The sequence below is a fragment of the Pseudomonas sp. NFACC10-1 genome, assembly GCF_900119195.1.
Lineage (GTDB): Bacteria > Pseudomonadota > Gammaproteobacteria > Pseudomonadales > Pseudomonadaceae > Aquipseudomonas > Aquipseudomonas cerasi.
On the sequence record NZ_FPJB01000001.1, the window covers coordinates 956178 to 1047927 of the forward strand.

82 protein-coding genes, 4 tRNA genes, 1 pseudogene and 1 riboswitch (1 of these 88 running past the window's edge) are annotated in these 91750 nt (G+C 59.5%); of the genes and pseudogenes, 53 read left to right on the forward strand and 34 right to left on the reverse strand.

Annotation, left to right across the window (positions count from 1 at the left end; all coding sequences use genetic code 11):
* Together BT119_RS04190 and BT119_RS04195 are read right to left on the reverse strand one after the other, a co-directional pair.
* Positions 1-115, reverse strand: partial view of a YciI family protein gene (locus BT119_RS04190; protein WP_003369841.1) — the 5' end (the start) only. 185 nt of this gene lie to the left of the window's left edge; only the first 115 of its 300 coding nucleotides appear in the window; the start codon lies at positions 113-115; its stop codon lies off the left edge, out of view.
* Position 116: 1 nt separating this feature from the next.
* Positions 117-713, reverse strand: coding sequence for a septation protein A (locus tag BT119_RS04195; protein WP_003314713.1), 597 nt, complete (start codon positions 711-713; stop codon positions 117-119).
* A 65-nt stretch (positions 714-778) separates the two neighbouring features.
* Here BT119_RS04195 and BT119_RS04200 point away from each other — a divergent pair, with 65 nt between their 5' ends.
* The 8 genes from BT119_RS04200 (at position 779) to arfB (ending at position 7922) form a co-directional block, all read left to right on the forward strand.
* On the forward strand, positions 779-1642 hold the full coding sequence (locus BT119_RS04200; RefSeq protein ID WP_003434521.1) for a PHP domain-containing protein: 864 nt from the start codon (positions 779-781) through the stop codon (positions 1640-1642).
* A 13-nt stretch (positions 1643-1655) separates the two neighbouring features.
* Positions 1656-2285 carry an L-threonylcarbamoyladenylate synthase gene (locus tag BT119_RS04205; protein WP_003434523.1) on the forward strand — a complete coding sequence of 210 codons (630 nt, stop codon included), beginning with the start codon at positions 1656-1658 and terminating at the stop codon, positions 2283-2285.
* A 119-nt stretch (positions 2286-2404) separates the two neighbouring features.
* Positions 2405-3103 (forward strand): segregation and condensation protein A, encoded by a 699-nt coding sequence (locus BT119_RS04210; RefSeq protein WP_170846047.1) that lies wholly within the window; start codon positions 2405-2407, stop codon positions 3101-3103.
* Positions 3104-3118: 15 nt separating this feature from the next.
* Positions 3119-3886 (forward strand): SMC-Scp complex subunit ScpB, encoded by a 768-nt coding sequence (gene scpB / locus BT119_RS04215; protein ID WP_072364864.1) that lies wholly within the window; start codon positions 3119-3121, stop codon positions 3884-3886.
* A 304-nt stretch (positions 3887-4190) separates the two neighbouring features.
* On the forward strand, positions 4191-4382 hold the full coding sequence (locus BT119_RS04220) for a DUF1289 domain-containing protein (RefSeq protein WP_072364866.1): 192 nt from the start codon (positions 4191-4193) through the stop codon (positions 4380-4382).
* 184 nt (positions 4383-4566) lie between these two features.
* Complete coding sequence (gene rluB / locus BT119_RS04225) at positions 4567-5796, forward strand: 23S rRNA pseudouridine(2605) synthase RluB (protein ID WP_003314721.1); 1230 nt, start codon at positions 4567-4569, stop codon at positions 5794-5796.
* Positions 5797-6067: 271 nt separating this feature from the next.
* A complete protein-coding gene (locus BT119_RS04235) occupies positions 6068-7477 on the forward strand; it encodes an amino acid permease (protein ID WP_072364868.1) in 1410 nt (469 codons plus the stop codon).
* A 31-nt stretch (positions 7478-7508) separates the two neighbouring features.
* Positions 7509-7922, forward strand: a complete 414-nt coding sequence (gene arfB / locus BT119_RS04240; protein WP_003314723.1) for an alternative ribosome rescue aminoacyl-tRNA hydrolase ArfB — start codon at positions 7509-7511, stop codon at positions 7920-7922.
* A gap of 379 nt (positions 7923-8301) precedes the next feature.
* On the opposite strand, the gene BT119_RS04245 is transcribed toward arfB, so the two are convergent.
* The 4 genes from BT119_RS04245 to phhA all read right to left on the reverse strand — a co-directional run bounded on the left by BT119_RS04245 (position 8302) and on the right by phhA (position 11464).
* Positions 8302-9504: an MFS transporter gene (locus BT119_RS04245; protein ID WP_003434534.1), complete on the reverse strand. Its 1203-nt coding sequence runs from the start codon at positions 9502-9504 to the stop codon at positions 8302-8304.
* A gap of 137 nt (positions 9505-9641) precedes the next feature.
* Complete coding sequence (locus BT119_RS04250) at positions 9642-9821, reverse strand: hypothetical protein (protein WP_003369861.1); 180 nt, start codon at positions 9819-9821, stop codon at positions 9642-9644.
* A gap of 453 nt (positions 9822-10274) precedes the next feature.
* The gene (locus BT119_RS04255) at positions 10275-10631 is read right to left on the reverse strand and encodes a 4a-hydroxytetrahydrobiopterin dehydratase (RefSeq protein WP_003369864.1); all 357 of its coding nucleotides are present in this window, start codon (positions 10629-10631) and stop codon (positions 10275-10277) included.
* Between the two features lie 35 nt (positions 10632-10666).
* Positions 10667-11464, reverse strand: coding sequence for a phenylalanine 4-monooxygenase (gene phhA / locus BT119_RS04260; protein WP_003369866.1), 798 nt, complete (start codon positions 11462-11464; stop codon positions 10667-10669).
* 265 nt (positions 11465-11729) lie between these two features.
* Here phhA and BT119_RS04265 point away from each other — a divergent pair, with 265 nt between their 5' ends.
* Positions 11730-13307: a sigma-54-dependent transcriptional regulator gene (locus BT119_RS04265; protein WP_072364870.1), complete on the forward strand. Its 1578-nt coding sequence runs from the start codon at positions 11730-11732 to the stop codon at positions 13305-13307.
* 97 nt (positions 13308-13404) lie between these two features.
* On the opposite strand, the gene BT119_RS04270 is transcribed toward BT119_RS04265, so the two are convergent.
* On the reverse strand, positions 13405-13671 hold the full coding sequence (locus BT119_RS04270) for a DUF2790 domain-containing protein (protein ID WP_072364872.1): 267 nt from the start codon (positions 13669-13671) through the stop codon (positions 13405-13407).
* A 342-nt stretch (positions 13672-14013) separates the two neighbouring features.
* Between BT119_RS04270 and acs the strand changes: the two genes are divergently transcribed.
* The 14 genes from acs to astE all read left to right on the forward strand — a co-directional run bounded on the left by acs (position 14014) and on the right by astE (position 29710).
* Positions 14014-15969 (forward strand): acetate--CoA ligase, encoded by a 1956-nt coding sequence (gene acs, locus BT119_RS04275; protein ID WP_003434545.1) that lies wholly within the window; start codon positions 14014-14016, stop codon positions 15967-15969.
* 531 nt (positions 15970-16500) lie between these two features.
* Positions 16501-17277: an ABC transporter substrate-binding protein gene (locus tag BT119_RS04280; protein ID WP_003434548.1), complete on the forward strand. Its 777-nt coding sequence runs from the start codon at positions 16501-16503 to the stop codon at positions 17275-17277.
* An 84-nt stretch (positions 17278-17361) separates the two neighbouring features.
* Positions 17362-18051 carry an ABC transporter permease gene (locus BT119_RS04285; RefSeq protein WP_003369874.1) on the forward strand — a complete coding sequence of 230 codons (690 nt, stop codon included), beginning with the start codon at positions 17362-17364 and terminating at the stop codon, positions 18049-18051.
* Positions 18048-18746 (forward strand): ABC transporter permease, encoded by a 699-nt coding sequence (locus BT119_RS04290; protein ID WP_003314733.1) that lies wholly within the window; start codon positions 18048-18050, stop codon positions 18744-18746. Before BT119_RS04285 ends, BT119_RS04290 begins: the two co-directional genes overlap by 4 nt.
* A gap of 1 nt (position 18747) precedes the next feature.
* Positions 18748-19860 (forward strand): succinylglutamate desuccinylase/aspartoacylase family protein, encoded by a 1113-nt coding sequence (locus BT119_RS04295; RefSeq protein ID WP_003434558.1) that lies wholly within the window; start codon positions 18748-18750, stop codon positions 19858-19860.
* Positions 19861-19882: 22 nt separating this feature from the next.
* Positions 19883-20647, forward strand: a complete 765-nt coding sequence (locus BT119_RS04300) for an ABC transporter ATP-binding protein (RefSeq protein ID WP_003434561.1) — start codon at positions 19883-19885, stop codon at positions 20645-20647.
* Positions 20648-20782: 135 nt separating this feature from the next.
* Complete coding sequence (gene argR, locus BT119_RS04305) at positions 20783-21775, forward strand: transcriptional regulator ArgR (RefSeq protein ID WP_003434564.1); 993 nt, start codon at positions 20783-20785, stop codon at positions 21773-21775.
* Positions 21776-22011: 236 nt separating this feature from the next.
* Complete coding sequence (locus BT119_RS04315) at positions 22012-23229, forward strand: aspartate aminotransferase family protein (RefSeq protein WP_004416903.1); 1218 nt, start codon at positions 22012-22014, stop codon at positions 23227-23229.
* Between the two features lie 133 nt (positions 23230-23362).
* Complete coding sequence (gene aruF / locus BT119_RS04320) at positions 23363-24394, forward strand: arginine/ornithine succinyltransferase subunit alpha (protein WP_003369882.1); 1032 nt, start codon at positions 23363-23365, stop codon at positions 24392-24394.
* Positions 24395-24457: 63 nt separating this feature from the next.
* Positions 24458-25483, forward strand: a complete 1026-nt coding sequence (gene astA / locus BT119_RS04325; protein ID WP_044309931.1) for an arginine N-succinyltransferase — start codon at positions 24458-24460, stop codon at positions 25481-25483.
* Positions 25480-26949, forward strand: a complete 1470-nt coding sequence (gene astD, locus BT119_RS04330) for a succinylglutamate-semialdehyde dehydrogenase (protein ID WP_162490642.1) — start codon at positions 25480-25482, stop codon at positions 26947-26949. The genes astA and astD overlap by 4 nt, the downstream gene beginning before the upstream one ends.
* Positions 26950-26995: 46 nt before the next feature.
* Positions 26996-28342: an N-succinylarginine dihydrolase gene (gene astB, locus BT119_RS04335; protein WP_003434576.1), complete on the forward strand. Its 1347-nt coding sequence runs from the start codon at positions 26996-26998 to the stop codon at positions 28340-28342.
* 61 nt (positions 28343-28403) lie between these two features.
* Complete coding sequence (locus BT119_RS04340) at positions 28404-28691, forward strand: hypothetical protein (RefSeq protein WP_003314741.1); 288 nt, start codon at positions 28404-28406, stop codon at positions 28689-28691.
* Between the two features lie 11 nt (positions 28692-28702).
* Positions 28703-29710, forward strand: coding sequence for a succinylglutamate desuccinylase (gene astE, locus BT119_RS04345; RefSeq protein WP_058397094.1), 1008 nt, complete (start codon positions 28703-28705; stop codon positions 29708-29710).
* Between the two features lie 106 nt (positions 29711-29816).
* Here astE and BT119_RS04350 read toward each other — a convergent pair whose 3' ends face one another.
* Positions 29817-30329 (reverse strand): 6,7-dimethyl-8-ribityllumazine synthase, encoded by a 513-nt coding sequence (locus tag BT119_RS04350; RefSeq protein ID WP_003369893.1) that lies wholly within the window; start codon positions 30327-30329, stop codon positions 29817-29819.
* Positions 30330-30455: 126 nt separating this feature from the next.
* A riboswitch (FMN riboswitch) is annotated at positions 30456-30621 on the reverse strand.
* Between the two features lie 212 nt (positions 30622-30833).
* On the opposite strand from BT119_RS04350, the gene ltaE reads away from it, so the two are divergent.
* From ltaE to BT119_RS04385, 7 genes are all read left to right on the forward strand, one after another.
* Positions 30834-31838, forward strand: a complete 1005-nt coding sequence (gene ltaE, locus BT119_RS04355) for a low-specificity L-threonine aldolase (protein ID WP_058417443.1) — start codon at positions 30834-30836, stop codon at positions 31836-31838.
* Positions 31839-31982: 144 nt separating this feature from the next.
* Positions 31983-34607 carry an alanine--tRNA ligase gene (gene alaS, locus BT119_RS04360; RefSeq protein ID WP_003434584.1) on the forward strand — a complete coding sequence of 875 codons (2625 nt, stop codon included), beginning with the start codon at positions 31983-31985 and terminating at the stop codon, positions 34605-34607.
* Positions 34608-34698: 91 nt separating this feature from the next.
* Positions 34699-35931: an aspartate kinase gene (locus BT119_RS04365; protein WP_003369901.1), complete on the forward strand. Its 1233-nt coding sequence runs from the start codon at positions 34699-34701 to the stop codon at positions 35929-35931.
* A 170-nt stretch (positions 35932-36101) separates the two neighbouring features.
* Positions 36102-36290: a carbon storage regulator CsrA gene (gene csrA / locus BT119_RS04370; RefSeq protein ID WP_002554426.1), complete on the forward strand. Its 189-nt coding sequence runs from the start codon at positions 36102-36104 to the stop codon at positions 36288-36290.
* 62 nt (positions 36291-36352) lie between these two features.
* A tRNA-Ser gene (locus tag BT119_RS04375) sits at positions 36353-36443 on the forward strand.
* Between the two features lie 109 nt (positions 36444-36552).
* A tRNA-Arg gene (locus BT119_RS04380) sits at positions 36553-36629 on the forward strand.
* Between the two features lie 87 nt (positions 36630-36716).
* Positions 36717-36793 (forward strand) — tRNA-Arg (locus tag BT119_RS04385).
* 44 nt (positions 36794-36837) lie between these two features.
* Here BT119_RS04385 and bamE read toward each other — a convergent pair.
* The gene (gene bamE, locus BT119_RS04390; RefSeq protein WP_003369903.1) at positions 36838-37329 is read right to left on the reverse strand and encodes an outer membrane protein assembly factor BamE domain-containing protein; all 492 of its coding nucleotides are present in this window, start codon (positions 37327-37329) and stop codon (positions 36838-36840) included.
* A gap of 325 nt (positions 37330-37654) precedes the next feature.
* Here bamE and mgtE point away from each other — a divergent pair, with 325 nt between their 5' ends.
* The gene (mgtE, locus tag BT119_RS04395; protein WP_072364876.1) at positions 37655-39097 is read left to right on the forward strand and encodes a magnesium transporter; all 1443 of its coding nucleotides are present in this window, start codon (positions 37655-37657) and stop codon (positions 39095-39097) included.
* A gap of 176 nt (positions 39098-39273) precedes the next feature.
* Here mgtE and BT119_RS04400 read toward each other — a convergent pair whose 3' ends face one another.
* The 3 genes from BT119_RS04400 to BT119_RS04410 all read right to left on the reverse strand — a co-directional run bounded on the left by BT119_RS04400 (position 39274) and on the right by BT119_RS04410 (position 40491).
* Entirely contained in the window at positions 39274-39600 is a 327-nt protein-coding gene (locus BT119_RS04400; protein WP_002554423.1) for an Arc family DNA-binding protein, read from the reverse strand.
* 429 nt (positions 39601-40029) lie between these two features.
* A complete protein-coding gene (locus BT119_RS04405; protein ID WP_003369912.1) occupies positions 40030-40215 on the reverse strand; it encodes a PA3371 family protein in 186 nt (61 codons plus the stop codon).
* Between the two features lie 36 nt (positions 40216-40251).
* Positions 40252-40491, reverse strand: coding sequence for a hypothetical protein (locus tag BT119_RS04410; protein ID WP_003369913.1), 240 nt, complete (start codon positions 40489-40491; stop codon positions 40252-40254).
* A 317-nt stretch (positions 40492-40808) separates the two neighbouring features.
* Here BT119_RS04410 and BT119_RS04420 point away from each other — a divergent pair.
* Positions 40809-40885: transfer RNA gene (locus tag BT119_RS04420), tRNA-Arg, on the forward strand.
* Between the two features lie 12 nt (positions 40886-40897).
* On the opposite strand, the gene BT119_RS04425 is transcribed toward BT119_RS04420, so the two are convergent.
* A complete protein-coding gene (locus BT119_RS04425) occupies positions 40898-43309 on the reverse strand; it encodes a DUF3772 domain-containing protein (RefSeq protein WP_054080884.1) in 2412 nt (803 codons plus the stop codon).
* Between the two features lie 338 nt (positions 43310-43647).
* On the opposite strand from BT119_RS04425, the gene BT119_RS04430 reads away from it, so the two are divergent.
* Together BT119_RS04430 and BT119_RS04440 are read left to right on the forward strand one after the other, a co-directional pair.
* Complete coding sequence (locus BT119_RS04430; protein ID WP_054080885.1) at positions 43648-44349, forward strand: glutathione S-transferase family protein; 702 nt, start codon at positions 43648-43650, stop codon at positions 44347-44349.
* A 212-nt stretch (positions 44350-44561) separates the two neighbouring features.
* Positions 44562-45146, forward strand: a complete 585-nt coding sequence (locus BT119_RS04440; protein ID WP_072364881.1) for a TetR/AcrR family transcriptional regulator — start codon at positions 44562-44564, stop codon at positions 45144-45146.
* A gap of 19 nt (positions 45147-45165) precedes the next feature.
* On the opposite strand, the gene BT119_RS04445 is transcribed toward BT119_RS04440, so the two are convergent.
* The 4 genes from BT119_RS04445 to BT119_RS04460 all read right to left on the reverse strand — a co-directional run bounded on the left by BT119_RS04445 (position 45166) and on the right by BT119_RS04460 (position 48751).
* The gene (locus tag BT119_RS04445) at positions 45166-45978 is read right to left on the reverse strand and encodes an oxidoreductase (RefSeq protein WP_072364883.1); all 813 of its coding nucleotides are present in this window, start codon (positions 45976-45978) and stop codon (positions 45166-45168) included.
* A gap of 64 nt (positions 45979-46042) precedes the next feature.
* On the reverse strand, positions 46043-47044 hold the full coding sequence (locus BT119_RS04450; protein WP_072364885.1) for an NADP-dependent oxidoreductase: 1002 nt from the start codon (positions 47042-47044) through the stop codon (positions 46043-46045).
* 59 nt (positions 47045-47103) lie between these two features.
* Complete coding sequence (locus BT119_RS04455) at positions 47104-47892, reverse strand: SDR family NAD(P)-dependent oxidoreductase (RefSeq protein WP_003369923.1); 789 nt, start codon at positions 47890-47892, stop codon at positions 47104-47106.
* 256 nt (positions 47893-48148) lie between these two features.
* On the reverse strand, positions 48149-48751 hold the full coding sequence (locus BT119_RS04460) for a TetR/AcrR family transcriptional regulator (protein WP_003434607.1): 603 nt from the start codon (positions 48749-48751) through the stop codon (positions 48149-48151).
* A gap of 117 nt (positions 48752-48868) precedes the next feature.
* Between BT119_RS04460 and BT119_RS04465 the strand changes: the two genes are divergently transcribed.
* The gene (locus tag BT119_RS04465) at positions 48869-49732 is read left to right on the forward strand and encodes an alpha/beta hydrolase (protein WP_003434608.1); all 864 of its coding nucleotides are present in this window, start codon (positions 48869-48871) and stop codon (positions 49730-49732) included.
* A 243-nt stretch (positions 49733-49975) separates the two neighbouring features.
* Positions 49976-50290, forward strand: coding sequence for a hypothetical protein (locus tag BT119_RS04470; protein ID WP_003434609.1), 315 nt, complete (start codon positions 49976-49978; stop codon positions 50288-50290).
* A gap of 112 nt (positions 50291-50402) precedes the next feature.
* Here the strand turns inward: BT119_RS04470 and BT119_RS27710 are convergent, their stop codons facing one another.
* From BT119_RS27710 to BT119_RS04490, 5 genes and pseudogenes are all read right to left on the reverse strand, one after another.
* Positions 50403-51242 (reverse strand): methyl-accepting chemotaxis protein, encoded by an 840-nt coding sequence (locus tag BT119_RS27710; RefSeq protein WP_371857162.1) that lies wholly within the window; start codon positions 51240-51242, stop codon positions 50403-50405.
* 15 nt (positions 51243-51257) lie between these two features.
* Positions 51258-52397: pseudogene (locus BT119_RS27715) on the reverse strand (cache domain-containing protein); the annotation flags it as partial.
* Between the two features lie 57 nt (positions 52398-52454).
* The gene (locus BT119_RS04480) at positions 52455-52778 is read right to left on the reverse strand and encodes a hypothetical protein (RefSeq protein ID WP_057456577.1); all 324 of its coding nucleotides are present in this window, start codon (positions 52776-52778) and stop codon (positions 52455-52457) included.
* Position 52779: 1 nt separating this feature from the next.
* Positions 52780-54855: a hybrid sensor histidine kinase/response regulator gene (locus tag BT119_RS04485; protein ID WP_054080891.1), complete on the reverse strand. Its 2076-nt coding sequence runs from the start codon at positions 54853-54855 to the stop codon at positions 52780-52782.
* 289 nt (positions 54856-55144) lie between these two features.
* On the reverse strand, positions 55145-56596 hold the full coding sequence (locus tag BT119_RS04490; RefSeq protein ID WP_058417449.1) for an NCS1 family nucleobase:cation symporter-1: 1452 nt from the start codon (positions 56594-56596) through the stop codon (positions 55145-55147).
* A gap of 343 nt (positions 56597-56939) precedes the next feature.
* Here BT119_RS04490 and BT119_RS04495 point away from each other — a divergent pair, with 343 nt between their 5' ends.
* Both BT119_RS04495 and BT119_RS04500 read left to right on the forward strand, forming a co-directional pair.
* Complete coding sequence (locus tag BT119_RS04495) at positions 56940-57659, forward strand: GntR family transcriptional regulator (RefSeq protein WP_058397083.1); 720 nt, start codon at positions 56940-56942, stop codon at positions 57657-57659.
* Positions 57660-57669: 10 nt separating this feature from the next.
* A complete protein-coding gene (locus tag BT119_RS04500) occupies positions 57670-58401 on the forward strand; it encodes an aspartate/glutamate racemase family protein (RefSeq protein ID WP_003369945.1) in 732 nt (243 codons plus the stop codon).
* A gap of 140 nt (positions 58402-58541) precedes the next feature.
* Here the strand turns inward: BT119_RS04500 and BT119_RS04505 are convergent, their stop codons facing one another.
* Both BT119_RS04505 and BT119_RS04510 read right to left on the reverse strand, forming a co-directional pair.
* Positions 58542-59777: a zinc-dependent alcohol dehydrogenase gene (locus BT119_RS04505; RefSeq protein WP_003434612.1), complete on the reverse strand. Its 1236-nt coding sequence runs from the start codon at positions 59775-59777 to the stop codon at positions 58542-58544.
* Positions 59778-59880: 103 nt separating this feature from the next.
* Positions 59881-60786, reverse strand: a complete 906-nt coding sequence (locus tag BT119_RS04510) for a LysR family transcriptional regulator (protein ID WP_072364887.1) — start codon at positions 60784-60786, stop codon at positions 59881-59883.
* A 161-nt stretch (positions 60787-60947) separates the two neighbouring features.
* On the opposite strand from BT119_RS04510, the gene BT119_RS04515 reads away from it, so the two are divergent.
* Genes BT119_RS04515 through BT119_RS04525 form a run of 3 tightly spaced genes read left to right on the forward strand, consistent with a single transcriptional unit; the run spans position 60948 to position 64521 of the window.
* The gene (locus BT119_RS04515; RefSeq protein WP_058397081.1) at positions 60948-61838 is read left to right on the forward strand and encodes an NAD(P)-dependent oxidoreductase; all 891 of its coding nucleotides are present in this window, start codon (positions 60948-60950) and stop codon (positions 61836-61838) included.
* Between the two features lie 3 nt (positions 61839-61841).
* Complete coding sequence (locus tag BT119_RS04520) at positions 61842-63359, forward strand: aldehyde dehydrogenase family protein (protein ID WP_003434615.1); 1518 nt, start codon at positions 61842-61844, stop codon at positions 63357-63359.
* 4 nt (positions 63360-63363) lie between these two features.
* Positions 63364-64521, forward strand: coding sequence for a M20 aminoacylase family protein (locus BT119_RS04525; protein ID WP_060708052.1), 1158 nt, complete (start codon positions 63364-63366; stop codon positions 64519-64521).
* A 124-nt stretch (positions 64522-64645) separates the two neighbouring features.
* Here the strand turns inward: BT119_RS04525 and BT119_RS04530 are convergent, their stop codons facing one another.
* Positions 64646-65572, reverse strand: coding sequence for a LysR family transcriptional regulator (locus BT119_RS04530; RefSeq protein WP_032609679.1), 927 nt, complete (start codon positions 65570-65572; stop codon positions 64646-64648).
* A gap of 151 nt (positions 65573-65723) precedes the next feature.
* Between BT119_RS04530 and BT119_RS04535 the strand changes: the two genes are divergently transcribed.
* Both BT119_RS04535 and BT119_RS04540 read left to right on the forward strand, forming a co-directional pair.
* Positions 65724-66506, forward strand: coding sequence for a YqcI/YcgG family protein (locus tag BT119_RS04535; protein WP_003434618.1), 783 nt, complete (start codon positions 65724-65726; stop codon positions 66504-66506).
* Positions 66507-66512: 6 nt separating this feature from the next.
* Positions 66513-67154 carry a LysE family translocator gene (locus BT119_RS04540; RefSeq protein WP_003434619.1) on the forward strand — a complete coding sequence of 214 codons (642 nt, stop codon included), beginning with the start codon at positions 66513-66515 and terminating at the stop codon, positions 67152-67154.
* A gap of 13 nt (positions 67155-67167) precedes the next feature.
* Here BT119_RS04540 and BT119_RS04545 read toward each other — a convergent pair whose 3' ends face one another.
* Positions 67168-68544 (reverse strand): L-serine ammonia-lyase, encoded by a 1377-nt coding sequence (locus BT119_RS04545; protein WP_065349430.1) that lies wholly within the window; start codon positions 68542-68544, stop codon positions 67168-67170.
* A 129-nt stretch (positions 68545-68673) separates the two neighbouring features.
* Between BT119_RS04545 and BT119_RS04550 the strand changes: the two genes are divergently transcribed.
* Positions 68674-69585 (forward strand): LysR substrate-binding domain-containing protein, encoded by a 912-nt coding sequence (locus tag BT119_RS04550; RefSeq protein WP_003314779.1) that lies wholly within the window; start codon positions 68674-68676, stop codon positions 69583-69585.
* Positions 69586-69610: 25 nt separating this feature from the next.
* Here the strand turns inward: BT119_RS04550 and BT119_RS04555 are convergent, their stop codons facing one another.
* The 4 genes from BT119_RS04555 to BT119_RS04575 all read right to left on the reverse strand — a co-directional run bounded on the left by BT119_RS04555 (position 69611) and on the right by BT119_RS04575 (position 74339).
* Positions 69611-70939 carry a DUF3100 domain-containing protein gene (locus tag BT119_RS04555; protein ID WP_003369971.1) on the reverse strand — a complete coding sequence of 443 codons (1329 nt, stop codon included), beginning with the start codon at positions 70937-70939 and terminating at the stop codon, positions 69611-69613.
* 60 nt (positions 70940-70999) lie between these two features.
* Entirely contained in the window at positions 71000-71305 is a 306-nt protein-coding gene (locus tag BT119_RS04560; protein WP_256573017.1) for a hypothetical protein, read from the reverse strand.
* 371 nt (positions 71306-71676) lie between these two features.
* Positions 71677-73068, reverse strand: a complete 1392-nt coding sequence (locus tag BT119_RS04570) for a 2-oxoadipate dioxygenase/decarboxylase HglS (protein ID WP_072364889.1) — start codon at positions 73066-73068, stop codon at positions 71677-71679.
* Positions 73069-73091: 23 nt separating this feature from the next.
* A complete protein-coding gene (locus BT119_RS04575; protein ID WP_054080899.1) occupies positions 73092-74339 on the reverse strand; it encodes a 2-aminoadipate transaminase in 1248 nt (415 codons plus the stop codon).
* Positions 74340-74592: 253 nt separating this feature from the next.
* Here BT119_RS04575 and BT119_RS04580 point away from each other — a divergent pair, with 253 nt between their 5' ends.
* On the forward strand, positions 74593-76083 hold the full coding sequence (locus tag BT119_RS04580) for an L-piperidine-6-carboxylate dehydrogenase (protein WP_054080900.1): 1491 nt from the start codon (positions 74593-74595) through the stop codon (positions 76081-76083).
* Between the two features lie 42 nt (positions 76084-76125).
* Positions 76126-77412 carry an L-pipecolate oxidase gene (locus tag BT119_RS04585; protein WP_058397075.1) on the forward strand — a complete coding sequence of 429 codons (1287 nt, stop codon included), beginning with the start codon at positions 76126-76128 and terminating at the stop codon, positions 77410-77412.
* Positions 77413-77424: 12 nt separating this feature from the next.
* On the opposite strand, the gene BT119_RS04590 is transcribed toward BT119_RS04585, so the two are convergent.
* On the reverse strand, positions 77425-78798 hold the full coding sequence (locus BT119_RS04590; RefSeq protein WP_003434638.1) for a sensor histidine kinase: 1374 nt from the start codon (positions 78796-78798) through the stop codon (positions 77425-77427).
* Entirely contained in the window at positions 78795-79457 is a 663-nt protein-coding gene (locus BT119_RS04595; RefSeq protein ID WP_003349281.1) for a response regulator, read from the reverse strand. Before BT119_RS04595 ends, BT119_RS04590 begins: the two co-directional genes overlap by 4 nt.
* 166 nt (positions 79458-79623) lie before the next feature.
* Between BT119_RS04595 and BT119_RS04600 the strand changes: the two genes are divergently transcribed.
* The 7 genes from BT119_RS04600 (at position 79624) to BT119_RS04630 (ending at position 87630) form a co-directional block, all read left to right on the forward strand.
* On the forward strand, positions 79624-79887 hold the full coding sequence (locus tag BT119_RS04600; RefSeq protein WP_003349279.1) for a PepSY domain-containing protein: 264 nt from the start codon (positions 79624-79626) through the stop codon (positions 79885-79887).
* Entirely contained in the window at positions 79887-80432 is a 546-nt protein-coding gene (locus BT119_RS04605) for a cytochrome b/b6 domain-containing protein (protein ID WP_003369989.1), read from the forward strand. The genes BT119_RS04600 and BT119_RS04605 overlap by 1 nt, the downstream gene beginning before the upstream one ends.
* 38 nt (positions 80433-80470) lie before the next feature.
* Positions 80471-81769: a sialidase family protein gene (locus BT119_RS04610; protein ID WP_058397073.1), complete on the forward strand. Its 1299-nt coding sequence runs from the start codon at positions 80471-80473 to the stop codon at positions 81767-81769.
* Entirely contained in the window at positions 81766-82386 is a 621-nt protein-coding gene (locus BT119_RS04615) for a hypothetical protein (RefSeq protein ID WP_072364894.1), read from the forward strand. Before BT119_RS04610 ends, BT119_RS04615 begins: the two co-directional genes overlap by 4 nt.
* Before the next feature lie 10 nt (positions 82387-82396).
* Positions 82397-84430 (forward strand): LTA synthase family protein, encoded by a 2034-nt coding sequence (locus BT119_RS04620; protein WP_072364897.1) that lies wholly within the window; start codon positions 82397-82399, stop codon positions 84428-84430.
* Positions 84431-84781: 351 nt separating this feature from the next.
* A complete protein-coding gene (locus BT119_RS04625) occupies positions 84782-85396 on the forward strand; it encodes a biliverdin-producing heme oxygenase (RefSeq protein ID WP_003369999.1) in 615 nt (204 codons plus the stop codon).
* Entirely contained in the window at positions 85393-87630 is a 2238-nt protein-coding gene (locus tag BT119_RS04630) for an ATP-binding protein (protein WP_003370001.1), read from the forward strand. Before BT119_RS04625 ends, BT119_RS04630 begins: the two co-directional genes overlap by 4 nt.
* 47 nt (positions 87631-87677) lie before the next feature.
* Here BT119_RS04630 and BT119_RS04635 read toward each other — a convergent pair whose 3' ends face one another.
* Together BT119_RS04635 and BT119_RS04640 are read right to left on the reverse strand one after the other, a co-directional pair.
* Positions 87678-88370, reverse strand: coding sequence for a permease (locus tag BT119_RS04635; protein ID WP_072364899.1), 693 nt, complete (start codon positions 88368-88370; stop codon positions 87678-87680).
* Positions 88367-91750: toxin VasX (locus BT119_RS04640; protein ID WP_072364946.1), on the reverse strand; the 3384-nt coding region annotated here is incomplete at its 5' end. The genes BT119_RS04640 and BT119_RS04635, both read right to left, overlap by 4 nt.

Here is a 91750-nt window from a genome sequence, read left to right on the forward strand (position 1 = left end):
GCACCAGACGGCCTTCATCCTTGAGCGCGTTGAGGCGATCGAGGTGCGCCGGGCGAACGCTGAGGCGTTTTTCCAGCGAGTTTTCGACGTCGGTGGCGATGATTGCGTAGAGCATGTCAGTCCTCGGATTTGGTCGTATTGGGAGCGGTATCGTGCAGGTGGCGTGACAGGTAGATTCCCTGGCCGACCAGGAAGATCAGGGTCATGCCCAGGCTGCCGAATACTTTGAAGTCGACCCAGAATTCCTGATAAGTGAAGGCCACATACAGGTTGGCTGCGCCACAGAACAGGAAGAATATGATCCAGGCGATGTTGAGCCGGGTCCAGATCGCTGCCGGCAGGGTCAGTGCATGACCCATGATGCGCTGGATAAGCGGACGGTCGCCAATGAAATGACTGCCGGCGAAGGCGACGGCAAACAGCCAGTTGACCACCGGGGCTTTCCATTTCAGGAAGGTTTCGCTGTGGAAGGCCAGGGTCAGGCTGCCGAACACCAGGCACGCCACCAGCGTGAGCCACTGGCTTTTTTCCAGCTTGCGTTGTTTGACGTAGAGAATGCCGTAGACCACCACCGAACTGATGATCAGCATCGCCGTTGCACTGAAAATGCCGCCTACCATATAGGTATTACCGAGGATATCCACGGCACGCGGCTCGGTTTTGTAAACGATGAAGAACAGGAGCAGCGGGATGAAGTCGATGAATTGTTTCACAATGGCAGCCAGAAGCAGGATGTGGCGGCATAATAACAAACATCAATGAACACGAAAGCATCACTATGAATGTAGACCTGCACTGCCACAGCACCGCTTCCGACGGGGCGCTCTCGCCTACGGCACTGGTTGCGCGTGCTCATGAAAACGGCGTGCGCGTCCTTTCGCTGACCGACCACGATACCCTCGAAGGGCTTGAAGAGGCCCGTGCGGCGGCGCATTCATTGGGTATGCAACTGGTCAACGGGGTGGAGCTGTCCTGCACCTGGGGCGGCGCGACCATCCATATTCTGGGTTACGGATTCGATACCCAGGCCCCGGCGCTGACCGAAGCCATCGGCCGTTTGCATGAAGGACGCTGGCTGCGTGCGGAAGAAATCAGCCGTAAATTGGCGATCAAAGGTATGCCTGGCGCGCTGGAAGGCGCTCGCGCGATTCAGCAGGAGCTGGGTGACAGCGGTAATGCGCCTGCGCGTCCGCACTTTGCCGACTTCATGGTGCGCTCGGGTTTCGTCAAGGATCGCGCCGAGGCATTTCGCAAATGGCTGGGGGCGGGCAAACTGGGCGATGTGAAGCAGCACTGGCCGACGCTGGAGGACACGGTCGCCACCTTGCGGGCGTCGGGTGCGTGGGTCAGCCTTGCGCATCCTTCACATTATGACTTTACCCGCAGCAAACGGCGTAAACTGGTCGGCGATTTCGTCCAGGCCGGTGGGCACGCCATAGAAGTGGTCAATGGCATGCAGCCTGCCGATCAGGTCGGAACCCTGGCCATCCTTGCACGCGAGTTCGGTCTGCTGGTCTCTGCCGGCAGCGACTTCCACGGTCCTGGCACCTGGGGCGAGATCGGTACTTATCGTCCCGTGCCTGAAGATCTACCGCCTTTGTGGTGCAGATTCAAACATGAACAGCCTACTGCCGCCGTCTGAACAGGAAGTAATCGTGAGTCAATTTTTCCAGGTCCATCCGGAAAACCCGCAGCCGCGCCTGATCAAACAGGCCGCTGAAATCATCAAGGCCGGCGGGCTGGTGGTGTACCCGACAGATTCGTCCTATGCACTGGGCTGCCAGATCGGTGACAAGAGCGCCATCGAGCGCATCCGCCGCCTGCGCCAGCTGGACGACAAGCACAACTTCACCCTGATGTGCTGCGACCTGTCGCAGCTGGGGCTGTTTGCCAAGGTCGACACCGGCGCGTTCCGTGCACTGAAGGCGCACACGCCCGGGCCGTACACCTTCATTCTCAATGCCACCCGTGAGGTGCCGCGCCTGGTGCTGCACCCCAAGCGCCGCACCATCGGCCTGCGGGTGCCAAGCCATCCCATCGCCCAGGCCCTGCTGGAGCAATTGGGTGAGCCGCTGATGAGCGTCAGCCTGATCATGCCGGGCGACAGCGTGCCGCTCAGCGATCCCTACGAGATGCGCCAGATTCTCGAGCATCAGGTCGACCTGATCATCGACGGCGGGATCGGCGGTATTTCGGCGTCCACGGTCATTAACCTGGCCGAGGGTGAACCTCAGGTCGTTCGGGTCGGCTGTGGTGATCCGACGCCGTTCGGTGAACGCGCCTGATGACAGCCGTCGAGGCAGTTGACAGCCAGGCAGACGCCCAGCAGGAACTGCCGTTCGCGCTGGTCTACGGGCGTGCTGTCACGCAGATGCCGCTCGACCTGTACATCCCGCCCGACGCGCTGGAGGTCTTTCTCGAAGCGTTCGAAGGCCCGCTTGACCTGCTGTTGTACCTGATCCGCAAACAAAACATCGACATCCTCGATATTCCCGTTGCCGAGATCACCAAGCAGTACATGGGTTACGTCGAGCTGATGAAAACCGTGCGCCTGGAGCTGGCTGCCGAGTATCTGGTCATGGCCGCCATGCTGGCCGAGATCAAATCGCGCATGCTGTTGCCGCGCTCGGCGGAAGTCGAAGAGGAAGAAGGCGATCCACGCGCCGAGCTGATTCGCCGCTTGCAGGAATACGAACGCTTCAAGGTCGCCGCCGAGGGTATTGACGGGCTGAGCCGGGTGGGCCGCGATGTCATCGTGCCGAAACTGGACGCTCCCGAAGCCCGCGCACGCAAGTTGCTGCCGGATGTCAGTCTTGAAGAAGTGCTGATGTCGATGGCCGAAGTACTGCACCGTGGCGACATGTTCGAAAGCCACCAGGTCAGCCGCGAGGCACTGTCCACCCGCGAGCGCATGAGCGATGTCCTGGAACGTCTCAAGGGCGGCGGTTTTGTGCCGTTCGCCGAGCTGTTTACCGCCGAAGAGGGGCGTCTGGGTGTGGTCGTGACGTTCATGGCGGTGCTTGAGCTGGTCAAGGAGTCACTTGTCGAACTGGTCCAAAACGAGCCCTTTGCGGCGATCCATGTCCGGGCGCGAGCCGAGTAGAGCAAGAATACACCCATGAACCTCAACGAACCCCGCGAACTGGCCCCGTTGCTTGAAGCATTTCTGCTGGCCTCCGGAAAACCGCAGACGCTGGAGCGCCTGTATGAGTTGTTCGAGGAAGGTGAGCGCCCTGAGCCTCCGGTGTTCAAAAAGGCACTCGAGGTGTTGCGCAAGTCCTGTGAGGGGCGCGCCTTCGAGCTCAAGGAAGTGGCATCGGGTTATCGCCTGCAGATTCGTGACCGCTTCTCGCCGTGGGTCGGGCGGTTGTGGGAAGAGCGGCCGCAGCGTTACTCCCGGGCCATGCTGGAGACCCTCGCGCTGATCGCTTACCGCCAGCCGATCACGCGGGGCGAGATCGAAGATGTCCGTGGTGTCGCGGTCAACAGCCACATCGTCAAGACTCTGCTCGAGCGCGAGTGGATTCGTGTGGTGGGCTACCGGGATGTGCCCGGCAAACCGGCCATGTTCGCGACCACCAAAGGCTTTCTCGACCACTTCAATCTCAAAAGCCTCGACGAGCTGCCGCCGCTGGCCGACCTGCGCGAGATGGAAACCGAGCCGGTGCTGGATTTCGAAGAGGCACCGGTGCCTGCGCACCTGCAAGCCCTGGCCGACGCCAGCCTCGACCCGGACGCAGAGCCGGAAGCCCCGCGTGACGAAACCAGCTTCCGCAGCCTGCTGGTGGAACTGGACTCGATGGAGCAGGGCCTCAAGACCGACTTCGACGACCTGCTGCGCGCGGAGTCAGAGCCTGAAGACGACAAAGGCGACGATGAGGTCTGATTGACTCGCGCTCCCACGCTGAAGCGTTCAGCGTGATACACAAGTCTCGTGGGAGCGAGCTTGCTCGCGAAGGCGATGGTGCAGGCTCGCTATTTTCGGATTCTGTACGGGCCCTTTCGCGAGCAAGCTCGCTCCCACATGACCTGTATGTAGCCATGAGCGCTCTGCGTCCTCTTGATACCTCGTCCTGGAGCGTGCAGAACGATAATCAGGACTGTCGTGCCAACGCCCAGCGCATTTCGGTCGAATTCATACGCCAGCCCAGGGTCACATCTGATACCACTCGCCATGAGATTCGCTGCCCATGAGTTCGACCAAGAACCCCTGCATCAGCCTGTGCAAGTTCGATGATGACATTTGTCTGGGATGCGGCCGCAGCAAGCGCGAAATCAAGGCCTGGAAGAAACTCGACAAGGACGACAAGCGCACGGTGCTCGAGGAGTCTGCCAAGCGGCTGGCCAAGCTCAAGACCGCCAGTCGTAAAAAGAAGAAGTGATTCGGGCATTTGCCGTTGACGCCGGATGCGTAAACCGGCGCAGGGGCGTATGATGGTCGACCCTCGGCGATCAAGTGTCGCCCGGGCTTTCAAGTATTTCGCCTTGCCGCTATCCACAGCGCGCCGGGCACAGGTCTTGCCGGTTCTCGGCCAGCCCTGATTCGACACACCGGGAGGTGCCCAGATGAGTGAAAAAGACAAGCAGGACAGCCAGGAAATCGGACCCGCAGGCGAAAAGCTGCAGAAGGTTCTGGCGCGCATTGGCGTGGGTTCACGCCGTGACGTGGAAGCCTGGATTACCCAAGGCCGTATCAAGGTCAACGGCAAGGACGCGACCCTCGGTCAACGCGTCGACCTGCATGACGCCATCAGTGTCGATGGTCGCGTCATCAAGCGCGAAGAAGCGGCCGAAACAGTCCGTCGCGTCATCATGTACAACAAGCCCGATGGTGAAATCTGCACCCGTGACGACCCGGAAGGCCGTCCGACCGTGTTCGATCGTCTGCCGCGTCCGAAGGAAGGCCGCTGGATCAACATCGGTCGTCTCGACATCAACACCACCGGCCTGCTGATGTTCACCACCGACGGTGAACTCGCCAATCGCCTGATGCACCCGTCGTTTGAAATGGACCGTGAATACGCGGTTCGTGTGCGTGGCGAAGTCGATGACGACATGCTGCTGCGCCTCAAGAATGGCGTGATTCTCGAAGACGGTCCTGCACGCTTCACCGATATCCAGCAGGCACCGGGCGGCGAAGGCTTCAACCACTGGTATCACTGCGTGGTGATGGAAGGCCGTAACCGCGAAGTGCGTCGTCTCTGGGAATCCCAGGGGCTGGTGGTCAGCCGCCTGAAGCGCGTGCGTTACGGACCGGTGTTCCTCAACTCCGACCTGCCGATGGGCCGCTGGCGCGAAATGAGCCAGTACGAAGTCGATATTCTGGCAGCTGAAGTTGGTCTGCAACCTGTGGCCCAGCCGCAGATGAATGCCAAGACCAAAGACAAGATGGAGCGTCTGCAGCGTCAATCGTCGCGCCCTCTGGGCAAAGGCGAGCGTGTTCGTACCTTGCGTCCGGCGGCGGGTGCTCCGGCGACCGGCGGCGAGCGCGCACCGCGTCAGCCGCAGATCACCGGCAGCGAGCGCGATCGTCCGCGCGGTGGCGATTCGACTCAGCGTCCTTCGCCGCGAAAGGATTCGGGCAAGCCCGGTTCACGCGCGCCGCGTCCGGCCGACAACAGCCGTGGTACGCCGGTCGCCGAGCGTCCGAGCGACATGAACAAGCGTCCGGCCAAGCCGGGCCCGAAGCGTGTCGGCATCAAGCTGGTCAACGATGATGCGCCGTCAGGCAAACGTCGTGGCCCACCGGCAGGTTCAGGTCAGCGTCCAGGCTTCGGTCGTCGCAAGCCTGAGTGATCGCTCGGTGTGAATGAATGGCAACGCCAGTCCACAGGGCTGGCGTTGTCGTTTTCGGCGCTCTGAAAAGCGCTGTCACACTGCGGTCACGCATCGACCTTCCGGTTTTGAACCTCAGCCGGAATGCCCGTGTACAATGCTGCGCTTTTTTCTGTGAAACAGTGCTGTTCAACGCTCCGGGCCATCCGCCTCGAACGCTGCAATTCTGTTGCGTCACAAGCGCAGCAGGTTCTATTTCGTCACAGCACAAGATCGATCAGGTGGCTATTGAATGAGTGAAACAACCTCACCCTCGGGCGAACTGAAACGCGGCCTGAAGAATCGACACATCCAGTTGATCGCCTTGGGCGGTGCCATCGGGACGGGCCTGTTTCTCGGCTCGGCGGGCGTGCTGAAATCAGCCGGGCCGTCGATGATTCTCGGTTATGCCATCTGCGGCTTCATCGCCTTCATGATCATGCGCCAGCTGGGCGAGATGATCGTCGAAGAGCCGGTCGCCGGGTCGTTCAGCCACTTCGCACACAACTACTGGGGCGGTTTCGCCGGGTTCCTGTCAGGCTGGAATTGCTGGCTGCTGTACATTTTGGTCGGCATGTCCGAGTTGACCGCCGTCGGCAAATACATCCATTACTGGTTGCCGGACATCCCGGGCTGGGTATCCGCAGCGGCCTTCTTCGTGCTGATCAATGCCATCAACCTGACCAACGTCAAGGTGTTCGGCGAGACCGAGTTCTGGTTCGCGATCATCAAGGTGGTGGCGATCATCGGCATGATCGCGCTGGGCAGTTACATGCTGGTCAGTGGCAGCGGTGGCCAGCAGGCCTCGGTGACTAACCTCTGGGAGCATGGCGGGTTTTTCCCTAACGGCGTCGGCGGCTTGGTGATGGCGCTGGCAATCATCATGTTCTCCTTCGGCGGGCTGGAGATGCTCGGTTTCACCGCTGCCGAAGCCGAACAGCCGAAGACCGTGATCCCCAAGGCAATCAACCAGGTCATCTACCGCATCCTGATTTTCTACATCGGCGCGCTGGTGGTGCTGTTGTCGCTGACGCCCTGGGACAGCCTGCTGGCCAGTCTCAATGCGTCTGGCGATTCCTACAGCGGCAGCCCGTTCGTGCAGGTGTTCTCGATGCTGGGCAGTGACACGGCGGCGCATATTCTTAACTTCGTGGTGCTCACAGCGGCACTGTCTGTGTACAACAGCGGCACCTACTGCAACAGCCGCATGCTGGTGGGCATGGCCGAGCAGGGCGATGCACCCAGGGCGTTGGCCCAGGTCGACAGGCGCGGGGTGCCGGTCAAGGCGATTTTCGCCTCTGCCGCGGTGACACTGGTTGCGGTGCTGCTCAACTATTTCGTGCCGCAGCAGGCGCTGGAACTGTTGATGTCGCTGGTGGTGGCCACGCTGGTGATCAACTGGGCGATGATCAGCTACTCGCACCTGAAATTCCGCCAGCACATGAATCGGACCGCGCAAGTGCCGCTGTTCAAGGCGCTGTGGTATCCCTATGGCAACTATGTGTGCCTGGCGTTTGTGGTGTTTATCCTCGGCATCATGCTGATGATCCCCGGCATCCGCATATCGGTGTACGCGATACCGGTCTGGCTGGCGGTGATGTGGGTCTGTTACCGGGCCAAAAACAGGCGTAGCGTTATCGTGCCTGCCCAGTCCGGCAAGTAGCCTTGCCCGTTGCCGAGAAGAAGATAACCCGATGCTGGTGATTTCCAACAACGTCCATCTGCCCGACGCCGAGATCGAATTGACTGCTATCCGTGCCCAGGGCGCAGGAGGGCAGAACGTCAACAAGGTCTCCAGCGCCGTGCATTTGCGTTTCGACATCAATGCCTCGTCGCTGCCGCCGTTCTACAAGGAACGGCTGTTGGCGTTGAGTGACAGCCGGATTACCAGCGACGGTGTGATCGTGCTCAAGGCCCAGCAGTATCGAACCCAGGAGCAGAACCGTGCCGATGCGTTGCTGCGTTTGAGTGAGCTGATCGTCAACGCGGCCAAGGTCGAAAAGAAGCGTCGCCCGACCCGCCCGACTCTCGGCTCCAAGACCCGACGCCTGGAGTCCAAGAGCAAACGCGGCTCGATCAAGGCCGGACGCGGGAAAGTGGATTTCTGAAGTGTTTTTCAGTCTCGTGCCACACCGGAGCGCTTAGCGCTATACATAAGTCCGCTCTTGATTCTGGCCGCAGGCCGTGCGGACTTGTTCGCGAAAGGGCCCGTGCCGTCGCAGAAAATTTAGCGTTCAAAACAATGTCTTCGCGAACAAGTTCGCTCCCACAAGAGCCCTCCCACCCACGTTAGAACCTAGGAGCGAACCGGCGCCCACGCTCGAACGTAGGAGCGAACTTTGTTCGCGAAAGGGCCCGTACCGTCGCAGAGAATTTAGCGTTCAAAACAACGCCTTCGCGAACAAGTTCGCTCCCACGCCCTGCGGGCAGAAGCCTGAAAATTCCGCTTTCCGGGCTATTCAGGACCTGTATAGCTATGAGCACCGATCATCGCTGGCGCAACGCCTGCGCCTGCTTGTACAGATAAACGCTCAACGCCAGCCCGGTAAGTGACGCCAGTGCCGCGAACAGGAAGATCGAGACGAAGCCGAAGCCGGCAGCAATCGCGCCTGCCAGTGGCCCGGTGATGCCCAGCGACAGGTCGATGAACAGCGAATAAGCGCCTACTGCTGCGCCTCGGCTTGACGCCGGGACCAGATTGACCGCTTCCACACCCAGCGCCGGGAACACCAGCGAGAACCCGAAACCGGTCAGCGCCGCGCCAGCCAGTGCCAGGTTTGGAGTGGGTGCCAGCCACAGCAGCAACAGGCCCAGGCTTTCCACCGACAGACAGACAATCGCCACTCGAAAGCCGCCCAGGCGATTGATCAGGTTGCCGAACAGCAGGCGCGCGGCGATGAAGCTGCCGCCAAACAGCGTCAGGCACAGCGCGGCATTCGGCCAGTGGTTGCTGGCGTAATACAGGGTGATGAACGTCGCGATAGTGCCGAAACCGATACCGCCCAGCGCGAGGCCCATGCCATGCGGAAACACTCGCCCCAGCACATGCATGAACGGCAGTCGCTCACCCTGCACAATCGGCGCGGGCTCTTTGTGCCACGTCAGGTAAAGCCCCAGCGCGCACAGCAGCATGATGCTCACGCCCACTGTCCACAGGCCGAGTTCGTCAACCATCCACACACCTAATGGCGCACCAATGGCCAGCGCGCCGTAGCTGGCGATACCGTTCCAGGAAATGACCTTGGCGGTGTTCTGCGCGCCGACCCGGCCTATGCCCCAGCCAATCGAACCCGAACCGACCAGGCTTTCCGCGGCACCGAGGATCACCCGGCCAATCAGCAGAATCACCAGGCTCGCCATCGGCCAACTGTCCAGCCATACCGGCACCAGCATGAACACACCGCTCAGCCCGCAGCCGGTCAGCCCGATCTGCACGGCCTTCTTGCTGCCCAGATTGTCGATGATGCGACTGGCCCAGGGCCGACTGATCAGCGTGGCCAGGTATTGCACGCTGATGACCAGTCCTGCGATGACTGCACCGAAGCCCAGATCACTGTGGACGTAGCCGGGCAGAACGGCGAGGGGAATGCCGATGTTCAGGTAGCCGATGAAGGTGAACATCACAATGGAAACGACGGTCAGGGTAACGGCCATCGGGGTTTGCGGTGTGTTTTTCGGTGTCTCGGACATGGGGCGGGCTTTCATTCTGTGCGGGCATGGCGTTCGAGCGGGCAGGGAAAAACCCTTAGCAAGCTCTCGAAGTGCTCATCATACCGATGCATCGGGTGATGCAGGTGCAACAGATTGAAATAAACGTGAATGGAAGGTTATTCGTGCCTGGGTGCCACAAGGTGTGTGGTCACGAGGGCGGCCAGGGCGTTTTCCTGAGTACCGAAGCGGGCGAGCAGGGCGCTCTGTTTTTCCGGGCTGAGGCGTGACCAGATCTCGATCATTTTCTCGGCGGTGCCAATCAGGGCGCTGGCTTGCGTTTCAGTGAAGTCGCTCATAAAAATCTGCTGTTTGCCTGTTGCTGGTTTTCCAGGCGTATTGAAAACCGGCAAAACCGTTTTTCGATACGCCTGAAAACAATCGCCTTCAGTCTTTGCGTCCGGCTTTCTGGCTGTCTTGAGCCGAGGGTGCTGCTTTCATTGCGACAGGTTGACCAAGCTCTTGCTGAGCCAGAGTCGACTGTTGTGGTTCCTGTTGGCCTGGTGGGAAGTTAGGGATTTCATGCATCGTCGTCGCTCCTCGCAAGGGGTTGCAGATAGAACCGTGCTTTAAAAAGCCTGCGCAGGATAACCCACCGAAAATGACAATCAGGATATTTTTTTACCCCGATTGCCCTGATCGTGAAACAAAATGGCTTTTTTACTGTCCGGCTTTTTATCTCGCGAGGCGCTGACGAGCTTGATTTCATTGGGCCAGACCGCGTGAGCAGGGGCCGCGGCCCGTTGAACATTTTATTTTCGGCCTTCTGCATCCTTGGCCACTTCGTCAGTGCGCGCGGCCATGATGAAATCGTTGCGGTGCAGGCCCTTGATCGAGTGGCTCCACCAGGTCACGGTCACTTTGCCCCACTCGGTCAACAGGCCCGGGTGATGGCCTTCCGCTTCGGCAATTTCGCCCACTGCGTTGGTGAACGCCAGCGCCCATTTGAAGTTCTTGAACAGAAACACTTTTTCCAGCTGCATCACCGCGTCGCGGACCTCGATGTTCCAGTCCGGGATCTGCTTGAGCAGTTCCGGCAATTCGGCTTCGCTGACCTGCGGCGCGTCGGCACGGCAGGCTTCACAGTGAGCTTGATTCAAGGTGGTCATAAGCAGAGGGTCCTTTTCGGATAGCGGGCCGAGGGTCAGGCGGCGTGGCTTTTGGTTTTAGGTGGAAATTTGGGAGCGTGCAAGCCCAACTGCATGCCTTGCCCGACCAGCGCCATGATGTCTTGCTGCGCCAGATCGAACAGACGCTTCAAATCCGGCAGGACAAAGTACAGCGGTTGCAGAATGTCGATGCGATACGGTGTGCGCATCGCTTCAAGCGGATCGAAAGGCTGGTGTTCGGGGGCTGACGACAAGCTGTAAACCGCCTCCTTTGGCGAAGAAAGAATACCGCCGCCGTAGATTTTCCGTCCTTGTGGTGTGTCGACCAGGCCGAACTCGATGGTCATCCAGTACAGCCGGGCCAGGTACACGCGTTGTTCCTTGCTCGCGCTCAGGCCGAGTTTGCCGTAGGTGTGGGTGAATTCGGCAAACCATGGATTGGTCAGCAGCGGGCAGTGGCCAAATATTTCATGAAAGATGTCCGGTTCCTGCAGGTAGTCCAGTTCTTCTGCGGTACGAATGAACGTTGCCACCGGAAAACGCTTGCTGGCCAGCAGCTCAAAGAACGTCTGGAAGGGGATCAGCGCGGGCACTCGCTCGACCTGCCAGCCAGTGGTCGCGCCCAGAACCTTGTTGATTTCGCCTAGCTGAGGAATGCGATCGAGCGGCAGGCCCAGTTGTTCGATGCCGTCCAGATACTCCTGACAGGCACGCCCTTCGATAATGGTCATCTGCCGGGTGATCAGGGTGTTCCATACCGCATGTTCGTCCGCCGTGTAATCGATGAAACCCGAAGCGTCCGGCTCGCGTGCCACGTAAAGCGTCTGGGCCATGCTGATGTCCTCGAAAGGCTGCTGTTTTTAAAGTGTTCTTGTCAAAGCCTGTGGTCAGGAATAACCCGGTTTCGAAGGCACGTCAGCGGCTGTGAGCGGGGTGGCGCGAGGATTTGATCACTGGTCCGTAACGAAAAGTTTACGATTACGATAGGCGGGGCCTGAAATCAGCCATTCTGTCGCTCGCGAAGTGTGAATGCGTAACGTATTGTTGACATTAATTTTGCTGCCTCACAAAAAACTACCCTCACAGGGGCGATGACTTATGCGCATCAAGGTGCACTGCCAGAACCGCATCGGCATTCTTCGCGACATTCTCGATCTGCTGGTGGCTTACGGCGTCAACGTGGCACGCGGTGAAGTGGGGGGCGAGCACGGTGATGCGATCTATCTGCATTGCCCGAACCTGATCAACCTGCAGTTCCAGGCCTTGCGCCCGAAGTTCGAGGCGATCACCGGGGTGTTCGGCGTCAAGCGTGTCGGGTTGATGCCCAGCGAGCGCCGGCACATGGAGCTCAATGCCTTGCTCGGCGCGCTGGAATTCCCGGTGTTGTCCATCGACATGGGCGGGGCCATCGTTGCGGCCAATCGTGCCGCCGCGCAGTTGCTTGGTGTGCGGGTCGATGAAGTGCCGGGCATGCCCTTGTCGCGTTACGCCGAAGATTTCGACCTGCCTGAGCTGGTGCGCGCCAGCCAGTCGCGGATCAATGGCCTGCGGGTCAAGGTATGCGGCGACGTGTTTCTTGCCGACATCGCGCCTCTGCAATCGGAACATGACGACAGCGAGGCGATGGCCGGGGCCGTGCTGACGCTGCACCGCGCTGATCGGGTCGGTGAGCGCATTTACCATGTGCGCAAGCAAGAGCTGCGTGGCTTCGACAGCATTTTTCAAAGCTCGAAGGTCATGGCTGCTGTGGTTCGCGAGGCGCGGCGCATGGCTCCCCTGGATGCGCCGCTGCTGATCGAGGGGGAAACCGGTACCGGCAAGGAATTGCTGGCCCGCGCCTGTCACCTGGCCAGCCCACGCGGCCAGTCACCGCTGATGGCGCTCAACTGCGCCGGGTTGTCGGAGTCCATGGCCGAGATCGAGCTGTTCGGCTATGACCCCGGCGCGTTCGGAGGCGCGCGTGCGGAAGGGCGGCTGGGGCTGTTGGAACTGACCGCGGGCGGCACGCTGTTTCTTGATGGCGTGGGTGAGCTGAGCGCGCGCATGCAGGCCAAGCTGCTGCGCTTCATTCAGGACGGAAGCTTTCGCCGGGTCGGCAGTGACGAGGACATGTTTCTCGATGTACGGGTGATGTGTTCGACCCAGGTCGATCTGTCGGAGCTGTGCGCCAAGGGCATGTTCAGGCAGGACCTTTATCATCGCCTTAACGTGCTGTCGCTGCATATACCGCCACTGCGCGACTGTCTGGACGGTCTTGAGCCACTGGTGGAGCATTTTCTCGATCAGGCCAGCCGGCAGATCGGCTGTTCGCTGCCCGGCATATCACCTGCGGCCATCAAGCGTCTGAGTCAGTACCACTGGCCCGGCAATGTGCGGCAACTGGAAAACGTATTGTTTCAGGCCGTATCGCTGTGTGACGGCGGCAAGGTGCAGGCCGAACACATTCGTTTGCCGGATTACGGCGTGCGACAGGGATTGAGTGAGGTGTCGCTGGAGGGCGGGCTGGGCGCAATTATCGGGCGCTTTGAAAAGTCGGTGCTGGAACAACTGTATGCGCAATATCCCAGCAGTCGCCAATTAGGCAAACGCTTGGGGGTGTCTCATACAACGATTGCCAACAAGTTGCGCGACTATGAAGTGGGGCGCGAATCAGATCCGCATTCAGTCGATAAATAAATCGCTGATTGATGACTCTGCAACTTAACGTCGTGCATGCGCCTCACACCTTATAGAGCGGCGAGGCGTCGTGCACAGGCTGTGACAGCGAAAAGCCTCAACCGTTGCTGCAGCCGTTGCCCATCACCTGATAGCTCATAATGTGGCGTGCGCCTTGCGAGTCCTCATACACCATGCGTGCCGGGACCACTTCGCAGACATTGGGGACCTGGCTGATGGAGATAACCCGGGCGATATCCAGATGCGTGCCGTAGGTATATTGCTCGACACGCGCCTGTTGCGCCGCCACTTTGGTCTGCGATTCTTCGGCCATGGCGAAACTGCTGATGCCGCACAGGGCCAGGGCCACTAATAAAGCTTTCATTGTCGTTTACCTTTTTGAAAGTGAGCGCCGTCGCATCACGTTTTTGACGTCATGGGCTCAGGCGGTCTGATGCGTTTTTCGAGTTGGAACAACACTGCGTGGGGGCAGTTGATGTTTGCCTTATTGGCGGATCGAATTCTATGCCTGTTGCAACAGCGCATATATAAAGACTTTGGATAAGCGCTTTTATCAAAATGGTAATAATCTGACGTACTGCTTCACGCGTGCGGCTTGTCGTCATGGCCCCGGTCCCGCCGGTAAGACCAACGTCGAATGGCCCCTGCGGGTGGGGCGGGATACAACAGGGGCATAAAACAACAACTATCCACCGAGGTAACCAAGATGAGTGCAGCTTCCCTGTACCCCGTCCGCCCAGAAGTCGCAGCGACTACGCTGACGGATGAAGCGACCTACAAGGCCATGTACCAGCAGTCGGTGGTCAACCCTGATGGTTTCTGGCGTGAACAGGCTCAGCGCCTCGACTGGATCAAACCTTTCACCGTGGTCAAGCAGACCTCGTTCGATGATCACCGTGTCGATATCAAATGGTTCGCCGATGGCACGCTGAACGTCGCCTATAACTGTCTGGATCGCCATCTGGAAGAGCGCGGCGACAGCATCGCCATCATCTGGGAGGGCGACGACCCTTCCGAGCACCGGGAAATCACCTACCGCGAACTGCACGCCGAAGTGTGCAAGTTCGCCAACGCGCTGCGTGGCCAGGACGTGCACCGTGGTGACGTCGTGACGATCTACATGCCGATGATCCCCGAGGCTGTGGTCGCCATGCTGGCGTGCGCCCGGATCGGTGCGATTCACTCGGTGGTGTTCGGCGGTTTCTCGCCCGAAGCGCTGGCTGGCCGGATCATCGATTGCAGTTCCAAAGTGGTTATCACCGCCGACGAAGGCCTGCGTGGCGGCAAGAAGACTGCGCTCAAGGCCAACGTCGACCGCGCCCTGACCAACCCGGAAACCAGCAGCGTGCAGAAGGTTATCGTCTGCAAGCGCACCGGGGGCGAGATCGAATGGAACCGTCACCGTGATATCTGGTACCACTCGCTTCTGGAAGTGGCGTCCAGCACCTGCGCGCCGAAAGAGATGGGCGCCGAAGAGTCGCTGTTCATTCTCTACACCTCGGGCTCGACCGGCAAACCCAAGGGCGTGTTGCACACCACCGCAGGTTATCTGCTGTATGCGGCGCTGACCCACGAGCGGGTGTTCGACTACAAGCCTGGCGAAATCTACTGGTGCACCGCTGACGTCGGCTGGGTGACCGGGCACAGTTATATTGTCTACGGCCCTCTGGCCAATGGTGCGACCACGTTGCTGTTCGAGGGCGTGCCGAACTATCCGGACATCACCCGTGTGTCGAAAATCATCGACAAGCACAAGGTCAATATCCTCTACACCGCGCCGACCGCGATTCGCGCCATGATGGCTGAAGGCACCAAGTCCGTTGAAGGCGCCGACGGTTCCAGCCTGCGCCTGCTGGGTTCGGTGGGCGAGCCGATCAACCCGGAAGCCTGGGCCTGGTACTACAACACGGTCGGCAAGCAGAACTGCCCGATTGTCGATACCTGGTGGCAGACCGAAACCGGCGGCATCCTGATCAGCCCGTTGCCAGGCGCGACCGCCCTGAAGCCGGGCTCGGCGACACGTCCGTTCTTTGGCGTGATCCCGGCGCTGGTGGACAACCTGGGCAACCTAATCGAGGGTGCTGCCGAGGGTAATCTGGTAATCCTCGATTCGTGGCCGGGCCAGTCGCGCTCGCTGTACGGCGATCACGACCGTTTCGTCGATACGTACTTCAAGACCTTCCGCGGCATGTACTTCACCGGTGACGGTGCCCGTCGTGACGAGGACGGTTATTTCTGGATCACCGGGCGTGTGGACGACGTGCTCAACGTTTCCGGGCACCGCATGGGTACCGCGGAAATCGAAAGCGCGATGGTTGCGCACCCGAAAGTCGCCGAGGCGGCCGTGGTCGGTGTGCCGCATGACCTGAAGGGGCAGGGCATCTACGTCTACGTCACCCTCAACGGCGGTGAAGAACCAAGCGACGCGTTGCGTACCGAATTGCGCAACTGGGTGCGCAAGGAGATCGGCCCGATTGCCTCGCCTGACTTCATTCAGTGGGCGCCCGGCCTGCCGAAGACCCGTTCGGGCAAAATCATGCGCCGTATCCTGCGCAAGATTGCGACTGCCGAGTACGATGCGCTGGGTGACATCTCCACCCTGGCTGACCCGGGCGTGGTGCAGCATCTGATCGACACGCACAAGACCATGAATGCTGCCTGAGCGATCCTGTGACTGAAGCGCCCCGTTCGGTGAGAGCCGAACGGGGCGCTTTTGTTTCAAGTGTCTGACTTGGAAAACGGGATATATATCGGGTTGTTACCGGTCTACACGATGTTGTCGAACGCTGCTTCGTTGTAGGACACGTCCGAGCTTTCTGTGTAGGAAGGTGCGACACCGCAGGGCTTTTAAACCCCCATGTGACACGCTGGGCTTGCCGGATTAAAAGGGTTTGCCAATAATGGGCGCGCTTTTTGCTGTTATGACAGGTTGAGTCTGTGTTGCTGGATCAGCAGATACAGGTCCCGTCAATACCGTGTAGTGGGTTTTCATGCGCTTCTGTAACTAGTTGTCGCATTGAAGAAATATCGACTTCGAGCCTGTCGTTAAAATGCCCCTCATTCGCCGAAGGGCTGTGAGCCGCCTGCGCGGTGTCACGTACCCGGCGTCGCTTTTCCCCGAGGTTGTCCTTTCGCACATTGGGCGCTTGCTCACTTTGCCACTTGTCGTGCTTTACCGATGGAGTCCCTGGAAATGAAAAAGCTCATGCTTATTGGCGCGATGGCGTTGTCCGTGCTCGCCCAGCCGATCTTTGCTGATGAAAAACCACTGAAAATCGGTATCGAAGCGGCTTACCCTCCGTTCGCGTCCAAGGCCCCGGACGGCAGCATCGTCGGCTTTGACTACGACATCGGCAATGCGCTGTGTGAAGAAATGAAGGTCAAGTGCACCTGGGTCGAGCAGGAGTTCGACGGCCTTATCCCGGCGCTGAAAGTGCGCAAGATCGATGCGATCCTGTCGTCGATGTCCATCACTGACGACCGCAAGAAGTCCGTGGACTTCACCGGCAAGTATTACAATTCCCCGGCGCGTCTGGTCATGAAGGACGGCACCACGGTCAGCGACAGCCTGGCAGAACTCAAGGGCAAGAAGATCGGCGTGCAGCGTGGCTCGATCCACGAGCGGTTCGCCCGCGAAGTGCTCGCTCCCAAAGGTGTCGAAGTGACGCCGTACGGTTCGCAGAACGAAATCTACCTGGACATCGGTGCAGGCCGCCTCGACGGTACTGTCGCCGACGCCACGCTGTTGCAGGATGGCTTCCTGAAAACCGACGCTGGCAAAGGCTATGCGTTCGTAGGCCCGTCGTTCGTCGATCCGAAATACTTCGGTGACGGCATCGGCATTGCCGTGCGCAAGGGCGACAAGGCCAACCTTGACCGTCTCAACGCCGCCATCGCCGCAATTCGTGCCAACGGCAAGTACAAGGCCATCCAGGACAAGTATTTCGATTTCGACATCTACGGCAAATAAGTCGTCGTCCTTACCCTGACCAATGGCGCAAACAGAATTGCCTGGATTGCGCCATTTTTATTCCACGCTTGAGGACCGCACATCATGTTGAAAGGTTACGGAGCTGTCATCCTCGAAGGTGCCTGGCTGACGTTGCAGCTGGCCCTGTCGTCGATGGCTCTGGCGATCGTTCTCGGTCTGATCGGCGTGGCGCTGAGGCTGTCTCCGGTACGCTGGATTGCCTGGCTGGGCGATCTGTACAGCACGGTGATTCGTGGCATTCCCGATCTGGTCCTGATTCTGCTGATCTTCTACGGCGGCCAGGACCTGCTCAACCGCGTTGCCCCCTTGCTGGGGTTTGACGACTACATCGACCTTGATCCGTTGATGGCCGGCATCTGCACGCTGGGCTTCATCTTCGGCGCGTATCTCTCGGAAACCTTTCGCGGCGCATTCATGGCCATCCCCAAGGGGCAGGCCGAGGCAGGCATGGCGTATGGCCTGAGCAGTGGCAAGGTGTTCTTCCGCATTCTGGTGCCGCAGATGATTCGTCTGGCGATTCCCGGCTTCACCAACAACTGGCTGGTGCTGACCAAGGCCACCGCGCTGATTTCCGTGGTCGGTCTGCAGGACATGATGTTCAAGGCCAAACAGGCGGCCGATGCCACCCGCGAGCCTTTCACCTTCTTTCTGGCGGTTGCGGCGATGTACCTGGTGATCACCAGTGTGTCGCTGCTCGCCTTGCGTTACCTCGAAAAACGCTACTCGGTAGGCGTGAGGGCGGCTGACCTATGATCTTTGACTACAACGTGATCTGGGACAGTCTGCCGCTGTACTTCGGCGGCCTGCTGACCACCCTCAAGCTGTTGGCGATTTCGCTCGCGTTCGGGCTGCTGGCGGCATTGCCGCTGGGCCTGATGCGGGTCTCGAAAAACCCCTGGGTGAACATGCCTGCCTGGCTGTACACCTACGTGATTCGCGGCACGCCGATGCTGGTGCAACTGTTCCTGATCTACTACGGGCTGGCCCAGTTCGACGCGGTGCGCGAAAGCTTTTTGTGGCCCTGGCTGTCCAGCGCTACCTTTTGTGCCTGCCTGGCGTTCACCATCAATACCAGCGCCTACACGGCGGAGATCATCGCCGGCAGCCTCAAGGCCACACCGGCCGGTGAAATCGAGGCCGCGCGGGCCATGGGCATGTCGAAAGCCAAGATGTACCGGCGCATTCTGCTGCCCTCGGCCTTGCGCCGGGCGCTGCCGCAGTACAGCAACGAGGTCATCATGATGCTGCAGACTACCAGTCTGGCGTCCATCGTGACCCTGATCGACATCACCGGCGCGGCGCGTACGGTCAATGCGCAGTTCTACCTGCCTTTCGAGGCTTATATCACCGCAGGCGTTTTCTATCTGGGCCTGACATTCATTCTGGTGCGGCTGTTCAAGATCGCCGAACGTCGCTGGCTGGGCTACCTCGCCCCACGGAAGGTCTGAAATGCAAAGAACCGATCATGTATTGCCGTGGAGTACCCTCGGCACCGAACGCACGCTGAGTGTCTTTCGCTTCGGCACCGGTGAGCGCAAGGCCTACATTCAGGCCAGCCTGCATGCCGACGAACTGCCCGGCATGCGCACAGCCTGGGAGCTGAAAAAGCGTCTGACCGAACTTGAGCAGCAAGGCCTTCTCAAAGGTGTCGTCGAACTGGTGCCGGTGGCCAATCCACTGGGCCTGGGGCAGTTGCTGCAAGGCGCGCATCAGGGCCGTTTCGAGTTCGGCAGTGGCAAGAACTTCAACCGTGACTTCACCGAGCTGAGCGAACCGGTCGCCGAGTTGCTGGAAGGACAGTTGGGCGATGACCCGCGTGCCAACACCCGGCTGATTCGTCAGGCAATGAGCGCTGCGCTCGAGGCTCTGCCTGCGCCGCAGAGCGAACTGCAAGGCATGCAACGCATCCTGCTCAGTCATGCCTGTGTCGCTGATGTGGTGCTCGATCTGCACTGTGATGCCGATGCCGCGCTGCACATGTACGCCTTGCCGCAGCACTGGCCACAATGGCGTTCGCTGTCGGCGCATCTGAATATCCAGGTGGCGCTGCTTGCCGAAGATTCCGGTGGCAGCTCCTTCGATGAGGCCTGCTCGCTGCCGTGGCTGCGTCTTTCGCGGATTTTCCCGCAGGCGCAGATCCCGCTGGCCTGCCTCGCGACCACTCTTGAGCTGGGCGGTCAGGCCGACACCGGCAAGCCGCAGGCACTCGCGCACGCCGAGGGTATTCTGGCGTTCCTCGCCGAACAGGGTTTTATCAGCGGCGACTGGCCGCAGCCGACGCACGAAGCCTGCGAGGGCTTGCCGTTCGAAGGCACCGAATTGCTCTATGCGCCGCACCCTGGCGTGGTGACGTACCTGCGCGCTGCAGGCGACAGGGTCGAGGTGGGCGATCCGCTGTTCGAAGTGATCGACCCACTGTCCGATCAGGTCAGTACCATTTGTGCGAATACTGCCGGGGTGTTGTTCGCCATCGAGCGGCTTCGTTACGCTCAACCCGGTTTCTGGCTGGCCAAGGTGGCGGGGCGCACGGCGCTGCGTCACGGACGTCTGCTCAGTGATTGACCGTTCTGTGGAAACCCAAAGCATGAACAAACTGGAAGTGCAGGATCTGCACAAGCGCTATGGCAGTCACGAAGTGATCAAGGGCGTGTCCCTGACCGCAAAAGCCGGCGATGTCATCAGCATCATTGGCTCCAGCGGCTCGGGCAAAAGCACCTTTCTGCGCTGCATCAACCTGCTCGAACAGCCCCATGCCGGCAAGATCCTGCTCAACAACGAAGAGTTGAAGCTGGTGCCGAACAAGGACGGCGGCCTGAAGGCTGCCGACGCCAAACAGTTGCAGCGCATGCGCTCGCGTCTGTCGATGGTGTTTCAGCACTTCAATCTGTGGTCGCACATGACTGCACTGCAGAACATCATCGAAGCGCCGGTCCATGTGTTGGGTGTGTCGAAAAAGGAAGCGCTGGAGAAGGCCGAGCACTATCTGGCCAAAGTCGGCGTGTCCCATCGCAAGGACGCTTACCCTGGGCACATGTCCGGCGGTGAGCAGCAGCGCGTGGCGATTGCCCGCGCACTGGCGATGGAGCCCGAGGTGATGCTGTTCGATGAGCCGACCTCGGCGCTGGACCCGGAACTGGTCGGTGACGTGCTCAAGGTCATGCAGGGCCTGGCTCAGGAAGGCCGCACCATGGTGGTGGTGACTCACGAAATGGGTTTTGCCCGTGAGGTCTCCAATCAGCTGGTTTTCCTGCATCAGGGCGTTGTTCTGGAGCGTGGCGATCCGCGCGAAGTGCTGGCCAATCCGCAGACCGAGCGTTTGCAGCAATTCCTGTCCGGCAGCCTGAAGTGACGATCGGCAGCGCATGACGATGCCTTTTTATGCCAGAACAGGGCATGCTGCGCGACGCGCGACACGACCTGGATGTTCCAGACCGAGCTATCTTTCCAGACTCGGCTTTTGCGGCGATACGTATCGGATGTCCCAATGACTGCCCATCGAATAGGTTTCCTCGTCTGGCCTGGCACCAAAGCCCTGACCCTGGCACTGGCCGAGGAAGCCTTGCGCGTTGCGCAGCGCGTTCATCCCGAAGTGGTCTATGAACTGTCGTTCCTGCAGGCCGAGGCCGCGGAGCCTTCGGCGGTTGCCGGCGCGTGGCAGTTGCCGGGTGAGCCCTGGGCGGGGCGGCTGGAAGGCTTTCAGAAGCTGTTTTTACTCGCTGACGAGCCTCCGGCAGGTGTGGCTCCGGCGCTGGGCAGCGCGCTCAAGCAGCTGGTGCGTGCCGGTTGTTCGATTGGCGGGCTGTCGGCGGGCGTCTATCCGCTTGCGCAACTGGGCCTGCTGGATGGCTACCGGGCCGCTGTGCACTGGCGCTGGCAGGACGACTTCGCCGAGCGCTTCCCCAAGGTCATCGCCACCAGCCATTTGTTCGATTGGGACCGGGATCGCCTGACTGCCTGTGGTGGCATGTCGGTGCTCGACCTGCTGCTGGCGGTGCTGTCCCGTGATCATGGGGCCGAGCTGGCCGGGGCGGTTTCCGAGGAGCTGGTGGTCGAGCGCATTCGCGAAGGCGGCGAGCGTCAGCGCATTCCGCTGCAGAACCGTCTGGGCTCCAGCCATCCCAAGCTGACCCAAGCGGTACTGTTGATGGAGGCCAACATCGAAGAGCCGTTGACCACCGACGAAATCGCCCAGCACGTGTGCGTGTCTCGTCGTCAATTGGAACGGATCTTCAAGCAGTACCTTAACCGTGTGCCCAGTCAGTATTATCTGGAGCTGCGCTTGAACAAGGCGCGCCAGATGCTGATGCAGACCAGCAAGTCGATCATTCAGATCGGCCTTTCGTGCGGTTTTTCCTCGGGGCCGCACTTCTCCAGCGCTTACCGCAATTTCTTCGGTGCCACGCCGCGTGAAGACCGCAATCAGCGACGCAGCAGCAGCCCGTTCGAACTTTCCCCTGTGCCTGCCGAACGCGGTTGATTGCCTTGTCGCGATAGAAGTGCTGCCGCGACAGCTCTGGTCCAGACAGGCCAGCCTCAATCCGTTTAAACTGCGCCTTTGTGACGCAAATTGTCGCATTGCCGAAAACCTTGAAAAAACCCGGTTTTGCGCTGTAACAAGTTGTCGCCTGGCGGCAAGGCCGAACACAATTCAGTCCTTACAATCTTTCCATCGCTCGCCAGTTTCAGGCAGGCGTTCCTCATCAGGAGACTCCGATGTCCGTTGAGCATGCTGCGGTGCAACGCGCCGATTTCGACCAGGTAATGGTCCCCAATTACGCCCCGGCCGGGTTCATCCCCGTGCGCGGTGCGGGCTCCCGGGTCTGGGATCAGGCGGGGCGCGAACTGGTGGATTTCTCGGGCGGGATCGCCGTCAACGTATTGGGCCACTGCCACCCGGCGCTGGTCGGTGCCTTGACCGAGCAGGCCAACAACCTCTGGCATGTGTCCAACGTCTTCACCAACGAGCCGACCCTGCGTCTGGCGAAAAAACTGGTGGATGCGACGTTCGCCGAGCGCGTGTTCTTCTGTAACTCCGGTGCTGAAGCCAACGAAGCCGCTTTCAAGCTGGCGCGTCGTGTGGCGCATGATCAGTACGGCCCGGAAAAGTACGAAATCATCGCGGCCCTGAACAGTTTTCATGGCCGTACCCTGTTCACTGTCAGCGTGGGTGGGCAGCCGAAGTACTCCGATGGTTTCGGGCCGAAGATCACCGGCATCAGCCATGTGCCGTACAACGACCTCGACGCACTGAAGGCTGCCGTTACCGACAAGACCTGTGCCGTGGTGCTGGAGCCGATCCAGGGCGAGGGCGGTGTGCTGCCGGGTCAGCTTGAGTACCTGCAAGGTGCGCGCAAGTTGTGTGACGAGCACAACGCGCTGCTGGTGTTCGATGAAGTGCAGAGCGGCATGGGCCGTAGCGGCCATCTGTTCGCCTACATGCATTACGGCGTGACCCCGGACATCCTTTCCAGCGCCAAGAGCATCGGCGGCGGTTTCCCGCTGGCGGCCATGCTCACCACTGAAAAGCTCGCCAAGCACTTTGCGGTCGGCGTCCATGGCACCACCTATGGCGGTAACCCGCTGGCTTGCGCGGTCGGTGAAGCGGTCATCGATGTCGTCAATACGCCTGAAGTGCTGGCTGGCGTGCAGCGCAAGCATCAACAGTTCAAGACCCGTCTGGAAAGCATCGGCCAGCAGTACGGCGTGTTCAGCGAAGTGCGCGGTCTGGGCTTGCTGATCGGTTGCGTGTTATCCGATGCCTGGAAAGGCAAGGCCAAGGACATCTTCAATGCGGCCGAGGCCCAGGACCTGATGATTCTGCAGGCCGGCCCTGACGTGATTCGTTTCGCGCCGAGCCTGGTGATTGAAGACGCAGACATCGAAGAGGGCCTGAACCGCTTCGAACGCGCCATCGCCAAACTGACATCCTGACTCGATTGCAACCTTGCGGTGCCCGCCTGATGGCGGGTGCCGAACCTGTTTCCTGCGCCATGCGGCCTGACGCCGCGTGGTGCTCTTACTAGCGCCGGTCGTAAAGGCTGGTCGATCTACAAGGAGTGGCACCATGCTGGTAATGCGCCCTGCGCAAATGGCTGACCTGGCCGAGGTTCAACGCCTCGCTGCCGACAGCCCTATCGGTGTCACGTCCTTGCCCGACGATGCTGGCCGCCTGACCGACAAGATCGGCTCGTCGGAGGCTTCGTTTGCCGCCGAGGTCAGCTTCAACGGCGAAGAAACCTACTTCTTCGTGCTCGAAGACAGCGAAAGCGGCAAGCTGGTGGGCTGCTCGGGCATCGTGGCCTCGGCGGGCTATTCCGAGCCGTTCTACAGTTTCCGCAACGAAACCTTCGTGCATGCTTCCCGTGAGCTGAAGATCCATAACAAGATTCACGTGCTGTCGCAGTGTCATGACCTGACCGGCAACAGCCTGCTGACCAGTTTCTACGTAGTCCCGGAGCTGGTCGGCACGGCATGGTCGGAGCTCAATTCGCGCGGCCGTCTGCTGTTTGTCGCCAGTCACCCCGAGCGCTTTGCCGATTCGGTGGTGACCGAGATCGTCGGTTACAGCGATGAGCAGGGCGACTCACCATTCTGGGATGCCATCGGGCGCAACTTCTTCGATATCAATTACGCCGCTGCCGAACGCCTGTGCGGGCTGAAAAGCCGGACCTTCCTCGCCGAGCTGATGCCGCATTACCCGATCTACGTGCCATTGCTGCCTGACGCGGCGCAGGAGGCCATGGGTCAGGTGCATCCGCGTGCGCAGATCACCTTCGACATCCTGATGCGCGAAGGCTTTGAAACCGATCACTACATCGACATTTTCGACGGTGGACCGACGCTGCACGCGCGGGTATCCGGGATCCGTTCGATTGCCCAGAGCCGTCTGGTTCCGGTCAAGGTCGAGCCCGGGCAAACCAGCGATGTCGGCAAGGGCGGGCGTCTGTATCTGATCGCCAATGGCCTGTTGCAGGACTACCGCGCGGTGCTCCTGGAGCTGGACTGGGCGCCCGGCAGGCCAGTGGTGCTGAGCCTCCAGGCTGCCGATGCCCTGGGTGTTGGTGAAGGTGCCAGTGTGCGGATCGTCGCGGTCTGAACCGGACGTTCGATAGCTGATTAGCGAGTTTCAAGGCTCTTGATGAGCCGCTGAGGAGATAACATGATCGTTCGTCCTGTACGCAGCAGCGACCTGCCCGCGTTGATCGAGCTGGCGCGCAGCACCGGCGCCGGTCTGACGACCCTGCCCGCCAATGAGCAGCGTCTGGCGCACCGGGTAGGCTGGGCCGAAAAGACCTTTCGCGGCGAAGCCGAGCGCGGCGACGCCGATTACCTGTTCGTGCTGGAAGATGATGACGGCCGGGTGGTGGGCATTTCCGCCATCGCCGGAGCGGTCGGTCTGCGCGAGCCCTGGTACAACTACCGGGTTGGTCTGACCGTCAGTGCTTCACAGGAGCTGAACATCTACCGGGAAATTCCGACCCTGTTCCTGGCCAACGACCTGACCGGCAATTCCGAGCTGTGCTCGCTGTTCCTGCACAGCGATTCGCGCACCGGCCTCAACGGCCGCCTGCTGTCCAAGGCGCGCATGCTGTTCATCGCCGAATTCCCCAGGCTGTTCGGCAACAAGATCATTGCCGAAATGCGCGGCATGTCCGATGAGCAGGGCCGTTCGCCGTTCTGGGAAAGCCTGGGGCGGCACTTCTTCAAGATGGAATTCAGCCAGGCCGATTACCTGACCGGCGTGGGCAACAAGGCATTCATCGCCGAACTGATGCCCAAGTTTCCGTTGTACAGCTGCTTTCTTTCCGAAGACGCACGCAACGTGATTGGGCGGGTGCACGCCGACACCGAGCCTGCGCTGACCATGCTCAAGAGCGAGGGCTTTTCGTATCAGGGTTATGTCGACATCTTCGATGCCGGCCCGGCTATCGAGTGCGAGACCGGCAAGATTCGCGCAATCAAGGACAGCCAGGCGCTGGTGCTGGCCATCGGCACGCCCGGTGACGATGCTCCACAGTTCCTGATCTACAACCGCAAGCGTGAAGACTGCCGCGTGACCGTAGGCGCTGCGCGTTTTGCCGCTGGCACGCTGGTCGTCGCTCCGCAAACCGCCAGGCGGCTGCGCATGAGTGCCGGCGACAACGTACGCGCGGTGCCCTTGTCTGCGGCGCGGGAGGGCGTTTGATGAATAGCCTTTACATCGCAGGTGCCTGGCAGGAAGGGCAGGGTGAGCTGGTCAAGTCGCTGAACCCCATGACTCAGCAGGTGCTGTGGTCCGGGCGTGGTGCGAGCTCCGCGCAGGTCGAGCAAGCGGTGCAGGCGGCGCGTCAGGCATTTCCCGGCTGGGCGCTGCTGTCTCTGGATCAGCGCATCGCGGTACTGGAAGCCTTCGCTGCACGTCTCAAGCATCATGCCGACGCGCTGGCGCACTGCATCGGTGAAGAAACCGGCAAACCGTTGTGGGAGTCGGCGACCGAAGTGACCAGCATGGTCAACAAGATCGCCATCTCGGTGCAGAGCTATCGCGAACGAACCGGTGAAAAGAGCGGGCCACTGGGCGACGCCACTGCGGTACTGCGCCACAAGCCGCATGGCGTGGTCGCTGTGTTCGGCCCGTACAACTTTCCGGGGCATCTGCCCAACGGCCATATCGTCCCGGCCTTGCTGGCGGGCAACGTGGTGCTGTTCAAACCCAGCGAGCTGACACCGAAGGTCGCTGAGCTGACCGTCAACTGCTGGATCGAAGCCGGGCTGCCTGCCGGTGTCCTGAACCTGCTGCAGGGCGGTCGCGAAACCGGTATCGCGCTGGCGGCCAATCCGGGCATCGACGGCCTGTTCTTCACCGGGTCGAGCCGGACTGGCAATGCGCTGCACCAGCAGTTCGCCGGTCGGCCGGACAAGATTCTTGCGCTGGAAATGGGCGGTAACAATCCGTTGATCGTCGATCAGGTTCAGGACATCGATGCAGCGGTGTACACCATCATTCAGTCGGCCTTTATTTCCGCCGGCCAGCGCTGCACCTGTGCGCGTCGTTTGCTGGTGCCCGAAGGCGACTGGGGGGATGCCTTGCTGGCACGACTGGTTGGCGTCAGCGCGACTATCGAAGCCGGGGCGTTCGATCAACAGCCTGCGCCGTTCATGGGCTCGGTGATTTCGCTGGAGGCCGCACGTGCCTTGCTCGACGCGCAGCGCAAGCTGCTCGCCAACGGCGCGCTGACCCTGTTGGAAATGCGCCAGCCGCAGCCCGGCGCCGCGCTGCTGACACCGGGCATTATCGATGTCAGCGCGGTGCCGGATCGACCCGACGAAGAGCTGTTCGGCCCGCTGCTGCAGGTCATTCGCTACTCCGGTTTTGACGCCGCCATCGCCGAAGCTAACGCCACCCGTTATGGCCTGGCCGCAGGTTTGCTCTCGGACTCCGAAGCGCGTTATCAGCAGTTCTGGCTGCACAGCCGTGCCGGGATCGTCAACTGGAACAAGCCGTTGACCGGAGCCGCCAGCAGCGCTCCGTTCGGCGGGGTCGGTGCCTCGGGCAACCACCGCGCCAGCGCCTATTACGCGGCCGATTATTGCGCCTATCCGGTGGCTTCGCTGGAGGCGGACAGCCTGACGCTGCCTGCGACACTGACCCCCGGTATCAGGCTGAGCTGACAGTGCGCACGATTGCTTATAAAAACAGATCCACGGAGCCTTGCCGATGAAGTCCTGTGAAGTGAATTTTGACGGTCTGGTCGGGCCAACCCACAACTACGGCGGGTTGTCCTACGGTAACGTTGCCTCCCAGAGTAACAGCCAGCAAAGCGCTAACCCGCGTGAGGCGGCGCTGCAAGGCCTGGCAAAAATGAAGGCGCTGATGGACCTGGGTTTTACCCAAGGCGTGCTGGCACCGCAGGAACGTCCTGATGTGTCCGGCCTGCGCCGTCTGGGCTTCACCGGCAGCGATGAGCAGGTGATTGAAAAGGCGGCCCGTCAGGACATGCCGCTGCTGGTCGCCAGTTGCTCGGCATCCAGCATGTGGGTGGCCAACGCGGCCACGGTCAGCCCCAGTGCCGACACTGCCGATCGGCGCGTGCATTTCACGGCGGCCAACCTCAACTGCAAATACCACCGCAGCATCGAGCATCCGACCACCACTCGCGTGCTGGGCGCCATGTTCGCCGATGCAAAGCATTTCGCTCATCACCCTGCGTTACCGGCTGTCGCGCAGTTCGGTGATGAGGGCGCTGCCAACCACACCCGTTTCTGTCGTGATTACGGCGAGGCTGGGGTCGAGTTTTTCGTGTTCGGTCGCAGTGCGTTCGACACGCGCTACCCGGCGCCGCAGAAGTACCCGGCCCGTCAGACCCTGGAGGCGTCACGCGCCGTTGCGCGGCTGCACGGTCTGAGCGAGGCCGGCGTGGTCTATAGTCAGCAGAACCCGGCGGTCATTGATCAGGGTGTGTTCCATAACGATGTGATTGCGGTCGGCAACGGTGAGGTCTTGTTCTATCACCAGGACGCATTCCTCAATACCGAGCCGATGCTCGATGAGCTGCGCGACAAACTCAGTCGTGTCGGCGGGCAGTTGCGGGCTATTTGCGTACCGCGTGCCGAGGTCTCGGTTCAGGATGCCGTGCGCTCCTATCTGTTCAATAGCCAGCTGTTGTCGCGGGCCGATGGCTCGATGCTGCTGATCGTGCCGCAGGAATGCCAGGCTAATGCGAGCGTCTGGGCTTACCTGCAACGGCTGATTGCCGATGACAGCCCGGTTGCCGAGGTCAAGGTGTTCGACCTCAAGCAAAGCATGCAGAACGGCGGAGGTCCGGCCTGTCTGCGCTTGCGTGTGGCACTCAATGACACCGAGCTGGCGGCGGTGAATCCGGGGGTGATCATGACCGCGCCGTTATACGAAACGTTGACGCAGTGGGTCGACAGGCACTACCGGGACCGCATGAGTGAAAGCGATCTGGCCGATCCCCGATTGCTCAACGAATGTCGCACGGCATTGGATGAACTGACGCAAATCCTTAAACTGGGCGCGGTTTATCCGTTTCAACTGAATTGAAGCACCCTGCGCGTCGGGCAATTGTCCTGCGCACTATTTCATTTATAGAGAGCATTCCTACATGAGCGACGCCCTGCAACTGATCCTTGAAGACACTGATGGCACCCAGCTGGAAACGTCCTGCACCCGCGTTGCCGTCATCTGGCAGGGCAAGGAATTGTGGATTCAGCAGGATGGCCGTGGCCAGTTGCTGATCGGCGTTGACGTCGAAGAAGACGACGCCGAATACGCCAACCTGCTGCTGCGTCCGCTGGCGACCAACCTGGTCAGCCTGCAACTGGAAATGGAGCCAGCCGACATGGGTGTCGAGGAAGACGGTCACGTTCACGGCCCTGACTGCAACCACTAAGGAAGCGCGCCATGCTCGCCCTCGGCAAACTGCTTGAACTGACCCTGGCTGGACGTGAGCCAGCGGAGAAGACTCAACTGACCGTCGAAGGCGTGCGCATGCGCTGGATGGGCGAGGGCGCGCTGGAAGTCCGCCCGCCAGAAGTTCGTGACAATGGCACCGATCTGCTGCTGTCTGCCGGTATCCATGGCAACGAGACGGCACCCATCGAGCTGCTGGATGAACTGATCCGCAGCATCGCGCGCGGCGACCTGAAACCGCGCGCACGTATTCTGTTCCTGTTCGGCAATCCCGACGCCATGCGACGCGGGACGCGTTTTGTCGAGCAGGATGTCAATCGGCTGTTCAATGGCCGGCACGAGCAAAGTGGTGGCGCCGAGGCCTTGCGCGCTTGCGAGCTGGAGCGACTGGCAGCCACTTTCTTCAGCCTGCCGGACCGCTACCGCCTGCATTACGACCTGCACACGGCCATTCGTGGCTCGACGATCGAGCAATTCGCGCTGTACCCGTGGAAGGAAGGACGTAATCATTCGCGGCTTGAACTGGCCCGGCTGCGGGCTGCGGGTATGAGTGCGGTGTTGCTGCAAAACAAGCCGTCCATTGTGTTCAGCGCCTACACCTACGATCAGTTGGGTGCCGAGGCCTTCACTCTGGAACTGGGCAAGGCGCGGCCGTTCGGGCAGAACCAGGAGGTCAATCTTGGGCCACTGCGCTTGTGTCTCGAGCAGCTCATCGAGGGCACCGAGCCCGAGCGGGATGACGATCTTGAAGGGTTGCAGCTGTTCAGCGTGGCGCGGGAAGTGATCAAGCGTACCGATGCGTTCACGTTCAACCTGGCCGATGACGTCGAGAACTTCTCGCCGCTGGAAAAAGGCTACGTGCTGGCCGAAGACGCGGGTGGTTCACGCTGGTTAGTGGAAGAGGAGGGCGCGAGGATCATCTTCCCCAACCCCAGGGTCAAAAACGGCCTGCGGGCGGGGATTCTGATCGTACCCACTGATGCGGATAGTCTCGGCTGATCGCCAGGCACTTTCAAGACCGGACGCAGAGCGTCCAGAACGGCATTCCCACGCTGAAGCGTGAGGAACGATAGGTGTCCGGGAGAACACCTACCGATGCTTCGTCTTAGCAGGCCGCTTTCTGCTGTGCATCCAGACGGCGCAGACTGCGTACCTTGTTCAGGGTGTCAGCGCAGGTCTTGGCCGCTTCTTCGCCCTTGTGCACGAAGTGATCGAAGAAGAACTTCTGATGCTCTTCGCCTGCATGGAAGTGATGCGGTGTCAGGACCACGGAGAACACCGGTACTTCGGTTTCCAGTTGGACCTGCATCAATGCGCTGACCACTGACTGCGCGACGAATTCGTGACGATAGATGCCTCCGTCCACTACCAGTGCGGCGCCGACGATGCCAGCGTAGCGGCCGGTATTGGCCAGCAGTTTTGCATGCAGCGGGATTTCAAAGGCGCCGCCCACTTCAAAGATGTCGATATCGCTTTCGGCATAGCCCTGATTGGCCATCTCGGCGATAAACCCTTTACGGCTCTGGTCGACGATATCCTTGTGCCAGCAGGCCTGGATGAACGCGACACGCTCGTTTGCGTGGCTTTTGCTTTTGCTGTCGATTGCAGTTGGTTGCACGTGTTCTGACTCCTGTTTATGGAAAAAACAGGGCATTTGGATCGAAAGGGATTCAAGCTGCGTAGGAAAGCCTCCTGAACGATGTCGTTCATGGATAGGTTTTACAGACGTTCTTGCTGACACCAATCCCGCTCTCTCTTCATCCGGACTATGACCGTCGGCCCCGGAATCACACCGGGTCTGCTGACCTTGCAGATAGCAGCCAAAGCCGCGATCCCCAAGCGCTCGCGGGCTAGACGCATTGCGCATCATTACCGCCGGTGGGGAATTGCACCCCGCCCTGAGAACGTTGCCGTCACTTTACGTGGCCGGCGCGAGATTTTTATCATAGTTCGCTGGATCATGCATGGACACTTTCGTACGGTACACCTACCTTTTTCTTATAAGGGCACGGAGTATCGAGAGCGGCGGTGCTTGATTATCATGTACCGCGGCCTCAGTAATGCCTTGTTGCAAGCCAAAGGTTGCATGCATTATCGATCTTCAACTTCAGGGAGCTTTTTCGTGACTGTCATCGATCTGCGCAGCGACACAGTGACTCTGCCTACGGCCGGCATGCTCGATGCCATGGCACGTGCGCCCGTTGGCGATGACGTCTACGGTGAGGACCCTACGGTCAATCTGCTCGAAGCAACGCTCGCCAGGCGTCTCGGGTTCGACGCCGCGCTGTTCGTGCCGTCGGGCACCATGAGCAATCTGCTGGCGCTGATGGCGCACTGTGAACGCGGCGATGAGTACATCGTCGGCCAGCAGGCCCACACCTATAAGTACGAAGGTGGCGGTGCGGCAGTGCTGGGCTCCATTCAGCCGCAGCCACTGGAGGTACAGGCCGACGGTTCTCTGGACCTGCAGCAGGTGCTCGACGCCATCAAACCCGATGACTTTCACTTCGCCCGCACGCGCCTGCTGGCTCTGGAAAACACCATGCAGGGCAAAGTGCTGCCCTTGGACTACCTGGCTGCCGCGCGTACCCTGACCCTGGAAAAGGGGCTCGCTCTCCACCTGGACGGCGCACGGCTGTACAACGCTTCGGTCAGGCTGGGTGTCGATGTTCGCGAGATTACCCGGCACTTCGATTCTGTTTCGGTCTGCCTCTCCAAGGGGCTGGGCGCGCCGATCGGCTCGGTGCTCTGCGGTTCGCACCCGTTGATCGCCAAGGCCCGCCGCTTGCGCAAGATGCTGGGCGGTGGCATGCGTCAGGCTGGAGGGCTGGCTGCGGCAGGGCTCTACGCGCTGGATCATCAGGTCGAGCGGTTGGCGGATGACCATGCCAACGCGGCGTTTCTGGCTGAAGGCCTGAGCGGGCTCGGCTACGCTGTCGAGCCGGTACAGACCAATATGGTCTATGTGCCGATCGGCGAGCGCGCGGCATCGCTCAAGGCGTTCTGCGCCGAGCGGGGCATCGTACTCACGGCCGCACCGCGGCTGCGTATGGTGACCCACATGAACGTGTCGCGCGCTCAGATCGAACAGGTCATCGCCGCATTCGCAGCCTTTGAACACTCATGACATGCCGATAATCCAGTTACTTGTTTCTATCGCACAAACACACTGTACCGAGGGCGCAACGCCTATATAATGCGGCCCTTTGCCGTCGCTACGTCATTTGACGTTTTGCACTTGCCTCTGGCCGCAGTCTCCGTGGAAGAACCTATGAAAAGCGCAGAAATCCGTGAAGCCTTCCTTGGCTTCTTCGAAGAGCAAGGCCACACTCGTGTCGCTTCAAGCTCCTTGATTCCGGGCAACGACCCAACCCTGCTGTTCACCAACGCAGGCATGAACCAGTTCAAGGATTGCTTCCTGGGCCAGGAAAAGCGCGCCTACACCCGCGCCGTTACCAGTCAGAAATGCGTGCGTGCCGGTGGCAAGCACAACGACCTGGAAAACGTCGGCTATACCGCCCGTCACCATACTTTTTTCGAGATGCTGGGCAACTTCAGCTTCGGTGACTATTTCAAGCGTGATGCCATCACCTACGCCTGGACGTTCCTGACCTCCGAAAAATGGCTCAACCTGCCCAAGGAAAAACTCTGGGTCACGGTGTACGCCACTGACGATGAAGCCTATGACATCTGGACCAAGGAGATCGGCGTGCCAGCCGAGCGCATGGTTCGCATTGGCGACAACAAAGGCGCACCGTACGCCTCCGATAACTTCTGGACCATGGGCGATACCGGCCCGTGCGGTCCTTGCAGCGAGATTTTCTTCGACCACGGCCCGGAAATCTGGGGTGGCCCGCCAGGCTCGCCGGAAGAAGACGGCGACCGTTACATCGAAATCTGGAACAACGTATTCATGCAGTTCAACCGGACTGCAGATGGTGTGCTGCACCCGCTGCCAGCGCCTTCGGTCGATACCGGCATGGGCCTGGAGCGTGTCAGTGCGGTTCTGCAGCACGTGCACTCCAACTACGAAATCGATCTGTTCCAGAGCCTGCTGGCTGCGTCTGCCAAGGCCATTGGTTGCAGCAATGACAACCAGGCTTCGCTGAAGGTCGTGGCTGACCACATTCGCTCGTGCGGCTTCCTGATCGCCGACGGCGTGCTGCCGTCCAATGAAGGTCGCGGTTATGTGCTGCGCCGCATCATTCGTCGCGCCTGCCGTCACGGCAACAAGCTGGGTGCCAAGGGCAGCTTCTTCTACCAGATCGTTGCCGCGCTGGTTGCCGAGATGGGGTCTGCGTTCCCTGAGCTGGTGCAGCAGCAGTCGCACATCGAACGCGTACTCAAAGGCGAAGAAGAGCAGTTCGCCAAGACCCTCGAGCAAGGTCTGAAAATTCTCGAACAGGATCTGGCCGACCTCAAAGGCACCGTGGTTCCGGGCGAAGTGGTGTTCAAGCTGTACGATACCTATGGCTTCCCGATGGACCTGACAGGCGACATCGCCCGTGAGCGTAATCTGACCCTGGACGAAGCAGGCTTCGAGCGTGAAATGGACGCCCAGCGCGTGCGCGCCCGTTCGGCCAGTTCGTTCGGCATGGATTACAACAGCCTGGTCAAGGTCGATGTGGCCACCCAGTTCACCGGTTACTCGGCGACCACTGGCAGCGCCAGCGTCGTGGCCCTCTATAAGGAAGGCCAGTCGGTTTCTCACCTGAATGAAGGTGAAGAGGGCGTGGTAATTCTCGACGTCACTCCGTTCTACGCCGAGTCGGGCGGTCAGATCGGTGACAGTGGTTTCCTGCAGGCCGGTGACGCGCGCTTTGACGTCAGTGATACCACCAAGACCGGCGGCGCCTTCCTGCACCACGGCGTTGTGGCGTCCGGCAGCCTGAGCGTTGGCGCGCAGGTTGAAACACAAGTGGCTGATGAAGTTCGCGATGCAACCAAATTGAACCATTCGGCCACTCACTTGCTGCATGCCGCATTGCGTCAGGTGCTGGGTGAGCACGTTCAGCAGAAAGGCTCGCTGGTCGACAGTCAGCGTCTGCGCTTCGACTTCAGCCACTTCGAAGCGATCAAGGCCGAGCAACTGCGCGCGCTGGAAGATATCGTCAACGCCGAGATTCGCAAGAACACCGAGGTCATGACCGAAGAAACCGATATCGACACGGCGAAGAAGAAGGGCGCCATGGCGCTGTTCGGCGAGAAGTACGGCGACAGCGTTCGCGTACTGAGCATGGGCGGCGAGTTTTCCGTCGAGCTGTGTGGTGGCATTCACGCCAGCCGCACCGGTGACATCGCGCTGTTCAAGATCGTCAGTGAAGGCGGTGTCGCAGCAGGCGTGCGCCGTATCGAGGCCGTCACCGGCGCTGCGGCCCTGGCCTGGCTGAATTCGGCCGAAGATCAACTCAAGGAAGCCGCGACGCTGGTCAAAGGCAATCGCGACAACCTGCTGGACAAGCTGACGGCGGTGATTGAACGCAACCGTCTGCTGGAAAAACAACTGGAACAACTGCAAGCCAAGGCAGCCAGTGCCGCCGGTGACGACCTGTCATCAGCTGCGCTGGATGTCAAAGGGGTCAAGGTTCTGGCCACGCGCCTGGATGGTCAGGACGGCAAGGCGTTGTTGGCGCTTGTCGATCAGTTGAAGAACAAGCTCGGCCGCGCAGTGATCCTGCTCGGCAGTGTTCATGAGGACAAGGTTGTCTTGGTCGCAGGCGTGACCAAGGACCTGACTGGCCAACTCAAAGCCGGTGATTTGATGAAGCAGGCAGCTGCCGCCGTAGGTGGTAAAGGTGGTGGCCGTCCTGATATGGCTCAAGGCGGTGGTGTCGATGCCGGTGCGCTGGATTCAGCGCTGGCACTGGCCGTTCCTTTTGTAGAGCAGGGTATCTGAGTCGGGTCAGCAGGCCTGCCGCACACCGGCAGGCCTTACTTGGACTCGAATGTTAATGGGTGCTCTTAACGGGATTTGAGGCGGCTTTGAGATGGCTTTAATCGTACAGAAATTTGGCGGCACCTCCGTGGGCTCTGTAGAGCGCATCGAGCAGGTGGCCGACAAGGTCAAGAAATTCCGTGAGGCGGGTGACGACCTGGTGGTCGTGCTGTCGGCCATGAGCGGTGAAACCAATCGTCTGATCGAGCTGGCCAGGCAGATCAGTGATCAGCCAGTTCCCCGTGAGCTGGATGTCATTGTCTCCACGGGCGAGCAGGTGACCATCGCGCTGCTGGCGATGGCCTTGATGAAGCGTGGCGTTCCGGCGGTGTCCTACACCGGCAATCAGGTGCGTATTCTCACCGACAGCGCGCACAACAAGGCGCGCATCCTGCAGATCGACGACCAGAAGATCCGCTCCGACCTGAAAGCGGGTCGTGTGGTGGTGGTCGCCGGTTTCCAGGGTGTCGACGAACACGGCAACATCACGACCCTCGGGCGTGGTGGCTCGGACACGACCGGTGTTGCCCTGGCGGCGGCGCTGAAAGCGGACGAGTGCCAGATCTACACCGACGTCGATGGCGTCTACACCACTGATCCGCGCGTCGTGTCGCAGGCCCAGCGCCTCGACAAGATCACCTTTGAAGAGATGCTGGAAATGGCCAGCCTCGGTTCCAAGGTGCTGCAGATCCGTGCGGTCGAATTCGCCGGCAAATACAATGTCCCGCTGCGCGTTCTGCACAGCTTCAAAGAGGGGCCGGGCACCCTTATTACAATCGATGAAGAGGAATCCATGGAACAGCCGATCATTTCCGGCATCGCCTTCAACCGCGATGAAGCCAAGCTGACCATCCGTGGTGTGCCAGACACCCCCGGCGTGGCGTTCAAGATTCTCGGCCCGATCAGCGCGGCCAATATCGAAGTGGACATGATCGTGCAGAACGTCTCGCACGATAACACCACCGATTTCACCTTCACGATCCATCGCAACGACTATCAGGCGGCCTTGCAGGTGCTTGAGGCTACCGCGCGTGAAATCAGCGCGCGTGAGGTTTCCGGCGATACCAAGATCGCCAAGGTGTCCATCGTCGGCGTTGGTATGCGCTCGCATGCCGGCGTTGCCAGTCGTATGTTCGAAGCGCTGGCCAAGGAGAGCATCAATATCCAGATGATCTCCACATCGGAAATCAAGGTTTCCGTGGTCATCGAAGAGAAATACCTGGAGTTGGCTGTGCGCGCACTGCACACGGCCTTTGAGCTGGATGCTCCGCGGCAGGGCGAATGACCCTGTCATCGAAGGGCGCGGCGTGACCGCGTCTTTCGGGTGCTGCGCAGAAGGGCTTTTGTTTTCTTTGCGTTAGTCGATATACAGGTAGTGGTTATGGCGTTTTGCTACTGTCACTGCCTATAGGTTTGCAGACTGTTGTCCCTGAATAAAGGCGTAAGGAGAAAAGTATGCTGATTCTGACTCGTCGGTGCGCGGAAAGCCTGATCATTGGAGATGGTGAGATCACCGTCACCGTGCTCGGAGTGAAGGGTAATCAGGTGCGTATTGGTGTCAATGCGCCCAAGGAAGTCGCGGTTCATCGTGAAGAGATTTACCTGCGTATCAAGAAAGAGAAGGACGAAGAACCAAGCCATTAATTTTTATTGAATTTTTGGTTTGCAAACGGGGAAAAGGGTGGTTATTATACGCCCCGTGTTGCGGAGAGCTGGCCGAGTGGCCGAAGGCGCTCCCCTGCTAAGGGAGTACACCTCAAAAGGGTGTCGGGGGTTCGAATCCCCCGTTCTCCGCCATTATTTATGTAGTGCGTAAGATTGGGCTTGATCTGTAAGTTGTTGAATTTACTAGAAAAAGTGCTTGACTAAACAATTTTACGACCTATAATGCGCGGCACCAACACATGCACTCGTAGCTCAGCTGGATAGAGTACTCGGCTACGAACCGAGCGGTCACAGGTTCGAATCCTGTCGAGTGCACCATTTAAAGTTGTTTGAAGTGTTGTAAGTAATTACAAGGTTTCCGATAACTGGCTCCAACCAGAGGTGATCTGGTCTAAAAACACCAATGCACTCGTAGCTCAGCTGGATAGAGTACTCGGCTACGAACCGAGCGGTCACAGGTTCGAATCCTGTCGAGTGCACCATACAAACGAAAAGCCCACATCGAAAGATGTGGGCTTTTTGCTTTCTAGCGTTTTCCTTTAACGCATCCGTTCTCGTCAAATGTCACCTTATTGCTGCGGCCTTTTTTCTGGTTGTACACGTAATGCAATTCTCCATTGCGGTTAGTAACTTTGTCGGGGCGTCCCAGCAGGCTCTCGACATCACGCTGCGTCATACCGGGAGGGGTGCGCTGGTTGATGATCGCAGCCCGGCGCTGTTCGGCGCTCAAGCGGTTTCCACAGCCATCATCGCGTGTGCCGACCACGACCAGTGTCTGATCTGCCGGTTTTCCACGCGCGGTTTGCGCAGTGTTGGCGGGCGGCATCACATCGATACGGGTTCCCGGTGGTGCGTTGAAGGCTCTCTGCAGGCGGGTACTGTGCCCATCCGGGCAGCCGAGGGTGGTAAACGTAATCTTTCCGGATGCATCCTCGCAGCGATGAACGTTGCTGGCGGTTGCAGCGGCAGGAAGGCAGAGCAGGGCGCTCCACAGCAGCAGATGATTTTCAGGTCGCATGCTCAAGGTCCTCCGTGACAGGTGTCGGCAAAGGCTAACTGCGGTCTTTGAAAGGGGCGAGCGTGTTTTATTGGCTGAATGTGACGTCGAACCCTGGCTGGCTTACGGAGTTGTGCAGGTTTGCGCTGCAAACGGTTGTTATGAGCTGAATTTTCTCGCGTGCGCTTCGCTCAAAGCGGTGTATCATTGCGCCCGTCAGCTCCGCCGGGGCTTGTGGAACACCTCCATGGACATACCCAGTCGTTACTCGATAATGTTTTTCAACAATCATGAATTAACTGATTGATCTCCCGGCGTGCTCCGCTGCTGGGAGTGGAGTTCGCCTATGACCGAAAGAGAAGTAAAAAAAACGCAGGAAAGCTTGCAGGATCGCCTGGCTCAGGTTGTCGATCTGCTGCAGCGCCAGCGTATTGTTGAAGACCTGACCCACCGTCAGGAAGGTCAGCATCAGGACCGTGTAGAAAACCTGGTTCACCGGCAGAACCTCGTCGAGTTGCAACGCAAGCTCGAAGACCTTCACTCTGCCGACGTCGCCTATATCCTTGAAGCCTTGCCCCTGGAAGACCGCCTGACCGTCTGGCAGCTGGTCAAGGCCGAGCGCGACGGCGACATTCTTCTTGAAGTATCCGATTCCGTTCGTGAAACCCTGATCGCCGACATGGACGATCATGAGTTGCTCGCGGCGGCACGGGACATGGACGCCGACGAACTGGCCGACCTTGCTCCCGAGTTGCCCCGCGACGTCGTTCACGAGCTCATGGAAACACTGGATTCACAGCAGCGTGAGCGCGTGCGGTCGGCCTTGTCCTATGACGAGGATCAGGTCGGTGCGCTGATGGACTTCGAGATGGTGACGATCCGTGAGGATGTCAGCCTTGAAGTCGTGCTGCGCTACCTGCGCAGGCTCAAAGAGCTGCCTGGTCACACCGACAAACTGTTCGTAGTCGATTCCGAGGGTGTGCTCAAGGGCGTGCTGCCGATCAAGCGTCTGCTGGTCAATGATCCGGAGAAGCAGGTCGGCGAAGTCATGGCCAACGATCCGGTCAGCTTTCACCCTGAAGACGATGCCTACGATGCGGCACAGGCGTTTGAGCGTTATGACCTTATCTCCACGCCGGTCGTGGACAAGAACGGCAAGCTGATCGGCCGTCTGACCATCGATGAAATGGTCGACCTGATCCGTGAGGAAAGCGAGAGCGAAGTCCTCAACATGGCGGGTCTGCGTGAAGAAGAAGACATCTTCGCGTCGGTATGGCGTTCGCTGCGCAACCGCTGGTCCTGGCTGGCAGTCAACCTGGTAACCGCGTTTCTGGCCTCGCGTGTGATCGGCCTGTTCGAAGGCTCCATCGAGAAGTTGGTGGCGCTCGCTGCGCTGATGCCTATCGTGGCCGGGATTGGTGGCAACTCCGGTAACCAGACCATCACCATGATCGTCCGCGCGATGGCGCTGGATCAGGTCAATACCGGTAATACGGCGCGATTGCTGCGCAAGGAGCTGGCTGTCGGCTTGATAAATGGTCTGATCTGGGGGGGTGTGATCGGCATGGTCGCCTACTTCCTGTATGACAGCTGGTCGCTGGGTGTGGTCATGACCGCAGCCATGACGCTCAACCTGTTGCTGGCAGCGCTGATGGGTGTTTCCATTCCTATGGCGCTTGCACGTTTGGGGCGAGATCCCGCGATGGGGGCGAGCGTCATGATTACGGCGATGACCGACAGCGGCGGCTTCTTCATCTTTCTCGGGCTGGCGACGATCTTTCTGCTCTAAGGCTCGCGACGGCTAGAGTCTATTGAAATAAAAAAACCGCCATGATCAGGCGGTTTTTTTATGCTTCCGCCAAGTCTTCAGGTCGCTGTGTAACGCAATAAGCCGACGACTAATAAAGAAAAAGGCTACAACGAAAAAGGCCAGCTTTCGCTGGCCTTTGTCTGTTACGTCAAATCTCAGGACTCTTCGGAAGCGAGTTCCGTGTCATGAGCAATCAGCGAAACAAGAGCGTTCTGTTGACGATGTGAAAGCTGACGAAAGCGCTGCAGCAGCTCGCGTTCGTGCAAGGACAGCTCAGGACTATCGAGGCGCAGGCTTGGTTCATCACCAAGAGCACCTTCCTGAATCAGGCTTTGTTCGAGACGAGCGATGATTTCCGAGTTCATGCTGCGGTGATGATTCTTGGCTACCTCTTGCACGCGATTACGCATGCCGTCTGGTAGGCGAACGACGAACTTGTCAGCCGTGCGGCTGGAATAAGTAGCCTGTTTCATAGGGCTCATATATTTAACCGGTTAGTTCAGGGGAAGCGGTTCTAGCAAGTGGCCGCAAGATTGTCACAGTCAGACAATCATTTTGGCCAAATGTTCAACCGGGGTTCCAAGGGGCCGACATCATGCCGTATTACGTCGAATCCTTGGCGTCAATTCTGTGACAAATATTGACTCAGGTAGCGGCGTATTGCCAGCACCAATTATCAGAAATGCGAGCGAATTTGCAAACTCATCACATTTGTCCCCGGATAAAAGGGCACGCCATTGAGCTTTTTTGCTGTCATGGCCATTTGACTCTGAGTATGCGTCTAAATTCAGCGTGACCGAGGTTAGCCGACAAAGGGTTGGCTGCGGTGCAGGAAGGTTCTTTCGGAGGAGGGGAGATTCTGGATGCGAACGGTCAGACGACCGGGCAAATTACCGCAGGTAGCTTCGCTGTCAGCGAAGCACCGGGTCGAATTTGAAGCGGCGACCGACGAACAACGCAACCACAAAGAGACTGGCGAACACGCCTGCGGCGATGTTTGCAGCGATACTCATGGCCTGTGCATTAACAGGAAGCAAAAGGTCGGCGACGACAGCCATGATCGCCAGGACCAGAAATGACAACGCGGATTTTGACATGGCTACTCTCTCTTGGAAGGGTCGTTGCGGGCGTTATCAGAAAACCCAGCGCTGTTCAGCGCGTGGAAACTGAAGTGACTCATCATCGTCATTGGCCAGCACCGCTGCGCTCGCAACGCGTTCGGTCATGATTGCCAGCTTTGGCGCCTGACTGATCTGGTGGTGGACAGGAGCAGGCGTGATGGCCTGAGCGTCCTTGATACCAGAATCCTGGAAATGAAATGCTACCAGAGCCACCAGAGCTGCCGCATTCAACACTGAGAGAGTCTTGTTCATTTTCCAGTACCTGTGCCCGACCGTTTGGGATGAGATGTGTTCCACAGATATCAATAATGCAGTCTGCATGCCAATCGGAAAATGATAAAAAGTCCTTTAAAATCAATTACTTATTAAATTAAAAAAAGTGCTCTACAGTGCGTTTTGCAATGATGGCTTTTTGGGGGATTGCAAATTGCATGATCGGTTTATCAGGCCGTGTTTTCAGGCGACATCGGCTACAGGTTCGAAGGACAATGACGACATGACAAAAGCGCCACATGCCGCTAAGATGCACGCCGTCCTCGCTGGCACCGATCGGTGTGTCGGCACGCAGTGTCTCAGTAGCTCAATTGGATAGAGCATCCCCCTCCTAAGGGGAAGGTTGCAGGTTCGAACCCCGCCTGGGACACCACACAAACAAGCATCACTGACTCTCCTCAGCCGCCGCCTCCTTCCCAGCCCCCTCATTAATCAACACCATGCTCTGCGGTGCAGACAGCGCTACACCCAATTCCCTCAGACGCCCCAAGACCGTAAACAACAGATCACTCCGTGCGCCACCCACCGAGCGTGGGCTGTTCACGTAGCCGCTGGCGCTGATGATCAAGCCGGTATTGGTCAGGTCCTTGAAGGTGACTGAAGGCGCTGGTGCATCGAGTATCGCTTCGTGTTCGGTGAAAGCCTGTAACAGCAGTTCGCGTATTTGCAGAACGTCTGTTTCCAGGGGCAGGGTAAGGGTGATTCCGACCACGCCCAGCGCATTGCCCATGGTCACGTTGCGGACGTTCTGCGTGATGAACTGCGAGTTCGGCACGATCACTGTCGAGCGGTCGCCCATCTGGATTTCGGTCGCGCGGACGTTGATCCGGCGAATATCGCCTTCGACCCCCGCCAGGCTTACCCAGTCGCCGACTTTGACCGGGCGCTCGGTCAGCAGAATCAGGCCGGAGATGAAGTTCTGCACAATGGCCTGCAGGCCGAAACCTATCCCCACCGACAGCGCACTGACCACCCAGGTCAGGTTGGTGAGGCTGATGTTGAGTGTGGACATCACCACGGCCACCACCAGCACAAAGCCGATGTAACCGATCAGGGTCACCAGCGAGGCCTGCATGCCTGCGTCCATGTTGGTTTCGGGCAGCAGGCGTTCTCCAAACCACTCCTTGAGTACCCGCACACTCAGCAGGCCGACGACCAGGCATACCAATGCCACCAGAATGTCGCTGGGGACGATGTTTAGGTTACCCATGGATTTGGACGTGACATCCAGCTGAGTAAAGCTGGCGAGCAGGTCGCCCGGGCTCGACCCTGAAGGCATGAACGCCAGCAGTACAGCGGTGAGCAGCAGCAAGGTACGGCCTATGCCGGCCAGTACGGTACTTGCCTGCGCCTGATGGCGAGTGGACAAGCCCAGCGCTGAGCCCAGCGCCAGGCCGCCAGGTTGTTTGGGCGACAGGAGGGTTTCGCAGATGTCACCGAAGCAGGCGATCAGCAGGTATGCAGTGGACGCCACCACGCTGATCCAGAGCAGTTTCACTGCCAGAAAGTAAGCCAGCGTCAGGTAGCCGCTCAACAACGCCAGCAAACTCAGGCCGACCCACACCGCAACGATAAACGGAATCAGCCCGGCGAAGCCTGCCGGCCGCTCTAGTTCAAAGCGGCGGCGGGTACGGCGGTAGCGCAACAGGGCGTAGAAGAACACCAGCGAAACCGCCAGTGCCGTCAGGCCATTGACCGCAACGGTCAGTGCCAGGCTGCTGGCAATCACACTGTTGATTCGTTCCTGCGTGCCGATGACCATCAGTGCCAGCGCCAGGGCAGGGGGGAAGCGGCCCAGTGCGGTGGCAATCTGGTCAGGAATTTGCGGCAGGCGCCACGAGGCATGTGCCAGCATCAACAGCGCGCGGCCCAGACCGACGATGAAGGCGCAGAAGGTAATCAGCGTCTGCACCTGATCGAGCAGATTGACCACGTCGTTGCTGAGCACCGCGTTGTGGACGATTCCCCAGCGCAGCAAGGAAGTGGCAATGGTGATGGTGAGAATGGTCGACAGCCCGACCGCCAGGGCCAGGGCGCTGCGGCGCAGGCGGCCTTCGGGCAGCCAGCGAATCATCGCCCAGATCAGCAGGCGCTCCAGCAGGCGCCGGACAACCACCCAGATGAACAACGCGCCCAGCACCACGCTGATGAATTGCACACGGTTGTCCGGTGCCATCGCGTTGTTGAGTACTTGGCGCACGTCCACCAGAAGCCTGTTCAGGCGTCCCAGGTCGTCATCGGTCGGGCGAATCAGCGTGGACCAGAATGCCGAACTGAGCGGGCTCGCCGTGCGCGTGCTGATCTGTGAATCGAAGAGGCTGCGGCGCAGGTTGAATATCTGCGTCGCCAGATCCCGGGCTGACTGGCTCAGCTCATTGGTCTGACGTTCATCATTGACCAGCGCGTTTTTCTGCGCGGTCAACGTCTTGCGCTGACTGGTCAGGCTTTGCGCTTCGTCCGGCTGCACCGGCCCGAGAATGTTGAGCTGATCATTCAGGTGTTCGATATCGACAGCCTGCTGAGCAATCAGATTGTCGGCTTGTTTCTGGACCTGCAAAGCCGCCTGGCGCAGGCTTGAAAGCAGGTCGTCGTTGGCGCTGACCGTCACTTTCTGACGGATCTGATCGAGCTGTTGGCTCAGATCATCCAGGCTCGGGGCATCCACGGCAGGGGTCGCGCTGCTGGCGCTATCGGCCTGGGGGGCGGGAGCATTCTGGGCCAGGGCCGGCAAGGTCACGCAGAGCAAAAGCAAGGCGAGCAACCCGGTACGAAAACGGTTCAGCGAAGCGTGCTGCATTCTTTTTCCTTCTTTCTCTGCGCTATGCGGCCTGGCGAGGCCTGTGGTTCGAGCCCGAGTTTTGTACGGTTTTGAGCGGCATTCACTGGCCGCCCGAGATCGGCGCACAGGATATCAAGGCGTTCACGTTTGAGCGCTGTCAATGCGGGCCAATCCATGCCTGAAGGCTGCATTTTCAGCAGAATCTTCTCCGATTGCCAGGCTTGCGGATCAGCCGAGTGGATACTACTGGCCTAACAAGTGTTAGGTAAACGTTGACTCAGAACAAAAGTACCGCTACGGTGTGGATACCTAACGATAGTTAGGTAGGTGTTTTACCCTACCTCACAGGCCTGACCATGACCTCTAAATTGCGACTTTTCACCTCTCCTTCGGCTTTTCCGAATCCTCAACGCCTGCGTTTGTTCATCCACGAAAAAGGCATTGCCGATCAGTTCGAAGAAACCATTTATGACATGACGCCGGGTGGAGAGCAGCGTGGCTGGCGTCATCTGAACATGAACCCGTGGGGTGAAACACCGACCCTGGAACTGGCAGACGGCAGCTTCATATCCGAGACGGCCGCTATCGCTCGCTATCTGGATCAGTCTTATCCGGGCCGCAAGATCATGGGCGAGGGCGCTCTGGAGCAGGGCCTCGATAGCATGTGGGACAACCGCATCTGGGTGCATATCCTCTATCGGATCGTTACGGCCTTTCACGTGCTGCACACCGGACTCGGTTTCAAGCTTGAACTGACCAAGAACGAAGCATGGGGCGAGCACTGCCGCAAAGAAGCGCTGAGCCACGCGGCATTGGTCAATCGTCATTTGTCCGATGGTCGCGAATGGCTGCTGGGCGGCGATGCGCCAACGTTCGCGGACATCACGCTTGCAACTGCTATTGCCTTCTCCAAGTTTCCGGTCAACGCCACGCCATTGGATGAGCGTTTCGAGTTTCTGGACCTGTACTGGCAGCGCTGGCAGAAACGTCCGGCTTTTCAGGCGGCCTATGCTGATCGCAGCAGCGGTATTCCCGAGCTGGACTCGCCGGCCGAGTGATTGAGCTGTTTTTACGCTCACCTTATCGCCGGGAACGTCATGCGGGATGTTCCCGGCGATAGCCGTTTCAGCTTGTGAGAAACCGACGATGGCCGTTCAGCAGCGTATGGCTGCTGCCATGCGCCACACCGTCTTTCTACCTAACAAAAGGCAGGTTTTTGAATTAGCATGTGCCGGTCTCCAGAAACGCGTCCGAAGTACAAGGCACTACGATGACCATCAACGCCCGTGAGGCGATCCTGCTTGCTGCGAGAAATATCGCCCAGTCCCAGGGCTACAACGGCCTGAACTTTCGCGATCTGGCCGCCCAGGTCGGAATCAAGCCGGCCAGTATTTACTACCACTTCCCCAGCAAGGCTGATCTGGGTGTCGCTGTTGCCAGGCGATACTGGCAGGACGGTGCCGCTGCACTTGAGACGATCGCCGAAGAAACCCCCGATCCCAGCGAAGCATTACAGCGCTTTCCGGAGATCTTCCGGCGCTCGCTGGAGGTTGAAAACCGCCTTTGCCTGGGCACTTTCGTCGGCGCTGAAACCGACAACCTGCCGCCGGAGATGACTGAAGAAATGCAGCTATTCGCCCAGGTCAACATTGCCTGGCTGAGCAAGCTTCTGGTGGCAGCGAACATTTGCACGCCTGCGGACAGCGAGGTGCGGGCGCAGGCCATTTTTTCCGCTGTGGCGGGCGCTCAACTGGTCGCCAGAAGCAGGTCGGACATAGCCCTTTTTGACACGTTGATCGACACCTATCGCGCCTGCGGGCCATTGCCGAGCCAAGTCAGTATGGGAAGGCGCTGATACGTCCAGACCATGGCATCTATACCGGCAAGCGAAACTGCTTGCGCAAGCTTTTATCGAACGCTCCGGCAGGCGCGAAGCGCCGTAGCAGGCTGATTTGTCGGGCGGCCTTGCCGGCGGTGTATCGATGCCGTGGGCGAACATCGCTCGCCGCTTTCAGTACCACCGCTGCGACAACCTCGGGCAGGTCGGCTGTCGGCATCACATCGGCGAGCAACGCACGGACACCCGCTCGCGCCTGATCATACTCCGGCAACCGTGAGTCCGGCTCGATGCCGTTTTGATCGAAGACGGTGCGTACGAATGCCGGCTCAATGACCGAAACCCGGACGTCGAAGGCGCGAATTTCGTGATCGAGCGATTCCGAATAGCCTTCCAGAGCATGTTTGACCGCCGAATAATGAGCCGAGTAGGGCGCGGGTATCAGCCCCAGAACCGATCCGATATTGATAATGCGTCCCCGACCTTGTTGGCGCATCGACGGCAGTACTGCGCTGGTCATGCGCATGACGCCAAACAGATTGACGTCGAACAGTGCCTGCACTTGCGGGATCGAGAACTCCTCGGCCCCGCCCAGCATACCGATGCCGGCATTGTTGACGAGCAGGTCGATACGCCCGGTTTTCGCAAGCACGGTGGCAACGAGCGCGCGGACAGAGTCGTCATTCGTGACATCGCAGGTCAGCATGGAGACCTGTGCATAACTGTCACCAATTTTGCGGCTTGTGCCAAACACGGTATACCCCGCGCGCGCCAGCGCCTCTGCGGTGGCACGACCGATGCCCGATGAGGCACCCGTGACGATGGCGGTTCTTTCGGAAGAGGTGTCCATTTGATACTCCAATGCTCGACAGATGCGGGCCTGAATGGTGGCTGAGTGGACGTTGAATAAACGCTTACTCGATCTTCACGACGACCTTGCCTTTGGCACGGCCCTGGCCCAGGTATTCAAGCCCTTCGCTGGCCTGTTCAAACGCAAAGACCCTGTCAATCACCGGTGTTATCTGGCCACTTTCGAGCAATCTGGCGATGTCGCCAAGTTGAGCGCCATCCGCGCGAACAAACAGAAACGAGTACGACACATTTTTCGTCCTCGCCAGGCGCGTGATCCTGCGGCTCATCAACCCGAATATGAATGTGAAGAAGGCATTCATCCGCCGAGCCTTGGCGAATGCCTTATCCAGCGGGCCGACCAGGGATACGATCCTACCGCCGGGCTTGAGGATGCCGACAGCTCTTTCAAGGTCGTCTCCCCGGGTGGTGCCGAGCGCCAGGTCAACGTCGTGCAGCACTTGTTCAAATGCCTGCTCTTTGTAATTCACGACTTCATCTGCGCCCAGGCTGCGAACCAGCTCCATATTCCCCGCGCTGGTGGTCGTGGCCACTGTGGCGCCCAAGTGTTTGGCCAGCTGGATGGCGAAGGTGCCGATACCTCCAGACCCGGCCGGTATGAACACCTTCTGGCCCGCTTTAAGAGGGGCGCGTTCCTTGAATGCCTGCCACGACGTAAGCCCGACCATCGGGATGGAGGCGGCCTGAACAAAGTCCAGATTGGCGGGTTTCAATGCGGCAGCGTGTTCCGGTACGGCGGCGAACTGGGCGATGGCGCCCCCACGCAGTTCGAACAGGCTCGCGAATACTGCGTCGCCTGCCTTGAAACGAGTGACTGCGCTGCCTACTTGAATGACCATGCCTGCCAGATCGCTGCCCATGGTGGCCGGTAGTTGCAACTTCACTACAGGCTTGAAGACCCCCGTAGTGATGATGTTGTCGATCGGGTTCAACCCGGCCGCGTGAACTTCCACCAACAGTTCGTCAGGTTTGATGGCCGGTATGGGGACGTGGGTAATCGCAATCTCAGGCGACTTGCCGTACTTTTCGAATGTCAGTGCTTTCATGACGCTCTGATTCCAGTGTCGTCGAACAAGGGTGTGGATCTGCCGCGGCTTGACCCGCCTCAGGCTTGCGGGCGATAGCGCTCGGCCGCCTGAGCCTGTCGAATGTCCGACAACAGCCCTTGCCGCGCCTCATCCAGCGAGTCCCAACGACCCGCTACATGCAGCGGCGGAATGGTCACCTGCTCGCGGCGGTCGTAGCCCACCAGTGCCGCATCAACCAGTTCGTCGACGTCCATCACCTCTGCAATCGTGTTCAGATCGATCCCCGCACGCTCCCAGATTTCGGTACGCGTAGCCGCCGGGAGCACCGCCTGGACGTAGACGCCGTTGGGCGCCAATTCCACGTTCATTCCCTGGGAAAGGAACAGCACGTAGGCCTTGGTCGCACCGTAGACCGACATGCCGAACTCTGGCGCAAAGCCCACCACCGAACCGAGGTTAACGATCGAGCCCGAGCCGGACTGCGCGAAACGTGGGGCCACGGCGGCCGCAAGGCGTGTCAGGGCGACGATATTGAGGGCGACAAGCTTGTCGATGGACTCGGCGTTCTGTTGCGCGAACCCTCCGGATTGAGCAATGCCCGCGTTGTTGATCAGCACACCGATGCTGGCGTCCTCACGCAGGCGGGTTTCCAGAGCTGTGAGGTCGGCAGCTTGAGTCAAATCGGCCTGAATGACTTCAACGGCAACGCCGTTTTCTTCACGAAGGCGTGCTGCCAGATCATCAAGACGTGCCTTGTCACGAGCGACCACTACGAGATTGTGACCGCGACGGGCAAATCGTTCGGCATATACCGCGCCGATGCCGCTGGAAGCACCGGTAATGAGAACAGTGGATGGCGTTGTCATGGAGGATGTACTCGTAAACTGCGTGGAGGAGATGGCAGTTATGATTACGATCAAAATCTAAAATGTCAACGTATTGATGTCGATCGACATCAAAAATAGGCCGTGCTGATCCTGCTCGGGTTTCGGAAGGGGACGTGGGGAACATCATGGGAAGACGTGCGGGCAAATTGCATGCACACCGCCGAAACCGCTTCTGCGCAAGCGCAGTCACGACGGCGGTTGTGTATCGATCTGATGGAGGTCTGTGCGTCTGTTTTCAGTCTGACGGCATAAGCACGGCGCATGTCATCAATTGCAGTACCGACTCGGCAGAGGGAATAGGGGGGGTATTCGTCTTTCTGTCGATGGTCAGGGAAGCGTAGCCATGCGCGGTGCTCCAGGCGAGGAAGGTGCGCTGTTCAAGCAGTTCCGGGTCGGGCTCGCTACCGTATTTTGTTATCCAGGCGTTGCGTATCGACTGGCGGAGGACTTGCAGCGCACGTTCACCCGATTCGAGAAGCCTGGGCAACGTGCGGTTTACACCCGCGCCAAACATCAACCGGAAGTGCTCCGGGTAACTTTTGGCGAAACTTACATAACCAATGCCGCAACCCAGGAGGGTGTCGTCAAGTTCCTGTTGCACGGCAACGATGACGTCGGCCATGCGCTCATACCCATCGGCCACCACCTCCGCCAGCAGATTTTCCAGAGAGCCGAAATGGTGGGCGGGGGCGGCATGAGAGACATTTGCCCTTCTGGCGCACTCGCGCAGTGACATGCCGCGGACTCCCGCTTCCCCCACGATATCCCAGGCGGCCTGACGCAGGACGGCGGGCAGATTGCCGTGGTGGTAGGTCCGTGGGGCGTCTGAAGTCGACATGTAAGGCTCCCTATCATGAAACAAAAGTTATATTCCCATCGGTTCAGCCTATCTTGTCAGTGACAAGATAGGCTGTTCTAATGGCGCCAGATCATCTGACGGGCGTGGGGAATAGCGATGAGCGACATCATCAACAGGCTTCGACTATTGACGCTGCGCGGCATGTTCACGCTGAGCAGCCGTATTCTACCGGGCATCACTGGAAGATACCTCGCTCAACGTTTTGTGACTCCTCAGGCGTCCGGACGTGCCAAGGCTGCCGAAATCCTGAGTACAGCGACGGATGTGCAAACCGGTAGCCTTGAACTGGACGGCATCAGAATTGCCACCTATGTCTGGGGCGATCCCTCCAGCCAGCCGTATGTGTTGCTGGCCCACGGCTGGTCAAGTTACGCAATGCGTTTTATCGGATGGGTGCCGTTACTGCGCTCGATGGGTTACGCCGTGGTGGGGTTCGATCAGCCCGCCCACGGGTTGAGCGCAGGCAATATCAGCCACATGACCCAGTTCGTGGCTGTGCAGCAGCACGTGGGACGCCATTTCGGAAAACCTGCGGCGGTGATAGCGCATTCATTGGGCGCTTCATCGATTGTTTTCGCTCAGGAACAGTCGTGGTGCCCTGATCGTTTTATCCTGATTGCGCCGTTCCTTGCACCTACGGACAGCGTACTTCAACTATTCGATTCGGTCGGTGTTGCCCACACAGTATTCAAACCTTTCGAGGGCGTCCTGCACTCGCTGACCGGTCGCCGCTTTGCAGACTACGACGCCAGTTCGCGACTGCCGCTGCTTGATCGTCCCGCCCTGATCATTCATGACCGCCGTGACCGTGAAACACCGTGGGAAAAGGGCGCTCGTTTTGCAGAACTATGGCCGGGGGCGCGTCTGTTTACCACTGAAGGGCTTGGTCACAATCGGCTGATTGATCACCCTTCGGTGATTACGGAAGCGATGAACTTTCTGAAACCGGATCATCGTTAACGGCATCCGCAACGGATGGCCTTTCCGACGGTTCCACTCTGAAGCGTCTATACGCAGCTTCATGAAATCCGTATGTGCCAGTTGGATCTGGCTCGTTTAATTGCAAGATGAATCTGGCTCGTTTAATTGCAAGATGAATAACGGAAGCCAGATGCGTTTCCGCTCATCACGAGCTGAGCTTCTTTTAAAAGTCCTGACACGGCCGGACAGGCGAGTCAGCGTCTTCAGAAGTGGGAGGCCGCTATGGGTTTTAATAATTTTTCCGATGAATTGGCGGTGCTTGAAATCGTCCGCAGCGCGAACTTCGTCCGCCCTGGAAAGTTGACGTCCGGTCAAATTTATCTCGCGTTGATACGCCTTCAATCAGACGTTCCGGCGGCCGGGGATTTTATGGCAATGATTGATGAGCTGGTCAAAGAGGGTCTGCTGGTTTCAGCCGCTGTGCTGGAGCACGACATCTCGTTTCCCTATGTCCAGCACATTGTTCTTGGTGTTACCGAAACAGGTGCGGCCGTACTGGAAGACCGGAGTTTTCAGGCTGACCTTTTTTACGTGTGATCGACGGTGCCGTTTCTTGCTTTTGGTGTAGGCGAGCTGCCGGATGGGCTGAATGGAACAGTCGAGCAGAGCAGGCCGCTGCCTAACGCTTTCCGGCAGCGGCCTTGCCACGTCAGATTCGAAAACTGCCCACCAACTGCGTCAATCGAGTGGACTGCTGTTCAAGGTCAGTGCACGCGCGCAGGGTCGCGTTCAGGTTCTCTACGCCTTGCTGGTTCAGCGTATTGATCTCGGTGATGTCCACGTTGATCGCTTCCACGACGGCGGTCTGCTCTTCGGTGGCAGTCGCCACCGACTGGTTCATGCCGTCGATTTCGCCGATACGCTCGGTGACGTTTTCCAGACTTGTCACGGCCTTGTTGGCAATCTCGACCGTTTCAACGCTCTCGCGCTGGCTGTCGTTCATGATCGCCACGGCTTCACGAGCACCGGATTGCAACTGCTCGATCATCTCCTGCACCTGACTCGCTGATTCCTGGGTTCGGTGCGCCAGGCTGCGGACTTCATCGGCAACCACGGCAAAACCTCTGCCGGCCTCACCCGCACGCGCGGCCTCGATGGCCGCATTGAGGGCCAGTAGATTGGTCTGTTGGGAGATGCCGGTAATCACGTCGAGGATCTGGCCGATGTTGGCTGTTTTGGTATTCAGCGTCTCGATCTGCTCGCTTGCGCTGCTGATGCGTTTGGAGAGACGGCTCATGGCCGAGATGTTCTGCCCGACTACGTCCTGCCCGTTAGATGCCAACGTCCGTGCATCGCTGGAGTGCCCCGATGCACGGGCGGCGTTCTGGGCGATCTCCTGTGTTGCGGCGCCCAGCTCATTGATGGCTGCGGCGACGCTGTTGGTGCGGTGGGACTGCTGATCGGAATTGAGCATCGACGAGTTGGATGCGTTCAATACCCGCTGGGCAACTTCGTTGAGCTGTACGGTGGAGGAGGCGACTTCACGCATCGAGTCATGGATTCGCTCTACAAAGAGGTTGAAGCCGTTGCCCAGATAGCCGAACTCGTCCTGGCTCTCGATAATCAGGCGCTTGGTCAGGTCACCTTCGCCGGCAGCGATATCGTGCATGGCGCGGCCCATCAGGTTCAGTGGCCGCAGCAGGACGCTCAGGAGCATGCCCAGCAGCAGGATGATCAGCACCACAGCAATCACAGTGGCCACGATGGCCGAGTTTCTGAACTCGCCCAGCGCCGCGTAGGCGATGTCTTTATCCATCGCCACGCCGACGTACCAGTTGACCGATGGCAGACCGTCCACGTGAGCGAAGGTAAGGATCTGTGTCTTGCCGGCATATTCGCTTTCACTGAGGTCTTGCGACAGCTTCGGTGTGTTCGTCGGGTAGACTTCGGCCAGCGTCTTCATCACCAGCGAGGTGTCCGGATGAACCAGAATGCGGCCATTCGCATCGACCAGGAACGCGTATCCGTCGCCATGCAGTCGCAGCGAACTGATCATCTTCACCAGGATTTCCAGGCTCAGGTCGCCGCCAATCACGCCGGCCACGCCAGACTCACCCTTGATCGGTGTGGCAAGGGTCACGATCAGGCCCTTGGTCACCGCGTCCAGATACGGCTCGGTGAGGATGGTTTTGCCGGCGCGAACGGCATCGACATACCACGGCCGCGTTCGCGGGTCGTAATCGGCCGGCATGTCATCAGGCGGCTGGGTGACGAAGGAGCCATCACTTCTGCCCTGGTAAATGCTCATGAAGGTGGCGATCAGCGTGGGTTGGCCGAGCACCCGATTCTGCTCTTGCGCGGACTGAGGCGAAGAGGCGTTCTCCGCCAGGTTCTCTACCAGAAGAATTCGCCCTGAAAGCCAGTTACGGATATTGCCAGCGGTGCTTTCGCCCGTCTGGTTAAGGTTCTCCTTGAGCTGCACGCGCAACGCATTGCGCTGCAGATAATCGTTGTAGAAGGTGAACAGTGTGAAGGCGGCGATCACCACAAGGGACGCTGCCAAGAGGATTTTATGACTGAATTTTAACGATGTTCTCATGCCGGTATGAGCCTTTAGAGGGGTATTACGCAAGGAGTCATAGGTAGTGGGTAAAGCTGGGGTGGTTATCGGCGGGAGTCGATGTTTATGAATGTCATATGTCATATAAATGACAAAACACCTGAAAGTTTCGTCCTTCAGTTCAGAATGAGGCTGTCAATTTCAGTAGGCAGGGTGATTCAAATCGAGATACCACTGTGCATAAGGCGTGTTTTTCACCTTGCGCCGATTGAAGTCCTCGGCGCCATCGGTCCACCAGACCTCACCGCGCTCGCCAAGCGCAACCTTGGCCTTGTCCACACTGGTCCGAGCCGTCTTCAAGGCTTCGGGGTCTTCGGACGCCTTGGCGGCCTTGACTGCACGACGTGCAGCCATCAGCTCATCCACCAGGTGCTGGCGGACGTCGTCGCTCAAAGAGGGATTGGAGCACCGCCAGAGTTGGTCCCTGACCACAAAATACCGACCGTCAGGCGTGGTCGGATTCACCCTACGAAAACCCGCGCGCGACCGCGTCAGCGCCGATCAGGCCTGTCACTCGCCCGGCCAGCGCATCCAGCCCGAACGGCTTGGTGAGCACTTGCGTGCAAGGCCGCAGGTGGCAATCGTCCAGCACGGATGTTTTGGCATAACCGGTGATGAACAGGGTCGGCAGGCCCGGTCGACAGTCGCCTGCCGCATCGGCCATTTCCCGGCCATTCATGCCGCCCGGCAAGCCTATGTCACTGATCAGCAGGTCGATGCGTGTGTCCGACTGCAGGATCTGCAAACCTGACTGTGCGTCTGCCGCTTCCAGGCAGTTGTAGCCCAGACCGCTGATGACTTCGGCGACGAGCATCCTCACCGAGGGTTCGTCGTCCACGATCAGGACGGTTTCGCCGGTGTGATGCGGCGGTTCTTCAATGACTTCCGGCTCGACGGGGCGGGGAGCATTTTCAGCAGTGTGGCGTGGCAGGTGCATGACCACGCTGGTGCCCTGGCCTTCGACCGATTCGACGCGAATCTGCCCGCCGGACTGGCGCACAAAACCATACACCATCGACAGCCCGAGACCGGTGCCGGCACCTATGGGCTTGGTGGTGAAGAACGGTTCGAAGGCTTTGGCGGCAATGTCCGGACTCATGCCGATGCCCGTGTCGGTGACCCGTATGCTCAGGTGCTCGCCGGCAGGAATGCCATGGTCCGGATCGGTGCACTCTTCAAGAGACGCGTTAGCGGTCTCGATGATAATGCGCCCGCCGTTGGGCATCGCGTCACGGGCGTTCAGGCACAGGTTCAGAAGCGAGCTTTCCAGCTGGGCATGATCGATCAGCGCAGGCCATAGATCATTCTGGGCGACGACCTTTATGTCTATCTCCGGGCCGACGGTACGGGCGATCAACTCTTCCATGTCATGAATCAACCCGTTGACGTCGGTGACTCTCGGCGACAGTGTCTGGCGTCGGGAGAACGCCAGCAGACGGTGAGTCAGCGACGCCGCGCGGCGTACCGCACCCTGGGCGACCGACACGTAACGGTCAACATCGCCGACGCGCCCCTGAGCCAACCGTTTGGTGATCAGTTCCAGGCTGCCGGAAATACCGGCCAGCAGGTTGTTGAAGTCATGAGCGATGCCTCCGGTCAGTTGCCCGACGGCATCCATCTTCTGCGAGTGGCGCAGGGCGTCTTCGATCTGCTCGCGTTCGAAAACGGCTTGTTCGATGCGCTGTTCGAGTGTCTGATTGAGTTCTCTGACCGCTTCTTCGGCTTTTTTTCTGGCGGTGACATCAACAGACGAGCCGATCAGACCGATCACCTCGCCGTTTTCATCGAGCAAGGGCGCTTTGGTCGAGAGCCACGTCGCTGCAGAGCCGTCAGGCAGGTTGACGTGTTCTTCGATCTGTTCGCTGACATTGTTCTGCATGATCCGGCGGTCGGTTTCCATGAGCACCCGTGCCTGCTGCGGATCATCCAGAAACTCCAGGTCCGTCTTGCCGATGAAAAACGCGGGCGGTTTGCCGATCAGTTCAGCGGTGCCACGATTGGCGACCAGCATGCGACCCTCGAGATCCTTGGCGTAGACGACGCCGGGAACGGCAGCCGTGAATATCCTCAGCAACTCGTTGAGCCGGTCGCGCTCCTCTTCAGCCGTGCGACGGCTGTCTATATCGAGCAATACGCCCGGACTGCGAACAGGTTTGCCGCGACTATCGCGCTCGATTCGTCCGCTGGCTTCGATCCAGCGATAAAGACCGTCTTCATGCAGAACCCGGTATTCGCATCGGTAGGTTTCGCTGCTTTGAAGCGCGTCCTCGATTGACTTGTCGACTCTGGCCGAGTCGTCGGGATGAATGGAGGCAATCACCAGTTCCAGTGGCAAGCCTTTGGCGCACAGCTTCGGGGACAAACCGAAGGTCCGGGCAAAACGCTCATCGCCGGTCAACTGATCGGCAATGATGTCCCACACCCAAGTGCCGACAACTGCCCCTGAATCCAGGGCGAGTTGTAGCTGCTCGGCCGCTTCCTGCTCCGAAGGCGGGGGTGGCTGGGGGGCAAATGGCCTGCCGCCAGAAACATCATTGCTCATCACTATCGACCCACTTGAACGCCTGGTTCACAAAGACTCAGTCATAGGGCAGCGCAGCGGCCTGAAAGTTGTACAAAATTTATTCTATTTTGTGCCTGATGCCTCACAGAGCGATCAGTAACACTCGATCATTCCATGATTCTGGATAGGGTGATATTAAATTAATATCATTTGAGGTGCGCGCTATTTTCAGCGGAGCAGGCAGGGCAGCGCTTTCAGGTCATGCCGGGCTCGGCGAGTCACCTGAAAGCGCTGGTTTCATTCAAGTATTCAGCGTCCTGCGAACGTCTCAATGCTGGCCGACGGGCGCAGGCAGGTTGGCAGCCTGCACCGGCGACCAGCGGGTTAGCGCATAAAACACTGCGCCGCCCAGGATGCAACCGGTAAACCAGGCGAAGTTGGCAATCGGCTTGAACCACTCGACAAAGGTGAAGCACAGACCGACCAGTGCAGTGAGCAGCAATGCCTTGACCGCGATCCAGTTGACGCCGTTGGTGTACCAGTAACGACCGCTTGGCGTGTCATTGAACAGGGCGTCGACGTCGATCTGCTGTTTCTTGATCAGGTAGTAATCCACCAGCAGGATGCCGAACAGCGGGCCGATGCAGGCCGCCAGCACGTCCAGGGTGTAATGGATCACTTCCGGGTTGTTGAACAGGTTCCAGGGGGTGATGAAGATCGACGCTACGGCAGCGATCATGCCGCCTGCACGCCAGCTGATGCGGCTGGGCGCCACGTTGGCGAAGTCGAAGGCAGGGGAAACGAAGTTGGCGACGATGTTGATACCGACCGTCGCGGTCACGAAAGTAAAGGCGCCGAGCAGCACGGCCGTGGTGTTATCGATGCGCGCGACGGTCGCGATCGGGTCGTGGATCATCTCACCGAAAATCGGCAATGTGCCCGAGACGATCACCACCGTTACCAGTGAAAACGCCAGAAAATTCACCGGCAAGCCCCAGAAATTGCCGCGGCGCACGTCGGCTATGCTGCGGCAATAGCGGCTGAAATCACCGAAGTTCAGCGTCGGCCCGGAGAAATACGAGACCACCAGCGCGATGGCCATGACCACTTGCCCGAACGCCGCCCAGCCGGACAACTCTTTTTCAGCCAGGGTGAAACTGATGTTGTCCCAGCCGGCGCGCCAGACAATCCAGCCTGCCAGCGCGAACATCACCGCGTAAACGGCAGGACCGGCCCAGTCGATGAAACGTCTGATCGACTCCATGCCGGTCCAGAACACAGCAGCCTGAACCACCCACAACGCCAGAAAGCCGGACCAGCCAAGCCACGACAGCCCGAGAAAGGTCACATTCTGATACGCAGCCAGTTCCGGGAAGAAACGCAGCACCACGATCACTAGCGCGCTGGACGCCAGGTAGGTTTGAATGCCGTACCACGCCACCGCGATCAGCCCGCGAATGATGGCGGGAATGTTGGCACCGAAGACGCCGAAGGCCAGGCGGCAGATGACCGGGTAGGGCACGGCGGCTTGCTGACTGGGTTTGGCGACCAGATTGGCGATCACTTGAATGATGCAGATCCCCACCAGCAGCGCGATCAGCACTTGCCAACTGGCCAGGCCCAGAGCGAACAGACTGGCCGCGAAAACGTAGCCGCCGACGCTGTGCACGTCGCTCATCCAGAACGCCAGGATGTTGTACCAGGTCCACTTCTGCGGCACCGGCCCCAGATCGTGGTTGTGCAAGCGCGGGCTGTACCCGGTCGGGCGTTGATCTGTCATTGCGTGACTCCCTCGGTGTGTCGTGACGGGATCGGAGTACGATCGGCGATTTTTTTGTATACGATCGTGTACGCAAAACATGTGCCATACGATTTCTATTCGGCCGGGAATGGCCGCGAGTCTTGTTTCAGGGCGCTTGTACCGAGACGGGTGGGTAAATCAGACAGGTTCGAACCTGCGCCTGAAGTGCACGTAAACAGGGCACTTTTGCTCATTTAAGGTGCGATTCATGCGTTTTCGACTGAGGAGCCATTTGGCGCGCTGCTAAATTGCGCTACTCATCATGTTCCGCATCAGGCACTATTCTTGTATACGATCTGTAATGCCAATGCGATGTGAAGCCATGATCCGATCTGACAGTGCCCCGTTGTTTCTCACGCCTTCTGCCGATGAAAAAGGCCGTGATGAACAGATTTACCAGCATGTACTGGAAGCTATCGTCGAACATCGGCTCGCTCCCGGGACGCGCTTGCCCGAGGACGCTTTGGCCGACGTATTCGAGATCAGCCGTACCGGCATTCGCAAGGTCTTGCAGCGTCTGGCGCTGGAACGACTGGTGACCCTGCGCCCCAAGCGCGGCGCAGAGGTTGCGCAACCGTCGGCTCAGGAGGCACAGGATGTATTGGGTGCCAGGCAACTGATCGAGCCCGCGCTGATGGCCGATATCGCCACGCGAGTCGCCGGTCAGTGCCTGCAAGCCCTGCGCGCGCTCTGCGATCAGGAGCATGAGGCGCAACACGCCGGGCGCCACAGCGAAGCGATTCAATTGTCGGCGCGTTTCCATGTGCAACTGAGCGCGCTGGCGGGTAATCAGGTGTTGACCGAGCAGGTTGCGCAGCTCACCACACGGTCCTCGTTGATTGTGGCGGTGTACGGCTCGCGACGCAGTGTCGGCTGTGATTGTGGCCAGCATGTTGACTTGCTGACCTTGCTTGAAAGCGGGCAGGGCGAACAGGCACGTGAATGGATGGCCGAGCATTTACGGCGCATCCGTGCCAGCCTGAATGTGGATGCGCCGGTCAGCGAGACAGTGGATTTTCATAGCATTTTCAAACGGCGCTGAAGGAGTTCCGGTGCGTATTCAAGTAATCAACCCCAACACCAGCGAAGCCATGACCCATAAGATTGGCCTCGCGGCGCAAGCCATTGCGCGCCCCGGTACGCAGATTCTTGCGTGCAGCCCCGATGATGGCCCGGTGTCTATCGAAGGTCATTTTGACGAAGCGATCGCGACCCTTGGCGTGCTGGAAGAAATACGCAAAGGCCGTGAGCAGCAGGTCGACGCGCACATCATCGCCTGTTTCGGCGACCCCGGCCTGCTGGCGGCACGCGAGTACGCCAGCGCCCCGGTGATCGGTATCGCCGAAGCGGCTTTTCACATGGCCAGCCTGATTTCTACCCGTTTCGCCGTGGTCACCACACTGACCCGCACCCGGATCATCGCCGAACATCTGCTGCAGCGTTATGGCTTCAGTGAATTATGCACATCGGTGCGCTGTATCGATCTGCCGGTGCTGGCGCTGGAGGAAAGCGGGCCGGAGCTCATCGAATGCATGGCCGAACAAGCCCGTCGCGCCCGTGATGACGAAGGGGCGGGAGCCATTGTGCTGGGTTGCGGCGGGATGGCGGATCTGGGCAGGCAGCTGAGCGAAGCGATCGGCCTGCCGGTCATCGACGGCGTGGCTGCGGCGGTGAAACTGGCCGAATCGCTGGTGGATCTGGGCCTGACCACCAGCAAACACGGCGACCTGGCCGACCCCATCGGCAAACCGTTCAAAGGCCGGTTTGCCTACCTGAGCCGTTGATGGCTTCTGCCCGAAGGGCGTAGGAGCGAACGTGTTCGCGAAAGGGGCGGCATGAACGATGAACATTCATCGTCTGAATACCGTTCGCGAACAGGTTTGCTCCTGCGGCCTTAGGCCAGAATCAAAAGCGAACTTGTATCTCACATAGCCGGCACGCCACCCCCGACCAAGGCTTCGGTCGTGTCGTCGGGCACCACAATCGTGTTGTTGCCCGGCGTCAGGATGACCTTGCGGCAATCCTCTTCCTTCTTGTCGAACAGCTTGTAGCCCTTCGCCGCATCTTCCAGTGACATCCGGTGCGTGATGATAGCTTCGGGCTCCAGGCGGCCGGCCTCAATGTGTTCCAGCAGTTCAGGCATGAAGCGATGCACGTGGGTCTGGCCCATCTTGAAGGTCAGGCCCTTGTCGAACGCATCGCCGAACATGAAGCCGTGGATGAAACCGGCATATACGCCTGGCACACTGACCACGCCGCCACGTCTTACCGCCGCGATGCACTGACGCAATGCCTTGCCGCTGCTGCCTTCCAGCTTCAGCGTGGCCAGGATGGTTTCAGTGGTGCTGCCCTTGGCCTCGAAACCCACCGCATCCACAACGCCGTCCACGCCACGCATGCCAGCAGTCTGGCGGATGATCGTGTCGGCCGGATCATCATCTTCGTCGAAGTTGATCGGGATCACGCCGTAGGTTTTCTTCGCATAGGCCAGACGGTACGGGTGGTGATCAACCATGAAGATCTTCTCCGCACCGAGCATTTTTGCGCACGCTGCGCTCATCAGGCCGACCGGGCCAGCCCCATAAATGGCAACAGTCGAGCCTTGGCCTATCCCGGCGTTGAGTACAGCCTGCCAGGCGGTGGGGAGAATATCGGAGAGGAACAGAACCTTCTCGTCAGCCAGCGTGCCCGGCACCTTGAACGGACCGACATTGGCCTTGGGCACGCGCACGTATTCAGCCTGGCCGCCCGGGACGCCGCCATACAGATGGCTGAAGCCGAATAGCGCCGCGCCTGGTGGAATCGACTTTTTGTTAAGAATCGCGCCACGTCCGGTGTTGGTGGTTTCGCAGGCCGCGAACAGGTCGATGTTGCAGAAAAAACAGCTGCCGCAGGCGATGACGAACGGGATCACCACGCGATCGCCTTTGGCCACGGCCGTGACGGCCGAGCCGGTTTCTTCCACGACGCCCATGAACTCGTGACCGAAAATGTCGCCATGTTCAACCGTAGGGATTTTGCCGCGATACAAGTGCAGGTCGGAACCGCAGATAGCCGTCGCGGTTACGCGCAGAATGATGTCATCCGCTTGCTCGATCACGGGGTCCGGCACCGTGTCGACCTTCACATTGTTCGCACCGTGGTAAGTCAAGGCTCTCATGGTTAATCCTCAATGGCAGCAGGAATTCCGCTCCGTTACTGAAGATGAACCATGAGATTTTTGTTGGTTCAGCGCGATTGGTCGACGTGGGACTAACGGTAGGTCAGTTGCGGAACGCCGTCATATCCTGCAACAGCATGCCCATCAGGCGGTTGGCGCCGACACTCAGTTGACGGCCCAGGCGGCTGATCAGGTGGGTCTGCGGGGTGCTGAACACCTCATGCTGCAAGGGCAGGGCCCGCAATGTTCCGGCCTTTATTTCTTCCTCCACGACAAAGGTCGGCAGCAGCGTGACGCCACCCTGCATGGCGAAATGCTTGAGCATGGCGAAAGTGCTGCAGGTCAGCGTCGGCTGCACAGTGATGCCCAACTGGTGCTCGGCTTGCAGCAGAATCTGGCGGATACCGTAAGACACTGCGGGCAGGGCGACACGGTAGTCTTCAAGTGCCTGCAGCTTTATCGGGCCTGGTTCTTCCGCCAGCGGATGATTCGGCGCGGTGATCATACAGACCGGTTGACGCTGATGCGCATGCGAGCGGATTTTCGGGTCGGCAGCCGGGTTGAAGACCAGGCCGATGTGCGCTTCATCCTCGACCACCTGGCGAATCACTTCGTTGCTGCCACACACGTTCACGATCAGTTCGATCCTGGGGTACAGCTCGGAAAACCGGGCCAGCGGCTGCGCGAGACTCTCCAGAAACCCCTCTCCGGAGACCAGCGTCACCGAGCCGCTGTGCAAGCCTTTCAGAGCCTGAATCGAATCCAGCAGGACCTCCTGCTGCGTCAGTCGCTGGCGGTAGTAGGCCAACACCTTTTCGCCCGCCTCGGTCGGTTTGACGCCGCGTCGATGACGCTCCAGCAGTGGAGAGCCCAGCTCCTGTTCCAGTTGCGCGATCTGACGGCTGACCGCCGAAGGCGCAACGTTGAGGAAGTCGGCAGCAGCCCGGACGCTGCCCAATCGTACGGCTTCGAAAAAATACAGGATGCGTCGATCTTGAACGAGGCTCATGGGCTTCCAGTGTTGCGCTAAAGGCAACATAAATTCGATTTTTGGATTATTGCTGAGAGGGGAGAGCGCTGTCCATACTCGAATCATCAGCACATTGCAGGCCGAAAGGGCCCGCAGCGTCATTCTCTAATTCGTACAAAATCTTTGATCGGGATGCAGACATGACTTTGAAAGCAGGTGTGATCGGATTGGGCAACATGGGCGGCGGCATGGCTGCGACGCTGGCGGGTAAGGGCTTTGATGTCAGCGGCTTCGACCTGTCGCAGGCCGCGCTGGCCCAGGCCGAAAGCAAGGGCGTCAAGCCGGTTGCCGATCGCACGCAACTGATTCAAGGCGTGGACATTCTGATCCTCTCGCTGCCCAAGGCCGAGCATGTGGAATCGGTGTGCCTCGGCGCGGGTGGCATCAACGAGGTGGGTCGCAAGGGCCTTATCGTCGTCGATACCACGACGTCAACGCCGGAAATGAGCCGCAAGGTCGCCGCCGAACTGGCGAAGAACGGCATCGCGTTCATCGACGCGCCGGTGTCTGGCGGCCCGAAAGGCGCAGCCACCGGCACCATGTCGATGGTCATCGGTGCCGAGGACGCCGACCTGGCGCGCGCCATGCCAATCCTGGAAGGCATGAGCGGGACACGCGTGCACGTCGGGCAATGTGGCGCAGGCAATGTCGCCAAGATCGCCAACAACATGCTCGCCGCCTGTCACCTGATCAGCACTGCCGAAGCCGTGGCGATGGCCGCGCGTGCAGGGGTCGATCCGGAAAAACTTCTGCAGGGCCTGAATGCCGGTTCCGGACGCAGCGGTGCCACGCAAGTGATGTTCCCGACCTGGGTACTCAACAAGGCCTATGACTCGGGTTTCACCATGGGCCTGATGCGCAAGGACGTTGGCCTGGCCAGCGATCTGGCGGACAGCCTGGACATGGACCTGCCGCTGTCGCGCGTCGTCGCACAATTGTGGCAGGCCAGCAGTGAAACCCTGGCGGACAATGAAGACTTCTGCGCCATCGTGCAACGCACCGATGGCAAACTTTACGGTCATGGAGAATAAGCGATGAGCACTGCAAAAATCCTCGAACTGATGCGTCCTTACTGGGGCGATCGCAGTGTCATCGCCAGCTACGTAGGTGGCCAGTTTATCGAAGGTCACGGCGCGCCCGTCGAAGTGCGCAATGCCCATGACGACAGCCTGTTGCTGAGTTTTCCGGATGCCGACGAGTCGTTGGTCGAAGTGGCCGACAAGGCCGCCAGGGCTGCACAACAACAATGGTGGGCACTGACCGCTCAGGCGCGTGGCCGCGCCATGTATCAGGTGGGCAATCTGATTCGTGACGAGCTGGAAAACCTCGCTCAGATTGAATCCCTGACCGCCAACAAGCCGATCCGCGATGCGCGTGTCGAAGTGCTCAAAGTGGCCGAGATGTTCGAGTATTACGCCGGTTGGGCGGACAAGCTGCACGGCGAAATCATCCCGGTGCCGACCACGCACCTGAACTATGTGACCTACGAACCACTGGGCACGGTGTTGCAGATTACGCCCTGGAATGCGCCGATCTTCACCTGCGGCTGGCAGATCGCCCCGGCGATTGCAGCGGGCAACGCGGTCATTCTCAAACCGTCGGAACTGACCCCGCTCAGCTCGCTGATGGTCGGCGTGCTGATCGAGCGTGCCGGCGTGCCGAAAGGGCTGGTCAACGTGATTGCCGGTTTCGGTCATTCCATCGGCCAGGCGTTTATTGCCAAGGCTGACATTCGCAAGGTGGTGTTCGTCGGCTCACCCGCCACTGGCCGGCATATCGCTGTGGCAGCGGCGCAGCGTTGCATTCCTGCGGTGCTGGAACTGGGCGGTAAGTCGGCCAATATCGTGTTCGACGATGCCGACCTGGAAGTCGCCTTGCGCGGTGCCCAGGCTGCGATCTTCTCCGGTGCCGGGCAGAGCTGTGTTTCAGGTTCGCGCCTGTTGGTGCAGGAGTCGATCTTCGAGAAGTTCACCAATGCCCTGGCGGTGGCTGCGACGCAGTTCAAGGTCGGTGACCCGAGCGATCCGGAAACCCAGATCGGCCCGATCAACAACGCCAAGCAATACAGTCATGTGAAAAACATGGTCGAGCAGGCGCTCAAGGACGGCGCAAAACTGGTGGGTGAGCACGCTGATCCGATCCCGGAAAAGCCCGGTTACTACATCAACCCGACCGTTCTGGCGGGCACCAACGCGCTGTATTGCGCGCAGGAAGAAATCTTCGGCCCGGTAGTGGTAGCGATTCCATTCAAGGACGAAGAGGACGCGATCCGCATCGCCAACGACAGTCGTTTCGGTCTGGCCGGTGGTGTCTGGACCCGCGATGTCGGCCGCGCTCACCGCGTTGCAAAGCAAGTGCGAGCGGGGACCTTCTGGGTCAACGGTTACAAGACGATTCACGTCAGTTCGCCGTTCGGCGGCTATGGTGAGAGTGGTTATGGCCGGTCTTCCGGTCTGGATGCCCTGCGCGAGTACAGTGAAGTGAAAAGCGTCTGGGTCGAAACCGCCGCCAAGCCAGCCGCCAGCTTTGGCTACGGCGCGAGTCTGGAGTAAGCACATGTCCATTTCAAAGACGTTGATTGACGAAGCCACCGTGTGGCGCCGCACCCTTCACGCCGCGCCGGAACTGGGGTTTCAGGAGCTGAAAACCTCTGACAAGGTGGCTGAGCTGCTGAGCGGTTTCGGCATCGAGATCCACCGTGGTCTGGGCGGCACTGGCGTGGTTGGCACCCTGCGTAATGGTGACGGGCCGACCATCGGCCTGCGTGCCGACATGGATGCCTTGCCGATTCAGGAGCTGGGCGACAGCGTTCACAAGTCGACCCACAAGGGCTGCATGCACGCCTGCGGTCACGATGGCCACACCGCGATCCTGCTGGCCACCGCCAGGCATCTGGCCGAGACTCGCCGCTTTCGCGGCACGGTGCATTTCGTCTTCCAGCCTGCCGAAGAGAACCTCGGCGGCGCACAGCGAATGATCGAAGACGGGCTGTTCGAGCGCTTTCCGATGGAAGCCATCTACGGCCTGCACAACTGGCCGGGTGTGCCTGCGGGCATGGTTGTGATCAATCCGGGTCCGATGATGGCCTCGCTCGACACCTTTGAAATCACCCTGACCGGCAAGGGCAGCCACGCGGCCATGCCGGACAAGGGCAATGATCCGATCGTGGCCGCAGCCGAGCTGGTGCTGGGGCTGCAAACCATTGTCTCCCGGCGCCTGTCACCGCTCGACTCGGCGGTGGTCAGCATCACTCAGTTCAATGCCGGTGAGGCGATCAACGTGATCCCGGAAACCGCCACGCTGCGTGGCACCGTGCGTTGCCTGCAAACCCCTGTGCGGGAAAAGGTCCAGCGACTGATCGGCGAGTTCGTCGAGCGTTTGCCGACGGCCTTCGGCGTGCGCGGCGAGCTGGTCTACAACGTCGGCTACCCGGTGACCGAAAACCACGTCGAAGCGGCAGCCACGATCCGTCGTGCAGCAGTCGCCGCAGTCGGCGAGGCCAACGTGCAGTGGGGCTGCAACCCGTCGATGGCCTCCGAAGACTTCGCCTTCATGCTGCATGCCTGTCCGGGTGCCTACATCTGGATGGGCGTCGACGGCGAGAAGCCGTCGGCGGCGTTGCACAATCCGTACTACGACTTCAACGACCAAGTGATTGAGCCCGGCGTTGCGGTCTGGACCTCGCTGGTGGAGCAGTGTTTGCCGCTGAGTTGAATGGCTCGCATACATATGTCGTAGGAGTGAGCTTGCTCACGAAAGCAATGGTCCAGACGCCCTTTTTTATGGGATTTACTGGCCTCTTCGTGAGCAAGCTCACTCCCACCGGGAACGGACTCCGTCAAGGTGCCGCGAGCAATTCCACTGCAATACCGGATATGTCCGGCAGGCAGGTCAGCAGGTGGTCGCGCAGTTCCAGTACTCGCTGGCGCTTGAAGCTGTCCTGCAGCCAGACCAGGTAATAGGCATCTCCGGTGCCAACCGCCGAGTTGAACGGCAGAAAAACCTGGCCTTCGTTCAGGTCATCAGCGACTAGAAACAGATCGCCAATCGACACACCGTGCCCTCTGACCGCGGCGGTAATGCCCTGATCAAGCGTGTCGAACACCTTGCCTTTGCTCAACGTCACCTGACCGGAGAGGTCCATCCGGTTCAGCCAGCGCCGCCAGTCGCGGCGGTCGCTGGACGGATGGATAAGTTCAGCGGCCTGCAGCCTCTCTGTTCCCCACGGCTGGTCGCCTAACGTGTCTGCCGAGCAGATCGGGATCAGCCACTCATCGAACAGCTTGCAGGTTTCCACCTCGGCACCAAAGTTGCCATTGCCCAGCAGAATCGCGCAGTCGAAAGGCTCCGAATAGAAGTCCACGCTATCAAAGTCCATCCACACGCTGGACAGCTGAACCGGCAGGGCGGGCGCAGGCTTTTTGAAGGACTCCAGCGCGTGCAGCAGCCAGCGCATGGTCAGGGTGGACGGTGATTTGAGGCGCAGATTCGCGCCCTGACCCCGGAAGGGCTGGCAAGCGTCCTCGATAATCCGGAAGCCGATCTTGAGCTGGCTGGACAGCCGCCGGCCCTCGTCACTGAGCGAAAGCCGCGGGCCATTGCGCTCGAACAATCGACAGCCAAGGGTTTCTTCCAGGGTACGAATATGACGGCTGATGGCACTCTGGGTAAGAGATAGCTCTTGCGCAGCACGCGTAAATGAGCATGATCGGGCCGCTACTTCAAAGGCTCTCAGCGCGTAAAGAGGCGGTATACGTTCAGTCATGTGATAACTAACCATGATTATTTGTCATAGTAGGTTACACCTTTTTCCATTTTTCCGCGCACGCGTCTCCGGTCAGAATCGCCGGCTCGTCCACTGTCGTAAAAATCAAACAATAAGGCGGTGTTCTTATCTGCTGCGTGCGTGAGGGAATATGCTGCCCAAGTCCGAAAAGCTGTTGCGCCAATCTGTTGTAAGACATTTGCTGGAAAGTGACACCGCCCTGGAAATGGGCTGGCGGGTTCAGGCTTACAGGCAGTTCGAGCAGGTGCTGAGTGACAAGGGCTTCCCTTGTCTGTTTGGACGCCGTGCCAACAAGTCCGGAAGTTGTCTGCTGCTGTTCATCCCCTGTGAGAATGAGCAACAAGCGCTACGTGACGGCATGGAAGCGTACGTGAAGTTCGTTAATGACACACCACTTGAAGATCGCCTGTTCAACCCGTTGATTGTCATTTTCGAGAAAACCGATTTCAACAGCCTGGCCGAAGAACAGGCCTATGCCTGGGCCACCCTGCAACATTTACATGAAGGTGACCGATCGCCCTGGCCGGCCAACGCCTGCACAGACCCTGAAGTGTTCGAGTGGACCTATCACTTCGCCGGACTGCCGATGTTCATCAACATGAGCTTTCCCCGTCACAGCGCGATGAAAAGCCGTTCGCTGGGTGGGCACATTGTGTTTGTGGTCAACCCTCGGGAGAACTTTGACGAGGTGGCAAGCGCCGAGACGGAAAGTGGTCGCAAGGTCAGGGAAAAGATTCGCCAGCGAATCGCCGATTACAACAACGGCGTGGTACCCGACACGCTGGGTTTTTTCGGCGACCGTAGCAGCCTGGAATGGAAGCAATATCAACTGTATGAAGAAGGCGGGCTTTCACTGTCCCGTTGTCCTCTGCACATCAAAGTCGACAAGACTGACCATTTGAACGAGCGTTGAGTACCCATGGATATATCGTTGCTGCTGATCTACATGTTCAGCGTGTTCATGCTGATCATCACCCCTGGTCCGGTGGTGGCACTGATCGTCAACACCAGCCTGGCGTGCGGGCCGAAACGCGCGATGTTGACGGCGCTGGGCACCAACTGGGCGTCACTGGTGCTGGTGTTGGTCGCGGCATTGATTCTGACGGGAACACTGTCGGTGAGCGTAAGCATGCTCAACTGGATCAGCCTGGTGGGCTGTTTCTTCATCGCTTACCTGTCGGTGCAGGCACTGGAACAGGCGTTGCGTTACGCCCCGTCGCGGCCTGAAACAGCGCCAGCGCCGATGCCTGCGCATAGCCGGCACAGCGGGCTGGTGACCGGTTTTCTGGTCGGAATTTCCAATCCGAAGGACATCATCTTCTTCGTCTCGTTTTTCCCGCAGTTCATTCACGTCACCGAATCGTTCAAGGGCAGCATCGCCTTGTTGTCGTTGCTGTGGATCATCATTGATCTGTCTATCCTGTTCGCCTATATCTTCCTGATGCGCCAGAAACTGGCCTTGAAGTACAAGCGCAAGATCGAAGTCGCCTCCAGCGTGACCTTGCTGCTGATCGCGCTGGGCGGGATCCTCTATTCGGGCTCGACACTGTTGAATCAGTAAACGCCTGCGCCCATCAGCACTCGATCAGGTTGACCGCCAGGCCGCCGCGTGAGGTTTCCTTGTATTTGTCGTGCATGTCGGCGCCGGTGTCGCGCATGGTGCGGATGGCGTGGTCCAGCGAGATGTGGTGCTCGCCGTCGCCGCGCAGGGCCATCTGGGCGGCATTGATGGCTTTCACGGCAGCAATCGCATTGCGCTCGATGCAGGGGATCTGCACCAGCCCGCCGACCGGATCGCAGGTCAGCCCCAGGTTGTGTTCCAGGCCAATCTCGGCAGCGTTCTCCACCTGTTCGGGCGTGGCACCGAGGATCTCTGCCAGACCGGCGGCGGCCATCGCGCAGGCCGATCCTACTTCGCCCTGACAACCCACTTCGGCACCGGAAATCGAGGCGTTTTTCTTGCAAAGAATGCCGACCGCAGCGGCGCTCAGGAAAAAGCGCACCACGTCATCGTCATTGGCCGTGGGTTTGAATTTCATGAAGTAGTGCAGCACGGCGGGCACGATGCCAGCCGCGCCGTTGGTGGGCGCCGTCACCATGCGCCCGCCTGCGGCGTTTTCTTCGTTGACCGCGAGGGCGAAAAGGTTGACCCATTCCATGGCGCTCAGCGTCGAGCCGATCACGTTGGGGTTATCGAGGTTCTGCAGGTTCTGATGCAGGCGGTAGGCACGCCGCCGCACGTTCAGGCCACCGGGCAGGATGCCGGTTTCCACCAGGCCCTTGTCGACGCAGGCGCGCATCGCGGCCCAGATCACCATGATCTTCTCGCGGATTTCTTCCTCGCTGCGCCAGACCTTCTCGTTGGCCATCATCAGTTCGGAAATGCTCATGCCGTGGGTCTTGCACAGCTTGAGCAACTGCGCGCCGCTGAAAAAATCATAGGGCAGGACGGTTGTGTCGTTGTCCAGCACGCCGCTGGCGGCCTGTTCGGCGTCGATCACAAAACCGCCGCCCACCGAATAATAGGTCTGCTCGTGGAGTTCGCCGTTCTTGCCGTACGCACACAGGGTCATGCCGTTGGGATGGTAGGGGAGGCTTTCATCGAGCAGGCACATGTCCCGCTCCCAGACGAAGGTGATGGCCTGTTCGCCCGCCAGCATCAGCTGGTTATCGGCACGCAGCGCGTCGATGCGCTGGTTGACCTGACTGGGGTCGATCTGGTCCGGCCACTCACCCATCAGGCCCATGACTGTTGCGCGATCGCTGCCGTGACCGATGCCCGTGGCCGACAGAGAACCGTACAATCGCACCTCGATCCGTTCTACGCTGTGCAACCGGTTGTGGCTGCGCAGCTCGGTCACGAACAGCGCACCGGCGCGCATTGGCCCTACGGTGTGGGAACTGGACGGCCCGATGCCGATTTTGAACATGTCGAAGACGCTGATAGCCATCACGAAGGTCCTTCAGGTGAGATGATGCACGGGAATTTGGTATTCCCCTTTTTCTGTTACTCATCTTTGGCTTCGGCTGTCGAAACGACAAACGATTGTTGCTATGCAACGCTTTAGCGGAACTCTTCAATGAGCAGAATCTTCAACGCACAGATGCACGCCTGGCTACAGGTGTTCGCCTGCGCGGCCCGTCACCTGTCCTTCACCCGCTGCGCGGAAGAATTGCACGTCACCCCCGGCGCGATCAGTCAGCAGATGCGCCAGCTTGAGGAGCGCCTGGGCTTTGCGCTGTTTCACCGGGTCGGGCGCGGGCTTGAGCTGACTGCGGAAGGTCAGCGTCTGGCGGTGGTCGCCAACGAAGTGCAGAGCCGTATCAGCGAAGAACTGCGCCTGCTGTATTCCGGGCGTATCGGCGGGGTGTTCAAGCTGCGCTGCATTCCATCATTCCTGAGCAAATGGCTGATGCCGCGCCTGCCACGCTTGCAGGCGGCGTTTCCGGACATCCAGTTGCGGATCATTGCCGAGGACAGCAGCGGGTCGTTGCGTGATGACGATTTCGATCTGGCCATCGACCTGAACGACGGCAGCTATCCGGGGTTGTCGACTACGCCCTTGCTGGAGGAGGAGCTGTTTGCGGTCTGCTCGCCAGACCTGCTGGTGGGCAAGCCGCCACTGGATACGCCGAGTCAGCTGGTGCACTTCCCGTTGCTGCACGACATCACCGCCTGGCGCGGCAGCTATGAATATGCGGAGTGGGAATTCTACCTGACGGCCATCGGTGCCGATGGCATCGACGTGCGTCGCGGCCACACGTTCAATCGTAATCATCTGACCATCGACGCCGCGCGTATGGGTATGGGCGTGGCCATTGCACGCAAGGCGCTGATCACCGATGAGCTGGAGCAGGGCTTGCTGATCGTGCCGTTCGGCCATCCGATCAAGGCCAGAAAGAAATACGTGCTGGCCTATCGCGAAGGGGCGCTCAGCACCCCGTCACGTCGCGCAGTTCATGACTGGCTGGTGAACGAGGCGCTGGGCTGATTCGATCCGGATCATTCGGTGCGAATCAATGAAACAGCTCGGCGATCAATACCGCGCCAATGAACGTACCGAAGTTGGCCAGGAACGACACCAGCACAATCCGCCAGCCCAGGCGGCGGAAGGCCGGGAGGTCCTTGGCAATCGACAGGCCGGCGAAGGTCAGCATCGGGGTAATGACCGCCAGCAGGTTGATCGAGCTGGTGATTCGCGCAATCTCGGCGGCCCAGGGGCAGGCCGGCGACGTCAGGAACATTGCTACCAGCGACACCATGCACACCGCGGGGATCTTGCGGCGAAGCAGGTTGCACAGCACCTCACCCGCGAAGGCGCAGAAAATCATGATGCCCATGCCGGTGAGGGCATCGGCTGACAGGGTCTTGTAGCCGACATAGTTGGCAATCAGCGCCAGTGCACCCGCCGCCAGCCAGGCACTGATCTTGCCCGACCAGCCCAGCTCCGGCACCTCCAGCGACACGTCGCTGTGGCGCAGACCTTCCTCGCTCATGGACGCCTTGGTGGTGCGGCCGATCAGCGGCTCGAGCACACGGTAGCCCCAGACCGCCAGTGGCAGGGAGATGAACAGGGTGAAGTAGGTGCCGATGGTGGTGGTGATCAGGTTCGAGGCTGCCGCCAGAGTCATGACTTCCTTGGCGACTTCCGGTGTCTGTTGCGCGGCAATCGCCCCGGCAGCGGCGGCCATCATGCTGCCCGAGCCGATGCCTGAGCCCATCGCCAGCGAGTTGGGATGGAAGATCCCCAGGCTGGCGATAAACCCGGCGACAATGGCAATGAACAGCGCGCCGAACAGGGTGCCCGTCAGGTATTCGGCCAATACACCGCGACCCTCCGGAGAGTCCATGCCATAGCGTTCGCCGATGATTGCCAGGCTTGGTTCACGGCCGACCGAGAAGGTCGCACCGATGGCTTCGCGCTTGATACCGAGCATCAACGCCACCGGCAGACCGAGCACCACGGTGCCGACGAAGTGGCCGAACTCCTGAAACATCAGCGCCCATCCGGAAGCGAACACCACCGGCAGCGAGCCGCCGACCACCAGGCCGAGCTTGGCGATGAAAATCAGCAGGGCAGGTTGCAGGATGGATGCCGAGCGCAATTGCGTACCGTGGTCGATGCCAATGGTGCCTGGCATACGGCGACTGGCAAGGCCGATCATCGCGCCCAGCAGCAGCGCCCAGACCATCGGTAACAGCACCACTTTGCCGGGGCCCAGCGGGATACTGATGGCACCGATCATTTCGGCAATGATGAGGATAATGGCGGCCCAGACATACAGTTTCACCGTCGATGAAACGGCCTGATTGTCACCCGACACTGCAGCGTGTGAGTTTTGCATGATGATCCCCTTGCCTGCTGAATGGCCTTTTTCAGGCCTTATCAATCGTTATTCTGTTTTTCAGGTCGGCGCGGTGAAGCGCCAGGGCAGCGTTGAAAAGTCCATGAAGTCATGGAGACCGTTATCCGGCCAGGTATTTTTATGAGGTCTGAATGTGATCCAGACCCAGGCTGCTTCGAGCCTTTGCAAGGGGATCACCGGGTGCGCTATTTGAAGGGATGAGCCTTTGAATACGGCACTTTGCTGTCCACACGCAACCGCAGTATGCATAGCACGAGATTGCACACCAATATTGCGAATTTTATTTATCGTTGCTTTAAACAGAACGCAGAACGCTAAGGGAATGTGACGCAGAGCGCTCATCATTATGCACAAGTCCGCTTTTGATTCTGGCCGAAGGCCGTAGGAGCGAACTCGTTCGCGAAGACGATGTTGGCTATCGTGCCGACGCTCCGCGTCGTCATGCCGTTCTGGACGCTCCGCGTCCTCTTGGCGACGCAGAGCGTCGAGACCTGCATTCCCACGCGGAGCGTGAGGAACGATAGTCTCAACTCCGTGCCGAAGCTCTGCGTCGATATGCACGGACAATCCGATTATCGTGCGACGCTCCGCGTCGTCATGCCGTTCCGGACGCTCCGCGTCCTCTTTGCGACGCAGAGCGTCGAGACCTGCATTCCCACGCGGAGCGTGAGGAACGATGATCTCAACTATCGTGCAGCCCCTGTCGCTCTCACTAATCAGTAGGCGGGACTGCTCAGTTCCAGCGCCCTGGTGCATTCCTCCAGTGAGCGCCGCTGGGTGTCGGCATACAGGTCCAGTTCGTTGAGCGTCCCGCGTCCCAGTGCCTGCTCGAAATCCTGCTGATTCGAATTCGTCGCGTAGTGCGCCTGTGCGTTATCGCCCAGGTTGGACTGGAAGATGCCCGCCGCACTGACCGGCAAAAAGTCTTCGTACACCAACGGCTCGAAGCGCACGTGACCTGCTTCGACGAGCTGCTCCAGACTGCCGGATGCGCGCGCGGCAAGGCCTGATTCGGTCGGGAAATAGCGGAAGTAGGCCAGACCCTGCCTGCGCATTTCAGCGTGGCTGTCCGGAAACGCTTTGAACGTGTCTTCCAGCAGCCCGGCATAGCGCAGGGCATTCGCCTCATTGGGGAACTCACCCAGCGCGTCGCGGGCCTCGTTCAGCAGCCGGTCATACAGCTTGCGACCTTTGGGGGTCAGTGCAGCGCCACGCTGTTCGATCTCGCCGAAGCGTGCCGAGTGGCTGCCCGACTGACTGCCACCCTGGCCCATGAAGGCAATCGGTTCTTCCAGCGCCTTGAAGCTGGTCTGGCGCAGCAGAATCGGGCACTGGCGACGTGGCGGCCCTTCAACCACCGCCTTGGGTGTGATGCCTTTGCCGGGCATACCGGCCTGAACCGCATCAATGTCCAGCGTGCGTGGCGTCAGGTGGTTGATGTGCGGACCTCGAAACGCCACCACATCGGCGATCAGGCGATGCTGAGTGTTCAGCTTCTGGTAGTCGTCCAGCGAAACGGTCGCCGTGTTGTGCCAGCGAAAGGTTTCCAGCGCCTGCTGAATGAACTCGGCCGCATCGGTTTCGCTCAAGCCGCCGTCTGCTTCATGCTTGTCGATCAACGCCAGGGCGCCGGGCGTGAAGATACTGCGTTTGCCCAGCACCTGACCGGCGAACTCACGCAGGCTGTCGCTTTCGATCAGTTCCAGACGCAACAACGAGGTGAACACGCGAAACGGACTGACCTGCAGCGCCTGCTCATGCACGGCGCGAAAGGCGGTGGAGTGAACCGGCACGCCGGCCGCGCTCAGGTCGTAGTAACCCACCGGCTGCATGCCCATGACCGCGAACAGGCGGGCGAGGGTGGCCAGTTCCTGTGCCGTGCCGACGCGGATTGCACCGTGCCGTTCCATGTCCAGGCGCTGGATTTCACCGGTCTGGCGCAAACTGTCCAGCACACTGCTGTCATGGCTCATGACCTGTTCGTTGACTTCACTCACCAGCGCCATCAGCGTGCCGTACAGCGGCACTTCGTGCTTGTACATCTGCGACATGGCGCGAGAAAAGCCCGCGCGGATCTGGTCCGGGTCGGCAAAGCGTGCTGTGCTCATCAGGGTGTTTTCTCCGTACGGGTTCAAGCCAGCGCTGCCAGGCAGCGCTCGAAAATATCCAGCCCTTCGTGCAGCACGTCGGGCTCGATGGTCAGCGGGATCAGCAGGCGGATGATGTGCCGCGACTTGCCGCTGGGCATCAGCAGCAGCCCGGCGTCCCTGGCCAAGCTCAGCAGCTCGGCGAGCTGTCGGGTGCCGGGCTCGCCCTCCGGCGTGATCAGTTCGATACCGCGCATGCAGCCGACACCGGTCAGCCTGCCCAGATACGGCGACAGTTTGCTCGTCCGCCAGGCTTCATAGCGTGAAACGATAGCGTGCTCCTGCTGCTCGCCCCAGCTGGACAGGTTGGCATCGGTCATCTGCGCCAGTGACGCGAGGCCCGCTGCGCAGCCGATCGGGTTACCGGAATACGTGCCGCCCAGGCCGCCCTTGGGCAGGTTGTCCAGCAACTGCCTGCGACCTACCACCGCGCCCAGCGGGATGCCGCCCGCAATGCTTTTGCCCAGCAGAATCAGATCCGGCTCGATGCCCAGACGACTGAACGCAAAACGCTGCCCGGTACGGCCGAAGCCGGACTGGATTTCATCGGCGATCAGCACGATGCCGTGTTTATCGCAGAACGCTCGCAGTGCCTGGGCAAAGTCCGGCTGCATGGCCAGAAAACCGCCTTCGCCCTGAACCGGTTCGAAGATGATGCAGCCCACGTCGTTGACGTCGATCTCGACGCTGAACAGCCGGTCCATGGCCTTGAGCGCCTGCTCGGTGGACACGCCGTTGTCCTTGCTGGGGAACGGAATGTGAAAGACCGGACCGGGCAGCACGCCGACTTTCTGTTTATAGGGCGCTACCTTGCCGTTGAGGTTCAGGGTCGCCAGCGTTCGGCCATGAAAGCCGCCGTCAAAGGCGATGACCGCCGTGCGGCCGGTGGCGCCGCGTACGATCTTCAGCGCATTTTCGGCCGCTTCCGCACCGCTGTTGGTGAGCATGCCGCTGAGGGGGTAACTGACCGGTACGAATTGCGTGAGCTGCTGCATGAAGCGGATATACGGGTCATGAGGCGTGGCGTTAAAGCAATAGTGGGTCAGCTTTGCCGCCTGATCCTGAATGGCCGTGACCACCTGCGGGTTGCAGTGCCCCAGATTGAGCACCCCGATGCCGCCGACAAAGTCGATATAGCGCTTGCCGGTGGTGTCCCAGACTTCGGCGTTGCGGCCGTGGGACAGCGTCATGTTGTGGACAAACGAAATGGATTCGCTGATGTGTTCGCTCATCGGCCTGGCCCTGACTCCGGGTGATCATGATGGCACTATCCAAACAAACATCGGGCCGCGCTCGCAAACGAAATAAAATCACCGGGTCATTCCAATAATTCCCGATGTAAGGGCTTTTATGGCTATTAACGATCAGGAGTTCATTCCTAAAAGGAATCATGTTTTTCAAAAACGTCGTTTGTAGCCCGACCCTGAGTAGCTTGATACTGAGGTCATCGATGATTTCCACCGGGTTCATGACAGGAGAATCAACATGGTTGCCGAGTTATTAGCACGTCTGGGCGTGGCGAACAGTGCCCACACACAAGGGGACTATCCGGTTTACACCCCGATTGATGGCAGCCGGATTGCCTCGGTCACGCTTGAAGACAAGGCACAGGTCGTGGCGCGTATCGACAGCGCCCACAATGCGTTTCTAAAGTGGCGCACAGTACCGGCCCCACGGCGTGGCGAGCTGGTGCGGATCTTTGGTGAAGTGCTGCGTGAGCACAAGGCTGATCTGGGCGAACTGGTATCGGTCGAGGCCGGCAAGATCACTCAGGAAGGTCTGGGTGAAGTGCAGGAAATGATCGACATCTGCGACTTTGCCGTCGGTCTGTCGCGTCAGTTGTACGGCCTGACCATCGCCTCCGAGCGTCCCGGTCATCACATGCGCGAAACCTGGCACCCGCTGGGTGTGGTCGGCGTGATCAGCGCGTTCAACTTTCCGGTTGCGGTCTGGGCCTGGAACACCACGCTGGCGCTGGTCTGCGGCAACCCGGTGATCTGGAAGCCTTCGGAAAAGACTCCGCTGACGGCACTGGCCTGTCAGGCGCTGTTCGACAAGGCGCTGAAGATTTTCGGTGACGCGCCGGCAGCACTGGCGCAACTGGTGATCGGTGATCGTGACGCCGGTGAAGCGCTGGTCGACGACCCTCGCGTGCCACTGATCAGCGCCACCGGCAGCACCCGCATGGGCCGTGAAGTCGGGCCGCGTGTCGCCGCCCGTTTCGGGCGCAGCATTCTGGAGCTGGGCGGCAACAACGCGATGATTCTGGCCCCGAGCGCCGATCTGGACCTGGCCGTGCGCGGCATTCTGTTCAGTGCGGTAGGCACCGCCGGTCAGCGTTGCACCACGTTGCGCCGCCTGATTGTGCACCGCTCGATCAAGGACGAAGTGGTCGCCCGCGTCAAGGCAGCCTACGCCAAGGTGCGCGTCGGTGATCCGCGCGAAGGCAATCTGATCGGCCCGCTGATCGACCAGCAAGCGTTTTCGGCCATGCAGAACGCGCTGACCAAGGCCCGCGACGAAGGCGGTCAAGTGTTTGGTGGCGAGCGTCAGTTGCAGGACAAATACCCGAACGGCTACTACGTCACGCCGGCCATTGCCGAAATGCCTGGCCAGAGCGAAGTCGTGCGTCACGAAACCTTCGCGCCGATTCTCTACGTGCTGGTTTACGACGACTTCGAAGAGGCCTTGCGCCTTAACAACGAAGTGCCGCAGGGCCTGTCGTCGTGCATTTTCACTACCGACCTGCGTGAGGCCGAGGCTTTCCAGAGTGCCGCGGGCAGCGATTGCGGTATTGCCAACGTCAATATCGGCACCAGCGGTGCGGAAATCGGCGGGGCATTTGGTGGCGAGAAGGAAACCGGTGGGGGGCGCGAGTCCGGCTCCGATTCGTGGCGCGCCTACATGCGCCGGCAGACTAATACCGTCAACTACTCCCGCGAGTTGCCGCTGGCTCAGGGCATCGTTTTCGACTGATGTGAACCGGGCGCTTATTGCCGACATTGCTGGAGCTTTTCGATGGTGCAGTTTGCTGAAGGCTGTCTGTGGGAACAATTGACTCCGCAACGTCCGGTCAGCCCGGCCCTGAGCGGTGAGCGGAGCGCCGACGTGTGCATCATCGGCGCCGGGTTCACCGGTCTGTCGGCGGCGTTGCGCTTGCTGGAAGGCGGCAAGTCGGTGTGCGTGGTCGAAGCGCATCAGGTCGGGCATGGCGGTTCCGGACGCAACGTCGGTCTGGTGAATGCCGGGACCTGGGTGGCGCCTGATCAACTGGACAAGGTACTGGGCAGTGTCGAGGCCAGCCGATTGAATGGCGCGTTGGGCGCGGCGCCGGCACTAGTGTTCGCGACCATCGACAAGTACCGCATCGATTGTCAGGACACCCGCACCGGCAACCTGCACATGGCGCACAACGCCAAGGGTCTGGCTGATCTGCGTAGCCGTGCCGCACAGTGGCAACGGCGTGGTGCCAACGTTGAATTGCTGACCGGCAAACCCTGCGAAGACGCCTGTGGCACCGACAAGGTAAGCGGCGCCTTGCTCGATCATCGCGCAGGCACGGTGAACCCGATGGCTTATGTCTCGGGCATGGCGCTTAACGTGGTAGCGCAGGGTGGGCAAGTATTCGGTGATTCTCCTGTCAACGGTTTGCAACGCACCGCTGATGGCTGGAAGGTCTTTACTGCTGCGGGCAGTGTGCGCGCCGAGAAAGTAATCATCGCGTCCAATGCCTACACAGAGGGCGAGTGGACCGACATCAAGGATCACATCTTCGCTGGTTATTACTATCAGGTCGCTTCGCAGCCACTCAGCGGTGCCGAGCAGGCGCAGATTCTGCGCGGCGGGCAGGGTTCGTGGGACACGCGTACGGTGCTCAGCAATATTCGTCGCGACGCTCATGGGCGCCTGCTGCTGGGCAGTCTGGGTAACGCCGGCAATTATCCGCTGTGGTTCATTCGTCAGTGGGCGGATCGCGTCCAGCAGCATTACTTTCCGCAACTGGGCCGGGTCGAGTGGCAGAGCACCTGGACCGGGCGCATCGGCTTCACGCCGGACCACTTGCTGCGCCTCTTCGAACCTGCGCCAGGCTTGCTGGCGGCGACCGGTTTCAATGGCCGGGGGGTGACCACCGGGACACTGGTGGGCAAATGCTTTGCCGATTACCTGCTGAGCAACGACGCAGCTGCGCTGCCGGTGAGCTTTTCAAGCGGTAAAAAGGTTTCGGGCAGTTCGCTGCGCAGTCTGGCCTACGACGCGGGTTTCACCCTGTATCACGCCGGGCAATGCCTGCGCGTGGTGCTTTGAGCCAGGCAGGGTTCAGCTCGTCCTGCTCTTGATGCGCAGCTCTGCACACAGTCCGCCCTGCGCCGAGTTGCGCAGGTGCAGGCTGCTTTCCAGTTTGCGTACGATCATGTCGACGATCGCCAGCCCCAGTCCTGCGCCGTTGCTGTGACCCTGGCTGTAGAAGCGTTCGAACAGGCGAGCCTTCTGCTGTTCGTCGATACCAGGCCCAGCGTCTTCGACCGACAGGTGCGCGCTGCCATCTTCCTGGGCGTGCAGGGCAACGCGAATCTCGCTGGCGGTCGGGGCGAAATTCAGCGCATTGGTCAGCAGGTTCTGCAGGGCAATGGTGATGGCTGCCGGGTCGCTGCGGATCACGCAATCCTCGCCTTCTTCAAATACCAGATCGACGCGCTTCTCCAGTGCCAGCGGCGTGAGTTCGGCCATTTCCTCGCGTACCAGCGTGTTCAGCTCGAAGGTCTGTAACTGACTGACTTCAAGGCGCGGTTCCAGGCGTGCCATGGTCAATAGCTGACTGGCCAGGCGGGCGGCGCGGTCGACGCCATGCACGAGAAAGTCCAGCGCTTCCAGGCGTTGCTCCGGGGTTTCGGCCTGGCGCGCGTTCTGCGCGTGGATACGCAGGATGGTCAGCGGCGTGCGCAATTCGTGGGCCGCGTCAGCGATGAAGCGTCGCTCGCGTTCCAGCACACTTTCGATCTGGGTCAGCAGGCGGTTGAGCGCGTACTGCATGGGCTCCAGTTCTTTGGGCAGGGGCGTTACATCAAGCGGTTCCAGGCTCTCGGCATCGCGCTTGCGGATAACTCTGGCCATTGATTGCAGCGGGCGCAGGCCCCAGCCGATGGCCAGCCAGATCGCGACCACCAGCAGCGGCACACCGATCAGCGCCGGCCACAGCGTGTGACTGACAATGCGCTGAATCAGGTCCTGGCGTACGTCATCGCGCTCACCCACCCAGATCAGAAAACCCTGCTGTGGATCGGCGAGGAGAAAGCCGCACCACTCGTGCCCGTTTTCGACTAAGTCGTGGGAGCCTTCGGTTGCGGGAGGTGCGCTGAGCAGCGGGGCTTCGGCCGAGCGCACCAGCAGCTCGCCCGAGGTACGCCAGACCTGAAAGGTCAGCCGGGTTTCGTAGGGGTGGGCCACGCCGCTGGTGCCAACCCGGCTCATGGCCTGATCGAACGCCTGATACAGCTTGTCGAGATCCTGCTCACCCGCTGCGCGCTGACGTAGCACACCCTGCAGCAGACGCGCGCTCTGGGCCAGTTGTGCATCGTAGACTTCTTCGATTTCGTGATGGCTGTCGCGCAGGGCGAGCAGGCTGATCGTCAGGTCGCCGAGCAGCAACAGCATCAGTACCGGGATCAGAATACGCGCGCGTACCGAGGTCATGCCTTGAGCTCCAGCAGGTAGCCGACACCGCGCACGGTGCGGATCAGCTCGGTGGACAGTTTCTTGCGCAGGTTGTGAATCAGCACCTCCAGCGTGTTGCTTTCGACCTTGTCCTGCCAGCCGTACAGGGTATTGGACAAGCGCTCGCGGGTGACCACCTTGCCGGGACGGATCATCAGTTGATGCAGCAACTGGTATTCCATCGGCGTCATCGGTACTTCGCTGCCCTGAAAACTGACCTGTTGCGACGCCGGGTCGAGGCTGATGCCGGCGTGTTCCAGCAGCGGTTGCGCACGGCCCTGGCTGCGCCTGAGCAGGGCGCGGACCCGGGCTTTCAGTTCATCGACGTCGAATGGCTTGATCAGGTAGTCGTCCGCGCCGGCATCCAGACCAGCAATACGGTCGGCAGTCCCGTCGCGTGCGGTCAGGATCAGCACCGGCAAGGTAAGTGCTTCGGCGCGCAACTGGCGCAGCAGGTCCAGGCCATCCATGCGCGGCAGTCCAAGGTCGAGCAGCAACAGGTCGAATGGCTCGCTGCGCAGGGCGTGCAGCGCGCTCAGCCCGTCCTCCAGCCAGTCGAGGGTATAGCCCTCGGTATTCAGGGCCACGCGGATGCCTTGACCAATGGCTCGATCATCCTCGACGAGAAGCAGGCGCATAGGGCTTTGACCGGTGAGTGTGGGGAAGGGCGCCATGATGCCGTCAGCAGGCAGCAGCGCGAAGTGCCGTGTGTCCGGGAAGATGTTACGAGCTATTACGTATTAAGCTTTTCCTAAGATTCGTTTCGCACAGTAGGCGCTCCTTAACTGCTTGCGAGTATCTGTCATGCGTAAAGTCCTGCTGATTTCCTTGTGTCTGGCCAGCCCGCTGGCACTTGCCGGCCCGCAATGCACCACGGCTGACAAGTCCCAATGGCAGGATCAGGCCAAATTCCAGGAGCAACTCAAGGCTCAGGGTTACGAGATCAGCAAGTTCAAGGTGACTGACGGCAACTGCTACGAAATCTATGGTTTCGACAAGGACAAGCGCAAGGTCGAGATCTATCACGATCCGGTGACGGGTAAAGCGGTGAAGACCGAGACCAAGTAATGAGCCGTGTTTCCCTGCGCCTGTGGGACCCGCTGGTCAGGCTGTTTCATGTCTCGATCGCGGGTGTCTTCGTTGCCAATTATTTCTTCAATGAAGCAGGTGGCGACTGGCACATCTGGCTGGGCTATTACGCGGTTGCCTGGCTGGCGGTGCGCGTGGTGTGGGGATTCATCGGGCCGCGCAGCGCACGCTGGAGCGATTTCTGGCCACATCCGGCGCGCTTGCGTGCGCACATCCGCTCGCTGATCGACCGGCGGCCGATGCATCGGCTCGGCCATTCCCCGCTCGGCGCGTTGGTCATGGTACTCATGATGGTGCTGATCTTCGGCATGGGCCTGACCGGTTTTCTGATGGAAGAAGTCGATGCCCTGTGGGGCGCCGACTGGCCGCAGGACATCCACGAAATTCTCGCCAACACTTTGTGTGCCTTGGTGGTGCTGCACATGGCCGCCGCCATCTTCGAAAGCGTTCAGGTGCGTGACAACCTGCCCTTGTCGATGCTGACAGGCAAGCGACGCCCGTTGCCCGAAGATCGCCATCGCTGAAACCACACCTTTGTTCCTCTTTACAGTGATGCCTCCCGATGCGTGTTATTTCCCGAAACCTGGCTGCATGGAGCGCAGGCCTGATTGTTGTGGCGATTTTTCTCAGTGCGTGGCTCAGCCATCCACAGCACCGTATTGCGCCGTTCGCGCTCAGCCCCGCGCCGGTTGGCGCTGAAAGCGTGGCGCCCAAGGCGTCCTACATTTCGCGTTTCGCGTCTTCCGATCTGGACGACTTCGTGCATTCCTCAGCCGTGACGGCATTGCCCGGTGGCGACCTGATGTCGGTGTGGTTCGCCGGTTCTCGCGAGGGCGCGGGCGACGTTGAAATACGCACCTCGCGCTTCGACGCGGCCAGTGGTGAGTGGGGCGGCGAGCAGGTGCTGGCGACCCGTGATTCCACCCAGTCGGGCACTGGTAAATACATTCGCAAACTGGGCAATCCGGTGATCGCCCTGGCTCCGGACAATCGCCTGTGGCTGTTCTACGTTTCAGTCTCGGTCGGCGGCTGGGCGGGCAGTACGGTCAACGCCATGGTCTCCAGCGACATGGGCTCCAGCTGGTCGCCGCCGTGGCAACTGGTGACAACCCCGTTTCTGAACATCAGTACGCTGGTGCGCGGCGCGCCGGTGTTTCATGCCGACGGTTCGATCGGCCTGCCGGTCTATCATGAGTTTCTCGGCAAGTTTGCCGAATACCTGTACCTGAGCGCCGACGGTGAAGTGATCGACAAGTTTCGCATCAGCCGTGGCAACAATTCCCTGCAGCCCACCGTCGTGCCTTTGGACGGGCAGCGCGCCGTGGCCTTGTTGCGCTATGCCGGTGAGACGTTCCACCGGGTGCTGGCCAGCCGCACCGAAGACGGCGGGCAGAGCTGGAGCGAGCCGTATCCGTTGACCCCGAGCAACCCCAATTCTTCGCTGGCTGCGGTCGGTGTGCCAGGCAAGGGGCTGCTCGTGGCGCTCAACGACCTGCGCGAGGGGCGCTTTAAACTCAGTCTGTACGGTACTGACGAGGAGATGAACGTCTGGAGGCCACTGATGGATTTCGACAAGTCGCCCGATCCGCTGGGCACACCGTTTACCCTCGAAGCATACAAGGAGGTGATCGGCGAGGGCTTCCGCAGTTCCAGTGGCGCCCTGCGTCAACCGATGGAAGAGGCGTTTCTGAGCAATCTGGACCAGCGCGTCTGCTCGCCCCAGGGCTGCGACTTCGAATACGAATACCCGTACTTCATCCGCAGCCCGGACGGCCTGTATCACCTGGTCTACTCATGGAATAACACCTTCATCAAGCATGTCAGCTTCAACGAGGCCTGGCTGGCGGAGCAACTTTTATGATCGCGTTGGGATTGGCTCATCTGGCATTTGCCTGGACCCTATTTGTGCTGCTGGCGCCCTTGACCGCATCGTTATGGTGGCGCTGCGGCCTGCTGGCTGCCGTCTCGCTAGTGAGTGTGATCTCGATCGACGGGCTGTCGATGGCGTCCTATGCCCGCAGCCTGACCGATGACCTGGCCATCAGCAGCCTGGTGCTGCTGGGCTGGCTGACCCTGCAGCGACTGGGTGTGCTCAGGCCGATGGCAGTGTCCAGGCGCGGGCTGATGCTGTTGGTGTTCGCTGCGCTGGCACTGACTTTATACCCGGCCACGCTGGGCCTGACGTATTTCGATCCGTACCGCTGGGGCTACAACCCGCGGCCGATGATCATGGTTGTCGCTGTCATCGCGCTGGGGCTGGTCTTTATGCGCAATGCGCTGGCCGTCGTGATGCTCAGCGCAGCGACGCTGGCCTTCACTTTCCGCATCAAGCCATCGGAAAATTATTGGGATTACCTGATCGACCCGCTGCTTGGCCTTTACTGCTGTGGGGCCTTGCTGGTCCTGGCTGTCCGGTTTGTTTATCGCCGCACAATGGAGACGCGCCGTCCGGCGGCTCTGTCTGCCGGCAATGTCTAGAGGAATGACGATGAGTTGGTTGCAATCGCGACGCCTGCATTATTGGCTGGGCGCGGTCATGGTGGTGTTCCTGCTGTCGGCGTTGCTGAGGGGCGTGTTCTTCTACGGGTTTTCCGGTATCGAACCGGGCACGCTGTTCACGCATGGCGAGGTCGCAAAGACGCTCGGCATCGGTTTGCGCTTCGACCTGCGCCTGGCGCTGCTGATACTGCTGCCGGTCGCGGTGCTGCTCTGGATGCCAGGTTGTAACCTGATCAGCGTGCGTGCCCTGCGCTGGCTGGCGCGGGGCTATCTGATCGTGGCGCTGGCGATTCTGACAATGATTTACATCGTCGACTTCGGCCATTACGCCTATCTCGGGGTCAGGCTCAACGCCAGCGTGCTGCGCTATCTGGAGGATGCGCAGATTTCCCGGGACATGCTTTGGCAGACTTATCCAGTATTCTGGATCACTGCCGGCTGGCTGCTTACTGTCGCAGTGCTCGGCTGGGCATTGATCAGGCTTGAACGTGCCACCCTGGACCGTGAGGCCAGACCGATCAAACGCGGGTCCGTGGTCTGGGGTTCGGCGCTGATGGTCTGTGCAACCTTCCTCGGCCTGCTGGGCCGGGTCGAGAATCTCAATCTGGAAAACCCGGTACCGTTGCGCTGGAGCGATGCGTTCTTCTCAGGCAACAGCCAGGTGGCGGCACTGGGGCTCAACCCGGCGCTGTTCCTGTACGACACGCTCAAGGTCTCCCAGTCGAACTTCGACGAACCCGAGGTGCGCAAGCATTATGAGCGGGTCGCGCGTTATCTGGGCGTCCGGCAGCCAGATGTACAGGGATTGAGTTTCAAGCGTCACCAGACCGTGCAGCCCTACCGGCTGACGGGCGAGCGGCCGCCGAATGTCATGTTCGTCATGCTCGAATCGCTGGGCACCAGCGCTGTCGGTGCCTACGGTAACCCGTTGAACCCGACGCCAAACCTGGACCATCTGGCCACCCAAAGCTGGTTCTTCAAGCACTTTTACGTACCGGTGACCGGCACTGCGAAAACGGTCTGGGCGAGCATCACCGGTGTTCCCGACGTGACACGGCAGGAGACCGCCACGCGCCATCCGCTGCTCACACGGCAAAACACCATCATCAATGACTTCAAGGGGTACGAGAAGCTGTACATGATTGGTGGCAATTCCGGCTGGGCCAACATGAACGCCTTGATCCGTCGCAGTATCAACGACGTACGGCTGTACGACGAGCGCGACTGGAAGTCACCGCAGGTGGATGTCTGGGGGATTTCCGACCTGGATCTGTTCAAGGAGAGCGACCGGATCCTGCGTGCGTTGCCAGCCGACAAACCGTTCTTTGCCTATGTGCAGACTGCGGGCAATCACCGGCCGTTTACCATTCCGAAGGACAACGATGGTTTTCAGGTCAGCGACAAGACCGTGGAGCAGGTCCAGGCCGCCGGTTCGCGCAGCGTGGAGCAGTACAACGCCGTGCGCCTGCTGGATTTCAACATTGGACGGTTGATGGAACTGGCCAAGGCGGGCGGTTACTACGAAAACACCATCTTCGTGCTGTTTGGCGATCACAACACGCGCATCAGCCAGATCCCACACATGGCGCCGGCGTTCGAGCAACTGGGCCTGGAGAGCAACAACGTTCCGCTGTTGATTCACGCCCCCGGCCTGCTGGGCACACGCGTTGTCGACGAAGCGGTCGGTCTCGCCGACCTGCTGCCGACACTGGCGGGGATGGCCGGAATGGACTTCACCAGCGGCACCATGGGTCGTGACATTCAGCAAGCGGCTCCGGAAGGTGAACGTGTGGTGCCGCTGGTACTGCGCGAAGGTACGTTCCCGCTGATCGGCGGTGTCACGCGCAACTACCTGCTGCAAATGGAGCACGACGGCAGTTCGCCAACGCTCCATGACCTGTCTTCACCCACGCCGCTGGACAACGTCGCCGAAAAGAACCCGCAAGAGTTCGAACGGCTGCGCGACCTCACCCGCGGTCTGCATGAAACCTCGCGAATGATGCTGTATCAGAACGTGCGTTGACGAAGCGAACCGGCCTTTGTCAGCGTTGCTACGCAAGCCGCTGGTCGAGTCAGCGGCTTGCCTGAGGATGGCATATTTATTGGATGATGTTAAAGTGCTTGCGCCTGTGAACCACGCACGCACGAAACGCATATAGGGCTCGGTTTTCGACTAGCTTCGTTAGTTGAGCGCGTATTTTGCGGGGAGTTGTAAACCGTCGTCCTGTCACGCTGGCTTTTATCTTTATGGATTGCGGTATTTCATCGCAAACACATGAAAAAACTGTCAGATTTTGCTCTGAATCTGTATTTTGGCGGCCTGTTTTCGCTCGGATGCGTTTTTTGCCCATTGCACACTCAAGAGCCTTACTGGATGCCGGCAAGTTTTTCATGTGTTAACCCGCCGAAACTGCTTGATGCACTGCGTGCTGAAACGAGGCAGTTGCACGTCAAGCTTGAAAAACGCATGCCGTTTTTTTCACCCGCTCTGGATCACGCTCTTTACCTCCGTCTGCTTCAGGCCTACTACGGTTTTTATGCACCGCTTGAAGCGATACTGCATGGCAGTGCCTTGATACCTGCGGAGCTTATTCCGGTCGAGAGGGTCAAAACTCCTGTGCTGGTCGAGGATCTGCGTGCGCTGGGGCTGTCCGATCACGACATCGGGCAATTGCCCCGCTGCGAACGGTTGCCCACTGTTGATTCTGCCGGTGCATGCCTGGGTGTGATGTATGTGCTGGAAGGGGCGACACTGGGCGGGCAGGTGTTGCGACGTGAGATAAACCGGCGTTTGGGCCTGGATGAGCAACGTGGAACGGCCTTTCTCGATGTTTACGGTGCCCTCACCGGACCTCGCTGGAAGGCGTTTCTGAATCATCTGGACGACGTGCCGCGAGAAGTTGTTCTTATTGATGCCGCCGCGTTTGCAGCGCACTCCACATTTGCATGTTTCGAGCACTGGCTCGAGGGTCAAGAGGTACTGCTATGAGCCAACTCGACAAAGACGCCTTTGAAGTCCTTCTGGCCAATTGTGCGGATGAGCCCATTCAGTTCCCTGGCGCCATTCAACCCCACGGCCTGCTGTTCACGTTGCAAGAGCCCGAGCTGACTATCCTGCAAGTCAGTGCCAACGTGCACTCTGTGCTGGGCCATGTGCCCGAGCAGGTGCTCGGCAAGGGGCTGGACTGTGTGCTGGGCGCTGGCTGGGCCGAGGTGATTAAAAGCGCCAGTGCTCATGACTCGTTCATCGACGCGCAACGCCTGCTGATGTCGATCAACGGCATCGAGTTTGAAGCCTTGCTGCACCGCAGCCAGGGCGTTCTGATTCTGGAACTGGAGATTCAGGACAAGGATGCGCAAGCGATCGGTTATTCCGAGCGCACCGGCAACATGGGCCGCATGTTGCGCCAGTTGCATGCTGCGAGTGATCTGCAGACCCTGTATGAAGTCAGTGTCCGCGAGATCCAGAAAATGACTGGTTACGACCGGGTGCTGATCTACCGTTTCGAAGAGGAAGGCCATGGTCAGGTGATCGCTGAAGCGTCGTCGCCCTCCATGGAGCTTTTCAACGGACTGTTTTTCCCGGCATCGGACATTCCCGAGCAGGCGCGCGAACTGTATCGCCGCAACTGGCTGCGCATTATTCCCGATGCCGATTACATCCCGGTGCCCCTGGTGCCTCAACTGCGTCCGGACACTCAGGAGCAGCTTGATCTGAGTTTTTCGACGTTGCGCAGTGTTTCACCGATCCACTGCCAGTACATGAAGAACATGGGCGTGCTGTCATCCATGAGTGTTTCGCTGATTCAGGGCGGCAAGTTGTGGGGATTGATCAGTTGCGGCAACCGCACGCCGCTGTACGTGACTCACGAACTGCGCAGTGCCTGCCAGGCGATAGGCCAGGTGCTTTCCCTGCAGATCAGTGCCATGGAAGCGCTGGAAATAAGCCGTCAGCGAGAGGCGAAAGTCAGGGCGCTCGAGCAATTGAATCTGGCCATGGCCGAGTCCGAAGAAAACGTCTTCGACGGTCTGGCGCAGCAACCACAGTTATTGATGGATCTGGTAGGCGCGAGCGGCGTCGCCATCATCGAAGACCGGCAAACGCATTGTTTCGGCACCTGCCCGGAGCCTTCTGAGGTACGTGCACTGCATGCGTGGATGATTGCTGGTGGCGAACCAGTGTATGCCAGTCATCATCTATCCAGTGTCTATCCGCCTGCCGAGGCCTATCAGCCAATTGCCAGCGGCGTATTGGCGATGAGCCTGCCAAAGCCGGTCGACAACGGCGTTATCTGGTTTCGCCCCGAGGTCAAGGAAACGGTTCAGTGGAGCGGTAATCCGAAAAAACCACTGGATATGGAGAGCTCGGCAGGCGGCATGCGTCTTCGGCCGCGCACCTCGTTTGAGATCTGGAAAGTCGAGATGACCGGGATCGCTACGAAGTGGAGCTATGGCGATGTGTTCGCCGCCAATGACCTGCGCCGCTCCGCTCTGGAAAATGATCTCGCCCGCCAGGTGCGCAGGGAGCAGCAGGCCGTTCGCGCCCGCGACGAGCTGGTAGCGGTTGTGTCCCATGACTTGCGCAACCCGATGACGGTCATTTCCATGCTGTGCGGGATGATGCAGAAGTCGTTCAGCTCCGATGGGCCACACACCTCGCGACGTATTTCCACGGCAATCGATACCATGCAGCAAGCGGCCAGCCGCATGAATGTGTTGCTCGAAGACCTGCTCGACACCTCGAAAATCGAAGCGGGCCGTTACACCATTACGCCGCAGCCGCTGGAAGTCAGTCAGATATTCGAGGAGGCCTACACCTTGCTGGCCCCCCTGGCGATGGACAAGTCCATCGAGATCTCCTTCAACGCCGAGCCTGACCTCAAGGTCCAGGCCGACCCGGAGCGTCTCTTCCAGGTGCTGTCCAACCTGATCGGCAACGCCATCAAATTCACCCCGAAAATGGGCACAATCGGTGTGGCGGCAATGTCCAACGGCGCTGAAATCGTGTTCACCGTACGGGACTCCGGCGAGGGTATCCCTCCCGAGCAGTTGCCACACATCTTCGAGCGCTACTGGACCGTCAAGGAAGGCAACCCGACCGGCACCGGTCTGGGCCTGTACATCTCGCAAGGCATCATCAAGGCACACGGCGGTGAACTGGCTGCGCAAAGCCGGGTGGGCGAGGGCAGCGAGTTCCGCTTCACGGTGCCAATGGCAGTTTGATCGCTTTCTCAGGCTTGCAGTGTGTGTCGGCTCAAGCCTGAGTCGCGTCAGCCCTGATGCCAGTTAGTGGCTTTTTCGATGTATTCAGCGTTCGCCGGAAGTACCTCGCGCAGGAAAGCGAGGTACTTGTCCATCAACGCCTTGCTGGGAAAGCGCGCGGCGAAGCCGGTGGTGATATCGTCGCAATGGATGATGACCATCAGGCGTCTGTGATCGACCGTGACAAATTCATGCAGGTGCCAGGGGGCGGTTTGTCGATGGTGGACAGGGTTTTCCCAGTTCAGCAGTTTGATGGCGGCGATGAAGGCCATCGCTACCGGGCCGACCAGAAAGAGCAACGATCCGGTCAGGACGGCGACGAATCCGAATACCAACATGACGAAAATGGCGATGCCCTTGAAGAAGCTTGAGGCGAAGTCGGGGTAGTGGAGGTAATACTCGACCGTGGCGCCATCGGTTTTCAGGGTGTAGTTGAAGATGGTTTTTTGGCGGATGAGCAGGCCTACGAAATAGGCAAGAACGCCGGCGAGCGCTAATACAGTGCCCACTAATGAGTAGAGACTATCTGAAAACATTATCCAGCCTCCCCACAGGTAAAGTGTGCATCCTGTTAGGTAGAGTGCGATAAATATGGACTGAGTTATCATCATTTCTCTGGGCGATCTTGCAAGTGTTTTGATTTTCCAGTTCAGAACATCTCTACCCTGTGGCAAAGTTGGGACTTTTTCTTGTTGAGTCATATAAGTGTGCCCTCTGCGACTTCTAGAGTCGGCGTACCGGCTCTGTTTGATGCCTTCACTTCAAGTTCCACAGCAGCCAGTCCGTCAATAGCGGTATCGCCTCTTGGGCCAAGCTCCATCTGAAACAGATAGCTTCTATCGTCTTCGCCAAGGTTTAAAAGACTGGCCGGATACCAGATTTGCAGCTCGAGATACATTGCGTCCTTGTTCAGTGGCACCCAGGTTTCCCAGATGAGGTCTTCATTTTCTGGTGGCATGAGAGGGTAGGTGAGGTCATCACTCGCCTTGCCAGAAGGCGTGTTGGTTAGCTTCCCGAACTGTTCGGCTTTCCTGAATTGCCCGCGGTCCAGAAAAGCTTGATGCAGCGGGTCGTCTATTTTTTCTACAGGTAGCACTCCCCATGGTCGCTTGCTGCTGACGATGTTGAAGTGTATGGACTGCCCGCGTATCAGGTTGGGCAATTGCACTTGTACTCCAACACCATTTTGTACCGCTACGCTGTAGTGATCTCCTTTTCCTAGATAACGGTTTTCATAATGCACCGTGCTTTTGACATGAACCTGCGGAGATAATTGAATTTCCATCAGTGCGCGAACTTCTTCATACTCACCTTTGGCAGTCTCAGCGTAGCGATAGTCCAGGGTTCTGGACCAACAGCACTTGCGTAGCCACCAGCCGACACTGTCTTGCTTGAAATAATTCAGGGTCATCGTAGTGAAAAGATAAATAGAACCTATTATGAGCAACGCCACACTGAACCATGAGCTCATCGCAACAGTCGCGAATGCACTGGCAGGCGATAATCCTCCCATCAATTGAAAAGTTGAGCCCACTCCCATTGTGAACACAGAAATGCCTTTTACAATGATTACGTTCTTTTCTTCTGGTGTTTTTGCTGCGTAAAAGTCATCTGCAATATCAAATATTTCAAGCGTAACTGCCGCGAGTCCAAACCCACCCATCGCCACCATCGAACCTCTAAACCCCCTTATCGCATCCCCCCAAACCGCATTACCTCGTGCTTTCCAGTAAGCCGCCGATTTATCGAGAATGCCTATGTTATAGCCGCCAATGACAAGTGGCTTCGCCGTACTGATAACCGCCCACGGTGCTTCAACAAACACCGCCATCAACAGGTTAAAGCTGTACCCCAGCCCATACGTTACCTTGCCAATATCCTTGGCACTGAAGTCTCCATCCCGAGTAAGGTCGCGATAAGTGAAGGCGGTGTTGATGAAGTTGAGCATGATCACGCTCCAGGTGATCGAGCCGGCAATCCCTCCCAGTCCATCGAGCCAGCGTTTGGCGGTCGCCAGCCAGTCTTTGGTGATGGCTTTGCCCGACTGGAAGTACAGGCGAATCTCATCCTGCAACTGCCTGGCGTACTCGTTGTTCTGAAAGTCGAGCAGGGCGGGCATGCTCAGTTCGTGCAGGCGAAGCTTTTGCTCGAGCGTGCGCAGGTGGCTGGCGATGCTTTTGCGGGGGTTGTAAGCGGTGGGGTAGAGCCAGCTGCGACGGGTATCGCTGATCTGTTTGTTGAGCACCTGCCACTCACTGATCCAGTTTTTCAGCTTCGCGAGCATCTTGTGATCGATCGCGATACGCGCCTTCGAATCGAGCAGGATCTGGCCGATCAACAGCGTGCGTATCAGTGCAACGATGTTCTGCTGCTTGCCCACCGCCAGGCGGCTGTCGATGGGCACCCAGGCCAGCAGAATGCTTTCGAACGTCGCCTTGCCTGCGCTGCTGGCCAGTTGGCCGAGAGCTTTGAAGGTGTCCTGAACGGGTTGTTTCAGCGCCTTCATCCACGGCTTGTCGGCAAAGCCCTGATGATTGAGCGTGCCGTTGAGTTCGCCGATTCGGGTGGCCAGGTTGGTCACGTCGCCAAGGCCGTTCAGCAGCGCGTTGGCCTCCTGATGCAGCGCGTGTTTGAGCGCCGGTGAGAAGCCGTAGCGCAAGGTGCCAAACAGGCTGCTGTCGTTGGCTTCCTGCTCGGCAAGCCAGGTGCTGGCGGCGTTGTCCTGAGCGTAGATGATCTGCAGGTTAAGCATGAGCGCTTGCAGATAAAGCAGGCTTTCAGGGTGGGTGGTGTCGACAAACAGCTTGAGCGGTTCCGTGCCCAGATGGGTCGACCATTGCCGAAAGTCGCTTTGCGTGTCACGCACCTGTTGCAGCAGTGTGTCGCCGGTTGGCAGGTGCTGCTGAAGGTATTGGCGCGCACCGCTCAGATCGACCTCGCGCCGCCATTTGTGGCGATCTTTCCAGGCTTGCAGGGCCTCGTCGGAGGGCGCGCTGCCGTAACGCATTTCAATCAATTTGCGCATGTCCAGGCTCTTGAACATGTCCGGCATCAGCAGAAAATCGCCGGGAACGTTACTGCTGCTGATCTGCGCTTCCTCAAGGATGCACTGCTCGAAGTAAGCTTCGAGCTCGCCCAGGTACTGATGGGTGAGCGCCGCATTGTCGCGCACCGATGCCGGCAATTTCTCCGGTTCACCTTCAGCGCCACACAGTGCGGTAACCGTCTGGGCGATCTGGATCCTGTGTTCGTACTCGGCTTGCCAGTTGCGATAAGCGGCCTGATCGGCGGCCAGTTGCATACCCAGATCGTTGAAAATGGCCAGCGGGTCATCAAGGGCAATGAGCAGTGAACTGTGCTGGTCTTCAACGCTGCCCTGCCAGAAAACGTCAGCGCCGATTGGCGAAAACAACGGCTGGGTTTCTTCGCTGGAGGCCTTGGATGTAGGAATCGTCGAGTCTGCAAAGCGGCCATCGTCAACCACATGCTCCTTGTCGATGTCCGCCACCGCTTCGGCAATGCGGTTCAACGGCAAGGTATCCGGCTCGGCCATGGTCATGCAGTAGCGTTTCAGATCCAGCGCTTTCATCCATGCAGAGCGGCTTGCCGGGTTCGAACGCAGGTGTTCGCATGTTCGCCACGTCCATTGCAGCGGAGAAAAGGCGATATGAAGCCGGTTGTTTCGCGGATAGAGCAGGAAGGGTTTGCCATCGTCGGCACCGCTTCGCCGGTCACTGCCAAGCTGCGTATCGGCCCACACAATACGGCTCAGGTTGCCGGTGGCGGCTGACACCGCGTACTCGTGCAACGTTTCGGCAGTCTCGTCATAGACATATACGTAACCGTCATACAGCTGGCGAAGGGTATAGCTGCGTGTTTTCAGCTTCGGCATCACCGCCCAGCGGCTGCCCTTGAGTAGCGGTTTCAGCTTCTGGGGAGCGGTATCGTAGCGGGAGCGATCCAGCGCATAGCGCACGGGCACGATGGCGACGTCAGGTCCGCGGAAGGGACACAGGCTGGTGGCCGTGGCGGGAGTTTTGGCGAACGTTGCAGCACGTCGTTGAGTATGGGTGCCGGATTT

Coding starts and splice junctions, on each gene's coding strand:
- BT119_RS04200 (WP_003434521.1), top strand. CDS start 779: ATGAATGTAGACCTGCACTGCCACAGCACCGCTTCCGACGGGGCGCTC.
- scpB (WP_072364864.1), top strand. CDS start 3,119: ATGAACCTCAACGAACCCCGCGAACTGGCCCCGTTGCTTGAAGCATTT.
- BT119_RS04220 (WP_072364866.1), top strand. CDS start 4,191: ATGAGTTCGACCAAGAACCCCTGCATCAGCCTGTGCAAGTTCGATGAT.
- rluB (WP_003314721.1), top strand. CDS start 4,567: ATGAGTGAAAAAGACAAGCAGGACAGCCAGGAAATCGGACCCGCAGGC.
- BT119_RS04235 (WP_072364868.1), top strand. CDS start 6,068: ATGAGTGAAACAACCTCACCCTCGGGCGAACTGAAACGCGGCCTGAAG.
- arfB (WP_003314723.1), top strand. CDS start 7,509: ATGCTGGTGATTTCCAACAACGTCCATCTGCCCGACGCCGAGATCGAA.
- BT119_RS04245 (WP_003434534.1), bottom strand. CDS start 9,504: ATGTCCGAGACACCGAAAAACACACCGCAAACCCCGATGGCCGTTACC.
- BT119_RS04250 (WP_003369861.1), bottom strand. CDS start 9,821: ATGAGCGACTTCACTGAAACGCAAGCCAGCGCCCTGATTGGCACCGCC.
- BT119_RS04255 (WP_003369864.1), bottom strand. CDS start 10,631: ATGACCACCTTGAATCAAGCTCACTGTGAAGCCTGCCGTGCCGACGCG.
- phhA (WP_003369866.1), bottom strand. CDS start 11,464: ATGGCCCAGACGCTTTACGTGGCACGCGAGCCGGACGCTTCGGGTTTC.
- BT119_RS04265 (WP_072364870.1), top strand. CDS start 11,730: ATGCGCATCAAGGTGCACTGCCAGAACCGCATCGGCATTCTTCGCGAC.
- BT119_RS04270 (WP_072364872.1), bottom strand. CDS start 13,671: ATGAAAGCTTTATTAGTGGCCCTGGCCCTGTGCGGCATCAGCAGTTTC.
- acs (WP_003434545.1), top strand. CDS start 14,014: ATGAGTGCAGCTTCCCTGTACCCCGTCCGCCCAGAAGTCGCAGCGACT.
- BT119_RS04280 (WP_003434548.1), top strand. CDS start 16,501: ATGAAAAAGCTCATGCTTATTGGCGCGATGGCGTTGTCCGTGCTCGCC.
- BT119_RS04285 (WP_003369874.1), top strand. CDS start 17,362: ATGTTGAAAGGTTACGGAGCTGTCATCCTCGAAGGTGCCTGGCTGACG.
- BT119_RS04290 (WP_003314733.1), top strand. CDS start 18,048: ATGATCTTTGACTACAACGTGATCTGGGACAGTCTGCCGCTGTACTTC.
- BT119_RS04295 (WP_003434558.1), top strand. CDS start 18,748: ATGCAAAGAACCGATCATGTATTGCCGTGGAGTACCCTCGGCACCGAA.
- BT119_RS04300 (WP_003434561.1), top strand. CDS start 19,883: ATGAACAAACTGGAAGTGCAGGATCTGCACAAGCGCTATGGCAGTCAC.
- argR (WP_003434564.1), top strand. CDS start 20,783: ATGACTGCCCATCGAATAGGTTTCCTCGTCTGGCCTGGCACCAAAGCC.
- BT119_RS04315 (WP_004416903.1), top strand. CDS start 22,012: ATGTCCGTTGAGCATGCTGCGGTGCAACGCGCCGATTTCGACCAGGTA.
- aruF (WP_003369882.1), top strand. CDS start 23,363: ATGCTGGTAATGCGCCCTGCGCAAATGGCTGACCTGGCCGAGGTTCAA.
- astA (WP_044309931.1), top strand. CDS start 24,458: ATGATCGTTCGTCCTGTACGCAGCAGCGACCTGCCCGCGTTGATCGAG.
- astB (WP_003434576.1), top strand. CDS start 26,996: ATGAAGTCCTGTGAAGTGAATTTTGACGGTCTGGTCGGGCCAACCCAC.
- BT119_RS04340 (WP_003314741.1), top strand. CDS start 28,404: ATGAGCGACGCCCTGCAACTGATCCTTGAAGACACTGATGGCACCCAG.
- astE (WP_058397094.1), top strand. CDS start 28,703: ATGCTCGCCCTCGGCAAACTGCTTGAACTGACCCTGGCTGGACGTGAG.
- alaS (WP_003434584.1), top strand. CDS start 31,983: ATGAAAAGCGCAGAAATCCGTGAAGCCTTCCTTGGCTTCTTCGAAGAG.
- BT119_RS04365 (WP_003369901.1), top strand. CDS start 34,699: ATGGCTTTAATCGTACAGAAATTTGGCGGCACCTCCGTGGGCTCTGTA.
- csrA (WP_002554426.1), top strand. CDS start 36,102: ATGCTGATTCTGACTCGTCGGTGCGCGGAAAGCCTGATCATTGGAGAT.
- bamE (WP_003369903.1), bottom strand. CDS start 37,329: ATGCGACCTGAAAATCATCTGCTGCTGTGGAGCGCCCTGCTCTGCCTT.
- mgtE (WP_072364876.1), top strand. CDS start 37,655: ATGACCGAAAGAGAAGTAAAAAAAACGCAGGAAAGCTTGCAGGATCGC.
- BT119_RS04400 (WP_002554423.1), bottom strand. CDS start 39,600: ATGAGCCCTATGAAACAGGCTACTTATTCCAGCCGCACGGCTGACAAG.
- BT119_RS04405 (WP_003369912.1), bottom strand. CDS start 40,215: ATGTCAAAATCCGCGTTGTCATTTCTGGTCCTGGCGATCATGGCTGTC.
- BT119_RS04410 (WP_003369913.1), bottom strand. CDS start 40,491: ATGAACAAGACTCTCTCAGTGTTGAATGCGGCAGCTCTGGTGGCTCTG.
- BT119_RS04425 (WP_054080884.1), bottom strand. CDS start 43,309: ATGCAGCACGCTTCGCTGAACCGTTTTCGTACCGGGTTGCTCGCCTTG.
- BT119_RS04430 (WP_054080885.1), top strand. CDS start 43,648: ATGACCTCTAAATTGCGACTTTTCACCTCTCCTTCGGCTTTTCCGAAT.
- BT119_RS04440 (WP_072364881.1), top strand. CDS start 44,562: ATGACCATCAACGCCCGTGAGGCGATCCTGCTTGCTGCGAGAAATATC.
- BT119_RS04445 (WP_072364883.1), bottom strand. CDS start 45,978: ATGGACACCTCTTCCGAAAGAACCGCCATCGTCACGGGTGCCTCATCG.
- BT119_RS04450 (WP_072364885.1), bottom strand. CDS start 47,044: ATGAAAGCACTGACATTCGAAAAGTACGGCAAGTCGCCTGAGATTGCG.
- BT119_RS04455 (WP_003369923.1), bottom strand. CDS start 47,892: ATGACAACGCCATCCACTGTTCTCATTACCGGTGCTTCCAGCGGCATC.
- BT119_RS04460 (WP_003434607.1), bottom strand. CDS start 48,751: ATGTCGACTTCAGACGCCCCACGGACCTACCACCACGGCAATCTGCCC.
- BT119_RS04465 (WP_003434608.1), top strand. CDS start 48,869: ATGAGCGACATCATCAACAGGCTTCGACTATTGACGCTGCGCGGCATG.
- BT119_RS04470 (WP_003434609.1), top strand. CDS start 49,976: ATGGGTTTTAATAATTTTTCCGATGAATTGGCGGTGCTTGAAATCGTC.
- BT119_RS27710 (WP_371857162.1), bottom strand. CDS start 51,242: ATGCGTGAAGTCGCCTCCTCCACCGTACAGCTCAACGAAGTTGCCCAG.
- BT119_RS04485 (WP_054080891.1), bottom strand. CDS start 54,855: ATGAGCAATGATGTTTCTGGCGGCAGGCCATTTGCCCCCCAGCCACCC.
- BT119_RS04490 (WP_058417449.1), bottom strand. CDS start 56,596: ATGACAGATCAACGCCCGACCGGGTACAGCCCGCGCTTGCACAACCAC.
- BT119_RS04495 (WP_058397083.1), top strand. CDS start 56,940: ATGATCCGATCTGACAGTGCCCCGTTGTTTCTCACGCCTTCTGCCGAT.
- BT119_RS04505 (WP_003434612.1), bottom strand. CDS start 59,777: ATGAGAGCCTTGACTTACCACGGTGCGAACAATGTGAAGGTCGACACG.
- BT119_RS04510 (WP_072364887.1), bottom strand. CDS start 60,786: ATGAGCCTCGTTCAAGATCGACGCATCCTGTATTTTTTCGAAGCCGTA.
- BT119_RS04515 (WP_058397081.1), top strand. CDS start 60,948: ATGACTTTGAAAGCAGGTGTGATCGGATTGGGCAACATGGGCGGCGGC.
- BT119_RS04520 (WP_003434615.1), top strand. CDS start 61,842: ATGAGCACTGCAAAAATCCTCGAACTGATGCGTCCTTACTGGGGCGAT.
- BT119_RS04525 (WP_060708052.1), top strand. CDS start 63,364: ATGTCCATTTCAAAGACGTTGATTGACGAAGCCACCGTGTGGCGCCGC.
- BT119_RS04530 (WP_032609679.1), bottom strand. CDS start 65,572: ATGACTGAACGTATACCGCCTCTTTACGCGCTGAGAGCCTTTGAAGTA.
- BT119_RS04535 (WP_003434618.1), top strand. CDS start 65,724: ATGCTGCCCAAGTCCGAAAAGCTGTTGCGCCAATCTGTTGTAAGACAT.
- BT119_RS04540 (WP_003434619.1), top strand. CDS start 66,513: ATGGATATATCGTTGCTGCTGATCTACATGTTCAGCGTGTTCATGCTG.
- BT119_RS04545 (WP_065349430.1), bottom strand. CDS start 68,544: ATGGCTATCAGCGTCTTCGACATGTTCAAAATCGGCATCGGGCCGTCC.
- BT119_RS04550 (WP_003314779.1), top strand. CDS start 68,674: ATGAGCAGAATCTTCAACGCACAGATGCACGCCTGGCTACAGGTGTTC.
- BT119_RS04555 (WP_003369971.1), bottom strand. CDS start 70,939: ATGCAAAACTCACACGCTGCAGTGTCGGGTGACAATCAGGCCGTTTCA.
- BT119_RS04560 (WP_256573017.1), bottom strand. CDS start 71,305: ATGATGAGCGCTCTGCGTCACATTCCCTTAGCGTTCTGCGTTCTGTTT.
- BT119_RS04570 (WP_072364889.1), bottom strand. CDS start 73,068: ATGAGCACAGCACGCTTTGCCGACCCGGACCAGATCCGCGCGGGCTTT.
- BT119_RS04575 (WP_054080899.1), bottom strand. CDS start 74,339: ATGAGCGAACACATCAGCGAATCCATTTCGTTTGTCCACAACATGACG.
- BT119_RS04580 (WP_054080900.1), top strand. CDS start 74,593: ATGGTTGCCGAGTTATTAGCACGTCTGGGCGTGGCGAACAGTGCCCAC.
- BT119_RS04585 (WP_058397075.1), top strand. CDS start 76,126: ATGGTGCAGTTTGCTGAAGGCTGTCTGTGGGAACAATTGACTCCGCAA.
- BT119_RS04590 (WP_003434638.1), bottom strand. CDS start 78,798: ATGACCTCGGTACGCGCGCGTATTCTGATCCCGGTACTGATGCTGTTG.
- BT119_RS04595 (WP_003349281.1), bottom strand. CDS start 79,457: ATGCGCCTGCTTCTCGTCGAGGATGATCGAGCCATTGGTCAAGGCATC.
- BT119_RS04600 (WP_003349279.1), top strand. CDS start 79,624: ATGCGTAAAGTCCTGCTGATTTCCTTGTGTCTGGCCAGCCCGCTGGCA.
- BT119_RS04605 (WP_003369989.1), top strand. CDS start 79,887: ATGAGCCGTGTTTCCCTGCGCCTGTGGGACCCGCTGGTCAGGCTGTTT.
- BT119_RS04610 (WP_058397073.1), top strand. CDS start 80,471: ATGCGTGTTATTTCCCGAAACCTGGCTGCATGGAGCGCAGGCCTGATT.
- BT119_RS04615 (WP_072364894.1), top strand. CDS start 81,766: ATGATCGCGTTGGGATTGGCTCATCTGGCATTTGCCTGGACCCTATTT.
- BT119_RS04620 (WP_072364897.1), top strand. CDS start 82,397: ATGAGTTGGTTGCAATCGCGACGCCTGCATTATTGGCTGGGCGCGGTC.
- BT119_RS04625 (WP_003369999.1), top strand. CDS start 84,782: ATGCCGGCAAGTTTTTCATGTGTTAACCCGCCGAAACTGCTTGATGCA.
- BT119_RS04630 (WP_003370001.1), top strand. CDS start 85,393: ATGAGCCAACTCGACAAAGACGCCTTTGAAGTCCTTCTGGCCAATTGT.
- BT119_RS04635 (WP_072364899.1), bottom strand. CDS start 88,370: ATGACTCAACAAGAAAAAGTCCCAACTTTGCCACAGGGTAGAGATGTT.